This window comes from Marivita sp. (assembly GCF_020055635.1).
Classification (GTDB): Bacteria; Pseudomonadota; Alphaproteobacteria; order Rhodobacterales; family Rhodobacteraceae; genus Marivita.
Genome location: NZ_JAIPUT010000012.1, coordinates 1 through 92,185, shown reverse-complemented (window position 1 = coordinate 92,185; position 92,185 = coordinate 1). Strand labels below are relative to the sequence as shown.

Genomic DNA, 92,185 nt, shown 5'->3' with positions numbered 1-92,185 from the left:
CCCGGCTTCAGCCCGCGCTTCTGGTCATACCGCGCCTCGACCGGGTTCCAGTCCGACAGCGCGCCGTCGCGGGCGGTGACGCCGTGCTTGGAGAACTCGCCATAGCCCGGCGTGATCTGGCATTTCGAACAGATTCCGCGCCCGCCGCAGACGCTGTCGAGATCCACGCCCAGTTGCCGTGCGGCGGTCAGGACGGGGGTCCCCACCGGGAACCGGCCGCGTTTGCCGGAGGGGGTGAAAACGACAAGCGGGTCTTGGTTGGACATGGGATTCTCTCTGATCACGGTTGTCGGGGACCATAGCGTCCCGCGCGTCGGGAAAAAGGTGATTTGCGTCATAATGTTTATGCAGAGCGGCATGGCTGGGCCAAACGCCGGACATGCCTGCGCGCCGGTGCGGATGTCTCCGCCCGGTGTGCAGGTGCTGAGTTGGTCATGGAAGCGGCGCCGCCCCTTGGGCCTGACACTGCTCTTTTGCTGCAAAGCCGATGGCTTTGGACCTGTACCCCCGCTGTAGGGGCCTTGTGAGACCGGTCTCTCATGGTCGGCCCCGGTTGGGGGCGTCAGAGAGCGTTGTCAGTTCACGTGTCGCGGCATGGGAGTGACCCTTCCCGCTCAAAAGCTTTTGTGTGGGGAAGGTGCCGCCGCGGCAGTTAAGGATCGGGAAATCCTGCGTTCGGTGCGGTGGAAGGCCTTTCGAAAGGCCTTGAAAAGCGGTTTCGAAACCGCTTTCCGACGCGATTTGGAAATCGCGTGGTCAAGCCCGTTCGAACGGGCTTAGCCCTTGCCCTCCAGCCAACGCAGGATTTCGCCGCGGTCGCCATCCAGGTCGGGCGCGGGCGGGCGCACGGTGGGATCGCCCAGGCCGCTCATCTTGATCGGGTTGCCCGCGGCCTTGTAGGCGGGCCGTCCGTTGCGGTCGAGCACATCGACCACCATGTTGCGCGCCAGGATCTGCGGATCCCGCATGACCTGTGCGACGTCCTGAATGGGCCCGCTGGGGATGCCTGCCGCGCCCAGCTTGGCGATCCAGTGCGCGCGGGTCTTGTCGAGGGTCACCGCCTCGATCAAGCGCTTGAGCAGGCGGGCGTTCTCGACCCGCGCGGGGTTGGTGGCAAAGCGCGGATCGTCCGACAGCGGCAGGTTCAGCGCCACACACAGCTTTTCGAACAGCACGTCGTTGCCGGCCGCGATCACGAACAGCCCATCGGTGGCGTGGAAGGTCTCGAAGGGGGCGATCGACGGGTGCCGCGCGCCGGTGGGTGCGGGCGGTGTGCCGGTGACGGATGTGATGGCGACGGCGTGTTCGAGGATCGCCAGTTGCGCATCCAGCATCGCCACGTCGATCTTGCGTCCAACGCCGGTTCTTTCGCGGTCCATCAGGGCAGCGAGCACGCCCTGAGACAGGTACATCCCCGCCACGATATCGCCGATGGACGCGCCGACGCGCACCGGGTCGCGGCCCTTTTCGCCGGTGATCGACATCACGCCGCCGCGCGCCTGCACAACCATGTCATAGGCCGGTCGCCTGGCTTCGGGGCCGGTATGGCCAAAGCCGGACACGGCGCCGTAGATCAGGCGCGGGAACTGCGCGTGCAGATCGTCCCAGCCATAGCCCAGCCGCTCCATCACGCCGGGGCGGTGGTTTTCGAGGATCACATCGGCGCGGCCCAGCAGCCGTTCGAAGATGGCGCAATCCGCGTCCTTTTTCAGGTCGAGCGCGATGGATTTCTTGCTATGGTTGATGGCGGCGAAATAGGCCGACTTTCCCTTGGAAAAGGGCGGGAAGGTCCGTGTGTCGTCGCCGGTGCCCGGGCGTTCGACCTTGATCACATGCGCGCCCAGATCTGCCAGCGTCATGGAGCAGAACGGCCCCGCAAGGACATGGGTCAGGTCAAGGATCGTGATGCCGGAAAGTGGCTGTGCCATGCTGTGCTGCCTGTGCCTGTCGGTGTGGTTTTTCCCCAGTCAACGCAGCCGCGCATCCAAGTGCAACAGGGCTGTGACGGGTCTCCGGACAATCGGCGGAAAGCCGATGATGCCGGGGGCAATGTATCGCGCCTATCCATGCTGCGTATGCCGTGCGTGAAAGACAAAGCCAAGCAGGTTCATCAGCACCTGCGCGGCAAGGATCGAGGTCGCGCCGGTCGGGTCGTAATCCGGCGCCACCTCGACAAGGTCGATGCCGACCACCTCGTGGCGCTGCGCCACCTGCTGGAGCAGTTCGAGCACGTCGTAATAGAGGAACCCGCCATGGCTCGGGGTGCCCGTGCCCGGTGCGATGGACGGGCAGAAGGCGTCGATGTCCAGGGTGATGTAGACCGGCGCGCCCTGGGGCAGGCGGTCTGCCACGCCTTGCGGACCAAGTGCGCGGGCTTGCCGGACCGACAGGATGTCCGATCCGCGCGCCCTCGCATCCTCGTAGCCGTCGCGGGCGGTGGAGCTGACATTGCGGATGCCCACTTGGGTCATGCCGCTGACCCAGGATTTTTCGGAGGCGCGGCGCATCGGGTTGCCGTGGCCGTTGCGCACGCCGTGGCGTTCGTCGACGAAATCCAGATGCGCGTCGATCTGCAGGATGTGGAACGGGGCCGCGCCTTCGAAGGCGTCGATACACGGGATGTTGATCGAATGGTCGCCGCCGATCACCACCGGCAGCGCGCCCGCCGCGCGGATCGCGGCGACCCCGCTGCGGATATTGGCGTGGCTTTGCACGGTGTCGGTATGCACGATATCGGCATCGCCCAGATCGACGATCCGAGTGTCGGCGAGGTAAGTCTCGTCATCCTCGTGATCATAGGCCCCGGCATGGCCGAAACTGAACAGGGTGGACGCCTCGCGCACGCCGCGCGGGCCGAAACGGGCGCCTGCCCGCCATTGCGTGCCCGCATCGAAGGGCGCGCCAAGCACCGCCACATCGGCGTCGATGGCGCGCCAGTCGGCCTGGTAGGGGCTGCGGGCGAAGGTGCAGATGCCGGTGAAGGGCAGGTTCAGCCGGCCTGCCTCGTATCCATGTGCCATGTCTCGGGTCCCCGTGTTTTGCGCCCAGACTGCGTCAGCCCCACGCAGGGGTAAAGGGCCGATTGGGGCTTTCCCCCGTGTCGAACCCGTGCAATAGGGACGTGCCTAACGATGCTGTCCGTGGAAAGGGATTCCGATGGAGATTCGCGAGGCTCTCACCTTTGATGATGTTCTGCTGGTGCCGGGGGCGTCCGAGGTGTTGCCGTCCACCGCGGACACCCGGACGCGCGTGACGAAACGCATCGCGCTCAACATCCCGCTGCTCAGTTCGGCCATGGACACGGTCACCGAAGGCCGCATGGCGATCACCATGGCGCAGGCCGGCGGCATGGGCGTGATCCACAAGAACCTCAGCGTCGAGCAGCAGGCCCGCGAGGTGCGCCGGGTCAAGCGGTTCGAGAGCGGCATTGTCTACAGCCCGGTGACGCTGCGGGCCGACCAGACGCTGGCGGATGCCAAGGCCCTGATCGAGCGCTACAATTTCACCGGCTTTCCGGTGGTCGATGACCGCGGCCGGGTGCTTGGCATCGTCACCAACCGCGACATGCGCTTTGCCACCTCGGACGACACGCCGGTCAGCGTGATGATGACCTCCGACAACCTGGCGATCCTGCGCGAACCGGCGGACCGGGAGGAGGCGATCAGCCTGATGCGCGCCCGCCGGATCGAAAAGCTGCTGGTCGTGGATGGCGACAACAAGCTGACCGGGCTGCTGACCCTCAAGGACACGCAACAGGCCGTGCTCAACCCGACCGCCTGCAAGGACGAGCTGGGCCGGTTGCGGGTCGCCGCGGCGAGCTCGGTGGGTGATGCCGGGTTCGAACGGACCCAGGCGCTGGTGGATGCCGGTGTGGACATCGTGGTGATCGACACTGCGCATGGCCATTCGCGGGGCGTTCTGGATGCCGTGACCCGCGCCAAGACGCTGTCGAACGAGGTGCAGGTGATCGCCGGCAACGTCGCCACCGCCGAAGCCACCCGCGCCCTGATCGACGCCGGCGCCGATGCGGTCAAGGTCGGCATCGGGCCGGGGTCGATCTGCACCACGCGCATGGTCGCCGGAGTCGGCGTGCCGCAGCTGACCGCGATCATGGATTGCACCCGGGCGGCGGGCGACATTCCGGTCATCGCAGATGGCGGGATCAAGTTCTCCGGCGATTTCGCCAAGGCGATCGCGGCGGGCGCGTCCTGCGCCATGGTCGGCAGCATGATCGCTGGCACCGACGAAAGCCCCGGCGAGGTGATCCTCTACCAGGGCCGCAGCTTCAAGGCCTATCGCGGCATGGGGTCGATCGGAGCGATGGCGCGCGGCTCGGCGGACCGCTATTTCCAGAAGGACGCGGCCAGCGACAAGCTGGTGCCCGAAGGCATCGAGGGGCAGGTGCCCTACAAGGGCTCGGCGCAGACCGTGATTCACCAGCTTGTCGGCGGCCTGCGCGCGGCCATGGGATATACCGGCTGCGCCACCGTCGAAGAAATGCGCCACGAGTGCAAATTCGTGCGGATCACTGGCGCAGGTCTCAAGGAAAGCCATGTGCACGATGTCCAGATCACCCGCGAGTCGCCGAATTACCGGCTGGCGTGACGGCATGCGGCGCGTGACATGACCCCGGCTGCACGATGGGCCGCCGCGGCCGATATCCTTGACCGGATCGCCGCTGGCGAGCCGTCGGAAAAGGCGTTGACCAACTGGGCGCGCCGGTCCCGCTTTGCCGGGTCGCGGGACCGTGCGGCGATCCGGGATCATGTCTTCGACATCCTGCGCTGCTGGCGCAGCACGGCGGCTCTGGGCGGTGGAGAGACCGGGCGTCAGCGCGTGCTGGGGCGTTTGCGCCAGACCGGCACCGGGCCCGAGACCGTGTTCACCGGCGAAGGCTACGGGCTTGCGCCCTTGGCCGAGGACGAAGAAAGCGGCGGCAGAGTGCCGAAAGGGGCCGAGGCTGCGGATCTTCCGGATTGGCTTTTTGATTTTCTTGCCAATGATTTGGGAGACGATGCTCTGGCGATGGCTGAAGCTCTGAGGCATCGCGCTTCGGTGTTCCTGCGCGTCAACCTGTTGAAAGCCGACCGCAACGCGGCGCAGGTCGCCTTGATGGCGGATTCGATCACGGCCACGCCGCATCCACTCTCCGAAACGGCGCTTGAGGTGCAGGACGGCGCCCGCCGCGTCGCGCAATCCGATGCCTTCGCCACCGGGCTGGTCGAGCTTCAGGACGTGGCCAGCCAGGCCGTTGTCGATGCGCTGCCGCTGGCGCCCGGACTGCGCGTGCTCGATTATTGTGCCGGTGGCGGTGGCAAGACGCTGGCCATGGCGGCGCGTCTCTCCGGGCCGGTCGAGGCGCATGATGCCGACCCGCGCCGCATGTCGCATCTGCCCGAACGCGCCGCGCGGGCCGGGGCGGAGGTGGTGCTGATCGCCCGGCCGGAACCGCCATATGATCTTGTTCTGTGCGACGTGCCCTGTTCCGGCAGCGGATCGTGGCGCCGCGCCCCCGAGGGCAAATGGCGTCTGACGCCCGAGCGTCTGGACGCGCTGGTCCGGACGCAAGCGCAAATTCTCGACCAGACCGCCGAACTGGTGAAAACCGGAGGCGTGCTGGCCTTTGCGACCTGTTCGGTGCTTTCTCGTGAAAATGAAGCACAAATCGACGCATTCCTGGCCAGACATTCCGCCTGGACCTGCACCATGCAGCACAGATTCGGCCTGGATCAGGGCGGGGACGGGTTTTTCGTGTCGATCTTGACGAGAGAGTCCGAATAAATTACAACCCTGAGGCGTTATCGTCTTAAGTGTCGCTTAATTTTCTTGCGGTCAAATGGCGGGAACCTGCTGTCCCCAAGGGCTCATTTGATGACCTATTTCGACCGACCGATCCCGGTTTCCCAGCGCCTGTATTCTGCCAAGGCTGCCCTGCTGGGGTTTGCGGTTCTCAGCGCTGTGCTGGGGTATCTTGCCCCAAGCGCGACAATCCAGACCGGTTTTGTTGCCGCGGCGATGGCCTTTGGCCTTGTGACAGTGGCGACCACGCTTGCGCATGTCTGGCGGTCCTGGCGTCGGCGATCGGCGTTGCGCGACCTAGCCCTGCTTGTCGAACATGATGCCTCGGCCTGCGTTCTGACCGATCACGACGGCACGGTTCTTACCGGGAACCGTGTTGCGCAAACCCTGCTCAAGGCTGCGGAGGGGCAGTCCTTGCGCAGCATGGTGGGACGGCATGTGGCGGATGCGGCCGGGCTGATCCACCGGGTGCAGGCTGCTGCAATGGCAGAAGGTATCGCGTCCGAAAAGGTTGTCCTGCCGGATCGACATCTGCGCCTCTCCGCGCATCAGGTCGGCCCCGATGCATTGATGTGGCGCTTCGAGCTGTTCCAGGATCAGGGCGCCCCGGGCCCGTCCGGCAAGGTGCATTACCCGGCCCTGACCGTCGGGCGCGGGGGGACGGTGCTCTGGATGAACCCGGCCGCCCGCGCCCTTGCCGGGGGACGGGTGCGCCGGCTTGACGAATTGATCACCGACACACCGCTCCGCCCGGGTGAAACCCACCAGGTTCAGACCGACGGGGTGGATCACGAGTTCACCGTCAAGGTTCATCCCGCCGGAATGGGGCGCGAGGAAATCGTTCTCGTGCCGAATTCCGTACCCGAAAACACCACCTCCGATGATGCCGGGTTCGAGGCGCTTCCGGTGCCGCTTCTCAAGGTCACGCCGGAAGGCTGCGTGGCCAAGGCGAACCGCTGTGCGCGGGATCTCTTGCGCGCCAGAAAGGACGATGACCGCAACCTGTCGGACCTGATGGAGGGGCTGGGCCGATCGATCCCGGACTGGCTTTCCGACGCGGCAGCCGGCAAGGGGCTGGGTCGGTCCGAATTTCTCAGGCTCACCCGGTCCGACCAGGAAATGTTCGTCCAGGTCACGCTGACCCGCGTCGTCGAAGCCGGCCAGACCGTTCTGGTGGCGGTGCTCAACGATGCGACCGAACTCAAGAGTCTGGAGGCGCAATTCGTGCAGAGCCAGAAGATGCAGGCGATCGGACAGTTGGCGGGCGGTGTCGCGCATGATTTCAACAACTTGCTGACGGCGATATCAGGGCATTGCGATCTGCTCCTGCTGCGCCACGATCAGGGTGATCCCGAATATGGCGACCTGATCCAGATTCACCAGAACGCCAATCGCGCGGCGGGTCTTGTCGGCCAGTTGCTGGCCTTCTCACGCAAGCAGACGCTCAGCCCCGAACGGCTGGACCTGCGCGATATCCTGTCCGATCTGACCCATCTGCTGAACCGGCTGGTCGGAGAGAAAGTGTCGCTCGAACTGCGCCAGAACCCGGTTCTGCCGGCCATCCGGGCCGACAAGCGTCAGCTGGAACAGGTCATCATGAACCTGGTCGTAAATGCGCGCGATGCGATGTCGGACGGGGGCACGATCCTGATTGAAACAGACGAACGCATCCTCGAAAAACCCTTGCAGCATGGCCGCGCCAAGGTGCCCAGGGGCACCTATGTCGTGGTGCGGGTGCAGGATGACGGGATCGGCATTCCGCATGACAAGCTCGAAAAGGTGTTCGAACCCTTCTACACGACCAAGCGCACGGGCGAAGGGACCGGGCTGGGCCTGTCCACGGTCTATGGCATCGTCAAACAGACCGGCGGTTTCATCTTCGTCGACAGTACGCCGGGCAAGGGCAGCGTGTTCACCCTGATGTTCCCGATCAGCGACGAGCCCGCGATCGAGCCTGTCGTCGAGCTTCCTCCGCCTGCGCCGCAGGCAATCCGGATGAGCGACGGTGTGGTGCTCCTGGTCGAGGACGAGGCGCCGGTGCGCGCCTTTGCGTCCCGAGCGCTGGCGCATCGCGGCTTCAAGGTGATCGAGGCGAGCAGCGCCGAGGATGCGCTCGACCTGCTCAAGGACATCGATCTCAAGGTCGATGTCTTTGTCACGGATGTCGTGATGCCCGGACTTGACGGTCCCAGTTGGGTGCGCAAGGCCCGCGCCACACGCCCGGATGTGCCGGTTGTCTTCATGTCGGGCTATGCTGAAGACGTGTTCAAGTCGCAGGGCGCACGGATCAAGGCGTCGGCCTTTCTGGCCAAGCCGTTCTCTCTGACTGACCTGACCACCATCGTGAACCAGCAACTGGTCACGTCCCAGGTCGCTCCCGGCGCGGGAGCCGCACCCTGATCCCGGTCCTCAACCGGCGCGCACCGGAATCGAGTCCCACAGCGCGAAGTCGGTTGCGCGCTGCGCGCGCAGTCGGGCCTCGGTGCCGGGAGACGCGACCAGATGCGCAAGGGGCGACGCGTTCGCCACGGGGATGTCCGGCAGGGGGCCAAGCCGTTCCGCGAGAAAGGCCTGCAAACCCTGCTGATCCTCGTAACGGAAGAAATGCCTGACGGATGTGCCGTTCGGGCGCGGCTCGACGAACCTGGCCTGCGATCCGACATTGGCAAAGGCCGGCGGATCGGCTTCGCAGGTGGCGTCGAGGAAATCGTCGAAGGACACGCCCCTGGTCGAGGCCGGATGTCCGTCGAGATCGCTGCGCTGCCGGTAGCGGTACCAGCTTCCCAACCAGTCCAGCGGTTCACGGATCACCGCCACAAGTTCAAGATCCGTGGCGCCCATCTTGTCGAACATCGGGCGGAAGAAACGGTTGTAGCGATAAACCGGGGCGTGCTTGAGTTCGGGCGGGTCCGCCACCACGATCGACGCCCGCGACCCGAGCGCCTGTGCATAGGCGTGGGTGCCGGTCTTCGGGACGGACAGAAGAACCAGGCGTTCCTTCCAAAAGACCAGCATGCACAGCGCTCCGCAGAAAAACCATGTGTCATAAACCACTCCTTAACCGGAACGCGCAACAGTGTACGGAAAATTAAACGTTGAAATGTTCACGGTTTGGCCTCATACATCACGAGAACAAGAGGTGAACGAAAGCAGCAATTGCCGCCCGTCATCGGGTGTGGAATAAGGATCAAAAGCAATGGCAACGGCAGACCTTCTCACAATGGACAGCAAGCGCGACGCGAACAAACAAAAAGCTCTCGATTCGGCGCTGGCGCAGATCGAGCGGCAATTCGGCAAGGGCTCGATCATGAAGCTGGGGGGCGAAAACGTCATCCGGGACATCGAGTCGACCTCGACCGGCTCTCTGGGGCTCGATATCGCGCTCGGCATCGGCGGTCTGCCGAAAGGCCGGATCATCGAGATATATGGCCCGGAAAGCTCGGGCAAGACGACGCTGACGCTTCATTGCGTGGCCGAGGAACAGAAGAAAGGCGGTGTCTGCGCCTTTGTCGACGCCGAGCATGCGCTTGACCCGCAATACGCCCGCAAGCTGGGTGTCGATCTGGACGAGCTGCTGATTTCACAGCCCGACACCGGCGAACAGGCGCTCGAGATCGTGGATACGCTGGTGCGCTCCGGCGCGGTCAGCATGGTGGTCGTGGATTCGGTGGCGGCGCTGACACCGAAATCCGAACTGGAAGGCGACATGGGGGACAGCAGCGTGGGTGTGCAGGCCCGCCTGATGAGCCAGGCCATGCGCAAGCTGACCGGATCGATCTCGCGGTCGAACTGCATGGTGGTCTTCATCAACCAGATCCGGATGAAGATCGGTGTGATGTTCGGCAGCCCGGAAACCACCACCGGTGGCAACGCGCTCAAGTTCTACAGCTCGGTCCGCCTGGATATCCGTCGCATCGGCGCGATCAAGGACCGTGACGAGGTCGTCGGCAACGCAACCCGCGTCAAGGTCGTCAAGAACAAGGTGGCGCCGCCCTTCAAGCAGGTGGAATTCGACATCATGTATGGCGAAGGCATTTCGAAAACCGGCGAACTGATCGACCTTGGCGTCAAGGCGGGCGTGGTCGAAAAATCCGGCGCCTGGTACTCCTATGGCGACGAGCGGATCGGCCAGGGGCGTGAAAACGTCAAGACCTTCCTGAAGGAAAACACGGCCATGGCGCTGGAGATCGAAGACAAGATCCGCGCCGCACATGGGCTGGAATTCGACATGTCGTCTTCGGGCGATGACAGTCAGGACGATATCGTCGAATCCTGACGGATCGCCGGACACCGGCGCAGATACCGCGTCGGTTGCGGCAAGAGCCTTGCACAGGGCGGCGGATAGGCTGCCCTGTTTGCGTTTGTGCCCACCTCTGCTGTGGACAGCCCCTTTGGCAGGGGCTATTTCAGGCCGAACCGGAATTGCCCGCCCAACACCACCGCGAAGTCAGGTCCCACATGCCCACGCTGAACGATATCCGCTCCACCTTTCTGAATTACTTCGAAAAACAGGGCCACGAAGTGGTGGCCTCCAGCCCGCTTGTGCCGCGCAACGACCCGACGCTGATGTTCGTCAACTCGGGCATGGTGCAGTTCAAGAACCTGTTCACCGGGGTCGAGCATCGCGATTACCAGCGGGCGACCACGGCGCAGAAATGCGTGCGCGCGGGAGGCAAGCACAACGATCTCGACAATGTCGGTTATACGGCGCGGCACCACACGTTCTTCGAAATGCTGGGGAACTTCAGCTTCGGCGACTATTTCAAGGACGAGGCGATCCCCTTTGCGTGGGAACTGATCACGAAACATTTCGGCATTCCGGCCGAGCGTCTCTATGTCACGATCTACCACACCGATGACGAGGCGTTCGAGATCTGGAAAAAAGTCGGCGTTCCGGAAAGCCGGATCATCCGCATCGCGACCTCGGACAATTTCTGGCAGATGGGCCCGACCGGCCCCTGTGGCCCCTGCACCGAGATTTTCTACGATCACGGCGACCATATCTGGGGGGGGCCTCCGGGCAGCCCCGAGGAGGATGGCGACCGGTTCATCGAGATCTGGAACATCGTCTTCATGCAGAACGAACAGTTCGAAGACGGCTCGATGAAGGCGCTCGACATGCAGTCGATCGACACCGGCATGGGGCTGGAACGGATCGGCGCGCTGTTGCAGGGCAGCCATGACAATTACGACACCGACACGATGCGCGCGCTGATCGAAGCGTCGGCGGATGCAAGCTCGTCCGACCCGGACGGTCCGGGCAAGACGCATCACCGGGTGATCGCCGATCACCTGCGGTCGACCTCGTTCCTGATCGCGGACGGGGTGATGCCCAGCAATGACGGGCGTGGCTACGTGCTGCGCCGGATCATGCGCCGCGCGATGCGCCATGCGCATCTGCTTGGCTCGCAGGATCCGGTGATGCACCGTCTGGTGCCGGCCCTGGTACGCCAGATGGGGGCGGCTTACCCCGAGCTGTCGCGGGCGCAGGCCCTGATCGAAGAGACATTGCGGCTCGAGGAGACGCGGTTCAAGCAGACGCTGGATCGCGGGCTGAAGCTGCTGGACGAGGAACTGGGCGGGTTGGCCAAGGACGCGCCGTTGCCCGGTGCAGCGGCGTTCAAGCTTTACGACACTTACGGGTTCCCGCTGGATCTGACGCAGGACGCGCTGCGCGAACAGGGCCGAACCGTGGATACCGACGGGTTCGATGCCGCGATGGCCGAGCAGAAGGCCAAGGCGCGGGCGGCGTGGTCGGGATCGGGCGAAGCGGCGGACCTGGCGATCTGGTTCGACCTGGCGGAAACGCATGGCGCCACCGATTTCCTGGGCTACGACACCGAGGCCGCGGAAGGGCAGATGCTGGCGCTGGTCAAGGATGGCGCGGCGGTGGACGCGCTGTCGGAAGGCGAAACCGGTTGGGTCGTGCTGAACCAGACGCCGTTTTATGGCGAAGCCGGGGGCCAGGTGGGCGACAGCGGCTGGCTGCGGCGGCTCGAGAACGAAGACGATCAGGCCGAGGTCACGGACACGCAGCGCATGGGCGGCGGCAGGATTTTTGCGCATCAGGTCACGATCAGGCGCGGAAAGTTCAAGACCGGCGAGGCGGTGCAGCTCGAGGTGGATCACCACCGGCGCACGTCGATCCGGGCGAACCATTCGGCCACGCACCTGCTGCACGAAGCGTTGCGCCGGGCGCTTGGCGATCACGTGGCGCAGCGCGGATCGCTGAACGCGCCAGATCGTCTGCGGTTCGATTTCAGCCACGGCAAGGCCCTCACGCTGGACGAGATGAAGCAGGTCGAGGCCGAGGTGAACGAGTACATCCGCCAGAACGCGCAGGTCGAGACGCGGATCATGACCCCGGATGACGCCCGTGCGATGGGCGCGCAGGCGCTTTTCGGCGAGAAATACGGCGACGAGGTGCGGGTCGTGTCGATGGGCGAACATGCCGGATCGGGCAAGGGCAGCACGGGCAACACCTATTCGCTCGAACTGTGCGGCGGCACCCATGTGCGGCGCACGGGCGATATCGGCGTGTTCGTCACGCTGGGCGATTCCGCGTCGAGCGCGGGTGTTCGGCGGATCGAGGCGCTGACCGGGGCCGAGGCATTTCGCTACCTGTCGGAACAGGATCACCGGCTGGCCGAGGTTGCGCTGGAACTGAAGGCGCAGTCCACGGACGTGCCGGCACGGGTGCGGGCGCTGCTGGACGAACGCAAGGCGCTGTCGAACGAGGTCGCACAGCTGCGGCGGGAACTGGCGATGGCCGGCGGATCGGGCCAGGGCGGCGGCGCCGAGGCCCGCGAGATCAACGGTGTGAAATTCCTGGCCCAAGTGCTGTCGGGCGTGTCGGGCAAGGACCTTCCGCCGCTGATTGACGAGCACAAGCAACGGCTTGGGTCGGGGGCGGTTCTGCTGATCGCGGATACCGGCGGCAAGGCGGCTGTGGCAGCCGGAGTGACCTCGGATCTGACAGGCCGCGTTTCGGCAGTTGATCTGGTCAAAGCGGCCGTGCCAGAATTGGGCGGCAAGGGCGGCGGTGGCCGTCCGGACATGGCGCAGGGCGGTGGCGCATCGGCAGGCAATGCCGAGGCCGCGATCAAGGCCGCCGAAGCCGTTTTGAAAGGATAACAAATGCCTGCACTCTGGATCGCCCATGTCACGGTGACCGACCCCGACGCCTATGCGAAATACGCCGAACTGGCGGGCCCGGCGATTGCCAAGCATGGCGGGCAGTTCATTGCCCGCGGCGGCCGCTATGTGCAGCTTGAGGGGCAGGAACGGCCGCGCAACGTTGTGGCGCGGTTTCCGTCGATCGAGGATGCCGAGGCCTGCTACAACAGTCCGGAGTACCAGCGCGCGCTGGACCATGCGCGCGGCGCATCGGAGCGCGAATTGCTGATCGTGGAAACCACCGAATAAAGAAAAACGGCGCAGACCTTTCGGTGTGCGCCGTCTTGTTTTCTGCCAAGCCCGACAGGCGTCAGTTGCCTTTCGACATCCGCTTGCGTTCATGCGGATCGAGATAGCGCTTGCGCAGACGGATCGCGTTCGGCGTCACTTCGACCAGTTCGTCATCGTTGATATAGGCGATGGCCTCTTCCAGCGAGAGCGTGATCGGCGTGGTCAGGCGCACCGCGTCATCGGTGCCCGAGGCGCGCACGTTGGTCAGTTTCTTGCCCTTGAGCGGGTTCACCTCGAGATCGTTCTCGCGGCTGTGTTCGCCGATGATCATGCCGGTATAGATCGCTTCCTGCGCGCCGATGAACATGCGGCCCCGGTCTTCGAGGTTCCACAGCGCGTAGGCCACGGAGGTGCCGTTTTCCATCGAGATCAGAACGCCCGCGCGGCGGCCCGGGATCGGACCCTTGTGCGGGGTCCAGCCGTGGAACACGCGGTTGAGAACCCCGGTGCCGCGCGTGTCGGTGAGAAATTCACCGTGGTAGCCGATCAGGCCGCGCGACGGGACATGCGCGATGATGCGGGTCTTGCCGGCACCGGCGGGGCGCATCTCGACCAGTTCACCCTTGCGCGCGCCGGTCAGCTTTTCGATCACCGCACCGGAATAATCGTCATCCACGTCGATCGTGGCTTCCTCGACCGGCTCCAGCATCTTGCCGTCTTCGCCTTCCTTCATGATCACCTGCGGACGCGAGATCGACAGCTCGAACCCTTCGCGGCGCATGTTCTCGATCAGGACACCCATCTGGAGTTCGCCACGGCCGGACACTTCGAAGGCTTCGCCACCGGGTGTGTCCTTGATCTTGATCGCGACGTTGGATTCCGCTTCCTTCATCAGGCGGTCGCGGATCACCCGCGACTGGACCTTCTTGCCATCGCGGCCAGCCAGCGGGCTGTCGTTGATGCCGAAGGTCACGGTGATGGTGGGAGGATCGATCGGTTGCGCCTCGAGCGGTTCGTCGACGGCCAGCGCGCAGATCGTGTCGGCCACGGTCGCCTTGGACATGCCCGCGATGCTGACGATGTCGCCTGCCAGCGCCTCGTCGATGTCCTGCGGACCAAGCCCGCGGAAGGCCTGGATCTTGGTGACGCGGAACTGTTCGATCTTCTGGCCGACGCGGCTCAGCGCCTGCACGGTGGCGCCGACCTTGAGGCGGCCGGTCTCGACCCGGCCGGTCAGGATGCGACCCACGAACGGGTCCGCGCCCAGCGTCGTCGCCAGCATGCGGAAGTCTTCGTCCTGATGCTTGATCTGCTTGGGGGCCGGGACGTGATCGACGATCAGCTTGAACAGGGCATCAAGGTTCTTGCGCGGCCCGTCCAGCGTGGTGTCGGCCCAGCCCGAGCGGCCCGAGGCATACATATGCGGGAAATCCAGCTGGTCCTCGTTGGCGTCGAGGTTGGCGAAGAGGTCGAAACATTCGTCCAGCGCCCGGTCGGGTTCGGCGTCGGGCTTGTCGACCTTGTTCAGCACCACGATCGGGCGCAGCCCCAGCGCCAGCGCCTTGGAGGTCACGAATTTCGTCTGCGGCATCGGGCCTTCTGCGGCGTCCACCAACAGGACCACGCCATCGACCATCGACAGGATGCGTTCGACCTCGCCGCCGAAATCGGCGTGGCCGGGGGTGTCGACGATGTTGATGCGCGTGCCTTTCCATTCCACCGAGGTGGCCTTGGCCAGAATGGTGATGCCGCGTTCGCGTTCGAGGTCGTTGCTGTCCATGGCGCGCTCGGCGACGGCCTGGTTGGCGCGGAAGGCACCGGATTGCTTGAGCAGTTCGTCGACCAGCGTCGTCTTGCCGTGGTCCACGTGAGCGATGATCGCAATATTGCGAAGGTCCATGTCTTTGTCTCGTGCAGGGATGAGTTGCGCGGGGGTTACTAGGCTGAGTTGCGGAACACCAGCAAAAAAGCCAGATCGGCACGGTGTTGCCGCGGGGCCACATTTCGTGCCTCACGCGACCGTGACAGGGAACCGGCGACAAAGCACTGATCGCCCGCCGATTTCGGCAGGGTTCAGCCGGAAATTCGGGCCGTGGAACCAAGTCCTGACAATCGGCATTGAAACGCGATCAAGACTTCTGACGTTACTGACTGAGCGGGGCAGGTCGGACTGACTCCTGTCGCGACGCAACACGACAAACCATAAGAGGATATCTCATGAAACGCATTCTGCTAAGCACGGTCGCCGCGATCTCCGCCGCGGGCATGGTCCATGCCGGGGGACCGACAGGGGCACAGCCGGAGCCGATGATCGCCGAGCCCGTGACGGTCGCTCCGACCGGTCCGATGGACGGCGACTGGACCGGCGGCTATGCCGGTCTGAGCTTTGGCGAACTGTCCGCCGATATCGACGATTTCGACGACAGCGAGGCTGTCTACGGCGTCTTTGGCGGGTACGACTACGACTTCGGCAGGTTCGTCCTGGGTGGCGAGCTTGACTACCAGGCCGGGGAAGACATCGCCCTGGGCGGTGTCGAGGTCGACGACGTGATCCGTGCCAAGCTGCGCGGCGGCTATGACTTTGGCCGCACGTTGTTCTACGGCACGGTGGGTGCGGCCCATCTTGGTACCGATATCGGTGACGACACCGGGATCGTCGGCGGTGTGGGCATCGAATACAAGGTGACCGATCAATTCTCCGTCGGTGGCGAATACCTCGCGCACCGGTTCGAGGATTTCGACGACACGGATGTCGATGTCGACGCCGACACGGTGTCGATCCGCGGCAGCTTCCGCTTCTGAGGGCGGATCGCCGCTGCAAGAGTGGAAACGCGCATCGGGCAACCGGTGCGCGTTTTCTTGTTCCGGTTCTTCCGGTTCAGTGCATGGCGGTGTTCGAGAAGATGTTGATCACCACGATCCCCGCCAGGATCAGCGCGATGCCGAGGATCGCGGCGAGGTCGAGCCGCTGGCCGAACACCGCGAAGCCGATGATGGCGATGAACACGATCCCCATGCCGGACCACATCGCGTAGGCGATGCCCACCGGAAAGGATTTCAGCGCGATGGCCAAGAGGTAGAAGGCCGCGCCATAGGCCACAACGACGATGGCCGAGGGCAGCGGGCGGCTGAATTGCTGGCTGGCCTGTAGCGCCGTCGTACCGATGGTTTCCGCCAGAACGGCGAGCATGAGGATGAGATAGGGCATGGCGGTCTCCTTCGCGATACGCGCTTCATGGCGCATCGCGGGCGGCGGGGCCAGTCCCTTGTCCTTCGATGCAAGGAGATGGGGCTTTGGACGGTGTGTCGGGGGGCCAGCCCCCCGAACCCCCCGGCATATTTGAAAAGAGAAGAAGGGCGCGTCAGGCGAGGTGGATGTTGAAACGGTTGCGGATTGCCCTGTCCACATCCGGCGCAAGACGGGCGCGCGAGGGGTGCGACAGGATCATCTCTTTGCGGGCGGTGGCGGTGTCGACGAGGATCGGCTGGCCCTGTTCCACCCATTCCTTGGGTGAGGCGCGGTTGCCAAGCGCCGGGTAGACATAATCGCGCTGCATGCGTTTGAGCGTGTCGTCGCTGCCGAGATAATGTCCCGGCCCGCCAAGGCAGGTGGCGCGCATCACGTCGAGGCTCAGGTCGTCTTCGGCGACGTCGATGCCGCGGACACAGCGCAGCGCCTGGCCGATCAGGTCGTCGCCCAGGATCAGGCTTTCGTGGCAGAAGCCCAGGAGGGACGCGTGCATCCCCGCCGCTTCGTAGACCATGTTGAGCCCGGCAAGACCGGCCAGCACGTTCGAGCACATCTGTTCCCACCCGGCCTGCATGTCCGGCAGCTTGGCATCGGCCATGCCGGCCGCCGCGCCGCCGCAGAGCCCGTAATAGCGGTGCATCTGGGCACAGCCCGCCGTCAGCAGCGCCTGTTCGCCCGAACCGCCGGACATCGCACCGGTGCGCAGGTCCGACACGAAGGGCCAGGTGCCGAAGATCGCCGGGTGGCCCGGCGCCAGCGCGTTGACATAGACGACGCCCGCCAGGCATTCGGCCACGGCCTGCACGATGGCCCCGGCGATCGAGGCCGGAGCGGTGGCGCCCGCCTGACCGGCGCTGAGCAGCAGCACGGGCATGCCGCCGCGGATGCAGGCCTCCATGACTTCGCAGGATTCGGTGGCGAATTTCATCGGCGGGACGACGAAACAGTTCGAGTTCGACACGAAGGGCCGCGCCCGCCACGCCGCTTCACCACCCGCGACCAGGTGCAGCAGGTCGAGCGCCTCGGGCACGGTGGCGGCTTCGGAAAAGGAGGTGCCTATATGTTTCAGTGTCCCGGAGCAGCAGGCATAGATGGTGTTCAGCTCCATCTCGCGGGTGTCGGGGATGTCGCGGGCCACCATCGGGCGCTGCAGGAAATGGATGTTGTCCAGCTGGTCGGCAATGCGCGCGGCGTCGTGCAGATCCTGCACCGTACTGTCGCGATAGGCACCGGTCGCGACATCCACCAGGTGCACCGCCGCCCCGGCGGTGCCGTAATGCACGCGGGTGCCCGACAGGTCGAGGTCGTGGCGCGGATCGCGGCCATGCAGGGTCACCGTCCGGTTGGCCAGGGCCAGCATGTCTTCGACCAGCGCCCGGGGAAAGCGGATGCGGCCGTCATCGCCAAGCCGCGCTCCGGCGTCTGTCAGGAGCCGGACACCCGAGGGCGGCGCATCGGCCAGCCCGATCTCTTCCAGCGCGCGCAGGGCGGCGTCGTGGATGCGGTCGAGATCCTGCGTGGCGAGCGGTGCGTAGCGGCCGCCGGACATGCCGGGGCGGATCGGGCGCAGGTCATCGGCAAGCGGATTGGCGCGGGCAAAGCGTCGGGCGGCACGGCCTCCGGCGCGACGTGGGGAAAGATCGGTCATGTTCGGGACTTTCGATGGGGGACGGGACGGCTGGCCTTTGATTTCCCCGTCAGGGCCGGCCCCGGGCCGCGCGCCCGCGTCGCGCGCCGATCGTGCGCAGGATCACTGCAAGTGTGGACCGATCACCGCGCATGCGCGTCTCCGTGCTGTCCCGGAAACGCTGCGCCCGAACACCGGGCAAACTCTGCTCCAATTGCGACAGGATGTCGTTTTCGACGCTCCGGCTGCGGTAAACGACCTAGGAGCGCGCCACGTAGCGGTCGCGGCGGTGGTTGACGGTGATGATGAGGTTGAGGATCACCGCGCCGAAGAGCGACCAGAGGACCACCGGAGCCGGCAGCAGGAAAAACGCGAGGCCGAAGACCAGAAGATCGAAGCCAAGCTGCGTGTTGCCCGCCTGGATGCCGTGCCTGTCCTGAAGCCAGAGCGCCACGATGCCCACGCCACCCAGCGTCGCACCGTGCCGGAAGAGGACGATCAGACCGACACCGATCAGCACCCCCGCCAGTGCGGCGCCGAGGGCCGGGTGGACGGTCTCGACCGTCAGGATCAGCGGGAAGAGTTCCGAGATCGCCGACATCACCGCCACCGCGCCAAAGGTCTTGAAGGTGAAGGTCCAGCCCAGTTGCTGCACGGCGAGCAGGTAGAAGGGCAGGTTGAGCACGAAGAAGATCACGCCGAAGGACCAGCTGGTTGCGTAGCTGCCGAGCAGGGACAACCCGGCGATCTGGCCCGTCATCAGGTTTGCCGAGGCGAGAAACTGGATGCCGAGGGCGACGAGCGTGGCGCCGACGAGGATACCTTGCGCGTCCTCGAAGGGGGAATGGCGGTCGGCGGGGGGTGTGCTGAGCAGGAACATAGGTCAGCAATTATGACATATGTTCCTCTTGTCAAGCCTCCGTCGCCGACCGCCCCGGCATCAGCCGGTGAGCGCGGCGTTGAGCCGCTGATCGAGTTTTTCGAGAAAGCCCATCGTCGTCAGCCAGCTTTGTTCGGGTCCGACAAGCAGGGCAAGGTCCTTGGTCATGAACCCGGCCTCGACGGTTTCGACCACCACCCGCTCCAGCGTTTCGGCAAAGGCGCGCAGGCTGATGTTCTCGTCCAGCTTGGCGCGGTGCTTGAGCGCGCCGGTCCAGGCGTAGATCGAGGCGATGGAGTTGGTCGAGGTCTGTTCTCCCGCCTGGTGCTGGCGGTAATGGCGGGTGACGGTGCCATGGGCGGCTTCGGATTCGACGATCTTGCCATCGGGCGTCATGAGGATCGAGGACATCATGCCCAGCGATCCGAAGCCCTGCGCCACGGTGTCTGACTGCACGTCGCCGTCGTAGTTCTTGCAGGCCCAGACAAACCCCCCAGACCATTTGAGCGCCGAGGCGACCATGTCGTCGATCAGGCGGTGCTGGTATTCGATGCCTTTCGCCTCGAACGCCTCGCGAAACTCGGCGTCGTATATTTCCTGGAAGATCTCGAGGAAGCGGCCGTCATATTGCTTGAGGATCGTGTTCTTTGTCGACAGGTAGACCGGCCAGCCAAGGTTCAGGCCATAGTTCAGCGACGCGCGCGCGAAATCGCGGATCGAGGCGTCGAGGTTGTACATCCCCATGAAGACGCCGGAGGACGGTGCGTCATAGACATCCCGTTCGATGACCTGGCCGTCTTCTCCGACGAATTTCATCGTCAGCTTGCCTGGCCCGGGAAACTTGAAATCCGTGGCCTTGTACTGGTCGCCAAAGGCGTGGCGGCCCACCACGATGGGCTGGGTCCAGCCGGGCACGAGGCGCGGCACGTTGCGGCAGATGATCGGCTGGCGAAAGATCACGCCGCCGAGGATGTTGCGGATCGTGCCGTTCGGGCTGCGCCACATCTGCTTGAGACCGAACTCCTCGACCCGTGCCTCGTCGGGGGTGATCGTCGCGCATTTGACGGCGACGCCGACCTCCCTGGTCTTTTCGGCGGCGTCGATCGTGACCTTGTCCTCGGTGCGGTCACGCTCTTCGATCCCGAGATCGTAATAGAGCAGATCGACGTCCAGATAGGGCAGGATCAGTTTCTTCTTGATGAAATCCCAGATGATCCGGGTCATTTCATCGCCATCCATTTCAACGATGGGGTTTTCGACTTTGATCTTCGACATTGGAGGCTCCCTTTCCTTTGTCGGGTCAGTTCATCGCAGCCGGCGGTGTCAGCTGCATTTCGGCCTGCATCATCAGGCGCATCAGCATCAGGGCCAAGGCCGCTTCGAGGAAAATCGCGCTGGCCAGCGGGACGGGCGTGCCGTCGAACATAAGGCCGACCGGAATGGCGAGTGTCACGCCGACAACCGTGGCCACGGATCCGATCACGCTGGCCGCCATGCCGGCGATATGTCCCATCGGTTCCTGCGCAATCGCCGCCAGATTGCCCAGCGTCATGCCCGCCTGGAAGAAGACCGAGATTTGCCAGATCACGAAGAACGCGAAGAACAGCGTGTCCGAGATATGGCCGGCGCTGGCGGCATAGCCGGCAAGAACCATGAAGGCGGAGAGGCAGACCTGCGCCATCAGCATCGCGCGCACGAGGAACATCATGCCCAGCCGCATCACGAGGCTGGCATTCAGGAACCCCGAACTGCCCGCGACGATGGCGATGAAGCCGAACCACAACGCAAACGTGTCGGCGCGCCCGAAGGTGATGTCGTAGATCTGCTGAACGCTCGACAGCATGGAAAACAGCATGGCGAAACACAGGCCCTGCACCGCGATCGACAGGCGGACGACCGGGTGTGTGAACATCTCGGCCACCGCGCTGCGCAGCGCGGCGGCGCGAAACGGGCGACGGCGGTCACGCGGCAGGGTTTCCGGCAGGCGCAGGCCCACCCACAGCGCCGAGATCACCGAGAAGATCATGAAGCCGTAGAACACCGCGCGCCAGCTATAGGCGTCGATGACGAATGACCCCAGGAGCGGAGCAATGGCGGGGACCAGCGTGAAGATGATCATGATGAAGGACACGATCTGCGCCATGCCGCGTCCCATGTAAAGATCGCGCACCACGGCCATCGCCACGACGCGCGGACCGGCAGCGCCAATGCCCTGGAAGATCCGTGCAATCAGAAGCACTTCGAGGCTTTCCGCCCGCGAGGCTATGAACGCGCTGACGGTGTAAAGCACCGCGCCCCAGAGCATGACCGGCTTGCGCCCGAACGTGTCCGACAGCGGCCCGGTGAAGAACGTGCCGAGCCCCATGCCCAGCACGAAAGTCGTCAGGATCAATTGCGCCTTGTTGATGTTGTCGGGCGTCAGCTCCTGGCCGATCTGCGGCAGGGCGGGCAGCATCGCGTCGATGGACAGGGCCACGGTTGCCGCAAGCATGGCCATCAATGCAATGAATTCGGTGCGCGGCATGGCGTGTGGCATGGGACTGTCCTGAGTTTTGCGGACAGCCCTAGCACCAACTCATAGGGGGGAACAGACCCCCTGCGCGCCGCACGCCCGCGGCGGCGTGTCATCGGTCCGGCTTGGCCGGGTCGTCATCGCTGTTGGCGGTCTCGGTGGGGGTGCCAAGCCGACCGACGAGCCATTCGACATGCTCTTCCCGCTTGCGCATGGCGAACATGCCAAACTGTTGAATGGCAACGACAAACACGCTCAGACCGACAAAAATGAACACGGTGGTTCCGATCTTGCCAAGCGTGGTGGCGGGAACCAGGCTGCCATAGCCGACGGTGGACAATGTCACCACGGTGAAGAAATAGGCGTCGAGCCAGCTCCATCCCTCGGCCCAGCGAAAGAACGCGGTCCCGCCGGCCACGATCACCAACAGGGTCAAGATGAGCGTCGCGACACGAATCCGGTCGGTCATGCGCCCAGCGATGCCCCTTGATCCAGGTCGTCGAGCACCTTCAGCCAGAGGTCTGTCGGTTGCGCACCAGGGACCGCGTGCTGGCTGGCGACGATGAAGGTCGGCACCGAAGTCACACCCATGCCGCGCGCGGCGGCGTCGCGTTCGACGATGTCGCGGCGGTCCTCTTCGGTGGCCAGCAGGCGCAGGACGACGCTGGCATCCATGCCGCAGGCATCTGAGATATCTCCGAGGACATCGTGATCTCCGATATCGCGGCCGTCGACGAAATAGGCCTGGAACAGCGCATCCACCACGGCGTTCTGGTGACCTTCGATGCCAGCCCAGTGGATCAGACGGTGCGCATCCAGGGTATTCGGCGTCTTTTCAATGGCTTCGAAGTTGATCTTCAACCCCGCCTTTTCGGCATTTTCGACCACCGGTGCATAGGCCTTGACCGCCGCGTCCTTGCCGCCGAACTTGGTTTCGAGGTAGGTGCGCCGGTCCATGCCATCGCGGGGCATGTCCGGGTTGAGCTGGAACGGGTGCCAGGTGATCAGGAACGGATGATCGGGACGCTGCTCAAGCGCGCGATCGAGGTTTGTCTTGCCGATATAACACCAGGGGCAGATCGGGTCGGACATGATGTCGAGCTTGACCATGTGTCTTCCTTTCAAGTCGTTTCGAGCGGTTTACCAGATCAACAGGCAAATGATAAGCGATGCAGGTCAACGCGTTGGCTGGTCGGGCAGGGCGCGGCGCAGCAGCTTGTTGTTGGCGTTGCGCGGCAGCGAGCCGATGCGCTGGTAGAGCCGGGGTTGCTTGTAGCGGGCCAGCCGGTCCGCCGCGAATTGCGTCAGGCTGTCCGTGTCGATCCGGGTCTCGGCCACGTAATAGGCCGCGATGATGCGGGTGTCTGGTTTGATCTCGATGTCGGTGACGCCGACCTCGTGGATCTCGGGATGGCGCAAGAGCGCGGCTTCCACTTCGAGCGGACTGACGCGGAAGCCGCCGGCATTCATCATGTCATCGGCGCGGCCATGGTAGAGAATGTCCTTGTTTTCAGTCATTTCGCCCATGTCTCCGGTCAGGAACCAGTCGTCCTGATAGCGGGCCTCGGTCTCTTCGGGTTGATTCAGGTAGCCAAGCATCAGGCCAGGATCGGTGCGATGCACGGCGATGATGCCGGCGGTCCCGATGGGGACGGGTCCGGCATCGCCGACAATCGCGACGCGGCGGCCGGGTTGCGGCCAGCCGAGGCTTTCCGGCGAAAGCAGCTGTGATCCGGGGGCGGAGGAGATGAAAGTCGAACATTCCGACATGCCGAACGCCTCGAAGACCCGGGTGCCGGTGGCGGATTGCCAGGCATCCCGAACCGACGCGGGGAGTTTTTCCCCGGCGGACAGGCCGTGGCGGAGTTTTGGCAGATCCAACGAACCGGACTTCAAGATGTGCCGGTAAACCCCCGGAGCTGCGGCAAAAATTGTCGCCTCATGGCGCCTGAGAAGCAGCGGGATCTGGGCATGCTCGACGCCCTGCGCCGGGATCAGCGCGGTGGCGCCTTTGGTCCACGGATCAAGCAGCCCGGTGCCCAGCGTATAGGTCCAGTTGAAGGCCCCGGCATGCATCAGGCGATCCGACTCGTGCAGCCCGTACCAGCCCTCCATCATCATGCCCCGCGCCCAGATGGCGCGATGGGCGTGGCAGACCGCGCGGGGCGCGCCGGATGTGCCGGAGGTGAAGATGATATAGGCCAGACGGTCCGGGTCGCCGTATTCGACCGTGGCAGGGGGCAAACCGTACCAGTCGGGCATCTGATCCGTACGGATCACCCGTACGCTTGTCGGACAGGCGGTGAGACCGTCATGCAGGATCGCGGCCGGGTGGGTCATGTCGATCAGGACCTGCACCTCGGGATCGGTGAGTTGCGACGAGGTGGGGATCGGCACGATGCCGACCGAGATCGCGGCAAGATATGCGACGGGGAATTCCACGCAATTGCCCACCCGCATCAGGAGGCGGTCTCCGGGGGCCAGGCCGCTGTTCAGCAGGCCGGTCGCGCAGCCGAGAATGGATTGCCTGAGCCGCGCATAGCTCCAGCGTTGGGCGCCGGTGGGGTGAAGCACGGCCAGCGCGATCTTGTCGGGCAGTCGGTGGGCGGCGGACAGAACATGGGCCGCGAGGTTGAACCGCGACGGGCAGGGCGGATAGGGGGCGGGATCGAAAACCGAACTCATGACAGTGCCCTAGGACGCAATCGGGCCTTGCGCAAGCGCCGGTTGCGGGGGGTGCGGGGGCGCTCTATAGACAGTCGCATGTCTGATGATCCGAAGAACCTGATCCGTATCGCACGGGATGCCGGCGGCGACGAACAGCCCGAACCGCTGATCCTGGGCGAGCGCGTCCGCGAATTGCGCAAGGCGCGCAAATGGACGCTGGAACAGGCCGCGCGGCAGGCCGGGCTGGCCCGGTCGACCCTGTCGAAGATCGAGAACGGACAGATGTCGCCGACCTATGACGCGCTGAAAAAGCTGGCGACGGGACTCGAGATCAGCGTGCCGCAGCTTTTCACCCCGCCGCAGCGGGAAAAGGTGAATGGCCGGATGGTGATGACGCCCAATGGGCAGGGTCAACAACACGCCACAACCACCTATGAACACGAGCTTCTGGCCGAAACCCTGACCAAGAAGCAGATGCTGCCCTACCGCGCGCGGGTGCGGGCGCGATCTGTCGAGGAATTCGACGGCTGGGTGCGCCATGACGGCGAGGAATTCCTGTATGTCCTGACCGGAGTGATCCGGCTTTACACCGAGTTCTACGAACCGATCGACATGCGCCGTGGCGATTCAGCCTATTACGACGCCACGATGGGGCATAACGTGATCTCGGTGTCCGACGAGGATGCGACGATCCTTTGGGTCACGTCGCTGAACTGATCGTGGGCTGTCAGTGCAGCCCCATCTCGCTGGCCTGACGGGCCAGGGATTCCACGAACAGCCAATCCGCAAGTTCCTCGGTCGCTTCCAGCGCGGTCAGATCATGCGTGTCCGCCAGATGGTGTGACAGGCCGCTCAGGCTTGCGGGCGGATCCGCGAGGGCATCGCGGTTGAGCAGGGGGAACCGTTCCTCCAGCCGGGCAAGGGCCGTGTGCCAATTCTCGGTGATGTCAGTCCAGGTCATTCAGGCGCTCCTCCAAACGCCCCTCGCTGCGATACGATGGCACAAAGCGGTGAGCCGCAGAAGTGCCTTTTGGTCGCAAGGCCTGAAACGGGGGAACTCCGCCGACAGACGCGGCGTTGCCACTTCGCCAAGACAGCTGTGGGCCGAGCTTGCCCGACAGGCACAAGGGGTCTGTTCGGGCGTTCTCCGCGAACAGCATGCCGAAATTGGGGAACATGCCTGTCGGGGCCGGGGTGTCGCCAAGCCGCGTCTGCGACAGGGATCGAGTAAGCAAAGTGTGTGTTGATGAAGTCAATGAGTATCGCGGTGGTGTCTTGTGCGATGGTTTCGACCATATGCACGGTGCTTTCCACACCGATCCAAGCGAACGAGCCGGGATTCAAGGATGATTTCCAGACCCTGGATCGCAGCAGGTGGTATGTTTCAAGCGGGTGGACCAATGGCGATCATCAGAATTGCTTGTGGCACGAGGATCAGGTCGAGATCTCGAACGAGACCGACCGGCTTCTGCTTTCACTAAGCGATGTTCCGCGCGGGGATCACGAGTATAGTTGTGGTGAAATCCAGTCGGATTCTTCATTCGGCTATGGCATTTATGAAGCCAGGCTGCGCACGTCCTTTGCGTCAGGCGTCAATTCGAACTTTTTCACGCATATTGGCGCACCTCAAGACCTTCCGCACAACGAGATCGATTTCGAATTCATCGTTCAGCCGGGTGAAGGCCCTGTCATACAGTCCAACTATTTCACGAATGATGAGGGCGGGAATGAAGTCCTGCATCCGGTAGACGACGAGGGCCGTGAATTTCACGTCTACGCCTTTGAATGGACCCCGGACCACCTGCGGTGGTATATCAACGGCGCGTTGATCAGGGAAGAAGCGGAGGCCGATATTCCAGAGCCGCCCCAGAAGATCTATTTCAGCATCTGGTCGACGGGCACCCTGATCGACTGGATGGGTCCGTTGGAATACCCGGACACCCCGCTTGTCCTTGAAGTTGACTATGTCGCGTTTCAACCCCTGAACAGCGGTTGTGCATTCATCAATTCGATACCCTGCAGCGAATGAACGCCCAACACGCAAAGCTTTGCGAGGGAGTAGAAAGTTGAAAGTTGTCCGTCCTTCCGGATATCCGGCGCGCTTCAACACGCCCCGCCCGGAGCGTTCGCGTCATTGCATTTCCACCCGCAAATGGCTTCCCTTGCACAAGGTATGGCAGCCGCTTGAAGTGGCGTTGATCATGTCTTCGCGGGGGTCGGACTTGATTGCGAGTTTCAATCGGATCCCGCTGGGCGACACGCCGTTCGTCATTTCATTCGAGAGCCATCTGCCGCGTCTTTTCACCTATGAGCGCAGCGCTGCGTTTCGGTATTTCACGAAGAAACTGGCGTCTGATCGGTGTCGCGCCATCATCCCGATCTCGGACTATGCGCGAAGGACCTTCATGAAACAGCAGGCCGATATCGGTGAATTGCAGACCCTTGAGAAGAAATTGGTTTCCAGCTTCTATCCGGCGGTCGATGTCCCTCGGAAGGTGATGCCCGATGATCCGGTCAGGTTTGACGCGGACAGACCGTTGCGTGTCTTCTTTGTCGGCAACCACTTTTCAAGAAAGGGGGGGCCGGCCCTGTTGCTTGCCGCCAAAGAAGCGGCGAGACGCAATCTTCCTGTCGAGTTCCATATTGTCTCGCAATTGACGGTGGGCGGAGAAAACGGTGTCTGGACCGACCCGACGGATCCGGCGTTTTTCGACCGCTATCTCGGTCTCATGACCCTGCCCAATATCATTCACCACGGATCGTTACCGAATAGCGAGGTGATATCGCTCTTGCAAAGCTGTGACGTGAGCCTCTTGCCGACATTGTCGGATACGTTCGGCTATAGTGTGATTGAATCCCTGGCTTGCGGTGTTCCGGTCATTGCCACGGAGATATGTGCGTTGCCCGAATTGGTCGTCGAGGGAAAAACAGGACATCTGTTGCATCTCGAGACCGATGACCTTGGAGAGTGGACACATCTTTTCAGCATGAAACGGGACCGGAAACAATATGCGCGAATTCTAACGGACACCTTCGCGACCCTGTCCGAGCAGATAATCGAACGTCTGACCGCCTTGATTGACGCGCCATTGGCTCTCGGCGAGATGAAACTGGCCGCCCATGACGACGCTCTTTCACGCTTTGACGCGCGCACCCAATCTTCACGGTTGGATGACCTCTACGACTCGGTGGCAGTCAATCCTCGGTAGCCGGGATAATCGCCACTGATGTCAGAACCAGCCCTGCACGGTGCGGGAGGTGGTCGAGATGTCCTGACCGATGCCGTCAACGGTGGCGCAGGCGCCAAGCGCGCCCGCGACCAGGATCACAAGAGCCCATGCGCGCATGGATCACTCCTCTTCCCACCACCAGACATCTGGTTGCCAGCCGATCCAGTCGCCGTAGATCGGCAATTCCTCGGGGTATTTCAGCTCTTTCGCGTGAGCGATGCGGCTGATGTTCCACTGGTAGATCGGGATCACGTAACGCCCGGTGGTCAGCACCCGGTCAAGCGCGCGGGTGGCGGCGATGAAGTCGTCACGGCTTTGGGAATTGAGGATCGTGTCGATCAGCTCCTCGGCGGCAGGCGAACACATGCCCATCCAGTTGCGCGTGCCCTCGGCCTCGACCCCGTCACAGCCCCAGTAGAGCTTCTGTTCGTTGCCGGGGCTGAGCGACAGGCCACGGCGGTAATAGGTCATGTCGAAATCGTAGGTGTTTGTGCGTTCCTGGTATTGCGCCGAATCGATGGTGGTGACGGTTGGGGTGATGCCCATGCGTTCCAGCGACTGGGTGAACAGATCGATGATCGCCTCGTTCTCCGAACTGCCCTGGCTGAGCACGATCTCGAACGTGTAGGGCCGTCCATCGGGCCGCGTCATCACACCATTCTCGATGGTATATCCGGCCTCTTCCATCAGCGAGATCGCTTTGCGGATGTTGCCGCGATTGCGTTCGGTGCCGTCGCTGACGGGCAGCGTGTAGCCATCCAGCGCGCCGGGCAGGAGCGTGTCGGCGAAGGGGGCCAGCAGATCGCGCACGCGGCCTTCCGCCGGACCGTCCTGCATGCCCAGCACCGAATTCGAGAAATACGAGGTGATGCGCGGCTGCTTGGAGCCGGTCATGGTCTCGTTGATATATTCGAAGTTGAACGCGTGCAGCATCGCGTCGCGCACGCGCCAGTCCGAGAACGCTTCTCGGCGGGTGTTCATGACAAAGCCGGTGATGCCCGAGGGGCGTTCATGCGGCAGCACCGACTTGACGACGTCGCCACTGTCGATGGCGGGGAAATCATACTGGGTTTCCCATTTCTCGGCGTTGAATTCGCGGCTGGAGTTCAGTTCTCCGGCCTTGAACGCCTCGAACATGGCGGTGCCGTCGCCGTAGAATTCAAGGCGGATCTCATCCAGGTTGGCCTGTCCACGCATGAAGTTGACGTCGCGGCCCCAATACTCGGGATCACGCCTGAGGCTGACAAAGCGGCCCGCCTCGTAATCGTCGATGACGTAGGGCGCGGTGGTGATCGGCACCTCGTCGATGCCGGAGGCGGCGAAATCCTTGCCCTCCCACTGGGCCTTTTTCAGGATCGGGCGCATGCCGATGAGCAGCGCCATTTCCGGATCCTGTTCGTTGAAGGTGAACCGGACGCTGCGCGGGCCGGTCTTTTCCATCGACGCGATCTTGTTCCACGCGCCGTGGTAGCGCGGATGGCCGATGGTGCCGAGCGTCTCATAGGACCACATCACGTCCTCGACCGTGAGCGGCGTGCCGTCGGAAAACGCAGCCTCTTCGCGCAGGACGAATTCGACCCATTCGCGGCCCGGTCCGACCTCGATCGATTCGGCCAGAAGCCCGTAGAGCGTGAAGGGTTCGTCCCAGTTGCGGCCCATCAGGCTTTCGTAGGCCAGGAAGCGAAGCTGCCACGGAGTCGAGCCCTTGGGGATGTGCGGGTTGAGGCTGTCGAAGCCGCCGACCTCGCCGGTGACGATGCGGCCGCCGGTGGGCGCGTCGGGGTTGGCATAGGGCAGGGACACAAAATCCGGTGGTAGCTCGGGGTCGCCATACATAGCTATGCCGTGCTGGGGGTCAGCCGCGCCGGACTGCGCGCTGAGCGCGAGGGCCAGGATCGCCGCGCCAAGCCGCCATTGGTGGAAAAAATCCGATCTCATTTTCGCAACATTCCCTGTCTGCTCTTGTTTTATTGACGGCGAAGGTAACGGGGCTTTCTTGGCTTTTCAAACTTTTAGCTTGGACTGTGGAGAAAGATTGCCTATAAAGGGATCACTGCTCGATAGGTTTCTTGCCTGTATGAAACCTGCCTCAATAACTTAACCCCGGCTTCGTGCCGGGGTTTTTTTCTGTCCGAATGTCCTGCGCTCTGCAAGGGTGACGCGACAGAAAGAGAGGCGACATGGACAGTCTGAACCAAGTTCTAAAGGCCTATGGCGACGCGTGGTGCGAGGTGGATGACGGCAGGCGCCGCGATCTGCTGACATCGGCCTGGGCGGATGACGGCCTGTACCAGGATCCCAGCGGCGAGGCCCTGGGACGCGATTCGCTGGTGGGGCATATCGGTCGGGTGCATGACCAGTTTCCGGGGGCGCGAATCGAACTGACCTCGGGTGTCGATGGCCACCATGACCGTATCCGGTTCGCGTGGCGGATGGTGCTGCCCGATGGGTCGGTCCCGGTGCAGGGGATCGACATTGGCCGGATCGGTGCGGATGGCCGGCTGACCGAGATCATCGGCTTTTTCGGAGCGCAGCCACCCGAGGCTTGATCGGACATCCTTCCTTTGCATTATGCAGGCGCAGCATCTAGCGTGCCGCGCAAGCAAACACTTCATGGAAGGGGCGATCATGTCGCTGAAGGGAAAAACCGCCGTCATCACCGGGTCGAATTCGGGCATCGGGCTGGGCGTGGCACAGGAACTGGCGCGGGCGGGCGCGGATGTGGTGATCAATTCGTTCACCGACACGCCCGAGGATCATCGGCTGGCGGAGTCCATCGGCAAGGACCACGGTGTGACCGTGCGCTACATCCAGGCCGACATGTCCAAGCCGGACCAGTGCCGGGCGCTGATCGAACAGGCCGGGGCCTGCGATATCCTGGTGAACAACGCAGGCATTCAGCATGTGGCCCCGATTGACGAGTTCCCGACGGAAAAGTGGGACGCGATCATCGCGATCAATCTGAGTTCCGCCTTTCACACCACGGCCGCGGCGCTTCCGATGATGCGCAAGGCGGGTTGGGGCCGGATCGTCAACATCGCCAGCGCCCACGGGTTGACGGCCTCGCCGTTCAAATCCGCCTATGTGGCCGCCAAGCACGGGATCGTCGGTCTGACCAAGACCACCGGGCTCGAGACCGCACGCGAGGCCATCACCTGCAATGCGATCTGCCCGGGGTATGTCTTGACCCCGCTGGTGGAGGCGCAGATCCCCGACACGGCGAAGAAATACGACATGACAGAGGAAGAGGCCAAGCAGAAGGTCATCCTCGAGCGGCAGCCGTCAAAGGAGTTCGCCACGGTGGAGCAGGTCGGCGGCACGGCGGTGTTCCTGTGCTCTGACGCCGCGGCGCAGATCACCGGGACGACGATCTCGGTGGATGGCGGCTGGACCGCCCTCTGACCGCGCGCATGTGCAGAGGTGCGAGGGGCCAGCCCCTCGCGCTCCCCGGAGTTTATCCGGCAAGATGAAGGAGCAGGCGGCGGCATGGTGAAGATCAATCTTGCGCTTCAGGGCGGCGGCGCGCATGGCGCGTTCACCTGGGGCGTCCTGGACCGGCTTCTGGAGGAGGACGACCTCGAGATCGCGGCGATCACGGGGACGTCGGCGGGCGCGCTGAACGGAGCCGCGCTCAAGGCGGGCTGGCTGCTGGACGGGCGGCAGGGCGCGCGCGACAATCTTGATTGGCTCTGGACGCAGGTGGCGCGGCTGGATGACCTGGCGGTGCCCTTCTGGATGCAGGCGTGGTTGCCGACGCCGGGGGCGATCAGCAGGTCCCTCGAGTTTTCGCCGGCATACCTGGTGGGCGACATGTTTGGCCGGATGGTGTCGCCTTATGCCTGGGGGCCGCTTTATGACAACCCGCTGGAAAAGATCGTCGACCAGTTCGATTTCGGCCGGGTCTGCGCGCGTGACGGACCGGCATTCTTTGTCTGCGCCACCAATGTGCGCGACGGCAAGGTGCGGGTCTTCGAGGGCGACGCAATCACCACGCAGAGCATCCTGGCCTCGGCCTGCCTGCCGACGATGTTCCAGGCGGTCGAGGTGGAGGACCCGCTGACCGGGGCCGTGGAGGCGTTCTGGGATGGCGGCTACACCGGCAATCCGGCGCTGTTTCCGCTGTTCCACGCCGATCTGCCGGATGACGTGGTGATCGTGAACATCAACCCGCTTGAGCGCGACGCCGTGCCGGTGATGCCGAACGAAATCCAGAACCGCATCAACGAGATCAGTTTCAATTCGTCGCTTCTGCGCGAATTGCGCGCCATCGCCTTTGTGCAGCGGCTCCTGTCCGACGGCACGATCCGGGCGGGTGCGATGAAGAACATGCGGGTTCACATGATCGCGGATGACGATCTGATGAACGACCTGTCCGTGGCGACCAAGTTGGTGCCGGTGCCGTCGGTGATTGCCGAGCTGAAAGCGGCGGGCCGCCGGGCCGCGGGCGGGTTCCTTGCGCAGCACAAGCACGATCTGGGCCAGCGTCAGACGGCGGATTTGCGTCAGATGTTCGACTAGCGGCTGGCCGTCAGGCGGCCTTGGCGGGCTGGGTCGGATCCTTGGCATTGGGATAGACCAGGCCGGCGGAGATCACCAGCTTTGCCGCATCCTCGATGCTCATGTCCAGTTCGACCACGTCTTCTTCGGGAAAGAACAGCAGGAATCCCGAGGTCGGGTTGGGCGTTGTGGGCACGAAGACCGAGATCAGCTTGCCCATGGTTTCGGCCCGGTCGGCGACTTCGCCGCGCGCGTCGGTCGAGATGAAGCCGATGGCCCAGATGCCCTTGCGCGGATACTGGATCAGGCAGGCCTTTTCGAAATTGCGTTCGGATTGGGCAAAGATCGTCTCGGCGATCTGCTTGACGCCGCTGTAGATCGACCGGACCACCGGCATCCGTTCCACGAGGCTTTCCGCGAAGCGGATCAGCGACCGGCCGATCAGGCCCTTGGCGACCCAGCCGACAAAGGCCGTGAACACCAGAAAGAAGATCACGCCGATGCCGCGCAGGTTGATGCCGATATATTGCTCGGGGTTGAACCGGCTGGGCACCAGGGGCAGCACGAAGCCGTCGATCCAGCCCATGATCGACCAGATCAGCCAGATCGTCAGGCTCACCGGCGCGATGACGACGATCCCGGTCAGGAAGCTTGCCCGCAGCCGCGAGAAAAGACCGGGTCGGCGTCTTTCGGGTTCGAATGGGGTGGTCATAGGGGATCGGGGGTCCGTCACTGGTTCGGGCAAAACCTAGGCGGTCCCGCTGTCCTCTACAATGGGGCCAAATGGCTCTGGCCCGCTTTTCACCGCAGCGATGTCAATTCCTGTGCAATTTGCGCGCCAAGACGGGCGTTGTTGAGCACAAGCGCGATATTGGCGTCGAGCGAACGCCCTTCGGTCAGTTCGAAGATGCGTTGCAGAAGATAGGGCGTCAGCGCCTTTCCGGTGATGCCGTGGGTTTCGGCATCCTGCGTGGCGCGGGTGATGATCGGGTGGATCTCGGCATGCGGGATCTCGGCCTCGGCGGGGATCGGGTTGGCGATCAACTGACCTCCGGGAAGGCCGAGGGCGCGGCGCATCTGGTGGGCCCTGGCGATCTCGAGGGCGCTGTCGGCGCGCAGCGGAGCCTTGAGCGTGGAGGCGCGCGACCAGAAGGCGGGCAGCGCGTCCTGGCCGTAGGCCATGACCGGCACGCCCAGGGTTTCCAGCACTTCGAGCGTCTTGGGCAGGTCGAGGATGGCCTTGGCCCCGGCGGCAACGACGGTGACCGGGGTCTGCGACAGTTCCTGAAGATCGGCGGAGATGTCGAAGCTCTGATCCGCGCCGCGATGCACGCCGCCGATGCCGCCGGTGGCGAAGACGGCGATCCCGGCAAGGTGCGCGGCGATCATCGTGGCGGCGACGGTGGTCGCCCCGGTGCCGCCATTGGCGAGACAGACCGCCATGTCGGCGCGGCTCAGCTTGGCGACCTGCCTGGCCTGCGCCAGCGCTTCGAGCTGGTCGCTGTCCAGCCCGACGCAGAGGCGGCCGGCCATCACCGCGATCGTCGCGGGTTCGGCGCCGTGCTCGCGGATCGTGGCTTCGATGGCGCGGGCGGTTTCGAGGTTCTGCGGCCAGGGCATGCCATGGGTGATGATGGTGGATTCGAGCGCCACGACGGGGCGGTCGGCATCAAGCGCGGCCTGAACTGCTGGCGAGATATCGAGGGGAAGGGGGGGCATGGATCAGGTTCCTCCGGCAACATAGGCCGCGGCGGTGGCAAGCGCGCGGTGCAGGGCGGTGGGGCGGTTCGCACCACGCATTTCGGACGCGATATGGGCGGCCATGAAGGTGTCGCCCGCGCCGGTGACGCGGGTCACCATGACCTCGGGTGGGCGTTCGGCGAGGATGCCCTCGGAGGTGGCGTCGCAGGTGACGTTGCCGCCATCGGTGACCAGGGCGCGGGCCGCCCCCCGTTCGACCAGCGCGGCCCCGGCCTGTGGCGCGCTTTCGAACGTGGTCTGGCAGAGCAGTCCGGCTTCTTCGAGGTTGACGTAAAGCACGCCGTGGCCGCTGCGCAGGAAGGGCAGAAGACGCTCGGCCTTGCCGGGCGAGGCGGGCGCGATGCGCAGGTCGGCCCTGGAAAACGCCGGGTGCCGCGCGATCTGGTCGAGCAGGGTTTCGGTCAGGTTGCCATCCAGCGCGATCGGGCCGGGAAAGGGCGCCTCGACAAACCCGAGCGGGCCGGTGATCAGCGGTCGCAGGATCTTGTCGCCCGCCTGTTCCAGCGAATGTGCGTCGGCGATGGCGGCGATCAGCCCGTTCTTGCCTTCCACGGCCATGTACTGATCCGTGGGCAGATCGTCCGAACGGTAGATATGGTCGGTGATCAGGCCCAGCCGGTCGCAGGCCAGCACCAGTTCGTTGCCTTCGGGATCGCGGCCGACCACGCTCAGGAGCGCCGGCACAAGGTCGAACCGGGCCAGCGTCATCGCGATGTTCAGCGCCACGCCGCCGGGCAGGCGGGTGATGTGACCCGGCACGTCGGCGCCGTGTTTCATGTGGCGGTCCGAACGGCCGATCACGTCCCAGAGGACGGAGCCGATGCAGAGGATATCCGGGCGGGTGGTCATGGCTGTTTCATCGCCCGAGGACAGGGGCAGCGCAAGTCCCGGATTTCGAAACCGGCGGTTGCGCGGCCCATTGTTGCCGAAGGCGCTTTGTGGCAGGGCTTTGCCGAAGATTGAACGAAGGCAAGCGACAATGATGAAACCGACCCTGATGCGCCCCGGTGGGCTTCCTGAAACCGCGTCGACCCCGGTGGTCACGCCGCTGATGCCCTCGGTGGTCTATGCAAGCGAAACGCCCGATCGGCTGGATGACCAGTACGAGGGCCGCGCGCAGGGCTACACCTATGCACGCGAGGGCCATCCCAACGCGGATGTGCTGGCGCGCCGGGTGGACGCGATGGAAGCCGCGCCGCAGCCGGGACTGGTGGTCGGGTCCGGCATGGCGGCGGTGACGGCGGTTCTGCTGGGGCTGTGCAAGGCCGGCGACCATGTGGTGGGAGGCGATCAGCTTTACGGGCGGTCCTTGCGCATGATGCGGGACGATCTGCCCCGGCTGGGGATCGCGACAAGCCTCGCCGATCCGACGGATGTGGGTGCGGTTGCGGCAGCGCTGCGGCCCGAGACGCGGTTGGTGCTGATCGAGGTCGTGTCGAACCCGACGCTGCGGATCGCCGATGTGCAGGGCATCGCGGATCTGTGCCGCGAGACCGGCGTGCTTCTGGTGGTGGACAACACCTTCACCACGCCGCGCGCGGTCAGGCCGTTCGAACTGGGGGCCGATGTGGTGCTGCATTCGGTGACAAAGCTGCTGGCCGGGCATTCGGATGTGACGCTGGGTTGGGTCGCGGCGCGCGAGGCCGACCATGCCAAGGCGATCTATGATTTTGCCGTCACCACCGGCCTGACGCCAAGCCCGTTCGATTGCTGGCTGGCCGAGCGTGGGCTGATGTCCTTCGATCTGCGCTTTGACCGGGCGGAGGCGACGGCGGCGCGGTTGGCGGACCATTTGGCGGCGCAGCCCGGCGTCAAGCGGGTGCTCTATCCGACGCGGCCCGATCATCCCGACCGCGCCCGCGCGCAGGGCTTGTTGCAGGGGCGCGGCTGCAACATGGTCAGTTTCGAGCTGGAGGGCGGCCGGGCCGAGGCCAATGCCTTTACCAGGGGGGCCGACCAGATCGCCTTTGCGCCGACGCTGGGCGACGTGGGCACCACGCTGTCCCATCCCGCATCGTCCTCGCACCGGGCGCTGACGCCAGAAGCGCGCGAGAAGCTGGGCATGAGCGAGGGATTCTTCCGGGTCTCCGTCGGTCTGGAAGATCCGGACGCGTTGATCGCGGCGTTTGACGCGGGTCTGGCGGCGGTGGCGGCGCGGAAATGACCGCGGCGCCCCGCGACGTCCTGATGATGCTTGGCATCCCGGCGCTTCTGATCGCGCCGGATGAACGGATTTTTGCGGTCAACGACGCCGCGGAGAAGCTTCTGGGCCGGAATATCGAGGGGCGGCATTTCATCACCGCGCTGCGCCAGCCGAACCTGCTGGACACGATCGAGCAGGTGCAGCGCGACGGCACCAGGCGCGAGACCCGCTACCTGGCGAGCGACGGGCAGCACGACACCACCTTTCGCGTCACCTGCGGGCCGGTGCCGATGCAGGGGCGCTCGGGCATCTTGCTGTCCTTCGAGGACATCACGCCGGTCGAACAGGCCGACCAGATGCGGCGGGATTTCGTGGCGAATGTCAGCCATGAACTTCGCACGCCGCTGACGGCGCTTCTGGGATTCATCGAAACGCTGCAAGGACCGGCGCGCAACGATCCCAAGGCGCAGGAGCGGTTCCTGCGCATCATGGGATCCGAAGCGGCGCGGATGAACCGGCTGGTGTCGGACCTGCTGTCGCTGAGCCGGGTCGAGGCCAGCGAGCGGGTGCGCCCGGTCGATCCGGTGGAGCTTGGCGCGGTGATCCGGCAGACACGGAACAGTCTGGCAAAGATGGCCGAGGAGGCCGGGATCGAGGTGTCCCTGCATCTGCCCGACGCGCCGCTGGTCATTCCCGGCGACGCCGACCAGCTGCGGCAGGTGCTCACGAACCTGCTGGAGAACGCGATCAAGTATTCCGAGCGCGGTAGTTTCGTGCGGGTCAGTCTGGGGGCGGCGGATTACGAGAGCCGGTTGCGCGGGCAGGGCGTGCGGGTCGAGGTCTCGGACACCGGGCCGGGGATCGAGGCGGTACATCTGCCCCGCCTGACCCAGCGGTTCTACCGGGTCGACAGTCATCGGTCCCGCGACCTTGGCGGCACCGGGCTGGGGCTGGCGATCGTCAAGCACATCGTCAACCGTCACCGCGGTCGGTTGCAGGTGGACAGCCAGCCCGGCAAGGGCACGACCTTCACGGTGATCCTGCCGCTGGATGGCAAGCAGGACTGATCGACGCGCTGGTGAGCGGCGTTTCCATCGATGGAAACGGAATGATGCGGTGACGCATCATCCGCCGGTGACACGGGCTCAGCCCAGCGAATATCCCGCCCCGCGTACGGTGCGCAGCGGATCGGCACCGCCGGTTGTGGTCAGGGATTTGCGCAAACGCCCGATATGGACGTCCACCGTCCGGGTGTCGACATAGATGTCACGGCCCCAGACCCGGTCGAGCAATTGCTCGCGCGACCAGACACGGCCGGGCTTTTCCATCAGCGTCGACAGCAGGCGGAACTCGGTCGGGCCCAGCTTGATGTCCGCTCCATCACGCGTGACGCGGTGGGTTTCGGCATCCAGCACGATATCGTCGAATTCCAGCCGCAGACCGGCGGCGGCCGGGCGGGTGCGGCGCAGTTGCGCGCGCACGCGCGCCATCAGCTCGACCACGGAATAGGGCTTGATGACATAGTCATCCGCACCTGTCTCCAGCCCCCGCACGCGGTCCACCTCTTCGGAACGCGCCGACAGCATGATGATCGGCACGCTGCGCGTGTCGGGCCGCGTCTTGAGCTGGCGGCACACTTCGATGCCCGACACGTTGGGCAGCATCCAGTCGAGAACGATGATGTCGGGCTGTTCCTCGGCAACGAGCAGCAGCGCCTCCTCGCCATTCTCGGCGGTGGCGACACGGAAGCCCTCGGCTTCGAGATTGTAGCCCAGCACCTCGCGCTGTGCCGGTTCGTCTTCCACGATGAGTACGGTGGGCTGGACGGAATTCATGGTCTGTGTTCCGGTTTAAGACGTCGTCGACAGGCGCGCATCGGACGAGGTGACATCTTCTTTCTGGCGCGCCTCTTCGGGCTTGTCGCCAGTCACGAGGAACACCACCTGTTCGGCGATCGACGTGACGTGATCCCCCATGCGTTCGACGTTCTTGGCGATGAAATGCAGGTGCATGCAGGGTGTGATGTTGCGTGGGTCTTCCAGCATGAAGGTCAGGAACTCGCGGAAGAGGGTGTTGTACATCTGGTCGATGTCGATGTCGCGGTCGATCACGTCGCGGGCCAGCGCTTCGTCGCGCTGGATATACGCGTCGAGCGCATCCTTCAGCATGATCTGCACGTCGCGCGCCATGCGGCGCAGCTGCGACGCGGCGCCGTTGATCGAGGGCATCGACATCAGGATCGCGTTGCGCTTGGCCAGGTTCTTGGCCAGGTCGCCGATGCGTTCGAGGTTGGCACTGATCCGCATGACCGACAGGATCACCCGCAGATCGACCGCGGTGGGCGCGCGCAGTGCGATCACGCGGGCGGCCTCCTCGTTGAGCAGCTCTTCGAGCTGGTCGATCGTCTTGTCGTTGTTCCGGACCTGGTCGGCCAGTTCCTGATCGCGGGTTTCCAGCGCTTGCGCTGCATCGAGGATGGCCTGTTCGACGAGGCCCCCCATCTTCATGATCCGCGCCTGAATCCCTTCGAGATCGCGGTCGAAGGCGCTTGAGATATGCTGTTGCGATGAATTCACGGTTTTATCCAATCCGTCCGGTGATGTAGCTTTCGGTGCGGCTGTCTTCGGGGTTTGTGAAAATCTTGGAGGTATCGTCGTATTCCACGAGGTAACCGAGGTGGAAAAACGCGGTCTTCTGGCTGACCCGCGCGGCCTGCTGCATGGAGTGGGTCACGATCACCACGGCGTAGTTCTGGCGCAGCTCGTCGATCAGTTCCTCGACCTGCGCGGTGGCGATCGGGTCGAGCGCGGAGCACGGCTCGTCCATCAGCAGCACTTCGGGTTCGGTCGCAACGGCGCGCGCGATGCAGAGGCGCTGTTGCTGCCCGCCCGAAAGGCCGGTGCCGGGAGCCTGCAGCCGGTCCTTGACCTCGTCCCAGATGGCGCCGCGGCGCAGGGCGCGTTCGACGATGTCGTCAAGCTCGGCCTTGTTGCGGGCCATGCCGTGGATCTTGGGGCCGTAGGCGACATTGTCGTAGATCGACTTGGGAAACGGGTTCGGCTTCTGGAACACCATGCCGACCTTGGCACGCAGCTGCACCGGGTCGACGCGCTTGTCGTAGATGTCATCGCCGTCGATCAGGATGTCGCCCTCGACGCGACAGATGTCGATGGTGTCGTTCATCCGGTTGATACAGCGCAGAAAGGTCGACTTGCCACAGCCCGAAGGGCCGATGAAGGCCGTGACGGTGTTGTTCTCGATCTCGACCGACACATCCTTGATCGCGTGGTTCTCGCCGTAATAGACCTGCACGTCCTTGGCTTTGATTTTGACGTCAGTCACGGCCGTCTCCTGTGTGGTGTAGTGAGGTGCATCGTACATGAGGCAGGGTCCTTGTTACCAGCGGCGCTCGAAGCGACGGCGCAGAATGATGGCAATGATGTTCATCGTCAGCAGGAAGATGAGCAGGATGATGATCCCGCCCCAGGCTTTTTCGTAGAACCCCGCATCGGCGCGGGCGGCCCATGTGTAGATCTGTGCCGGCATCGCGGAGTTGGGGTCGATGAAGCCGGATACAACCCCTTCGGGATAGGCGCGGGCGATAAAACCGACCATGCCGATCAGCAGCAGCGGCGCGGTTTCGCCAAGCGCCTGGGCCAGACCGATGATGGTGCCGGTCAGGATGCCGGGCGCGGCCAGCGGCAGGACGTGGTGGAACACGGTCTGCATCTTTGAGGCCCCGACCCCCAGTGCGGCTTCGCGGATCGAGGGCGGCACGGATTTGAGCGACGCGCGGGTCGAGATGATGATCGTCGGCAGGGTCATCAGCGTGAGCACCAGGCCACCGACCAGAGGTGCCGATTGCGGCAGGTGCATGAACTGGATGAACACCGCAAGGCCAAGGATGCCGAACACGATGGACGGCACGGCGGCAAGGTTCGAGATGTTCACCTCGATCAGGTCGGTGAACCAGTTCTGCGGTGCAAATTCCTCGAGATAGATCGATGCGGCCACGCCGATGGGCAGCGACAGGGCCAGCACCACCAGCATCATGAAGAACGACCCGATCACCGATACGCCGATGCCCGCGCCGCCGGGGTTGTCGACGCCGGAATCCGATCCGGTGATGAAGTTCCAGTTGAAGCTGGACGTGATGATCCCCGCATCGGCCAGCGCATCCACCAGATCAAGGTCGCTGACCATCAGGAACCGGCTGTCCACCACCGTGTCACGGGTGACGCGGCCCTTGAAATATCCGTCGACACGCGACGATGCGGCCAGATCGAACGTCACCGGCGTGCCGATCCGGTCCGGGTTCTCGAGGAAGAACTCGCGAATGGTGCCGCCGGTCTTGCCGAGCAGACGTTCGATGGCGGCCGGGTCGAAAGCGACCTCCAGCCCGCGCTCTTCAAGCTGGCCTTGCAGGGCTGCGATGAAGAGATCCTCATAGGCGCGGGTCTTGAGCATCTGGCTTTCGGCGGCGTCGAACTCCTCTTGGGTCAGGGTGAATTCGACCTGCACCTCGGCCTGCGTGAAGGCCGGAAGCCCCGAGCGCAGGATCGATACGGCGAGGACAACCAGAAAGAACAGGCCGATCAGGATCGCCACCAGACCGTAGGCCTTGAAGCGCTTTTCGGCGGCGTTGCGTTTCCTGGTGCGGGCGTCGACGGTTGTCAGACGTCCCTTGACGGGGGCGCTGTCCATGCTTGCGTCGGTCATTCGTACTGCTCCCGGTATTTGCGCACGATATAGAGCGCGAAGATATTCAGCCCGAGGGTGATGACGAAGAGCGTCATGCCAAGGGCAAAGGCCACCAGCGCTTCGGGTGAGGCGAAATCCGAGTCGCCCGTCAGCTGCGACACGATCTTGGCGGTCACGGTTGTCATCGCCTCGAACGGGTTGAGGCTCAGGCGGGCGGCGGCACCGGCGCCCAGAACCACGATCATGGTTTCCCCGATGGCGCGGGATGCGGCCAGCAGGATCGCTCCGACAATGCCCGGCAGGGCGGCGGGAAGCACGACCTGGCGGATGGTTTCCGATTGCGTCGCCCCCAGCCCGTATGACCCGTCGCGCATGGATTGCGGCACCGCGTTGATGATGTCGTCCGACAGCGAGGACACGAACGGAATGAGCATGATGCCCATGACAAGACCGGCGGTCATCACGGCGGTGCCGGACTGCATCCAGCCGAGGCCGTCGTCGCCGAAGACTTCGACCAGCAGCGGACCTACCGTCAGCAGCGCAAAGAGGCCGTAGACGATGGTCGGGATGCCGGCGAGGACTTCGAGCATCGGCTTGGCGAAGGCGCGGACCCGGGGGCTGGCGTATTCCGACAGGTAGATCGCCGCGAACAGCCCGATGGGCACCGCCACGATCAGCGCCACGATGGAGATATAGAACGTGCCCCACAAGAGCGGCAGAATGCCCAGATCGGATGCGCCACCGCGTCCCGAAAAGCTGGGCGCCCAGTTGGTGCCGAAAAAGAACTCGGACGCGGGGTAGAGGCGGAAGAATTCGATGGTGTTGAAGACCAGCGACAGGACGATGCCCAGCGTGGTCAGGATGGCAATCGACGCCGCCGCGATGAGCAGCGCACGTATGCCCTGTTCGACAGTGTTGCGCGCGCGGAATACCGGGTCGGTTTCGCGAAACGCCCAAAACGCGCCGGCCAGAGCGATCAGCAGAACCACCACCGCCATGATCTGCGACCCGATGGTGTTCATCACCCGGAACCGCTGCGCGGCGCGCAGGATCGGCTGCGTGATCTGCGACGTGACGATGGCCCCCGCGTTCTCGAGCCGCGTGGTGACATCGGTGAAATCGGTTCTGAGATTGCGCGCTTCGTCTTCGGACATCTCGCCACGCGCGACCGCGAGGTCAAGACCGTCGGCTGCGCGGCGCACTTCGGCCAGAACGAGGCCGCGCGACGAGCTGTCGGCAATGGCCGAGTCCGGGATCATGCCCGAGACCGCGTTGTTGACGTAGAATGGCTGCGCCAGAAGCCAGATCACCAAGACCAACAGGGCCGGGATCGCGGATTTCATTGCGGCATTGCTGCCATAGTAATTCGGAAGGGAATGCAGGGTGCGCCGGTCCTGACCCGACATCGCAAGGACGCGCGACCGGGAAAGGACAAACGCCGTAGCGGCAATCGCGAGGACGATCAGGAAAAGCCAGAGTAGCGGCATGGTGCCCCCAGGGTGTTCAGAGGTTGTTCCGGAAGAAAAAGGAGGCGGCGTGGTGTGCCGCCTCCTGATAGATCAGGTCTTCGGGCGATTACATGTCTGCGCCCATGACCTTTTCGTCAGCGACCATCTGCTGTGTCTTTGCCAACTCGGGGTCGGACACGAGGCCGTAGTTGGAGAGCGGGCCGTTCGGGCCTGCCAGATCATCGGAGATGAAGAACTGGGCGTAGTCCTTGAGGCCCGGGATCACGCCGATATGGGCTTTCTTCACGTAGAAGAACAGCGGGCGGGACACGGGGTATTCACCCGACGCGATGGTCTCGGTTGTCGGCTCGACGCCGGACATGGTCGCGACCTTCAGCTTGTCCTGGTTGTTCTCGTAGAACGCCAGACCAAACACGCCGATGCCGTTGGTGTTGGCGTCGATGCGAGCCAGTGTCTCGGTGTAGTCGCCGTCGATGTCGACCGACTTGCCGTCCTGACGGACGTCGAGGCAGGCGTCTTCCGCGTCGTCTTCGGACATGCCGCCCGAGATCATCGCTTCCATTGCGCCAGTGGCTTCACAGCCGACCAGCAGAACCTGCTCTTCGAACACTTCGCGTGTGCCGTGCTTGGTGCCGGGAATGAACATCGCGATTTCGGCATCCGGCAGATCGGCGTTGAATTCGGCCCAGTTCTGATAGTCGTTGTCGACCAGTTCGCCGTCCTTCATGACCTTCGCGCCGATGGCGTTGTAGATGTCGGACGGGACAAAGGCGTCGAACGCCGGGCCGGACTGCTGCGACGCGAACACGATGCCGTCATAGCCGATGCGGACTTCGATGATGTCGGTCACGCCATTTTCGGCGCATGCAGCAACTTCGGCTTCGCGGATCGGACGCGAGGAGTTCGCGATGTCGATGGTGTTCTCGCCAACGCCTTCGCAGAAGCGCTTGAGACCGGACGACGACCCGCCGGATTCCACGACCGGTGTCGGGAAGTCGGTGTTTTCACCGAACGCTTCGGCGACGATGGAGGCGTAGGGCAGAACCGTGGACGAGCCGGCGATCTGGACGTTGTCGCGGGCTGCAGCAGCCGTTGCGGAAACGGCAGCAATGGCAAGTGCCGATACGGAGAGTTTTACGGACATAATGTCAGCTCCTTGAGGTTGGACATCTCTCGGCCATCCCCCTGATGACCGTTGGCGCCGGATCTAGTCAGCTTTCGCCATGCTTTTGTGACAGTTGCGTAACAGTTTGATGACAGTCGTCGCCGGGGATGCCCTTGTCAGCGAAATACAGATTTATGACATTGTTATTAAAATAAAAATTTCTCTTATTGATCCCAGTGTTCTGATGGTCCCCACCTTTGCCCGATCGGTTTTTCCGGCTGTTTTGCCCCGAGAAACATGACAGTGGGCCTGCTGTCGCTAGAGTGGCCGGGGAATCACCGCCGGTTCGGGCGGTCACAGTCAGGAGCGGGACAGGACAGATGCCGGATCAGACCCAGACCGAAGCCATTCGCCGGGCCGTGCAGGACCGGTTCGCGGAGCAGTTGGACTTCACGCAGGCGCTGATGCGCTTTGCCTCGACGCGGGGCAAGGAACACGAGGTGCAGCAGTTCGTCCACGACGCGCTCGAGCAGCGCGGCTACGAGATGACCCGGTTCGAGATGGACCGGGCACAGATCGAGGCGCATGAAGGCGGCGGCAAGTTCAGTGAAGAGCATTCGGACGCGCCGATCGTCATCGGCACGCATGTTCCGACACGCGTTTCGGGAAACTCGCTGATCTTGCAATCGCATACCGATGTTGTTCCCGCAGGCCCGGCCGACATGTGGACCTCACCGCCCTTCGAGCCACGGATCGACGGTGACTGGCTTGCAGGGCGGGGCGGGGCCGACATGAAGGCGGGTCACGCGGCGATGATCTTTGCGATGGATGCGCTGAAGGCGGCGGGGGTTTCTCCGGCGGCGCGGGTCGAGATCCAGTCGGTCGTGGAGGAGGAATCCACCGGCAACGGCGCCTTGATGACCTTTCTCAAGGGGCACACGGCCGATGCCGTGCTGATCCCCGAGCCGGAAGAGGAAATGCTGGTCCGTGCCAATGTCGGCACGTTGTGGTTCGAGATCGAGGTCCGGGGCAAGCCGGTGCATGTGCGCGAGATGGGGGCGGGGGCCAATGCCATCGACGCGGCGCACCGGGTGGTCGGCGCATTGCGTGGTCTGGAGGAAAGATGGAACGCGCAACGGCACGACCATCGGCATTTCGAGGATCTGGACCATCCGATCAATCTCAATATCGGCAAGATCGAAGGCGGGGACTGGGGGTCTTCGGTTCCGGCGTGGTGCCGGATCCAGTGCCGCATCGCACTTTATCCGGGCATCCGGGCCGCCGACGCGGCGCGGGAGATCGAAGCCTGCATCGCGCAGTTCGCGGAACAGGACGGCTACCTGCGCAGCGCGCCGCCGGTCGTGCGGTTCAACGGGTTCTTTGCCGAAGGCTATGTGCAGGAACCGGGGTCCGAGGCCGAGGCCATTCTGGAGCGCGCCCATCGCGCCGCAACCGGGCAGCCGCTGCAAAGCTTCACCACGCCGGGATACCTAGATTGCCGGGTGTACCGGCTTTACAATGACATTCCGTCGCTGTGTTACGGTCCGATTTCCGAGAATATCCACGGCTTCGACGAACGGGTCAGCATCGCCTCGGTGCAGCGGATCACCGTCGCGATGGCCCTGTTCATCGCCGAGTGGTGCGGGGTGAACAAGATCTAGCTGGGTCGCAGTCGGGCTAGCAGCTGCCTTCGCGGAAGGCGACGACCTTGATCGTCTTCAGGACGATCGCCGCGTCCTTCAGGATCGTCCGCGTGCGCACATATTCCGTGTCCAGCCGGACACGCTGGCCGTAGCCGACGTCGCTGCGTCCGCTGACCTGCCACAAGCCGGTAAGGCCCGGACGTACCGACAGGTAGTCGAAGATCGCGTTGCCGTAATGCGGGATTTCGGCGTCCACAATGGGGCGCGGGCCGACCACGCTCATGTCTCCGACCAGGATGTTCCAGAGTTGCGGCAATTCGTCGATGCTGGAGCGGCGCAGCGCATCGCCGAGGCGAGTGACGCGGGGATCATCCTGAAGCTTTCGCGTGCTGTTCCATTCAGCCGCGGCCTCGGGATTGTTCCGCAGATGCTGGGCCAGGATGGCGTCGCCGTCTTCTGCCATCGTCCGGAACTTCAGGCACTTGAACCGTTGCCCCCGCTTTCCGATGCGTTCATGGGCGAAAAAGATCGGCCCCGGATCGGTGAAGCGGATCAGCAGCACCACCATCAGAAAGAGCGGAGACAGCAGGACAAGGGCCAAGGCGGCGAACACCCGATCGAAAACATGCTTAAGGACCGTGTCATTGTCCGGGATGCGGTGATCGTCGACAGCATGCCGTGGCCAGGTCGCGCCATCACGGGTCGACGCAGGAAAATCGACCCCGGCGGCCCTTCCAGCGATCTCGGCATCAAAGACCCCGCTGCCAAAGGGCAGGCGATCGATGTTGGCGAACTGCGAAGGACCGTTCTCGGTCCGATTCAAGGTCTTCATGCCCATACTCCCGGTCGTGCTGAAAACATTCCGACGGCGTGATGCCTGTCTCCGTTTCGCAGCTAACCGTGCGATGGGGGATCAGTTCCCGGAAAAGCATGAGTTTTCTCGCAAAAGTCCATTTTTCGACGCAATTCCGCCGCTATCCCGTGCGCGCAGCCTGTGGCATGGTCACACAGCGCCAGTGGCCAAGGTCGAAGCCGCTCAGCTTTTCGAAAGCCCGGATGTCCGGTTCGAGCATGTGGTTGATCGCGCCCTGCAGCTCCGGGCTCAGATCGGGCGATGCCGGGGGGGACCGGGTCAACCGACGCGAGATCCGCTCGGCGGTTTTCGGGCTGGCGGCGCTCAGCAGTTTCCAGGCGGGTCGGTCTTCGGAAAACCTGCGATGCCGAACCGCGCCAGATTCATTCGACAGCGCCGGTTCTGATCCGAGGGCGTCCGGGTCGAGACCGACAAACTCTGCAACCTTGCGGTTGGCGCGGCCCGAGATCACGTCCTCGTATTGCAGCAGCAGGACCTGTTCGCGGCCAAAACGTTCGATGAAGGGACGAATCTGCGTGTAGTAGCGCGAAATCGACAGGGCCTGCGGTTTGTTCAGCGCAAATTTCTCGAGCGTGCCCGAGAAATAGCCCCGCCGGACGACATGCTTGTAATGGGACATGATCCGATCGACGGGTTTTCGCACGACGTAGATCAATCGAAGGGCCGGGTTATAGGCATGCAGATCGTGCCAGAGCCCACGCTTGCGATGCGGGAAAAACGTGTAGGTTGTGGACGCTTCGAGCCGCAATGCATTGGCTTGCGCGGCATATATCCGGTGATAGTCGTCCAGACCGTCGCGCCAGTCTTCGCAGGTGCTGAAATAATGCGGCTCCTTCGGCGATGCGCCGACGATGCGGGGCGCACGCGTCATCACGTCGAACAGGGAGGTGGTGGCACATTTCTGGGCACCCAGAATGATGATGTCGGTTTTTGTCATGGCCCCTCGCTTGGATGAACGGCCCCGCGCCTATCGGGAAGGCGGGCCGTCATGGCTTGGTAAACGAGCAAGGAACCATTCGGGTTGCATGACGTTTGTTTGCGTAGCCAGATTTTGAAGGTCATCCAACGTGCCAAGCCAGGATTCGCCGGTTCACCGGATCAAACACAAAGTGGACACGGTGCTGCGGCGCAGGACGGGCGAACACACGGTGCCCGTTTTCGATCACGATGCCTCGCGCCATCATCGACCGAAATCACTGCTTGAACTGAAGGCTCGCGCCAAGTGGTGGCAACGGACCGGCGGGCAATCGACGACCCATACGCACAGCTTTCTTCAATTCGCGGGCTTTCCGCGCTCGGGTCATTCGCTGATCGGGTCGCTGGTGGATGCGCATCCCGATGCGGTGGTGTCACACGAGCTCGATGTTCTGGGTCTGCTCGACGCGGGGTGGTCGCAAGACGAGATCTTCGCGCTGATCGGGTCGCAATCGGCCGCTTTCATGGATCACGGGCGTTACTGGAACGGGTTCGCCTATGTCGTGCCGAACCAGCATAACGGACGCTCCGACGCGCCGCTGGTCATCGGGGACAAGAAGGGCGACTGGGCGGTTCGGCGCATGCAGAGGGATGCCGGGCTGCTCGACAGGCTGCACGAGCGGATTGCGCTGCCGTGCAAGTGGTTGCTGGTGGTGCGCAACCCGTTCGACAACATCGCCACCATGTCGCTGCGGCGGGGCGGGGCCTATGACCGGTTGCGCATCTCAAGTCCGGATTCAAGCGCGTTCAAGGCGGCGTTGAAGGCCGAGGCCGGCAAGTCCATCGCCGACAGCGCCGATGACGCGATGATCGACGATTTCCGGTCGCTTTGTGCCGGTGTCCGGGATCTTCAGGCGCGGGTTCCGGCGGACCACTGGCTTGGGGTCGGCTACGAGGCTTTTGCGCGCGATCCCGCGGCGGGGCTGCGCCGCATCCTTGGCTTTCTCGATCTCGAGGACCGGGGCGGGTTCGTCGAGGATGCCGCGTCGATCGTGCGGCACGGGGAAAACCGCAGCCGGCACAGCGTGGCCTGGTCGCCCGGCCAGATCGCCAGGGTGCGCGACATGATCGAGGAATTCGACTTCCTGTCCCTGGCCGAGGCCGGAGAACCCTAGAAATGCACCAACATGCCCCCTCCGTCGCCGAAGACGCGGCTGCGTCGCTCAACCCCGATGGCGATCCCAAGCCGATGACATGGGTGCAGACGCGCCTGACCAATGGCACCGCAGCGGGCCGGTTTCACAGTCACAGCTATTACGACATTCCCGTCTTCGACGCCGAAAGCCGCCGCGTCGTGCTTTACCGGACCTCGGTTGCGGGGCGTCATCCGTCCGGCGACGACACGATCGAGATCGGCGTGATCGACGTCATGGATCCGGCACGGCGCTGGACCCCCATCGGTGAAAGCCGCGCCTGGAGCGTGCAGCAGGGACCGATGGCGCAATGGGTCGGCGGGGATGAAAGCGGGGGATCGCAGGTTATCTGGAATGACCGCGAGGACGGGCGGATCGTGGCGCGTGTGCATGACCTTGCAACCGGCCGGACCCGCACGCTGCCGCGCGCTGTCTACGCGGTGGACCCCGATGGCAGGCACATGCTGTCGCTCAACCTCTTGCGGCTGAACACGCTGCGTCCGGGCTATGGCTATTCCGGTGACATGGATGACACGGACAGCAGGCTTGACCGCAAGCCGGATGATGACGGGGTGTGGCGCGTGGATCTTGAAACGGGCGATGCGGCGCTGATCCTGTCGCTGAAACGCGCGGTCCGGTTCCTGATGCGCCAGCTTGGTCTGCGGTCGCGTCTGGGGCACCTGCGCCGTCGGTACATCTATTGGTTCAACCATGCGAAACTGTCGCCGGACGGGACCCGCTTTACCGTCAAGCTGCGATTTCGGGTTCCGGGCGGTCCGTGGAACGAGGCGATGGGCTACAGTCTGACCTGCGGCGTCGACGGGCGCGATCTGCGGCTTCTGGCCCCCGCGACATCGCATGTGATCTGGTATGACCGGGATCGGCTGTATTTCTGGCAACAGGGCAAGGTGCGCCTGTTCCGCGATGCCGGTCCCGGCACGCAAGAGGCGGTGTTCGCGCCGTCGGTGCTGGACGCGAATGTGCATATCCGCCAGATCCCCGGCCTGCCTGACAGGTTCGTCTTCGACACGCCCTACCGGGAAGAGATCGACGTCTGCATTCTGGACCTGAAGACCGGGCAGGCCGAGAGGATTGCGCAGTTCGGAAATCACACGCCCGCCAAGGGGCCGTTCCGCTGTGATCTGCATCCGGTGCCCAGCCCGGACGGGCAGCATATTCTTGTCACGACCCTCGAGGATGGCGGACGGCAGGTGCATCTTCTGAGCCGCAGCGACTGAACCCGCCTGCGGCCCGACCTGTGCTTCACGACGCTGTCAGTTCCCGGTTCTCCTCGGTTGCCAGCATGCGTGACAGACGGCTGTTTCCATCGGCCGAAAGTTCGGCATATCCGCCGGTTTCCGCAACTTTGCCATCCGACAGCGCAACAACCCGGTCGGCGAACGAGATCATCGACGGACGGTGCGCAATCGTGAGAATGGTCATGTCGCCCTTGAGCCCGGCAATCGCCTTGGCGATCGACGCCTGCGTTTCCCAGTCCAGCGCGCTGGTCGCCTCGTCGAGGATCAGAAGCCGAGGCTTGCGCAACAGGGCCTGGGCGAGTGCGATGCGCTGCCGTTCGCCCCCCGAAAGCCACAGGCCGCGATCCCCGACATTGGTGTGAATCCCGTGGGGCAGGGCGCTTACAAAGGTCCACGCATGGGCGCTGCGCAGCGCCTCTTCGATATCGCTATCGGTGGCGTCGGGGCGCGCAAGCCTCAGGTTGTTCGCAATCGTGTCGTGCAGCAACAGCACATCCTGCGGCACGAAGGCGACCTGGCGTCGCCACGCGCGCTTGAGGCTGGCGTCGATCTCGGTGCCATCGACGAGGATCTCGCCACGATCCGGCTCGAGCAATCCCATCAGCAGGTCGGCCAGGGTGCTCTTGCCCGACCCCGACGGCCCGATGACCGCGGTGACCTCTCCTTTGCGCAACACCATCGAAACATCGGACAGCACGTTCGGCGTGTCGTCGCCATAGCCGAAAAACAGGTTGCGGAGGACGATCCGGTCGTTCAGCGGCGGTGCCTGCACGTCGGTCGACGGCACCTCCCTGCGGTCCTCGAAATAGCGCGTCATCGACCGGATGGCGTGGAATGCGGGCAGGTTCTGCAGGACCTGTTGCCAGAGCGACTGGGTGGTCAGAAAGCGCGGCGCGATGCGCATGAAGACAAACAGCAGGATCACCAGTTCGGGCAGCGGCATCTGCGTCCGGGTCAGCGCGACCCAGACAAAGATCGCAAGACCCGCCACGCTGAAGATATTGAACCCGGCAGACCCCCAGGAACTGGCGGACACGAAGGTCACCGTGTTGCGCCGCATCTCGCCCAGCGTGTCTTCCAGCCGGTGCAGGCTGCCGGCCTCGGCGTTCAGCCGCTTGGTCATCTTCATGCCCGTGACCATGTCGGACACCATCCGGTACTGGGACCGCCTGTTGGACGTGATCGACCGGCCCAATCGCCGGGCATGCCGGCGCAGCGGCGTCAGCACCACCAGCATGACCGCGCCGATCACCGCCGCGAGCAGGGTCATCTGCACCGAGATGAACAGCGACGCGGCCAGGTAGACCGCGATGCTGAACAGGTTCTGAAAGATCGACAGGGTGGAGGCGGTGGCGCTTTGCACCCGGTCGATATCGCCGGTGAGGATATGTGTCAGATCGGCCTCGCGGGAGCGCACGAAGGCGGTCCAGCGGGCCTGCGTGATGGCGCGCACGAGGTCGAGCCGGAGGTCGTTGAGAAGTTCGTAGACCAGGTCTGCCGTGAAGATCATCCGCAGGCGGTTGAAGAGCGCCATCAGGATGACCACCACCACCAGCGCCGTCAGGGCAAGCGGCAGCCCCACCTCGGCGCCCCGGGTGATCACACCGATTCCGTCGCCGTCGGGCAGAGTGACGGTCGGGTTGCTCTCGGTGCGGTTGACCAGCGTCAGGATCGGCACGAGCAACAGGACCGACACGCCTTCGGTCAGGCTGCCGGCAAGTTGCAGCGCCAGCGCCCAGAGCCCGCGCCGTCCCGACTTGCGGGACAGGTAGCGCAGGAAGGACGACAGCTCGCCCTTGGAGGTTTCCTCGGAATAGGGATCAGCCGGATGCATGGGCCCTCGTCGGTTCCGTCATCTCGGACCGCACAAGACCGACCGCTTCGGACAGCCGGTCCAGCCCCGTTGGCACGGTCAGCCGGTAGACCGGTATCTCGGACAGCACCCGGGCGCAGTGCGTCATGTGCAGGGTCTTTTCCCGGCTGGGCAGGGCGGAGCGGCCGAACCGGTTGACATAGGAATGGCACAGCAGTTCCGGCAGCGCCTCTTCGGGACTCATCAGGTGCATCGCGGCGGTGTCGCCCCGCTCGAGAATGCAGATGCGCGACATGGGCACCTCGGCCGAGGCCAGCGCCCCCGCGATCCGATGCGCCTGTTTCGGCAGTTTCTTGCGGTCTCCGTCGGTCATGATCTGCGCCCCGAGCGCAAGCGCGTCCGACGAATCCGGGGCCAACTTGATCTGGCCGAAGGCCGGGGCCACCGAAGCGCCGCCATTGCCGTCGAGATCGAGGGCCACCACGTCATCGCTGAGCAGCGGGTACCCGGCGCGCACGAACGCGCCCGCGGTGGTCGATTTTCCGGCCATCTTGGCACCCAGAAACGACACGCCCAGACCCGCAACCGCGACACAGCTTGCGTGCAGAACCAGCTTGCCGCGCAGATGCAGGAGCAAGGCGATGACCGGCCCGAGAAAGGGAAACGCCAACATGGTCTCGTCGCATTCCGGGGACGGGTCGATCAGGACGCTGTCGGTGCCGCGGATGCGGAAATTTGCCACGTCCTTCCAGCAGAACAGGTATTCGTCGCGGTCAAAGTCGAACCGGATGGAACGCCCGGGCGCGGCCTCTGACAGGTCGATGGCGCCGCGCCGGACCTCGATGTCCGCAACGCAGGGATCGACCCGCGTCAATTCGTCGAAACGTATGTCAGAGCTGAAAGTCAGGCCGAACGCCGTATAGTGATGGGGTTGGGGCGCGGCTCTGGATGATTTGAAGGGCAGGCCAGTGGTATGGACGTCATTCATGGTCGGTCTCCGGTCTTGGGGGTCTTCATCATGCGCATCCAGAGGTGCAGGCTGGCGACACGCCACAGGAACCCGATGTCCCGGCCTCCAAGCCTGTCGGGGTCGCGGCGCAGCGTGTCTATGGCGTCGCGCAGCGCGGGCATGTCGAGAATGCCGTGCAGCCGCCCTGTCGCGTCATCGGCGACATCCCTGAGAATTTCGTCGTGGTGGCGCACCAGGCGGCGCCCGATTTCTGCGGAAAAGTCGGTCTTGTCCCGTCGTCTTGCGATCTTGGCGGGCAGGATGCCCTTCAAGCCGCGACGCAGGATGCTGCGGGTCTGCCCGTGGGCGAATTTTTCCGATGCCGGAAGGGCGACGCAGAACTCGACCAGGCGCCGGTCGTAGAAGGGAAACCGCAATTCGATGCCCGCCGCCGCCGCCTCGGCGTCGAGGATCTCGAACGCGCGCTGGACAAGGGGCGACGAAAGCGTCTCGACATGATGCGCCCTGTCCAGGTGATGCGCCGCATTCGGATCAGAACGATCGGGTTCCGAGCGTTGCGGCGTCTGGGTTTGCCGGGTCGTGTCGGTGTTCAGGCACCGATCCCGCAGCAGAGCTCCGGTTTCTTGATCGCGGGGGCGCAATCGCTGCGCCAGGGACCTGCAGACCCGTTGCAGGGCGCGGTTTTGAGGGCCGTGGGTGCGCAGGAGCGCCACCATCACCGCAGCCGAAGACCGGCCCGAGGCGCGGGCGTAGACCGGCACCAGCGGCAACGCCCGCAGGAAACGTTTCTGGCGCGCCAGTTCAAGCACGCGGGTCACGCCGGTCCAGACCACTTCGTCGCCCCCATGCCCGCTGAGCAGCACGGTGTATCCGTCCCTGGCCACCTGTCGGAACAGGACCGCGGATTTTGTCAGCCCGGGCGCCTCGAACGGGCCGCCATGGCGCTTGAGAAGGGCATCGAAGGCGTCGAAAGGCGGGTGTTCTGTCATGGGGATCCGGACAGGATCGTACTCTCCGGTCGCCAGAACCGCGTCGATATAGGGTGTTTCATCCGCGTCTGACTGGCCCGGATAGGTGAGCGAATAGGTGCGCAGGGGCGTGTCGGTTTCGCGGTTCGCAACCACGCAGATCGAGGAGGAATCAAGCCCGCCGCTCAGCATCGCGGCCACGGTCCCCGGACCTGACAGGCGATCGGCGACAGCCGTCCGGAACTGGTCGCGAAACGCGGCTTTCGGGTCGGGAGGGGTGCGCTCTTGCAGGCTGAAATCCCAGTAGCGCGATGTTTCGACCGCGCCCGCCTGCCACTCCAGCCAATGCCCCGGCTGGACCCGGCGCACACCTGGGTACTGCGTCGTTTCGGGATTGCGCGGCGCGCCGGAAAGATAGGTGATCAACTCGTCGTCAGACATCGCCGGAGGCGCGTCTCGGCACAGGATCCGCGCGTCGGACGCAAAGGCGATACCCTGATCGACCTGTCGCCAGAACAGGGGCCGCACGCCCAGCGCGTCGCGCGCCAGAAACATGCGGTTCCGGGCCGGCTCGAAGATGGCAATGGCAAAATCACCAACCAGGCGCGCGCACAGGTCAGGCCCCCAGACCTTCCAGGCCGCGGCGATCAACCGGGCGTCGGTCAGCGTCTGCGCGTCGGGGATCTCCAGATCGCGCAAGAGCGTGGCCCTGTTGTCGATGCGGATGTCGCCCAGCACGACGGCATCGCCCGCCGCGTCGAAGCTGTGCCCGACATCCCCTGGCCCCAGGTGCAGGTGATAAAGCGCCGCCCTCGGGTGCGACCATTCGGTCAGGCGTCCGGGTCCACGCGCGCGCAATCCGGTGCAGAGATCGGTCGAGGTCACCGCGTCCAGCAGTTGGCCCCGCGCACAGATATGGCCTGCAATTCCGCTCATGCCGCGGTCGGTCCGTATTCGGCCAGCTGAGAATAGCGGGCCAGAAGATTCTCGCGATGTCCAAGGATGATCCTGCCCCGAAAGGTCAGCCAGGCATGGGCTTCAAACGGTGTCTCGGTGTCTTTTTTGACACCGATATGGAGCGTCGAGGGCAACCCGCGTCGGGCCAGCATGATCTGTGCCGCCAGCCCCTGGGTCAGGCAGGATGCGCGCGGCACAAGGCGGGCGGCGTGGTGCACGGCCCAGACCACGCGACCGACACGCCACGCCGCGATGTCCTGTGCCTCTTTCAGGCTGCGTTCGAAGACCTTTGGCCGCAGGCTGCGATGCGTTCCGAAGGTCAGCCAGAGCCGGGCGACGACCACCCAGAACAGCGCGGAGACCAGGATGGGAAACCACCGGAACAGGGTGATCGCCCGATCAATTATGCGCCGCATGCCGTTCTCCTTCGATCAGTCCCTCGTGATGAAGGGCGGTCAGGATTTCGGCGATGTCGTCGCGGCACTCTTCGGGCGACAGCTGATACTTCTTGCCGATCTCGCTGCACAGATCGGGAAGCGTTCGCGGCGTTTCGAGCAGCTCCCAGACCGTGGCGCCGGTGCCGTTGAGGGAAAAGTACCTGTCAGACTTCGTATCGAGCAGGGCGAGAGACCCGCCGATATTGCTGCTGACGACATGCGAACAGGAGGTGAATGTGGTGTTTGGCTGAGAGATCATGGCTGACCCATCCAATGATGTTGAGAACCCGAACCGTGTGGGCCGACGGGATCGGCCCACACGTGTCGCACCGAGCGCGATCAGCTAAAGGTCAGATCGCCAAAATCCGTTCCAGTTGGGAAATCGTTGTCGAGTTCCGAACCTGCGGACGCGCCATGCGTCATGTCCTCGACCGTCCCGAGTGCGGTCAGCGTCGGCTTCTCATATGCTGTGGTTTCAAACTTCATTGGTTTCACCTTTCTGTTGTCGTTTGCGCCCCGACAGGCAGGGTGCCTGTCGTAAGCGCCGTGAAGGCCCGGACGTTCAAAAAATATCCGGACACGGCTTGAAACGCAGGAATGGGCGAATGGTTGCCAAACCATCGACGTAATGTTTGTAATCGAAGTCTTGCGACCTAAAGTCGCTCGTTTATTGAGGTTTTATGATGCAAGTGGAGCTCAGCAACTCGGAAATTCATGGCTTGGAGCCACGCGAACAGCTTTTCCTGGTCGGCCTTCGATTGGCCGCCGGCGTAAAACCGCCGAGATTTCTTGACGTCCGACGCGAGGATGTGATCGGCGCCGGAGTGCTGGCGCGGAGCAACTGGATGTTGACCCATTTCGCCTCCGGACTGGCACCGGTTCTCGAGGGGCAGGATCGGCTCTGGCTGGAAGGGAAGACCCTGCGCTGGCAGTCCAAGATCATGAAAATCAACGCGGTTCTGGTGGATCAATCGACCCTCGTCGCACGGGCGCTGGAGGACAGCGGGCATCGCTACGTGTTCTTCAAGGGCATCCACCAACAGCATCAGATTTACCGCGATTTCTTCCTGCGCCCGAGCGGCGACATTGACCTTCTGGTTCCCAGGAAAAGCTTTCGGGCGGTGGTCGACCTGCTTGGGTCAATCGGGTTCAACCCCAAGTTCGAGCGGTCGCTCTGGTGGGAGACCTTTCTCGGGGAACGGCACCTGTACCCGGACACCGGCGACTACCGGGCAATCGACCTGCACAACGGGCTTCAGCAGCCGGGCACACCCGGACCGGCGAACCTGGGCGCGTTTTTCGATCCTGACGCGGTAATCAGCCATCGCGGCCAGCACTGGCAGGTCGTTCCGCGACGCTTGTTGCCGCTGGTGCCGGCGATGAACCTGATCAAGGGGCTGGTGTCGAAGTCGAAGATGATCACCCATGCCTGGGACCTGTCGCAGCTTCTCGGGCATGGTCAGACCGCGCGCGTGGCGGCCTTCCTGGAGGTCGCGGCGGAACAGCGCCTGACCGGAACGGCTCTGATCGCGCTGCGCATCCTGCACGCGCTGTTTCCGCATAATTACAGCGACATGGAAGCCCGGCTGGCAAAGGTCATGCCGGGTGTCAGTGACGCCGATCTGCTTCTGACGCTTCTGGAATCTCCAGCGCAGTCGGCTCTGCCACGTCGGCGGGATATCCTGGTTGATGCCTGTGAACGACATGTCGGGCGGATGGTGTCGCAGTCGCTTTGGTACGGGGCCTCGGAACTGACACGGCATTTCGACCAGGAGCACAAGGCGGCCGTCGGAACCTGACAGCCGGTGCAACGTTCCAGTCACGAGAGGGGTAATTTTCTTGCGACCGAGGTCACGTCCACATGCCGAACCGTCCATCCCGCGCTCCGGACAAGCCGGAAATCAGCGTCCTGATGTCTGTCAGGGATGGCGCGCCCTTTCTGCAGGCCACCATCGACAGCCTGCGGGCACAGACCGCTTCGGCGGTCGAATTCGTGGTGGTGGATGATGCCAGCTCGGACAGCACGCCGCAAATCCTGCGCGACTGGGCGAAGCAGGATCCGCGATTGACGGTGTTGCGCCTTGACGATGCCCAGGCGGACGGGCTTGCGCATGCCCTGAACACGGGATTGCAATATTGCCGGGGAAATCTGATTGCCCGCGCGGACGCGGATGACCTTTATCACCCCGACCGCCTGCAGGTGCAGCATGATCGCATGCGGTCGGATGCAAAGCTGGCCGCCCTGTCCTGCGGTTTCCGCAAGATTGACGAGACGGGGAAGGTGATCGGCCAGCGGGTGCCGGTGACGGGGTCCGACAAGATTGCCTTCGTATCGCTGTTTCAAAGCTCGTTGCTGCATCCGGGCGCGATGATCCGCGCCGATGCCCTCACCGGAATAGGCGGATATGACCGGCGATACTGGACCGCGCAGGACAGCGACCTCTGGGCGCGCCTGATCATGGCCGGAGGACGGATCGACAACCTTCCCGATCTGCTCGTCGATTACCGCATCCATGGTGCCTCCATCATGAAGAAACGTGGGCCGGAGGGACGCAGGCTCAGCCTGAGCGTGCCGACCCGGATGCAGCTTGCCTATCTCGAGGACGCCCCCGAGACCCATGATGCCGCCGCCGTGGTCGACCTTTACCAGGGCCAGCACCTGCTGGACCGCGCCACCTTGCGCCGGGCCTTCGACGGAGCCGCGCGCATCATGAAGATCGCGCGACACCGGGAACCCCGCGAGGCCTTCGACCACGTCGCGTCACGGTTCCGGAAAAGCCTGAAGGTGCAGCTTGACTGGTGCCCGAAACGAAATTTCGTCCGAACGCTCGAACTCAAGCGCCTGCTGTCACACTGGACCGATATGGGGGCCTCTGCCTGATGCCGGACTCGCGGCGACACACCGGTGCGGTGCGGGCGCGCTTGCCTGAAAATCGGCGACTGTCATGACCTCGGGGCAGCCCGACCTGTCCGTCATCATTGCGGCCTATTGCGCAGAGTTCACTCTGGGCGCGTCGGTGAACAGCGCCGTGTCGCAAGTGGGCGTCGATGTGGAGGTGCTGGTGGTCGACGACCGGTCGCCCGACGCCACCCACGAGGTTGCCCGGCGACTGGAAAGCCGGGACCCGCGGGTTCGGACCTTTCGAAACGCCACCAATGGCGGGCCCGCGGTGGCGCGCAACGCGGCGCTTGACCATGCGCGCGGCGACTGGGTTGCGGTTCTGGACGCGGATGACGCGTTCGCGCCGGAACGGTCGTCCCGCCTCATCGCACTGGCCGATGCAGAGGGCGCGGACGTGGTTCTGGGAAACCTTCAGGAGGTGGACGAGGGGGGCGTCGCGCTGGGGGATCGGTTCATCCCGACGCCCCGCGCACCAGAGGCGCTGAGCGTCGAGGCGTTTGTCGAGCGTAACCTGTCCTCTGTCGGGTCGCATACCTACGGCTATCTCAAACCGGTGTTTCGCCGGTCCTTTCTCGAAACGCATGGGATCCGCTACGATCCGACGCTGCGCAACGGCGAAGATTTCCACGTCATCATGGCGTGTTTCCTTGCCGGGGCGCGGGTCTGGTTTTCGCCGGAGCCGCTGTATCGCTACACGCGGCGCAGCGGGTCGATCTCGCACCGGGCGGACCTGTCGCACCTGGCGGCACTTGCCGATGCCGATGCCAGGCTTGCCGATCGCGCGGACAGTGCAGGATCCTTGGGCGACCTGTTGCGGCGCAGGCAGGGCGACACACAGGATCTGCTGGCCGCCGAGACCGTCATGCGGGCCTTGAAGGCCGGGAACATGTGCAATGCCGCGCGTGCGGTTCTGCACCGGCCGCAGGCCATGTCACGGGTTGGAAGACAGCTTGTCGAAGCCTTGCGAAAGCGCTTGTGAATCAGTCCTTGCCATAGGCTGCGCGGCGTGTGCGCCCAAGGCTGCCCGCAGAGACCCCGCAGTGAAAGACGGCCCGCAGGAACCAGAAGGCCGCCGCTGTCCGGTCGGCGGGCGACCCCACGGTCCGCACCCCGCAGTAACCGACCTTGGCAAGGCTCGCGCCAAGCCGCATGGCCCGGCTTCCCGGTGCCGACGCGCCGTAATGCGCGCCTTCCGCGAAACGCCGTTCGATCAGCCAGGGCAGGCGCAGGCGTTTGGGTTCGACGACCTCTTCGACGATTGCCTTCTCCGATATTGCCAGCGTCATCCCGGATTCTGACAGGCGAAAGAAGAAATCGGTATCCTCGCCGCCGCTCTGGCCAAGATCGAGATCGAAGCGCTGGTTTCGCGCCAGAGTCCCGTTGAACCGCATCAGCACGTTGCTGGTATGCCCGGTCTCGACCTTGCCGTGGCGCAGCTTTGCGCGATTGCTGTGAAAATCATTGTCGCGGATCCAGCGCGGCGTCTGTTCGGGATAGCGCGCAAGCGCCGGCCCGAAGACGACCTGCGCGTCTTCCATGGCGGCGGTGTGCAGCGCCTGTGCAATCCAGTCGGGGCGGGCCACTTCGTCATCGTCGATAAAGCCAAGCCAATCGGCATCGGCATGGTCGAGACAGGCGTTGCGCGCGATCGAGATGTTGCCGGCGGGCGCGTGGATATATTCGACAGGCCACCGCGCGTGTCCGGCGCAGGCCAGGATCCTGTCCCGTGCCGACGGCGCGTGATCGTTGTCTGCCACCAGAATGCGCAGCGTGACATCGGGTGGCAAGTGCTGGGCATCGACGCTTCTGATGGTGTCGGCCACGCTGTCGCGCCGGAACGTGCAGATGCCGATGTCGATATGAAGCGGGCGGTCCACGGGGTCTGTCCTGAAGGTCACGTCTGACCGGCAACGCGCGAACCCTGCATTTGTTCATGTTTTTCCAACGGCTCGGAACCATCGCCGCCATGTCGGGTTGGGTCGCAGGAACTCACAACAGAAAATCGCGAATGTCCTTGCGCAAGACTTTCAGAAAAATCTTCGAATTGCTTGATCCGCGCGAGCGCAAGCAATTCTACTGGCTGATCGCCCTCACCTTCGTGATGGGGATCGTCGACGTGCTGGGTGTCGCGTCGATCCTTCCGTTCCTCGCGGTCGTGTCGAACCCGGAGGCGGTCGAGACGAACTCGTTTCTCAACTCGCTGTACCAGTTTTCCGGCGCCGAAACCGTTCAGGGGTTCCTGATCCTGCTGGCGGGCGCGATGTTTCTCTTCGTGCTGGGAACGACCCTTTTTCGCGCCGGGACCTTCTATTTGCTGACCTATTTCGTGCGGATGCGGGTGCTCAGCCTCGCGATGCGCCTGATGGAGCATTACCTGAGCCAGCCCTATGTCTGGTTCCTGACGCGGCACACCTCGGACCTTGGCAAATCGATCCTGTCCGAGGTGGCGCAGGTGGTGAACGGACCCATCGCGGCCTCGCTGCGGCTGATCGCCAATGCGATCGTCATCGTCTTCCTGGTGATCTTCCTCTTCGTGATCGAGCCTCGGGCCGCCCTCGCGGCTGCCGTGCTGTTCGGCGGCAGCTACGGGCTGATCTATCTTTTCGTGCGCACGCGCCTGACCCGGATGGGCGAAGAGCGCGTCGCCTCGAACCGGGCCCGTTTCCAGGTCATGCAAGAGGCGATGGGCGGGATCAAGAACGTCAAGCTGCTGAACCTTGAACACAATTACATCGAGCGTTTCAAGGAACCTGCAAGCCGCCTGGCGCGCAACCAGGCCTCGCTGTCGGTGATCAGTGAAATGCCGCGCAACCTGCTGGAGGTCATCGCTTTCGGCGGCATGATCCTGTTCGTGCTCTGGCTGCTGGCGACGCGCGACGGGGACGTGTCCGGCATCATCCCGCTGCTCGGCGTCTATGCCTTTGCCGCGGCGCGGATGTTTCCGACGATCCAGCAATTGTTCGGCGCCCTGTCGACCATTCGCTTCGGCGAAGCCGCTTTGGACCAGATGCATGCCGAACTGATGCAATCGACGGGATTCGACACGACCCGCGGTGGCGATCTCGCGCCGATCCTCCTGAACCGCAAGCTGGAGCTTGAAAATGTCGAATTCGCGTTTCCCAGCGCCGAAAGACCCGCATTGCGCGATCTGTCCTTGACCATCGACGCCAACACGACCGTCGGCATCGTCGGTTCGACCGGGGCCGGCAAGACGACGATGGTCGACATCATCCTTGGCCTGTTGTCGCCGCAGGGCGGCGCGATGAAGGTCGACGGGCAGGTGATCGACGACGACAATGTGCGCGCCTGGCAGAAATCGGTCGGATATGTCCCGCAGGACATCTTTCTGACCGATGACAGCGTCGCGGCCAATATCGCCTTCGGCAAGATCGGAGACGAGATCGACATGGAGGCCGTCAAGACCGCGGCGCGCATCGCCGAGCTGCATGAGTTCGTGACCGAACAGCTGCCGCAGGGCTATGACACGATGGTGGGCGAGAGAGGAACACGCCTGTCGGGCGGCCAGCGCCAACGGATCGGCATTGCGCGTGCGCTTTATTCCAATCCGGACGTACTGATTTTCGACGAGGCGACCAGCGCTCTGGACAATCTGACCGAACGGTCGGTGATGAACGCCATCGCCCGGCTGAGCGGAGAAAAGACGATCATCATGATCGCCCATCGCCTGAGCACGGTGCGCAACTGTGACAAGATCTTTCTGCTGGAACACGGCACACTGGCCGCGGCGGACGGCTATGACGGGCTGGTTGCGAAGAACCGATCCTTCCGCGCGCTGCACGAGGCGACCGGCTAGGCCCGTTGCCCGCAATAGGTGCGGCCAGACCTGCACTGTCAGAGCGAAGACGCAAGACCGGTGTTGCTAATCCATCGAGGTGGGACCAAAACAGGCGATCGGCCGCGTCACGATCTGGTGGCCGGAGAGTGCGGGCCAGAAAACACGCCCGCACGCATGCCAGGATTCAGACGCCTTGCACAGCTTAGTGACACTGTGGTCGACGGCTCCGGGGCAGACCGCGCGGGTCGGTGCCCGGTCCTATCCAGGGCGCCCGCTTATGGGCTTTCATCGAGGCACCGGGCCTTCCTGACCCTGGGCGCGCCGCGTGTCAGGCTGCGCGGAACACAGACTTAATTCTACTGGTTCAAGGTCAGCGGACCAGGCGGTTCAGCTGCGTCATTCGGCGTGTCGAGTGGGAAGACCCGAACACTGTCCACGTCAGGCAGGCTGACCTCGATCACATCGTCGGGTCGCACGGTCGTCGCGCGGGTCGCGGTGAACACCTCGGGACCTTCGGGCCCGCGCCGGGTGATCTGGATGGTGGGTTGGCCCTTGCTGTCGGGCATCACATAGCCATCACCCATCCGCATCGCCTCTGCAAAGAGAGCCGCCTGGGTGTCGAGCTTCAGGCGCGTTTCCTCGATCGTAACGCGGGTGCCCCGGAGTTGTGACACAAGGTTGCGTCGACGGTCATTTGTCAGGTTCAGACGATCGCGCCGCGCTTCGTTCAGCCGCTGTTGCGCCTGAAGCGTCGAGGTTTCCAGTTCCAGCATCCTCACTTCCTGATCGGCCACAAGCCGTTCGAGCGAGCTTGCGCGGCTGGCGGTGGAGAGCCCGCGCTCCACAAGGTCCGAGGCCGTGGACAATTCTTCGCGCACAAGCGTCAACTGACGTTCGCGCAGCTCAAGCTGTTCGTTCTGGCGGGCGATCTGTTCCTGCAAAAGCGTCTCGAGGCCTTCGATCTGATCCAGGCTGGACCGGAAGGCGGTGTCCCGCGCCTCCTTGATTTCGCGTTCCCGCTGCATCAGTTCCTCGCCCAGCGGCGCTTCCTCGAGGCGGGGCGGGGTCTCGATGTCCGCTTCGTTCAGTTCTGCGGTCAACCGTGCCTCGGTCGCGAGATTTGCAAGCAGGTTCATCTGCAACAACCGGTATTGGCCCTGGGTGCTGATCGCGCTGCGTTGCGACTGCAACAACGTGCCGGCCATGCGTTCGGTGCCCCCTGCCAGGCTGAGCGCCTGCAGAACCGACAGCCCCGGCGTATAGGGATAGGCCCCCGGCGCATTGACGGCGCCGATGACGAAGATGTTTCTGAACGATGCCAGGTCGACGATCACATCGACGCTTTCGTCCAGTCCCAGGCGGCGGTTCAGCATGTCCGTCAGATCCTGCGACAGCTCGGCCGGGTTCGTGCCCGCCGCAGTCACCGCACCAATCATCGGAACCGTGACCTGACCCGTGGGCGAGACGCGGTATTCCCCGCTGACGCTGTCCCAGTTGACATAAGCCTGGCTGACCGGGTCGAACTGGCCGACCCGGATCCGAAGCACGTCCTGCGACTGGATGACATGATCGTCCTGCGCAACCGCGGGCGTCGCGGCCTGCGTCAGCGCAACCAGCAGGACGGCCCTGCACAGCATCAGGACGGGTTTGAACATTGCGAGGGCAGGGGCTCGGACACCCTGCACCGGAAAAGCCTCAAGCATGGATGATGCGTTCCTCATAGTCTCCGGAGCGCATGTAGCGCCGTGCCTTGCGCAGGTTTGCGCCCTCCAGAACCGTTGTTGCCAGGCGGCTCGCGAACACCTGGTGATCGCGCAGCGCGCCGCTTATCAATTCGGACGAAACCTTGCCCCACGGGATCGTCATTACCGACACGTCGAACATCCCCGACAAGGGGTCGACGGCGATGGTCCGCGTCAGGGGGGGCAACAGCAGGAGCACGAAATCATATTCGGATGCCACGTCGTCCATCGTCTTGTAACGCGCCGCAGTTGAGCCGTCCGCCGCGTCAGACCCCTGCACGTCGGTCGCCATCATGCGGTCAATCTCCTGGCCGGTCGTGAACTCGGCACCGGAGACCCTTCGCACGTCATTTCGCAGGCGTTTCGATTTGCCAGAGACATCTACGACCAGCACGGTTTCTCCCTGCATGGACAAGACCGTGCACAGGCGGGGCACCATGCTCAGCGCGTCCCTGAATTCCGCCGCCGGGGCAAGACCGACGACGCGGCCGCTGGTCTTGGACGTGTTGTTCAGAACGGCCTGGCGCACCCGGAACAGGGTCCGGTCCAGAACTTCTTTCGACCGCCGCGACGAAGAGCGTGTGTATTTCGGTGCCAGACCGGCGCAGGACAGGCCAAGCGTCTCGCGGACCTCTTCACCGGTGCGCAGCGGTTGCGTGCGCAGTTCCCGCATCGCGCCGATGGCGATGCCAAGCAGCGCGCCAAGCGTCAGGCCGGTTGCCAGCATGAGTTTCTTGCGCGGCGACGAGGCGGATCTCGGGACTTCGGCGCGCGACAGGATACGGACCGAGGCAATCGGGAAGCCCTGTTGCTGCGTCGTCAGTTCGTAGCGTTCGAGGTAGTCGCGATAGACCGCAGCGTAGGTCTGGGAGATCGCCTCGAGCTGCCGCAGGCGTCCCAGGTCGGCTGTCTCGTCATTGGCGGTGCTGCTCAGCGCCTCGATTTGCGAGCGCAGGGTTTCTTCGCGGCTCTGGGCGATGGCGTAATCCGCGCGGATCGCCGCAATGGCGCTGTTGAGTTCCTCGGCGATCGCATCCTCGAGCGCCGCCGCGCGCTCGGCCAGGTCGACGGCTCGGGAATGGTCCGGACCGTAAAGGCTTTCGACGCTTTCCTGACGGCGCGTCAATTCAAGGTATTCCGACCGCAAGGAATTCAGGATCTGGCCGGACGGGGTGCCGGTTTCCAGTGCCGACACGGTGATCACGTCGCCGTCGGTTTCCGACAGAAGGCTTTCGAAATTGTCCAGCCGCGCCTTCGCCTGGGCGGTCTCCGCCGTCGCATCGATCAGCTTGCTGGTCATTTCCGATTGCTGCTGATCGGTCAGAAGATCGCCGCGCACCTCGATCAGGTTGTTGTCGGCGCGAAACTCCTGCACGGTCCGGGCGGCATCGAGGCTTTGCTGCTCCAACACGTCCAGGCGCTGCTGAATCCATCTGCCCGCGTTGCGGGCGTCCTCTGTCGTCGATTCCAGCTGAAACTGGGTGTATTCGTTCCCGAAGGCCCGAACGATGGCGGCGGCGCGTTCGGCGTCATAGCCTTCGTACCCGATCTGGATCACGAGGCTGCGCCCGGCGCGGCCGGCAAAGAGGTTCGATCGCACGATCGCGATGGCACGATCCCGCGCGCGCTCGGCCGCCTCGCGCTCGGCGACATCAGCCTCCGGCTCCGGTTCCGCTGCTTCGGCAGCGTCAGGCGGCGCGGTCTCCTGCGGCACGGGTTCGGCGGGCGCTGTTGGCTGTTGCGGGGAAATCAGGTTGAGAATGGGATCGGCCAGCCCCATGATCCGTCCCGTCACGACCCTTGTCATGTCGGTCGGCGGATTGAGGAAGGCGGTGTTCTCGTCAAGGTTCAGACGGTCGACGACCTTTTCGGCCAGCACGCGGGACTTGATGATTTCGATCTCGCTCTGGATTGCGCTGTCGTTGCGCGCCGAATTGGGCAGGGCCGACACCTGGTCGAGCAGGTTGCTGCGTTCTTCATCCAGCAGGATGGATTCGATGGCGATAAACCGCTGCACCGACCCGATGACCATTGCCGCCGCGAGCGCCGCGCCGATAAAGGCAAAGAAAGCCACCAGTGGAAGCTGCCGACGGACTGCGCGACCCAGCTTGGCGAGTTCGAACTTTTCATCGTCTCCAGGCGTTGGACTGTTCCAAGCCTGCCGTTCGCTGATCATTCCTGTCATCAAGCGTACCGCTGCCCTAGAGTATTGTTTGTCATGTATGGACCCTTGAAAATCCGGTTTTGTCTCGATGCCAGCTGAAGTCGACATCATCCTACCGGCCTACAACGCCGAAGCGACGCTGTTGGTTGCAGTGACGTCTGTTCTTTCTCAGACCAACGGGAATCTGCGGGTGATCGTCATTGACGATGGCAGCACGGATTGCACGGCAGACATCGTGCGGGATGTCGCCCGAACCGATGCCCGCGTACACTTGGAGCAGAAGGAAAACGGCGGGATCGTGTCGGCCCTGAACGCCGGTCTGGCGCTGTGCTCGGCAGAGTATGTCGCGCGCATGGATGCCGACGACATCTGCGAACCGGACCGGTTCGAAAAGCAGATCGCCTGTCTGCGGAAGGCCCCCGACATCGTCGCGCTGTCCGGCGCCCATACCGAGATCGACGGGCAGGGCGTACCGACCGGCCGCGTCCATCGCCCGCCGCAGGAGGCGACGGCCGATTTCTTGTGGGCACCGGCGCAGGAGCCGAAACTGACGCATCCCTTCCTGTTTGTCCGGCGCGCCAGTCTTGAACAGGTGGCGGGCTACCGGGCGTTTCACAATGCCGAGGATGCCGATCTCTACTGGCGCCTCGCCGAACTTGGTCGGCTGGCAAATTTGCCGGACGTGATCGGCAAGTACCGCATGCATGCCGCAAGCATTTCCAGCGCCTCGATCCGGAACGGGCGGACGATGGCGGTCTTTTCGCAACTGGCGGCCCTGTCGGCACAGCGCCGGGCAGGCGGCAAGCCCGACCTGTCCTTCGACCATGCGCAGGCTACGGCCTGGCGCGCGTCGGAGTCGCTGGAGGCGATGACCGGCTCGGCCCTCGCGGATCTGAACCTGACAGACGAGGAGGCCCGTTGGTTGCGGCTGGCCGTGGCGGCCAAGTTGATGGAGCTTGCCGGATACCGCCCCTACGAAGTCACCCACGAGGATTGCTGCTTCATGGCCGAGGCCTTTGCCGCGCCGGTCACTTTGCCCGACGGCAATCTGCGCGAGTTGGCGAAGATGCGCGCGGCCACGGCGGCGCGGCTGCTGCGGCTGGGACGCATGGGCGAGGCCATGCGCCTTGCCGGGCCGGTGCTGTGGCCCGAGGTTGCCGCCCGCGCCGCGATGGGACGGCTTTACTGGAAAAAGCACATGGCGTGACCCGGCGCCTCGGGATCAGACCGCGACGATGCGCGGTTGGTTCGGCTGCGCGGGTTTGCGCTTGAGCGTCTTTTCCAGGCGTCGGCTGTCCGACATCTTCAGCAGCAGGAAGGGCACCAGGAACGAGCCCGCCGTGTAGGGCGTGAAATAGTCGATCTCGACGGTGGAGCGCACCAGAAAGAGCAGCGACAGCCCTGCACACATGATCGCACCACCGGTCGCGTGGCGGTTCATCATCACCCGGATGGGAAACACCAGAAGCGACAGCGTCAACAGGCCCATAATCGCCACCCCGAGCATGCCGAGCCCGACATAGGCCTCGATCAACGTGTTGTGGAAATGAAACCCGGTGCGTCCCGTGATGTAGAATTCGCGCCACAATTCCTCGGCCGGGGGGTGGTCGTGGATCCAGAACGCGTTGTAGCCCAAGCCGAGAAAGGGGTTCTCGCCGCCAATGGTGATGCCCCGGTTCCACAGGTAGGTCCGCCCTGTCAGGGTCGGATCCTTGTTGAACGCGCTCAGGATGGCATCGAAGGCGCCCAGCTGCACGGCCGACAGCGCGATCGCCAGCCCCAGTGCCATCAGGACCAGGATCGTCAGGCGGCGCAATGCCTCGGGCAGGGCGAACAGGCCCCGCGCGATGAAGACGATGCCGATGGCGAAGAGAAGGGTCAACACCGAGGTCGCGGAATCCGACATCAGCAACACCTGCGCTGCAAAAAGCCCGATGAGAGCCGCCAGCAGACGCAGGCCCCAGATCGCGCGAAAAATGATGCCGACACCGATTGCGAACAGGATCGTCAGCGACGCGAAATAGCCCAGCTGGTTCTTCGATCCGAAGGCGCCGACGAAGGTATAGGTCCCGTCGACCACGTCATAGGCGGATGAGCCGTTGAACCACGAGTAGAGCAGGACCAGCAGGCCACCGAGCAATCCGCCGACCATGAGATTGGACACCGAGACCAGCCGTGCCGCGACAAGCCCGCAGAACACGGTGGTTCCGTACTGGATACCGGCCCGCATCGTCGTGGACGGGGCCTGCGACCAGAACATCGACAGCGTCGCCACGAAGGGGATCAGCAGAAGCACGATGACAAGCCCGCTCTGGCGCAGCAGCAATTGCGGCCGCAAGAGGAACGCGGGCAACCAGAAGCCATAGAACATCAGGACCGAGATCGGCCCGAAAATGACGGAATAGGCAAACACCATCATCGACAGGGCTATCGCCGGGATCATCGTGATCGCGTTCCTGTCGGGATCGAGATATCGGCCGGGATCAATTTGCATCGGCGCTCTTGTCCGGTCGTTCAAAGGCCGCCGGGTGGCGCAGGGCGCGTATCCTGTCAACGATGCGGTCCCGAAGCTGCGGCTTCATCAGGATGAGCGGCAACCAGGCATAGAGTTTCGATGCCTGGGGCCGGTACCGGATTGCCTTGAGGACAGACCGCGCGGCACGCCATCTTGCCAACCCGCCTTCCTCTGCGCGACGGCGGGCGGATTCCAGGAGGAATTCATGTTCGACCGACGCGGCCCGCATGTCGCGCGCGTATCGTTGGTGGAACATGTCCCGCGCCGCGTTGTTGGCCACAAGGTTGCGCGACCGGCGCAGACCGGCGGTGTCTGTGTCCTTGCCATCGTAATAGCTTGCCAGGGTTTCGGGCACGAAATCGACCTCCCAGAAGCGCGTGATGCGGAGCCACATCTCGAAATCCTCGATTGCCGGAAAGCTCGTGTCGAACCCGCCGACCATGTCGAAAACCTCGCGGCGAAACAGGCCCGTTGATGGCAGGCCGTGAAGCAGGTTCTTTTCCAGCATCGCTTCGAAAACCGGACCACGCGCCACGGGGGGCCATCGATCCCGCGTGTCGGGGGCGCGGTTCTCGATCCCGCAATAAAGGATGCCGACCCTTGGCGAGGCGGCCTGCATGGCAGCGACCTGGCGTTCAAGCTTGTCGGGCCGCCACAGATCGTCGGAATCGAGAAAGGCGACAAGCGGCGCGCGGGCCTCTGCAAGCCCGCGGTTGCGCGCGGCGGCCACGCCTTGATTGACGCTCTGGCGCACGATCCGCAGGCGGGTGTCGGTCACCGCGCGCAGGCGTTCGACGGTGTCGTCCGTCGAGGCGTCATCGACGACGATCAGTTCGAGATCGCGAAAGCTCTGCTCCAGCACACTGTTGACGGCGCGCAGGGCAATCTCTGCCCGGTTCCATGTCGGGATCACCACCGACACCGCAGGCGATGTGGCAAGGATGGGCCGCGGCAGGGTGTCCGCCGACGGTCGGATCGTCTGATCGCAGATCGGCAGCCCGGCGCTGCGCGCCTTGGCGGCGCGCCGGCGAGGCAGGGCGTAAAGAGCGCCATCGGCCCATGTGCGCAGATCCCCGAATTCCGACGGGCAGCTGTCCTTCACGTCCTTGTAGGCAAGGCGCAGTTCGTTTGCGTAGAACGGCGTGCGATGCTCCTCTTCCAGCATGCCGGTGATGCGGTCCAGCACCCTGAGCCGCGACTGCACACCCTTGCGGGTCGATCTGCCGCCGCTGACCGTTGCGGTTTCCCCCGGCAGCCGTCTGTAGAAGGCCGCGCCGGTCCTCGTCAGCACCAGCCGGTTGCCGCGCACGAGGCCGCGCATCATGATGTCGCCATCCTGGTTGACGGCCAGGTCTTCGTCCCAGCCGCCGGAGCGTTCGTAGGCTGCCCGCGACCACAGCACGGCGCAGGGCGGATGATACCACCCCGAGAGCCAGGCTTGCAGATCGTCATGCTCGGGGCGCCGGGGCGGGCAGGACGCCGGCCGGGGCAACCAGACGGCGCCATTGACCTGTTCATAGCGATACCACGGCGTCAAAGCGATCTGGCCGGGATGGGCCGACAGGCAGCCGGCCAGCGCGGCAAGACTGTCAGGCGCGATCAGGTCATCGGCATCCATGAACATCAGCGCGTCACCCGAAGCCTCGGCGACCCCCGTCTTGCGGGCGCGGGCCGCACCGCCGTTGGGTACGCGCAGCACCCGCACCGGCGCCCCGAACGACTCGGCGATCTCGGCGCTTTCATCGTCGGAGCCGTCATCGACCACGATGATTTCATGCGGCAGGACGGTCTGGTTCAAGAGCGACCGCAGCGCCACGCCGATCCAGTCCGCCGCGTTGTAGCAGGGCATGATGACCGAGACACGCATCACGATACCTGCGCGGCCAGAACGCGGTCGAGCACCCCGATCACGCTGTCGGGATCGACCGTCAGGTCTTTTTCAAGCGCGTGCCCGCGCCCGGTGGCCTGCGCATCGATCAGCCAGTAGCGATGGCCCATCGCGGCGGCCAGAGCATAGAAATTCGGATTCGGATAATCCGGGTCGGCCAGTTCCACGATGTCGGCGCCCTCGGGGCAGAACATCATGTTGGTCAGTCCGGCCCCGTGCGGTGCCACGATGATCGAGGTCTGCTGCATCAGGCGCACCTGTTCCGGAAAATCCAGGTCCTCCATGAAGACCCGTTGGAACCCCAGCGCCTCGAGCCTTGGCCACAGCGCATCCTCGTTCAACAGTTTCCGACCGCGCGCACGGGCGCGGCTGATGAACACACGCGCCGACGGACCGTCCGGGTCATGCCGGGCGCAGGCCTCGCGCACGGGGCGCAGCAGGCGCGGATCGAACCGGTCGGTGACAGGTACCGTCAACCGGTCAACCTCGAGCACCGTACCGGTCTCGTATTGCAGCATCTTCGTGGGGTCGATGCCGATCATCGCCAGAGACGCATCCATCGCGGCGCTGCGCTGTGCCGGCATGATCGTGCGATCCAGCAGCCCCAATTTCTTGAGCAGCAGCAATTTCGGCAGATGCGCCGTCAGCCAGTGCGAATGATTGTCGTACACCCGTTCGAGAAACCAGACCGCGTCCGAGACCTGCATCCTTGGCACGGATCGGCGCATCAGCTCGGCGTGGCCGGGCCGGAACCGCACCTGCGGGAATTCGACAGCCCGGTTGCGCGCGTCGAGGATGGCCGGTGTGAAATTCCGTTTCGGTCCGTCGAGAAACGACAGGACGCGCACATTCGACAGGGTCGCAAGGGCAATCGCGGCGCTTCTGCGGGTCGGCACATCGCGCATCGAATAGCCCCACCAGCCCGCATCCGGGTTCAGCGCGGCGCAATCCTCGATATTGGCCGGCAGGAAGTTGGCTCGGGTTTCCTCGGGCTCCAGGATCTCGAAATCGCCTGCCTGGCCAAACTCGGCGACATGGGTTTGTGGCGAGATGTGCGGGATCGGCCGCCATCCGAACAGCGCCGGGGGCACGCCAAGCGAGATGAGCCGCTGGGGGAACCGTTTGCGCTGCCAGTGCAACCAACCGAGGACGGAGTCCAGACGCCCGCGGAACAGCGGCGCGGGACGGGGGGCGTGAACGGGATCGGTCATTCCGGCCTCCTTGCGGCCTTGCCGCCCAGACGCGCGCGCGCGGATCCCGACGCGAGCGCAGAACGGACCCGGTGCGTCAGGAACCCGGTACTCCACGCGAAATGCATGACCATGGCCGCAGGTCCGGCCAAGGCGACGGCCGGATCGCCGGCCCGCAGCGCCGCGATGGCGCCATAGACCAGGCAGATGGTGGCCCAGAGCAGCGCAGGCAGGCCCAGGAGCAGCCATTCGACCGCGAGCGGCGCGAGGATCAAGCCGATGAGCGCCTGAAACACTGCCGGGGCGACGGCCAGTGGCGCCATCTGGCGCAGGCGCAGCCGCACGCGGTGTTTCTCGACCGTCATCGCCCGACCGCGCCCATATGCGAAATACTGCCGGAACAGCGCCTCCGGCGTGCGCCGGGGCACATATTCGAGATCGGTGCGACCGGTCAGCCAGATCCGGTGCCCGGCCTTGCGGAGCCGGTGGTCGAGTTCGGCGTCCTCGTTGTGGCTTTGCCCGGCATCATAGCCGCCGACGTCACTGAAGGCGTCCACCCGCATGATTGCGTGGTGCCCGTGTTCGACGAACCGGTTGACGCCGGCGCCGGTGCGATGCGCCGATCCGCCCGTGCCAAGAAAACTGTTCTGTGCCGCAGCCACACCGGTCGAGAACCCGCCTTTCGGCACGGTCCGCATCGCCACGGTGACCGAGGCGCTGTCAGTTGCACGGATCTCGTCGAGCAGGACCCGGCAGTAGCCGGGCGGGTAGGCGGCATGGGCATCCGCGCGCAGCAGGAAGTCCGCATCCCGCGCTTCGGTCTGTACGGCCCTGTTGATCCCGGCGCTCTGGATGCGGGCGTCGTTGTGCATCAGGGTCACGGTCTCGTTGCGCGCGGCATAGCGCCGGACAACCTCGCGGGTGCCGTCGGTGCTGCCGCCATCGGCGACCACCAGCCGCGTGTCGCGCGGGGCATCTTCAAGAAGCGTGTCCATCACCGTCTCGATCCAGTCGACTTCGTTCAGTGTGGGGACGACGATCAGGACACGGTCGGTCTGTGCGCTATGTTCCATACCCGGTCTCGCTGATGGATCGGAGGGTCGCCGGGGAAGGTACCGTCAGGGCGCTGACAAGCGTGCGGCATTCCTCGACATCGGTGGCCCATGTCGATCGGGGCACCGCTTCAAGCTGCGCGATCTGCTCGGTGTAATGCTCGGGCTGAAACGTCTTGAAGACTTCGAGAAGAAGGTCGGGACTCGTGTCCTTCAACAGCACACCAGCACCGATCCGGCTCAGGAAGCGTCCGGTCTCGTTGTCTTGCAGGGCAATCGGTACGGTGTTGTGAAAGGCGCTTTCATAAAGCCGGTTCGGCAGCAGCCAGCGCGAATTGCCCTCTTCCTCGTAATAGTCGATGCACCAGGAATAATGCACCTCGCCGTAGATCCTCGGCAAGTCGCGGGTGGCATCGTAAGGCCCCTCGAAGCGGATATGCGACAGTCCCGCCAGTTCCCGATCGAGATCGGGAAAGATCGCCGGGGACGGGCGCCCGCGCAGGATGATCTCGATCTCTCCGCCACCAATACGGGCCAGTTCCTTCAGCACGTCCAGCGAACGGCGGCAGCGCAGGTTTCCGAACCATCCGATCCGCCATGGTGGGCCGGGGAAGGTATGCACCGCATGTACCATGGCGGTGTCTTCGAACGCGGTCACCTTGTTTTCGACCACGAGCGAACGTCCCGCAAAGACGCCCTTGTCGAGATGGTTTTCGACGAAGGCCGGGGAACTGGTGATCACCAGTTCAACGTCCCGGCCGGCAAGCGCCTCGATCCTGCGGATGGCGCGGCCCGCAACGCTTTGCTCGGTCAGCAAGCGGTGAATATCAAGGCATTCATAGACCAGCCGGGGCTTCGGCACCAGGCGTCGCGCCAGCAGCGCCGCGATGGTCAGCATTTCGAGGTTCCGCGCGATCAGCACGTCACAGCCCTGCATGTACCGTTTCAGCGCGCCCATGCGGAAGGACAGCACCTGCAGAACCGACAGGCCGCGCTGCACAAGCCGCCCGTCACGCGTGCGGCCCAGACCAAGCACGCAGCCCAGCGGCAGACGCGCCTTGGACACCGTGCCACGGATGAAGCCCGCGACCCGAACGGTGCCGCCGCCCGCCTTGAGCATCTTCACCCGGCGCGCCACGGCCGGGTCGGAAAGATCATGCGCGAGGATGCCCACGGTGGTCACGACATCGCTCCGCAAAGGGCCGGGCGCGAAATGCGGGATTGCGAGACCGTGTCAGGGCGTGCGGATGCAGCAGGCGCTACTTCAGCCAGAAACTGCTTTCTCGGGAAACCGGTTTCGCCGGTTTCTGCTGTCGTGACGGCGATTGCTTGCTCAGATACGCTGCCTCGATCAGGGAGCCGACGAGATAGCCGATTTGCAGGAACACAAGGGACAGGACAAAATCTACCGTCGAAGGCCCGCGTTCGGGCGCCATGACCCAGAGACCCAACGTCAGCAGCACAAATCCCACAAGCAGCGCCGCAAACCCCGGTAGCCGAAGCACCAGTCCCATCAGGGCGCCAGCGAGAAACGCCAGCACGATAATGGCGGCCAGACCCAAGATCGCGGTTGTCCTTTCTGTGCGCCGAACCATTTTCGGCCCTTCCGCGATACGAAACGTAGGGGCCCTCCGTAAAGGGACAATCTGATTTCGCAGGAATAATTTTAGCCATGGTCACACTCTTGTCGGTCTTTTCACTCCGGATTAACGCAGGGCCGATCCGGGTTTATTACGGTGGAACGTGGCGTCACATGCGCCGCCGCTCCCAATCCAGCGCATGCCCCACGATCGTATCGATGTCCTGATGGCGGGGCGTCCAACCCAGCTGATCCCGCAGCCTGTCGGCGCGCGCGATCAGTTCGCCGACATCGCCGGGGCGCCTGTCGCTTTCGATCACGTCGATCCGCGCATTGCTCTTGCTCTCGACGGCCTGCAGAACTTCGCGCACCGAGAATCCACGCCCGTAGCCGCAGTTCAGCGTCAGGGAATCGCCGCCCCGGCGCAGATGGTCCAGCATCAGCAGATGCGCTTCGATCAGATCGGTGACGTGGATGTAATCGCGCACTCCGGTGCCGTCATGTGTCGGCCAGTCGGTTCCGAACACCTTGACGTTGTCGCGCTGACCTGTGGCCGCTTCGCAGGCGACCTTGATCAGGTGCGATGCATTCGGGGTCGACTGTCCGGTGCGGCCTTCCGGATCGGCGCCCGCGACATTGAAATAGCGCAGCACACCCGCCCGGACCTGTCCGGCAGAGGCGCCGTCCGCGATCATCCGTTCAGTCATCAGCTTGGACGCGCCGTAAGGCGACGCCGGGTCGATCAGATCGCTTTCGCCGACGGCGGACTTGGCGCCGGGCTTGTAGACTGCCGCGGTCGAGGAAAACACGATGCGCTCGGTGCCCGCGCCGGTCATCGCCTCGAGCAGATTGAGCGAATTGGCGGTGTTGTTGCGATAATAGGCGAGGGGGTTGCCCACGGATTCAGGCACCGATGTCGAACCTGCGAAATGCAGCACATCGGTGATGTCATGGGCATCGAAGATTCCGTCGAGCACGCGGCGGTCCTGAAGGCTCGCCTCGAAGAGCGTGACCTTCGGCGGAATGGCATCCCGATTGCCGGTGACCAGGTTGTCGATCACGATGACGTCTTCCTGCTGATCAAGAAGCGCCCAGACCATGTGGCTACCGATGTAGCCGCAGCCGCCGGTGACGAGAACAGACATTCCGACTCTCCTTTGGAACCTTCAACGCCGGATCAACCCGTCAGGCATTGAGCGGTTCCGAGGAAAGTCGTCCGGTTCCGGAAATCAGCGCGACATAGCGCCGTTCCGCCTTTGCGACCGAAAATTCCGAGGCTCTCTCGCGGGCGCTGTGACCGGCTGTTTGCAGGTCGAAATCGCGAAAGACCCGGAGCAGGGCATCGGACAGGGCCGACACGTTTTCGGGCGGAATGCAAACGCCGGTCGCTTCTGTCGCGATCTCAGTGACCCCGCCGACATCCGCGGCGACGAAAGGCAGGCCGGTTGCCATCGCTTCCAGCAAGGCGATGGGAAAGCCTTCGCTGCGCGATGGCATCACGAAAAGGTCGGCCTTGTGATATTCCGCGCGCAGCCCGTCGCGATCCAGAAACCCGGTGAAGGTGATGCGGTCCTGCAGTCCGGCAGCGCTCGCCTGTTGCTCAAGCTCGGCGCGCTGCGACCCGTCTCCGACTATCACCAGGCGCAGATCGGGCAACGCCCGGCTGATCCGCGCAAAGCTCTCGATCAAAAGGTCGAACCCTTTCACCGGCTCCAGCCGACCGGCACACAGCATTGTCTTTCCGGGCTTTTTCGGTTCGGGCGACGGGTGCCAGAAATCCGGGTCGATGCCGTTGAAGACCAGATGCACATTCTTCATGTCGACGCCGGAAACCGCCTCCAGCGCGCCCAGCATATGGCGCGAGACTACGGTGCAGGCGTCGGCCCGGGCCAGGATGGCGGGCAAAAGCTCTGCGGTTTGCGGATCCGGCAACAACAGGTCGCTGCCGTGAAAGGACAGGATCAGCCGATAGCCGAACAGCCGTTTGAACAGCGCGAAATACCAGGTCTCGGCTGTGATGAAATGCACGTTGACGACCGTCGGGCGATGCCGGGCCAGCAGCGCGAACAGCCGCAGCGCCGAGGGCAGGTGCAAGCGGCGGCGCGTACCCGGTCGAAGGTAAAGCGGACAATCATCGGCGCGCAGTTCCGTGACCGGAAGGCCGCTGTCCCGGCACGCGGCCATGACGCCCTGGAACACGGCCTCGACACCACCGGGGCGGGATGGATCCGTGATCGTATAGGCCAGGCAACGCTGGGTCACGTCACCTCCGCAACCGCCGCCAGATGGGGCCCGCGATGCGACTTTTCGGCCCATGGCCCACCGAAATCCAGCGTGTCATTTTCCTCAAGCTGCGCGGGGCGCGCTTGTGCCGTCCGTCGCGTCGCCTGCCAGACAGCCGAGGTGAAGCCGGCTGCGCCCACCGCGTGCCGAAGGCTGTGCCGCTGTAGCCCGTCGCGGATGCGCCAGATCGCACCGCGCGCGATGGCACGACCGATTTCCGATGCCACCGGTGATGTGGAGGCAAAGGACCGCACGTGCCGTTGAAGCGTGACCGGGATCGGCGCCTGGATCGAGAACTTTCCGGACATGAAGCGACGACAGATGTCGCGCTCGACCTCTGTCAGCCTGGTTTTGGGTTTCACCTGCGCGGCCTGGTGCAGATCTGCAAAGGCGGTGTCCCAATCGTCGTGGCGCGCATACACGCAGGCCCGCTGGATATGGGCGGCGCGGAGCACAAGCTTTGCATCGGGGCTTGCGAACATCTGCTGATAGGTCGCGAGCGGGATGGTGTCATAGACCATGTCGAAGATGGCGCGGTCGTTCTGCTGCCAGACCTCGACGGACTTTTCGGCACTGTGCCGCTTGGCGGCCGGACCCCGATCTCCGTCATGCTGGCGTTGCAGGAAGATCGGCTGATCCACGATCGCGATCGGACCCAGCGCGGCCAGCCGCAGCGCCATCTCGTAGTCGACCGAACGGGGCAGATCCTCTCGAAACGGCCCGACACGGTCGAAGGCGGCACGCCGGACAAGGGTTGCGTTCTGGAACACGAACATGTCCTCGAGCAGATGCCGCAAGACCGATCCCGTCGACAGGTCCGGCCAATAGCCGGGCCCGTCTTCGATCCGGGTGCCGGTGTCGGGGTCGTTGGAGAAGCGTCGGTAATGGCCAGCCGCAGCCACCAGTCCGGGATCGGCATCAAGCCGTTCCGCAAGCGTCTGCGCGGCATGGGGCAGGGCAAGGTCATCGTCATCGCACACCCATATATAGGCACCCGAGGCCCGCTGCAGCGCCCGGTTCAGTGACCGCGACTTGCCGCCGTTTTCGGCCCGTACATATCGCACCAAGGGGCGCTTTCCGGCAAGATCGACCACGCGACCAGTCGGTGTGTCGTCGGGCTCGAAAACCGCATTCCACCGCCGGGCGATGTCTGCCGTATGATCCGTGGACCCGTCGTCCCAGATGAGGATCTCCTCCAAGGGCTGCGATTGCGCGGTCAGGGCGGCAAGGCATTCATCCAGAAACGCGGCACGGTTGAAGGTCGGGACAATCGCCGAGACTGTAGACTTCATTCTGAACCCCGCAAGCTGTCGGCCCGATCAATCTTCGACCCGCTCGTTTTGCTGGTCAACGCAGCCGGCGACGGAATTGTTCATGATGCTTCGGAGAAATTTCGCACAAAACCGCGAGACCGTGCCCGCCGTGGAAGGACGCCCATGCAGGCGTTGGTAGCTGCTTTGTCTGCAATGTGAAGTATGCGCCGTAACTATCGGAAATAATGAAAGGTTAGCCATTTTACAGATGGCGATTATCAACTTTTGGCCATCAGCAGGCCTTGGGGTTGTTCTCCAACGGCGGGACAAGCCAACGCTTTCGGCGCCAAGATCAGGAGAAGGGAACGGCGTCCCAGTGTTGAACCTCCTTGCAACGCCACGGTTTTATGAGGAAATTGCACTTCGTTTGTGAATCCACCCGTGAACAAAAAAAACGTATAATCAGTATTATGTAATAAAGTTCGGCAAGTAAAACTGGACATTCCGACCTGCCGCACATTACACACGCCGCAATGAATTTAAACATGCCAAGTTATGACACCTGAACAGAATTCTGATCTTCTTGACCTGACCCACTCCAGCAGCATCGAGGAACTCTGGGACCTGCATTGTCGGCGCATGGCGCGTTTCGGCTTTGATCGGTTGCTGTATGGCTTCACCCGGTTTCGCACCGCGACCTCGCTTGGCGATCCGAACGATTTCATCGTCCTGTCGAATATCGGCAGCGACTACGTCGAGACCTTCGTCCAGAACGGTCTGTATCGGTCGGCGCCCATGGTGCGTTGGGCGCTGAAAAACGACGGCGCGGCAAGCTGGACCGTGCTCGAGCGCATGTTGCAGAGCGGAACGGTCACCACGGCCGAACGACGCATTCTCGAGTTCAACGCACAGCACGGGATCACTGCGGGCTTTTCCATCAGCTTCCGCAGCCTGTCGGACCGCGCCAAGGGCGCCATTGCGCTGATTGCCGGGCCCGGAGTGTCACAGGCCGAGGTCGATGCCACGTGGGCGCAATCGGGTGAGTTGATCCAGTTGATGAACAACATCGTGCATCTCAAGATTCTCACCCTGCCCCATACGCCGCCCAACCAGGCGCTGACAAGACGCCAGCGCGAGGCCCTGGAATGGGTTGGCGGAGGCAAGACGACACAGGATATCGCCACCATCATGGGCCTGACCTCGGCGACGGTGGAAAAGCATTTGCGCCTTGCGCGCGAAGCGCTCAATGTGGACACGACGGCGCAGGCGGTTCTCAAAGCTGCACTGCAGAATCAGATGTTCGTCACTGACGCCTGATATTTGACCACGACACTGTTTTCGATGTGGAAACAGTGCGCTGAAAACTTACGAACTGTCGATAAGCCAGCCAAACTGCGTGAAAAAACTGTGAGGTCAGGAAATCCTGACTTCCTTGACTTCGCGTAAAGTGGCAAGCTGTACATGTTCCGTGAGTGGTGGCAATTACGGCCTAGGAACAAGGGACCCGCATCCCCGATATTACCAGGGCTCTGCGGGTTCCGCTCGAATATGGGACGCGATGGTGGCAGGGCCTTTCCCGGGGCCGCTGCGCCGCGAGACGCCGCCCCCAACACGGTGGTCTTGAGTGTCTCCCAAGGAAACGGCGCCACCCATTAGGCGGCGCCGTTTTTTCGTCGGATACTCAGCCCTGAGCGGCCTTGGCGACTTCGGCGGCGAAGTCTTCCTCGATCTTCTCGATGCCTTCGCCGACTTCAAGCCGCACATAGCTCGTGATCTCGACACCGGCTTCCTTGGCCGCGGCTTCGACGGTCAGGTCCGGATTGATCACGAAGGACTGGCCCAGCAGGGTAACTTCGCTGAGGAACTTCTTCATCCGGCCTTCGATCATCTTTTCGATCACCTGCTCGGGCTTGCCCGACTCGCGTGCGATGTCGATCTGGACCTGACGCTCCTTTTCGATCACCGCCGGGTCGAGGTCGGCCGAAGAAAGCGATGCCGGGTTCACCGCCGCAATATGCATTGCGACCTGTTTGCCGAAGGTTTCGTTTTCGCCGGACAGTGCAACCAGGACACCGATCTTGCCCATGCCGTCGGTCGCGGCATTGTGGACGTAGGATACGACCTGCGTGCCCTCGACGGTCGCCATGCGACGCAGCGACATGTTCTCGCCGATGGTGGCGATCTTGTCGGTGATGGTGGCTTCGACGGTCTTGCCGCCGATGTCCTTGGATTTCAGATCCTCGAGGCTGTCAGCGGTGAGGGCGGCGCCTGCAATGGCATCCACCATGCCCTGGAAGTCCGCGTTCTTGCCGACGAAGTCGGTCTCCGAGTTCACCTCGACGGCAACGCCCTTGCCACCTTCGACCTTGACGGCCACAAGCCCTTCGGCCGCCGTGCGGTCGGATTTCTTGGCGGCCTTGGCCAGACCCTTGGTGCGCAGCCAGTCAACCGCGGCGTCCATGTTGCCATCGGTTTCCACCAGCGCCTTCTTGGCATCCATCATGCCCGCGCCGGTCATTTCGCGCAGTTCTTTCACAAGTGCTGCTGTGATCGCCATCTTGGCTCTCCTCAAATCTGTGTCGGTTTGCGAGGCAGATATGCCCGCCCCGCATCACATTAAAATGAAGGCTCAGCCTTCCTTGTTCTCGAGCTCGTACGGCGCGTCTTTTGCCATGTTGACCTCTTCGACCGCCTTGTCCGACGCTCCGCCGATCGGCATGTCCGAAGACACCGCCTCTTCGACAGGCGCGTCTTCGAGCGCCCCAAGGTCGACACCGGCCGCACCCATCTGGGCGGTCATGCCGTCAAGTGCGGCACGCGAGACCAGGTCGCAATAGAGGCTGATGGCGCGGGCCGCGTCATCGTTGCCGGGGATGATGTAATCGACACCGTCGGGCGAACAGTTGGTGTCGACCACGGCCACGACCGGAATGCCCAGCTTGTTGGCTTCGGCCACGGCCAGCGCTTCTTTCTTGACGTCGATGACGAACAGCAGATCCGGCACGCCGCCCATTTCGCGGATACCGCCCAGCGAAGCCTGCAGTTTGCCCTGCTCGCGCTCCATGCCAAGACGTTCTTTCTTGGTCAGGCCCTCGGCGCCGGATTCCATCTGCTCATCGATGTTCTTGAGGCGCTGGATCGACTTGGACACGGTCTGCCAGTTGGTCAGCGTGCCGCCGAGCCAGCGGTGGTTCATGTAATACTGTGCGCATTTGTCGGCGGCGTCGGCGATCGGCTGCTGGGCCTGGCGCTTGGTGCCGACGAACAGGATGCGGCCGTTCTTGGCGACGGTCTCGCGGATCACGTTCAATGCCGCGTCGAGCATCGGAACGGTCTGCGTGAGGTCCATGATGTGGATGCCGTTGCGCGCGCCATAGATGAACTCGCCCATGCGGGGGTTCCAACGCTGCGTCTGGTGGCCGAAGTGCACGCCGGCTTCAAGCAGCTGGCGCAATGTGAACTCTGGAAGAGCCATTGTCGTTTCCTTTCCGGTTTCAATCCTAGGGCGGGGGTATCAGCCATCTGGCCAACCGGTGGACGTTCAGGGATGTCTCCCCCAAAGGCCCGACCCCACCTGTGGTGTCAGTGGCGCGCGTATAACGGCGCATCGACGCCTGTGCAAGCCCTTGAACGCGAAAGCGCCAAGGTGCTTCGAAGCACCTTGTTCAAATCGCTTTCAAAGCGATTTTGCGCGATTTTCGAAAATCGCGGGACCAAGCCCGTTCGAACGGGCTTGCCGACGCTACAGGAATACCCGTTCCACGAACCAATAGGCACCCACCAGGGCAATCGCCGCCGAAGCCGGAACCGCCACGATCCGGCGGTAGGCGTCCAGGTGATCGACCAGCGTGGCCGATACCGCGCAAAGCACCGACAGCGCGGCCAACGGCCAGAAGAACACCATCGCCGACGCGCCCATGACCTCCTGGAATGTGGCCGTGTTCAGGGCAAAGCCCAAGGCGACGAAGACCACGGCAAGCACGCCGTAGAGGCCTTGGGCCGGGGCGACATTCGCCTCGCCCCGATCGACGCGGATGGCGTACCACACAAGGATGAACGCGATCGCAATGACGGTAAGCTGTCCGAACTCGACGCCGATGTTGAACCCGATCAACGCCGGGATCACCTGCCCCTCCGGCAGGCCGAATTCGCCGAGCACCGAGGCAAAGCCCAGCCCGTGCAACAGGCCGAAGCCGAAGATCACGACGGGCCGCCATCGGTGCAGCTTGTCCGACACGATGTTTTCCACCGCGACATAGACGATGGAGGCGGCAATCAGCGGCTCGACGATGCTTGCCGGCACCGTCACGATGCCGAGAACCGCCATCGCCAGTGTTACGGTATGAGCCAGCGTGAAGGACGTCACCTGCCACAGCAGCGGGGCAAAGCGGGTGGACAGGAAGAACAGCCCGAGCACGAAGAGGATATGGTCCAGCCCTTTGGGCAGAATGTGGTCGAAGCCCACCGGGATATAGGTGGCCAGGGTCGCCCAGCCACCGGCTTCGTCGCCGCCGCCAAGCTGGATGGCGTCGCTGCTCTGGCCGCCTTCGAGATAGCCGGTATACGGGTCGTCTACCCCCTGCTGCCGCAGAACCAGCGCGCCATAGGCCGCGGGCCAGGTCAGGCTGATCGTTTCGGCGCCTGCGGGCAGCGGGCCGTTCAGGGTCAGCACCGTGTCGCGCGGCAGGTCGGTGTTGCCCAGTTCGGCGACGTCGATCCCGGTGACCGTCAGGTCCACACTGTCACCGCCCGCCGTCACATCCAGGCTGTCGACAAAGCCCGACATGCGCGGTTCGAGTTCGGATCGGAGCGCCTCCGGTTCCAGCGCGCGCAGGCGGTCAAGTTCGTCCGAGTCGGCAAGCGCGTTGGTGTCGTCGATGCCATCGAGACTGACCTCGGCGGCAAGAGCCTCGCCGTTCAGCGTGACCGTCAGTTCGACCTGCCCGTCCACCACTTCGAGATCGCCGATGGCCGGGCGCACCTCATGCGCGCTGGCACATGTCGCCGCCACCATCAAACACAGGCCGATCCAGATCGCTTTCATCGCGCTACCTCTTTCAAACTCTGTTCAAGACTGATGTGACCGCGCCCGAAATCAAGCATCGGATCAAATTCAGTTGCGCGGCGCCGTTTGATTACAGCGCCGTCATGCCATCCCGAAATCGGCGCATGTTGGCCTGGTAGCCAAGCGCGCTCTTGCGCAGCCCGTCGATAGCCGCGTCGTCCAAGCTCCGCACCACCTTGCCCGGGACCCCCATGACAAGCGATCCATCCGGGATCTCCTTGCCTTCGGTGATCAATGCCCCTGCCCCGATCAGGCAGTTGCGACCGATCTTCGCGCCGTTCAGCACCGTGGCCCCCATGCCGATCAGGGAATTGTCGCCGATCGTGCAGCCATGCAGCATCACCTTGTGACCGATGGTGCAGCCCTGCCCGATGGTCAGCGGATAGCCCATGTCGGTGTGCAGCACGCAGTTTTCCTGGATATTGCTGCCCGCGCCGACGGTGACCGTCTCGTTGTCTCCGCGCAGGGTCGAACAGAACCAGACGCTGGCGGCGTCTTCGATCACCACCCGGCCGATGAGATTGGCATCCGGGGCGATCCATGTATCCTTGGCCAGTTCGGGGGCCGTGCCGTCCAGAGCGTAGAGCGTCATGTCAGTTCCTCGAATTCCTGTTGCAGCTTGCGCACGTGATCCATGAGGCCCGGTTGCTGCAGGCGGCGCAGCCGCGTCGCGGTCACGATGGTTTTCAGATTGTCGAACGTTGCATCCAGATCGTCATTGACCAGCACGAAATCGTAGCTGCCCCAATGGCTGATCTCGTCCCAGCTTTTCAGCATCCGCTTGCCGATCGTGTCGGCGCTGTCCTGTCCGCGCTCCTCCAGGCGGCGGCGCAGTTCGGCAATCGACGGCGGCAGGATGAAGATCGACAGCGTGTGCGGCCCCAGCGACGAATTGACGATCTGCTGCGCGCCCTGCCAGTCGATGTCGAAGAGCACGTCATGTCCCGTGTCGATGGCGTCCTGCACCGGGGCGCGGGGGCTGCCGTAGAAATTGCCGAAGACATGCGCGTGTTCAAGCATGTCGCCGTTGTTCACGTCCCGCTTGAAGCTGTCTTCGCCAAGGAAATGGTAATGCTCGCCGTCCACCTCTCCGGGGCGCGGAGCGCGGGTGGTGGCCGAGACCGAAAAGCTCAGACTGTCATCCCAGTCCAGCAGGCGCCGCGACAGGGTCGATTTGCCCGCGCCCGAGGGCGATGACAGGATGATCAGCAATCCGCGGCGGTTGATCATGTCTCACTCCACATTCTGAACCTGCTCGCGCATCTGTTCGATCACCGATTTCAACTCGAGTCCCACCGCCGTCAGAGGCGCGGATTGCGCCTTTGAACACAGGGTATTGGCCTCGCGGTTGAATTCCTGCATCAGGAAATCGAGCTTGCGGCCCACCGCGCCCTCGGTCTGCAAGAGCGCGCGCGCGGCTTCGACATGCGCGCGCAGCCGGTCGATCTCCTCGGTCACGTCGGCCTTGACCGCGATCAGCGCCAGTTCCTGCGCAACACGCTGTTCATCGACGCTGTCCTGTGTCTCCATCACCCGCGCCAGTGCGGCGCGCATCCGCTCGGCCTGTTCGTCCTTGCGGGTCTCGGCCACCTTGGCAGACTGTGTCACCAGGTCGGTGATCTGGTCCAGCTGGCTGGTCAGCACATCGACCAGGGCCGCGCCTTCGCTGCGCCGCGAAGCCACGAAGCTCGCCAGAACCGGTTCGAAATCGGTCAGCAGCGTCGCGCGCACCGCAGCCGGGTCGGATTGCTGCTGCGGCACATCCATGACACCGCGCAGGGCGATCAGATCCGCCGCGGAGGACGCGGTCAGGGACAGCCCGCGCATCATCGCCTCGGATTCGATCCTGAGCATCGCGCGCAGCACCCGGTCAAGCTGGGCCTCGTTGAGATCCTGCGCCGCGTCGGCGCCGTTCGACGCGAGGCGCAGCGATACCGTCACGCTGCCCCGCGCCAGGGTTTTGGTGATCCGCGTCCGCAACGCCTGTTCCAGGCCGTCGATCCAGTCCGGCACCCGGACCCGGATATCCAGGCCACGCGCGTTTACGCTGCGCAGGTCCCAGGACCAGCCCAGGCCAAGCGCCTCTCCCTGCCCCGAGGCGAAGCCGGTCATGGATTGCCGCATGTCGTCACCCTCCGTCCCCTGCGTTGTCCGTGGGTTACGCTGTGCGGGGAAACGATGCAAGCCGGGCCGCCCACAGTCTTCGCGCATCATTCGGCAAGCGCCGGGTTAACCATTTGGTAAGATCCGGGGCAGGAATGCGGCGAAAATGTGGTACCAACCGCTTGGGTGGTACGGATGGGAGTGGACGAGATGCAATGCATATCGCTGACACGGGAAACGCTGCGGCTGCACGGGCATCGCGCGCTGCAATTGCTGGACGCCTATTGGCACGGGCTAGCGCTACGGGGCGGTGTTCCGCATTGGTCCGCGGTCGATCCCAAGGCGTTCCAGGATGCGCTGGAATATGCGTTCATGGCGGACTGCGTCGGAAAACCCCACGCCCGGTTGCGCGTCGCGGGCGGCGCGGTGTCCAGCGTTGTCGGAGGCGACCTGCGGGGGCTGCCCCTGTCGGTGTTTTTTGGCCCCCGCGTGCGGCCAAGGTTTCAGGCCGCGCTGGCACAGGTGATCACGGGCGGCTGTCCCGCGGACCTGACGTTGAGCGCACCGCAGGCAGGCGCCACCGGCCGCATGGTGCTTTATCCGCTGGTCGATGACCAGGGACAGGTGACGCAGGTGCTTGGCGGGCTGATCGTTGGGGGTGATGCGGGTCCCGCGCCCCGTCGCTACAACATCGACCACATACGCCATGGCGCGACGCCGCAAAGACCGCGCCCTGCCCCGGCCCTTCGCGGTCCGGCCTTGCGGCTTGTGGTGGACAATGGCTGAGATGTGGTCAGGGCATGGCCCGGATCACACCGTGCCGGCAAAACTGGCGATCACGTAGAAGATCACCGCTGACAAGGCGGCGGCGGCGGGAACCGTGATGATCCACGCCGCGATGATCGTCATGAAATGCGACCGGCGGACCAGCTTCCGGCGCCGCCGTTCCTCGGGGGCGAATGCCGGTCGGTCGGGCATCTTGAGCCGGGCCTTGCGAATGCGCCTCTCCGCGTCCCATTCCCGGAAGAACCCGACGCCGAACACGCCGCCCACCGCGATATGGGTCGAACTGACCGGCAGGCCCAGCCAACTGGCCACGATCACGGTGATCGCCGCCGACAGCGCGACGCAATAGGCCCGCATCGGATTGAGCTTCGTGATCTGGTTGCCCACCATCCGGATCAGCTTGGGGCCGAACAGGAACAGGCCGAAGGAAATCCCGAAGGCCCCGATCACCATGACCCAGAAGGGAATACTGACGGCTTCGGTGAAATTGCCCGATTGCGAGGCTTGCACGATCGCTGCCAGCGGCCCGACCGCGTTGGCGACGTCGTTGGCGCCATGGGCAAAGCTCAGAAGGGCGGCCGAAACGACCAGCGGGACACCGAACAGCACCTTGAGGGACTTGTTGCGGTTCTCCAGCCCTTCGGATTGCTTGCGGATGAGCGGGATCATCACGATCCAGACGACGGCAGCCACCGCAACCCCGAGCAGCAATGCCATGGACAGGTCGATGCTGATCAGCCTTTTGAGGCCCTTCAAGGCCAGGTAGGCAGTAAACGCTCCGGCCATGATGGCGACCAGGATCGGCACCCAGACGCGCGCGGCAGCGATCTTGTCGTCGCGATAGATGATCCGCGACTTGATCAGCCAAAGGAACAGCGCCGCGATGACCCCACCCAGAACCGGGGAGATCACCCAACTGGCGGCGATGGCGCTCATCGTGGGCCAGTTCACGGCGGCGAACCCGGCGGCTGAGATGCCCGCGCCCATGACGCCGCCGACCACCGAATGCGTGGTCGACACGGGCGCGCCGACCCATGTGGCCAGGTTCACCCAAAGCGCCGCAGACAAGAGTGCGGCCATCATCGCCCAGATGAAGGTTGCCGCGTTGCCCATGCTTTCGGGCGCGATGATGCCCTTTGCGATCGTCGAGACCACATCGCCGCCCGCGATCAGCGCGCCGGCGCTTTCGAATACTACGGCAATGGCGATCGCTCCGCCCATCGTCAGGGCGTTCGCTCCGACCGCCGGGCCCATGTTGTTGGCAACGTCATTGGCCCCGATATTGAGCGCCATGTAAGCCCCGAGACAGGCCGCGACGACGACGATCAGCGCATTGTTCGTCTGGCCGAACAGCACCAGCGCCGCAAGGCCCGCAAGCACGACGAAGACAAGCGAAATCCCCGGCCCGACCATGGGCCGTGCGATATAGGCCGTGGCCCCTTCCAGTTTGGAAAACCGCTCAAGATCGCGATCCAGTGTTTCGAGATGGCGTGGATCGCCGTGGTGGTCTGTCATACCGCCCCCTGGTGTGGCGGGGCCCTTAAAGCCCCCTGACAGGCAGATCAATCGCGGATCGGCACGCCCGCGAATTCTTTCTGGCTGGCGAAAATCAACTGCAATTCCTCTTCGTCCACCATGTCCGCCGCAGCCTCGGCGGTAACCCAGGTGCGGGTCCGCTCTGCCTTTTCGGGATATGTTTGGGCCATATCCGTGACGGCCACCGCATAGACCAGTGTTTCGATGGGATAGGCCCAGCCCGTGTCCTGCCGCTTCTGGTAGGTGTAGCTGCCGATCGGTTGGGCACTCACCTTGCCTTCGCGCACGCCGGCCTCTTCCCAGGCTTCCTGCAACGCGGTCTCGTTGGACTTGAGACCCCGGATCGGCCAGCCCTTGGGAATGATCCAGCGTTTCGTTTCCCGGCTGGTGATCAGCAGGTATTCACGCGCATCCCCGTGGCCACGATGGCACAGCGCCGCAAGCTGCAATGCCTTGGGCCTTTGCAGCATCGGGTACAGAAACTCCTGCCATGCTTTCTGAAGCATCATGTTCATGATTTTACCGCTCTTTTTTTTGTATCTTATTATGTGCAGCCGAAAGTTACAAATCAGCCCACAAGCGGCGGTCCATTGACGACCCGTCCCATGGGTCGTTTCGGACGCGTTCGGCGTGGCGATCAGTCCGCAACGCCTCACGTCGGCTCAGTCCGAAAACCGCAGCTTGCCAAGAAGATACGCGTATTCGACCCACAAAGTTCCGAGGAGTTCCGGGGCTGTTCGGACGACCGTACCACAAACGACAAAGGGCGGACCGCTGGCCCGCCCCCTGCACATTGTTCCAGATCGGATCAGCCCGCCTTTGCGGCCAGCTGCGCCTCGCGCCGCGCGGTCAACTCTTCGGCCACGAGGAACGCCAGTTCCAGCGATTGGGAGGCGTTGAGACGCGGGTCGCACGCCGTGTGGTAGCGGTCGCTCAGGTTTTCCTCGCTCACCGCCCGGACACCTCCGGTGCATTCGGTCACATCCTGCCCGGTCATCTCGAAATGCACACCGCCGGGGACCGTGCCTTCGGCATTGTGCACCGCGAAGAATTCCTTGACCTCGCGCAGGACCGCCTCGAACGGGCGAGTCTTGTAGCCGGTGGATGACTTGATCGTGTTGCCATGCATCGGATCGCAGACCCAGGTCACGTTGGCGCCTTCCTCGGCCACGGTCTTGATCAGGCGGGGCAGATGCTCGTTCACCTTGCCCGCGCCGAACCGTGCGATCAGCGTCAGCTTGCCCGCTTCGTTTTCCGGGTTCAGCTTGGCCATCAGCACCTTGAGGTCTTCGGGTGTCGTGGTCGGACCGCACTTGAGCCCCACCGGGTTCAGCACGCCGCGCGCGAATTCCACATGCGCGCCATCGGGCTGCCGCGTGCGGTCGCCGATCCAGATCATGTGACCCGAGCCCGCCAGCCACTTGCCGGATGTCGAATCCTGACGGGTCAGCGCCTCTTCGTATTCCAGCAGCAGCGATTCATGGCTGGTGTAGAAATCCACCGTCTGCAACGTGTGCGCGCGGTCGCTGTCGACACCGGCGGCCTTGATGAAATCCAGCGTGTCGCTGATCCGGTTCGCCATGTCGCGGTACTTTTCGGATTCCTCGCGGTCGGTAAAGCCCAGCGTCCATTGGTGCACCTGGTGCACATCGGCATAGCCGCCGGTCGAGAACGCCCGCAGCAGGTTCAGCGTGGCCGCCGCCTGCGTGTAGGCCTGAAGCATCTTGGCCGGGTCGGGGATGCGCGCTTCGGGTGTGAAGGGCAGATCGTTGATGATGTCGCCGCGGTAGCTGGGCAGCTCCACGCCGTTCACCACTTCGGTCGGTGCGCTGCGCGGCTTGGCGAACTGGCCGGCCATGCGCCCCACCTTGACCACCGGAACCTTGGCGCCGAAGGTCAGCACCATCGCCATCTGCAACATCACCTTGAACGTGTCGCGGATGCCGTTTGCGCTGAACTGGTCGAACGCCTCGGCGCAATCGCCGCCCTGAAGCAGGAACGCCTCGCCACGCGATGCGGCCCCCAGTTCCTTCTTGAGCTTGCGCGCCTCGCCGGCAAAAACCAGCGGCGGATATTTGGAAAGCTGGGCTTCGACGGCCTCCAGCTTTGCGGTATCCGTATAGTCAGGCATCTGCACCCGCGGTTTCGCGCGCCAGCCTGATTTTTGCCACTCGGTCATTGTCTCTACTCCGGTCATCCAGGTAAGTTAGCGTTAGCGGCCCTGCTATAGCGAATTCACTTTACGCTGACCAGTGACGAATTGGCCGCGGAACCTTGACCCGGGCCCCATCTTCTGACCTTTTGGCCGGCAACGTGCCGAAATGCACTTGGAAAGCCCTGACTTTATGTTGCCTACACGCCAGACCGTAGAACTCGACCACGTCCCGAGCCGGCCGCGCCGGTTCGTCTTCGTGTTGATGCCGGAATTTACCATGCTTTGCTTTGCCGCCGCGGTGGAATCGCTGCGCATCGCCAATCGCATGGCCAATCGCAAGCTGTATGACTGGACGATCATCGCCGAGGGTGGCGAGGAAGTGACCTGTTCGGCCGGTGTCGCCTTCCGCGTCGATGGCGATTTGTCCGAACTGAACCGCGATGACATCGTGCTGATGTGCGGCGGCATCGACGTTCAGAAGGCGACGACGAAACGCGTGATCAACTGGCTGCGCCGCGAGGCGCGCCGCGGGCTGGCCATCGGCGGGCTGTGCACCGCGGCCTACACGCTGGCCACGGCGGGCCTTCTGGACGGCAAGCGCGCGACGATCCACTGGGAGAACCAGGACAGCTTTTCCGAGGAATTTCCCGAGGTGCACCTGACCAAGTCGATCTTCGTGGTCGACGGCAGTCGCATCACCACCGCCGGCGGCACCGCATCGGTTGACCTGATGCTCAAGATCATCGCCGACGATCACGGCGAGGAACTGGCCGGCGCGGTGGCCGATCAGCTGATCTACAACTCGATCCGCACCGATCAGGACACCCAGCGCCTGTCGGTGCCGACGCGCATCGGCGTGCGCCATCCCAAGCTGTCCAAGGTGATCCAGATGATGGAGCAGAATATCGAGGAACCGATCAGCCCGTCGATTCTTGCCCAGCAGGTCGGAATGTCGACGCGCCAGCTCGAGCGCCTGTTCCGGCGCTACCTGAGCCGCAGCCCGAAGCGATACTACATGGAACTGCGCCTGCAAAAGGCCCGCAACCTGCTGATGCAGACCGACATGAGCGTGATCAACGTGGCGCTGGCCTGCGGCTTTGCCTCGCCATCGCATTTCTCGAAATGCTACCGCGCGCATTACGAAACCACGCCCTACCGTGAACGCGGCGCTCACGCCTCGCGGCTGTCGGTGTGAAAACGGGTACCCTCGCGTGCGCCATTCGGACCTGACGGCATAGACCGGGCGGTGCCCCGTTTGCGCCTGGTTTCGAGCATGGTTTCCAGGGTCGCCGAGGGGTAGATTCACACCGTTTTCACTACAGCAAGACTTCGCCGTTTTCGGGCGGGCGTGGCATCCATTTCTTCGGCCATTTACGATCTGTGATATCGTCGAGATGCGCCAAACGTTCTTTCAGCGCGGCTTTTTTCAACCCTGCATTTTACGGAGAAATTACCATGGAAGTTTCGTCCTTTGAGTTGATCTACAAACCCCAATCTCCTGTCGGCGCGGCGGATACCGTGCTTCAGGGTTATTTTCTCAACATCACCAACCTCGAAGACGTGCCCCTGCGTTTTTCGCTCAGTTTCGTCACCTCGTCGGTGAGCGATCCCGACCGCAGCCTGTTCAACAACACGACCGCGTTCATCGACACGGCGAATTCGAACAACACGGCGGCCTCGCTGCTGGGCAGCCTGACATCGTCGAGCTTTACCCTCAGCCCTACCGTGGTGATCGCGCCCAACGAGACGGCCAAGATCGCCCTGCTTCCCAGCGATCCCTTCCCCGTCGCCGTCACCCCGGCGAATTTCGAGGCCCGCGGATACGTTCGGTTGCGCCTCCCGCCGAACTTCAGGTTCTCGTTCCCGGGCGGGCTTTCGGTGGAACCGCAGCTTGACCGCCCCGCGCGCGTCCTGCTCACGCCGCAGAACCGGGCGACCTACCTGGACTCGACCGGCGTCATCAACGACCAGACGCAGTCCAGCCTGCCGACCGGATCGGGCGCTGCCCTCGCCGAGATCGAGCCGGAGACCGGCTTCTTCTTCAATCCCGGCCTGATCGCCACGCAGTTGAAGGAGATCGGCGAGATCGACAATTTCGATTTCGACGAGCGCGACCTGGCGATGATGCTGGCGGCGCTGCCCGCATCGGGTGTCGACTTCAAAGATGTGAACGCGGTCCTCAAGGATGCGGGCATCGGCATGGCGCTCGAGTCTCGCAAGACCTGACCTGCGGTCTGATCATCCGGCGCCGGCCTGTTGGCATCATCTGACCAAGGCGTTCCCGAACGCCTTGGTTCTTTTCTGCGACCTCGATGGGGCCGCTTGAGAGCACGGCCGCCTGATGGACCCAATCGGCACCCGCCTGCGTTCGATCCGTGAACGTGGAATGGGAGAGACGCCATGACAGATTTCGTGCGCTGGGGCATCATCGGGGTGGCGCAGATCGCCAAGGACCAGATGGCCTTTGCGATCAACGCAGCGCGGGGCGGCGCGCTGACCGCCGTCGCGACATCCTCCGAACTCGAGAAAGCCGCGCCGCTCCAACAGTTTGCGCCGAACATCCGGGCAATGCAGGGATATGACGCGCTTATTTCGGACCCTGACATCGACGCGGTCTATATCCCCTTGCCGAACCATCTTCACGTCGAATGGGCCATCCGGGCCGCGCGTGCCGGCAAGCACGTGTTGTGCGAAAAACCCATTGCGCTGGAACTTCAGGACATCGACCGGCTCATCGCCGCGCGGCAGGAGACAGGCGTCGAACTGGCCGAAGCCTGGATGATCGCCCACCACCCGCAATGGGCCAAGCTGCGCGAGCTGATCCAGTCCGGGGCCGTTGGCGCGGTGCACCGCGTCGATGCAAGTTTCAGCGCACCGCTGACCGATCCGACCGACTTTCGCAACCAGCGCCCCGGAGGTGGCGCGCTGCGCGACCTGGGGCCCTACGTTCTGGGTGCGGCACGGCTTGCCACCGGGCAGGAACCCGAGACGGTGATAGACGCCACCATAGACTGGGAGAACGGCGTTGACGCGACCGTTCAGGCCACGGTGCGTTTCCCGTCCTTTCTGCTGAGCGCATATATGTCCATGCGCGGCGCGCTCTGGCAGGACATGACGCTGACAGGGGCGGATGCCAGCCTGCGCTTGCCGGTGCCGTTCAACCCGCTTGGCCTTGGCGAAGCCAGGGTCGAGTTGCACGCAGAGCAGTCGATGCAGCAATGGCGATATCCCGAAGAGAACCAGTACGTGATGCAGGTCGAAGCCTTCAACCAGGCCATCCGCAAAGAGCGCGATTTCCCCTGCCCGCTTGAATATGTCCGCGGCACGCAAAAGCTGGTCGACGCCGTCTACGACGCTGCTCTCCCCGACGCGCCATGACTCTGGTACGCAGTCGACAGAGGTGCGGGATTGTGATTTCCGGCGCTCTGGAAGCTTGAACCAGAGCGCCGGACCGAATGTCAGAGGGGGGCGCTATGCGATGAAATCATAGACCCCGGTGCTGGCAGTGAGCACCGCAACCTCTTCTGGAAGATGGAAGATCTCCTGATCGAAGGACCTTTCTTCCTCGACCCAGATCTCCGCGCCGTTCGACGTCAGATTGTCATACCGCATGACCGCGGTATTCGTGCCCAGTTCGGTCTGCATGTCTGCAAGCAGCGCCACGTTCTCGCGATCGGCGAACGTGATGTCGGTGCGTCGTTCCCCCGCGGAGGTCAGAGCAACGTCGATCAAGTCCGTGGTCCCGAACTGCATGGCGATCCAGTCGAAGGATTCCGGAACATGCCCGTCCTGAAGGTTCTCTTCTTCCTGCATGCGGACGTTGAAGCCTGTGCTCGTGACATCGTCGATCCGTTCGGTGACTGCGTGGACGCCGTTATAGGACGACACCTGCCCGAACACGGCTGGCGGCTCCTCAAAGCCTGTCAGCGAAACCGCCGCTTCGTCATAGTTCACCAGGTTGGTCCTGCCGGCGCTCACGATCTGCCCTGAGGCAAGGGTATGGGTGCCCTCGGACATGGCCATCCACGAGATCGTCTCGAGGCCATGTGCGCCATCGAGATATTGCCACTCCTCGATCTGGAACTCGAAGCCTTCGTCG

81 protein-coding genes and 2 pseudogenes are annotated in these 92,185 nt (G+C 63.7%); 28 read left to right on the top strand and 55 right to left on the bottom strand.

The features are described from left to right. The 3 genes and pseudogenes from LCF60_RS08520 to LCF60_RS08510 form a co-directional block, all read right to left on the bottom strand. Positions 1–266: pseudogene (locus tag LCF60_RS08520) on the bottom strand (drug:proton antiporter); the annotation flags it as partial. Between the two features lie 510 nt (positions 267–776). Beyond that, positions 777–1,928 carry a CoA transferase gene (locus LCF60_RS08515; protein WP_292291103.1) on the bottom strand — a complete coding sequence of 384 codons (1,152 nt, stop codon included), beginning with the start codon at positions 1,926–1,928 and terminating at the stop codon, positions 777–779. Between the two features lie 132 nt (positions 1,929–2,060). Continuing rightward, entirely contained in the window at positions 2,061–3,020 is a 960-nt protein-coding gene (locus tag LCF60_RS08510; RefSeq protein WP_292291102.1) for an agmatinase, read from the bottom strand. 136 nt (positions 3,021–3,156) lie between these two features. Here LCF60_RS08510 and guaB point away from each other — a divergent pair, with 136 nt between their 5' ends. From guaB to LCF60_RS08495, 3 genes are all read left to right on the top strand, one after another. After that, positions 3,157–4,605, top strand: a complete 1,449-nt coding sequence (gene guaB / locus LCF60_RS08505) for an IMP dehydrogenase (RefSeq protein WP_292291100.1) — start codon at positions 3,157–3,159, stop codon at positions 4,603–4,605. 18 nt (positions 4,606–4,623) lie between these two features. Beyond that, positions 4,624–5,781 carry an RsmB/NOP family class I SAM-dependent RNA methyltransferase gene (locus LCF60_RS08500; RefSeq protein ID WP_292291099.1) on the top strand — a complete coding sequence of 386 codons (1,158 nt, stop codon included), beginning with the start codon at positions 4,624–4,626 and terminating at the stop codon, positions 5,779–5,781. A gap of 90 nt (positions 5,782–5,871) precedes the next feature. Next, entirely contained in the window at positions 5,872–8,199 is a 2,328-nt protein-coding gene (locus LCF60_RS08495; protein WP_292291097.1) for a PAS domain-containing hybrid sensor histidine kinase/response regulator, read from the top strand. Between the two features lie 9 nt (positions 8,200–8,208). On the opposite strand, the gene LCF60_RS08490 is transcribed toward LCF60_RS08495, so the two are convergent. Beyond that, complete coding sequence (locus LCF60_RS08490; RefSeq protein ID WP_292291096.1) at positions 8,209–8,814, bottom strand: gamma-glutamyl kinase; 606 nt, start codon at positions 8,812–8,814, stop codon at positions 8,209–8,211. A 181-nt stretch (positions 8,815–8,995) separates the two neighbouring features. Between LCF60_RS08490 and recA the strand changes: the two genes are divergently transcribed. The 3 genes from recA to LCF60_RS08475 all read left to right on the top strand — a co-directional run bounded on the left by recA (position 8,996) and on the right by LCF60_RS08475 (position 13,224). Next, positions 8,996–10,075, top strand: coding sequence for a recombinase RecA (recA, locus tag LCF60_RS08485; RefSeq protein ID WP_292291095.1), 1,080 nt, complete (start codon positions 8,996–8,998; stop codon positions 10,073–10,075). Between the two features lie 182 nt (positions 10,076–10,257). Continuing rightward, positions 10,258–12,933 carry an alanine--tRNA ligase gene (alaS, locus tag LCF60_RS08480; RefSeq protein WP_292291094.1) on the top strand — a complete coding sequence of 892 codons (2,676 nt, stop codon included), beginning with the start codon at positions 10,258–10,260 and terminating at the stop codon, positions 12,931–12,933. 3 nt (positions 12,934–12,936) lie between these two features. Then, positions 12,937–13,224, top strand: a complete 288-nt coding sequence (locus LCF60_RS08475; RefSeq protein ID WP_292291092.1) for a DUF1330 domain-containing protein — start codon at positions 12,937–12,939, stop codon at positions 13,222–13,224. A gap of 61 nt (positions 13,225–13,285) precedes the next feature. Here the strand turns inward: LCF60_RS08475 and typA are convergent, their stop codons facing one another. After that, positions 13,286–15,106 carry a translational GTPase TypA gene (typA, locus tag LCF60_RS08470; RefSeq protein ID WP_292291091.1) on the bottom strand — a complete coding sequence of 607 codons (1,821 nt, stop codon included), beginning with the start codon at positions 15,104–15,106 and terminating at the stop codon, positions 13,286–13,288. A gap of 317 nt (positions 15,107–15,423) precedes the next feature. Between typA and LCF60_RS08465 the strand changes: the two genes are divergently transcribed. Further along, entirely contained in the window at positions 15,424–16,008 is a 585-nt protein-coding gene (locus LCF60_RS08465) for an outer membrane beta-barrel protein (protein ID WP_292291090.1), read from the top strand. A 76-nt stretch (positions 16,009–16,084) separates the two neighbouring features. Here LCF60_RS08465 and LCF60_RS08460 read toward each other — a convergent pair whose 3' ends face one another. The 8 genes from LCF60_RS08460 to LCF60_RS08425 all read right to left on the bottom strand — a co-directional run bounded on the left by LCF60_RS08460 (position 16,085) and on the right by LCF60_RS08425 (position 24,160). Then, positions 16,085–16,414 (bottom strand): SMR family transporter, encoded by a 330-nt coding sequence (locus LCF60_RS08460; protein WP_292291088.1) that lies wholly within the window; start codon positions 16,412–16,414, stop codon positions 16,085–16,087. 154 nt (positions 16,415–16,568) lie between these two features. Beyond that, entirely contained in the window at positions 16,569–18,104 is a 1,536-nt protein-coding gene (locus LCF60_RS08455) for a trimethylamine methyltransferase family protein (RefSeq protein WP_292291086.1), read from the bottom strand. A 238-nt stretch (positions 18,105–18,342) separates the two neighbouring features. After that, positions 18,343–18,963 (bottom strand): YitT family protein, encoded by a 621-nt coding sequence (locus LCF60_RS08450; RefSeq protein ID WP_292291085.1) that lies wholly within the window; start codon positions 18,961–18,963, stop codon positions 18,343–18,345. A 60-nt stretch (positions 18,964–19,023) separates the two neighbouring features. Then, positions 19,024–20,238, bottom strand: a complete 1,215-nt coding sequence (locus LCF60_RS08445; RefSeq protein ID WP_292291083.1) for an NADP-dependent isocitrate dehydrogenase — start codon at positions 20,236–20,238, stop codon at positions 19,024–19,026. Between the two features lie 25 nt (positions 20,239–20,263). Continuing rightward, complete coding sequence (locus LCF60_RS08440; RefSeq protein ID WP_292291081.1) at positions 20,264–21,499, bottom strand: multidrug effflux MFS transporter; 1,236 nt, start codon at positions 21,497–21,499, stop codon at positions 20,264–20,266. A gap of 88 nt (positions 21,500–21,587) precedes the next feature. Next, positions 21,588–21,944 carry a potassium channel family protein gene (locus tag LCF60_RS08435; protein WP_292291080.1) on the bottom strand — a complete coding sequence of 119 codons (357 nt, stop codon included), beginning with the start codon at positions 21,942–21,944 and terminating at the stop codon, positions 21,588–21,590. Continuing rightward, positions 21,941–22,585 carry a DsbA family oxidoreductase gene (locus tag LCF60_RS08430; RefSeq protein WP_292291079.1) on the bottom strand — a complete coding sequence of 215 codons (645 nt, stop codon included), beginning with the start codon at positions 22,583–22,585 and terminating at the stop codon, positions 21,941–21,943. The genes LCF60_RS08435 and LCF60_RS08430 overlap by 4 nt, the downstream gene beginning before the upstream one ends. A gap of 66 nt (positions 22,586–22,651) precedes the next feature. Continuing rightward, entirely contained in the window at positions 22,652–24,160 is a 1,509-nt protein-coding gene (locus LCF60_RS08425) for a class I adenylate-forming enzyme family protein (protein ID WP_292291077.1), read from the bottom strand. A 78-nt stretch (positions 24,161–24,238) separates the two neighbouring features. Between LCF60_RS08425 and LCF60_RS08420 the strand changes: the two genes are divergently transcribed. Continuing rightward, positions 24,239–24,859, top strand: coding sequence for an XRE family transcriptional regulator (locus tag LCF60_RS08420; protein ID WP_292291076.1), 621 nt, complete (start codon positions 24,239–24,241; stop codon positions 24,857–24,859). Between the two features lie 10 nt (positions 24,860–24,869). Here the strand turns inward: LCF60_RS08420 and LCF60_RS08415 are convergent, their stop codons facing one another. Further along, complete coding sequence (locus tag LCF60_RS08415) at positions 24,870–25,103, bottom strand: hypothetical protein (RefSeq protein ID WP_292291075.1); 234 nt, start codon at positions 25,101–25,103, stop codon at positions 24,870–24,872. A 294-nt stretch (positions 25,104–25,397) separates the two neighbouring features. Here LCF60_RS08415 and LCF60_RS08410 point away from each other — a divergent pair, with 294 nt between their 5' ends. Both LCF60_RS08410 and LCF60_RS08405 read left to right on the top strand, forming a co-directional pair. Continuing rightward, positions 25,398–26,171: a family 16 glycosylhydrolase gene (locus LCF60_RS08410; RefSeq protein ID WP_292291073.1), complete on the top strand. Its 774-nt coding sequence runs from the start codon at positions 25,398–25,400 to the stop codon at positions 26,169–26,171. 37 nt (positions 26,172–26,208) lie between these two features. Further along, complete coding sequence (locus tag LCF60_RS08405; protein WP_292291071.1) at positions 26,209–27,351, top strand: glycosyltransferase family 4 protein; 1,143 nt, start codon at positions 26,209–26,211, stop codon at positions 27,349–27,351. A 21-nt stretch (positions 27,352–27,372) separates the two neighbouring features. On the opposite strand, the gene LCF60_RS08400 is transcribed toward LCF60_RS08405, so the two are convergent. Further along, a complete protein-coding gene (locus tag LCF60_RS08400) occupies positions 27,373–27,489 on the bottom strand; it encodes an entericidin EcnA/B family protein (protein WP_292291070.1) in 117 nt (38 codons plus the stop codon). A 3-nt stretch (positions 27,490–27,492) separates the two neighbouring features. Then, the gene (locus tag LCF60_RS08395) at positions 27,493–29,310 is read right to left on the bottom strand and encodes an extracellular solute-binding protein (RefSeq protein WP_292291069.1); all 1,818 of its coding nucleotides are present in this window, start codon (positions 29,308–29,310) and stop codon (positions 27,493–27,495) included. Positions 29,311–29,552: 242 nt separating this feature from the next. Between LCF60_RS08395 and LCF60_RS08390 the strand changes: the two genes are divergently transcribed. The 3 genes from LCF60_RS08390 (at position 29,553) to LCF60_RS08380 (ending at position 31,890) form a co-directional block, all read left to right on the top strand. Further along, on the top strand, positions 29,553–29,921 hold the full coding sequence (locus LCF60_RS08390) for a nuclear transport factor 2 family protein (protein ID WP_292291068.1): 369 nt from the start codon (positions 29,553–29,555) through the stop codon (positions 29,919–29,921). A gap of 79 nt (positions 29,922–30,000) precedes the next feature. Next, on the top strand, positions 30,001–30,774 hold the full coding sequence (locus LCF60_RS08385; RefSeq protein WP_292291067.1) for a 3-hydroxybutyrate dehydrogenase: 774 nt from the start codon (positions 30,001–30,003) through the stop codon (positions 30,772–30,774). Between the two features lie 84 nt (positions 30,775–30,858). Beyond that, the gene (locus tag LCF60_RS08380) at positions 30,859–31,890 is read left to right on the top strand and encodes a patatin-like phospholipase family protein (protein WP_292291066.1); all 1,032 of its coding nucleotides are present in this window, start codon (positions 30,859–30,861) and stop codon (positions 31,888–31,890) included. A 10-nt stretch (positions 31,891–31,900) separates the two neighbouring features. On the opposite strand, the gene LCF60_RS08375 is transcribed toward LCF60_RS08380, so the two are convergent. The 3 genes from LCF60_RS08375 to LCF60_RS08365 form a co-directional block, all read right to left on the bottom strand. Further along, positions 31,901–32,581 carry a DUF502 domain-containing protein gene (locus tag LCF60_RS08375; protein WP_292291065.1) on the bottom strand — a complete coding sequence of 227 codons (681 nt, stop codon included), beginning with the start codon at positions 32,579–32,581 and terminating at the stop codon, positions 31,901–31,903. A gap of 89 nt (positions 32,582–32,670) precedes the next feature. Further along, positions 32,671–33,588, bottom strand: coding sequence for a pseudouridine-5'-phosphate glycosidase (locus tag LCF60_RS08370; protein ID WP_292291064.1), 918 nt, complete (start codon positions 33,586–33,588; stop codon positions 32,671–32,673). Positions 33,589–33,591: 3 nt separating this feature from the next. After that, complete coding sequence (locus LCF60_RS08365) at positions 33,592–34,479, bottom strand: PfkB family carbohydrate kinase (protein ID WP_292291063.1); 888 nt, start codon at positions 34,477–34,479, stop codon at positions 33,592–33,594. A gap of 133 nt (positions 34,480–34,612) precedes the next feature. Here LCF60_RS08365 and LCF60_RS08360 point away from each other — a divergent pair, with 133 nt between their 5' ends. Both LCF60_RS08360 and LCF60_RS08355 read left to right on the top strand, forming a co-directional pair. Beyond that, on the top strand, positions 34,613–35,794 hold the full coding sequence (locus LCF60_RS08360; RefSeq protein WP_292291107.1) for an aminotransferase class I/II-fold pyridoxal phosphate-dependent enzyme: 1,182 nt from the start codon (positions 34,613–34,615) through the stop codon (positions 35,792–35,794). Further along, complete coding sequence (locus LCF60_RS08355; protein ID WP_292291062.1) at positions 35,791–36,840, top strand: ATP-binding protein; 1,050 nt, start codon at positions 35,791–35,793, stop codon at positions 36,838–36,840. The genes LCF60_RS08360 and LCF60_RS08355 overlap by 4 nt, the downstream gene beginning before the upstream one ends. A 78-nt stretch (positions 36,841–36,918) precedes the next feature. Here the strand turns inward: LCF60_RS08355 and phoB are convergent, their stop codons facing one another. The 6 genes from phoB to LCF60_RS08325 all read right to left on the bottom strand — a co-directional run bounded on the left by phoB (position 36,919) and on the right by LCF60_RS08325 (position 43,090). Next, positions 36,919–37,608: a phosphate regulon transcriptional regulator PhoB gene (gene phoB, locus LCF60_RS08350; RefSeq protein WP_292291061.1), complete on the bottom strand. Its 690-nt coding sequence runs from the start codon at positions 37,606–37,608 to the stop codon at positions 36,919–36,921. A gap of 15 nt (positions 37,609–37,623) precedes the next feature. Next, positions 37,624–38,349: a phosphate signaling complex protein PhoU gene (phoU, locus tag LCF60_RS08345; protein WP_292291054.1), complete on the bottom strand. Its 726-nt coding sequence runs from the start codon at positions 38,347–38,349 to the stop codon at positions 37,624–37,626. Between the two features lie 4 nt (positions 38,350–38,353). After that, entirely contained in the window at positions 38,354–39,154 is an 801-nt protein-coding gene (gene pstB, locus LCF60_RS08340; RefSeq protein ID WP_292291053.1) for a phosphate ABC transporter ATP-binding protein PstB, read from the bottom strand. 15 nt (positions 39,155–39,169) lie between these two features. Further along, positions 39,170–40,492, bottom strand: a complete 1,323-nt coding sequence (pstA, locus tag LCF60_RS08335; RefSeq protein ID WP_292291052.1) for a phosphate ABC transporter permease PstA — start codon at positions 40,490–40,492, stop codon at positions 39,170–39,172. Continuing rightward, a complete protein-coding gene (gene pstC, locus LCF60_RS08330) occupies positions 40,489–41,961 on the bottom strand; it encodes a phosphate ABC transporter permease subunit PstC (RefSeq protein ID WP_292291051.1) in 1,473 nt (490 codons plus the stop codon). Before pstC ends, pstA begins: the two co-directional genes overlap by 4 nt. Positions 41,962–42,049: 88 nt before the next feature. After that, positions 42,050–43,090 carry a substrate-binding domain-containing protein gene (locus LCF60_RS08325; protein ID WP_292291105.1) on the bottom strand — a complete coding sequence of 347 codons (1,041 nt, stop codon included), beginning with the start codon at positions 43,088–43,090 and terminating at the stop codon, positions 42,050–42,052. A 338-nt stretch (positions 43,091–43,428) separates the two neighbouring features. Between LCF60_RS08325 and LCF60_RS08320 the strand changes: the two genes are divergently transcribed. Then, the gene (locus LCF60_RS08320) at positions 43,429–44,709 is read left to right on the top strand and encodes an ArgE/DapE family deacylase (RefSeq protein WP_292291049.1); all 1,281 of its coding nucleotides are present in this window, start codon (positions 43,429–43,431) and stop codon (positions 44,707–44,709) included. 16 nt (positions 44,710–44,725) lie between these two features. On the opposite strand, the gene LCF60_RS08315 is transcribed toward LCF60_RS08320, so the two are convergent. After that, positions 44,726–45,523: a sugar transferase gene (locus tag LCF60_RS08315; protein WP_292291047.1), complete on the bottom strand. Its 798-nt coding sequence runs from the start codon at positions 45,521–45,523 to the stop codon at positions 44,726–44,728. A gap of 142 nt (positions 45,524–45,665) precedes the next feature. Then, positions 45,666–46,502 (bottom strand): sulfotransferase domain-containing protein, encoded by an 837-nt coding sequence (locus tag LCF60_RS08310; RefSeq protein WP_292291046.1) that lies wholly within the window; start codon positions 46,500–46,502, stop codon positions 45,666–45,668. Between the two features lie 130 nt (positions 46,503–46,632). On the opposite strand from LCF60_RS08310, the gene LCF60_RS08305 reads away from it, so the two are divergent. After that, positions 46,633–47,655: a hypothetical protein gene (locus tag LCF60_RS08305; protein WP_292291045.1), complete on the top strand. Its 1,023-nt coding sequence runs from the start codon at positions 46,633–46,635 to the stop codon at positions 47,653–47,655. Positions 47,656–47,657: 2 nt separating this feature from the next. Beyond that, on the top strand, positions 47,658–48,911 hold the full coding sequence (locus LCF60_RS08300) for a hypothetical protein (protein WP_292291044.1): 1,254 nt from the start codon (positions 47,658–47,660) through the stop codon (positions 48,909–48,911). Between the two features lie 25 nt (positions 48,912–48,936). Here the strand turns inward: LCF60_RS08300 and LCF60_RS08295 are convergent, their stop codons facing one another. The 6 genes from LCF60_RS08295 to LCF60_RS08270 all read right to left on the bottom strand — a co-directional run bounded on the left by LCF60_RS08295 (position 48,937) and on the right by LCF60_RS08270 (position 54,563). Further along, positions 48,937–50,766: an ABC transporter ATP-binding protein gene (locus LCF60_RS08295; RefSeq protein ID WP_292291042.1), complete on the bottom strand. Its 1,830-nt coding sequence runs from the start codon at positions 50,764–50,766 to the stop codon at positions 48,937–48,939. Beyond that, entirely contained in the window at positions 50,753–51,733 is a 981-nt protein-coding gene (locus LCF60_RS08290) for a hypothetical protein (RefSeq protein ID WP_292291040.1), read from the bottom strand. The genes LCF60_RS08295 and LCF60_RS08290 overlap by 14 nt, the downstream gene beginning before the upstream one ends. Beyond that, positions 51,730–53,619 carry an asparagine synthetase B gene (locus LCF60_RS08285; protein ID WP_292291039.1) on the bottom strand — a complete coding sequence of 630 codons (1,890 nt, stop codon included), beginning with the start codon at positions 53,617–53,619 and terminating at the stop codon, positions 51,730–51,732. The genes LCF60_RS08290 and LCF60_RS08285 overlap by 4 nt, the downstream gene beginning before the upstream one ends. Continuing rightward, complete coding sequence (locus LCF60_RS08280; protein ID WP_292291038.1) at positions 53,616–54,056, bottom strand: lasso peptide biosynthesis B2 protein; 441 nt, start codon at positions 54,054–54,056, stop codon at positions 53,616–53,618. The genes LCF60_RS08285 and LCF60_RS08280 overlap by 4 nt, the downstream gene beginning before the upstream one ends. Beyond that, positions 54,040–54,336, bottom strand: a complete 297-nt coding sequence (locus LCF60_RS08275) for a PqqD family protein (protein ID WP_292291036.1) — start codon at positions 54,334–54,336, stop codon at positions 54,040–54,042. Before LCF60_RS08275 ends, LCF60_RS08280 begins: the two co-directional genes overlap by 17 nt. An 80-nt stretch (positions 54,337–54,416) precedes the next feature. Next, positions 54,417–54,563, bottom strand: coding sequence for a lasso RiPP family leader peptide-containing protein (locus tag LCF60_RS08270; RefSeq protein WP_292291034.1), 147 nt, complete (start codon positions 54,561–54,563; stop codon positions 54,417–54,419). Positions 54,564–54,757: 194 nt separating this feature from the next. Between LCF60_RS08270 and LCF60_RS08265 the strand changes: the two genes are divergently transcribed. The 3 genes from LCF60_RS08265 (at position 54,758) to LCF60_RS08255 (ending at position 57,958) form a co-directional block, all read left to right on the top strand. Continuing rightward, positions 54,758–55,876: a nucleotidyltransferase family protein gene (locus LCF60_RS08265; protein WP_292291033.1), complete on the top strand. Its 1,119-nt coding sequence runs from the start codon at positions 54,758–54,760 to the stop codon at positions 55,874–55,876. 62 nt (positions 55,877–55,938) lie between these two features. Beyond that, positions 55,939–56,958, top strand: coding sequence for a glycosyltransferase (locus LCF60_RS08260; protein ID WP_292291032.1), 1,020 nt, complete (start codon positions 55,939–55,941; stop codon positions 56,956–56,958). A gap of 64 nt (positions 56,959–57,022) precedes the next feature. Beyond that, positions 57,023–57,958, top strand: coding sequence for a glycosyltransferase (locus LCF60_RS08255; protein ID WP_292291030.1), 936 nt, complete (start codon positions 57,023–57,025; stop codon positions 57,956–57,958). A 1-nt stretch (position 57,959) separates the two neighbouring features. Here the strand turns inward: LCF60_RS08255 and LCF60_RS08250 are convergent, their stop codons facing one another. After that, entirely contained in the window at positions 57,960–58,856 is an 897-nt protein-coding gene (locus tag LCF60_RS08250) for a glycosyltransferase (RefSeq protein ID WP_292291028.1), read from the bottom strand. Positions 58,857–59,023: 167 nt separating this feature from the next. On the opposite strand from LCF60_RS08250, the gene LCF60_RS08245 reads away from it, so the two are divergent. Beyond that, entirely contained in the window at positions 59,024–60,793 is a 1,770-nt protein-coding gene (locus LCF60_RS08245; RefSeq protein WP_292291025.1) for an ABC transporter ATP-binding protein, read from the top strand. A gap of 338 nt (positions 60,794–61,131) precedes the next feature. Here the strand turns inward: LCF60_RS08245 and LCF60_RS08240 are convergent, their stop codons facing one another. Together LCF60_RS08240 and LCF60_RS08235 are read right to left on the bottom strand one after the other, a co-directional pair. Beyond that, a complete protein-coding gene (locus tag LCF60_RS08240; RefSeq protein ID WP_292291024.1) occupies positions 61,132–62,478 on the bottom strand; it encodes a polysaccharide biosynthesis/export family protein in 1,347 nt (448 codons plus the stop codon). After that, positions 62,471–64,702 carry a GumC family protein gene (locus tag LCF60_RS08235; protein ID WP_292291022.1) on the bottom strand — a complete coding sequence of 744 codons (2,232 nt, stop codon included), beginning with the start codon at positions 64,700–64,702 and terminating at the stop codon, positions 62,471–62,473. Before LCF60_RS08235 ends, LCF60_RS08240 begins: the two co-directional genes overlap by 8 nt. 67 nt (positions 64,703–64,769) lie before the next feature. On the opposite strand from LCF60_RS08235, the gene LCF60_RS08230 reads away from it, so the two are divergent. Further along, positions 64,770–65,888, top strand: coding sequence for a glycosyltransferase (locus tag LCF60_RS08230; protein WP_292291021.1), 1,119 nt, complete (start codon positions 64,770–64,772; stop codon positions 65,886–65,888). Positions 65,889–65,903: 15 nt separating this feature from the next. Here the strand turns inward: LCF60_RS08230 and LCF60_RS08225 are convergent, their stop codons facing one another. The 9 genes from LCF60_RS08225 to LCF60_RS08185 all read right to left on the bottom strand — a co-directional run bounded on the left by LCF60_RS08225 (position 65,904) and on the right by LCF60_RS08185 (position 76,480). Then, positions 65,904–67,175 (bottom strand): O-antigen ligase, encoded by a 1,272-nt coding sequence (locus LCF60_RS08225; protein ID WP_292291019.1) that lies wholly within the window; start codon positions 67,173–67,175, stop codon positions 65,904–65,906. After that, positions 67,165–69,063, bottom strand: coding sequence for a glycosyltransferase family 2 protein (locus tag LCF60_RS08220; RefSeq protein WP_292291018.1), 1,899 nt, complete (start codon positions 69,061–69,063; stop codon positions 67,165–67,167). The genes LCF60_RS08225 and LCF60_RS08220 overlap by 11 nt, the downstream gene beginning before the upstream one ends. After that, a complete protein-coding gene (locus LCF60_RS08215; RefSeq protein WP_292291017.1) occupies positions 69,063–70,295 on the bottom strand; it encodes a glycosyltransferase family 61 protein in 1,233 nt (410 codons plus the stop codon). The genes LCF60_RS08220 and LCF60_RS08215 overlap by 1 nt, the downstream gene beginning before the upstream one ends. After that, positions 70,292–71,347, bottom strand: a complete 1,056-nt coding sequence (locus tag LCF60_RS08210) for a glycosyltransferase family 2 protein (protein ID WP_292291016.1) — start codon at positions 71,345–71,347, stop codon at positions 70,292–70,294. The genes LCF60_RS08215 and LCF60_RS08210 overlap by 4 nt, the downstream gene beginning before the upstream one ends. Continuing rightward, positions 71,337–72,509 (bottom strand): glycosyltransferase, encoded by a 1,173-nt coding sequence (locus LCF60_RS08205; protein ID WP_292291015.1) that lies wholly within the window; start codon positions 72,507–72,509, stop codon positions 71,337–71,339. Before LCF60_RS08205 ends, LCF60_RS08210 begins: the two co-directional genes overlap by 11 nt. 76 nt (positions 72,510–72,585) lie before the next feature. Next, a complete protein-coding gene (locus LCF60_RS08200) occupies positions 72,586–72,921 on the bottom strand; it encodes a hypothetical protein (RefSeq protein WP_292291014.1) in 336 nt (111 codons plus the stop codon). Positions 72,922–73,075: 154 nt separating this feature from the next. Further along, complete coding sequence (gene galE, locus LCF60_RS08195; protein WP_292291013.1) at positions 73,076–74,050, bottom strand: UDP-glucose 4-epimerase GalE; 975 nt, start codon at positions 74,048–74,050, stop codon at positions 73,076–73,078. Between the two features lie 40 nt (positions 74,051–74,090). Continuing rightward, a complete protein-coding gene (locus LCF60_RS08190) occupies positions 74,091–75,167 on the bottom strand; it encodes a glycosyltransferase family 4 protein (RefSeq protein WP_292291012.1) in 1,077 nt (358 codons plus the stop codon). Beyond that, positions 75,164–76,480: a glycosyltransferase gene (locus tag LCF60_RS08185; protein WP_292291011.1), complete on the bottom strand. Its 1,317-nt coding sequence runs from the start codon at positions 76,478–76,480 to the stop codon at positions 75,164–75,166. Before LCF60_RS08185 ends, LCF60_RS08190 begins: the two co-directional genes overlap by 4 nt. A 516-nt stretch (positions 76,481–76,996) precedes the next feature. On the opposite strand from LCF60_RS08185, the gene LCF60_RS08180 reads away from it, so the two are divergent. Further along, complete coding sequence (locus LCF60_RS08180; protein WP_292291010.1) at positions 76,997–77,758, top strand: LuxR family transcriptional regulator; 762 nt, start codon at positions 76,997–76,999, stop codon at positions 77,756–77,758. A 364-nt stretch (positions 77,759–78,122) separates the two neighbouring features. Here the strand turns inward: LCF60_RS08180 and tsf are convergent, their stop codons facing one another. The 6 genes from tsf to LCF60_RS08150 form a co-directional block, all read right to left on the bottom strand. Then, positions 78,123–78,998: a translation elongation factor Ts gene (tsf, locus tag LCF60_RS08175; protein ID WP_292291009.1), complete on the bottom strand. Its 876-nt coding sequence runs from the start codon at positions 78,996–78,998 to the stop codon at positions 78,123–78,125. A 72-nt stretch (positions 78,999–79,070) separates the two neighbouring features. Next, complete coding sequence (gene rpsB / locus LCF60_RS08170) at positions 79,071–79,916, bottom strand: 30S ribosomal protein S2 (RefSeq protein WP_292291008.1); 846 nt, start codon at positions 79,914–79,916, stop codon at positions 79,071–79,073. Between the two features lie 267 nt (positions 79,917–80,183). Beyond that, positions 80,184–81,485 carry a HupE/UreJ family protein gene (locus LCF60_RS08165; protein ID WP_292291007.1) on the bottom strand — a complete coding sequence of 434 codons (1,302 nt, stop codon included), beginning with the start codon at positions 81,483–81,485 and terminating at the stop codon, positions 80,184–80,186. Positions 81,486–81,576: 91 nt separating this feature from the next. Next, a complete protein-coding gene (locus tag LCF60_RS08160; protein WP_292291005.1) occupies positions 81,577–82,098 on the bottom strand; it encodes a gamma carbonic anhydrase family protein in 522 nt (173 codons plus the stop codon). Beyond that, positions 82,095–82,736, bottom strand: coding sequence for a guanylate kinase (gene gmk, locus LCF60_RS08155; protein WP_292291004.1), 642 nt, complete (start codon positions 82,734–82,736; stop codon positions 82,095–82,097). Before gmk ends, LCF60_RS08160 begins: the two co-directional genes overlap by 4 nt. A 3-nt stretch (positions 82,737–82,739) precedes the next feature. Next, positions 82,740–83,630: a YicC/YloC family endoribonuclease gene (locus LCF60_RS08150; RefSeq protein ID WP_292291003.1), complete on the bottom strand. Its 891-nt coding sequence runs from the start codon at positions 83,628–83,630 to the stop codon at positions 82,740–82,742. A 189-nt stretch (positions 83,631–83,819) separates the two neighbouring features. Between LCF60_RS08150 and LCF60_RS08145 the strand changes: the two genes are divergently transcribed. Further along, positions 83,820–84,395 carry a PAS domain-containing protein gene (locus tag LCF60_RS08145; protein ID WP_292291002.1) on the top strand — a complete coding sequence of 192 codons (576 nt, stop codon included), beginning with the start codon at positions 83,820–83,822 and terminating at the stop codon, positions 84,393–84,395. Positions 84,396–84,419: 24 nt separating this feature from the next. On the opposite strand, the gene LCF60_RS08140 is transcribed toward LCF60_RS08145, so the two are convergent. From LCF60_RS08140 to LCF60_RS08130, 3 genes are all read right to left on the bottom strand, one after another. Next, positions 84,420–85,910, bottom strand: coding sequence for an inorganic phosphate transporter (locus tag LCF60_RS08140; protein ID WP_292291000.1), 1,491 nt, complete (start codon positions 85,908–85,910; stop codon positions 84,420–84,422). 47 nt (positions 85,911–85,957) lie between these two features. Then, positions 85,958–86,446: an NUDIX hydrolase gene (locus LCF60_RS08135; protein WP_292290998.1), complete on the bottom strand. Its 489-nt coding sequence runs from the start codon at positions 86,444–86,446 to the stop codon at positions 85,958–85,960. A 293-nt stretch (positions 86,447–86,739) separates the two neighbouring features. Then, positions 86,740–88,110: a class II 3-deoxy-7-phosphoheptulonate synthase gene (locus tag LCF60_RS08130; RefSeq protein ID WP_292290997.1), complete on the bottom strand. Its 1,371-nt coding sequence runs from the start codon at positions 88,108–88,110 to the stop codon at positions 86,740–86,742. A 166-nt stretch (positions 88,111–88,276) separates the two neighbouring features. Here LCF60_RS08130 and LCF60_RS08125 point away from each other — a divergent pair, with 166 nt between their 5' ends. The 3 genes from LCF60_RS08125 (at position 88,277) to LCF60_RS08115 (ending at position 91,464) form a co-directional block, all read left to right on the top strand. Beyond that, positions 88,277–89,281: a GlxA family transcriptional regulator gene (locus LCF60_RS08125; protein ID WP_292290995.1), complete on the top strand. Its 1,005-nt coding sequence runs from the start codon at positions 88,277–88,279 to the stop codon at positions 89,279–89,281. Positions 89,282–89,541: 260 nt separating this feature from the next. Beyond that, complete coding sequence (locus tag LCF60_RS08120; RefSeq protein ID WP_292290993.1) at positions 89,542–90,312, top strand: hypothetical protein; 771 nt, start codon at positions 89,542–89,544, stop codon at positions 90,310–90,312. 174 nt (positions 90,313–90,486) lie between these two features. Continuing rightward, positions 90,487–91,464: a Gfo/Idh/MocA family oxidoreductase gene (locus tag LCF60_RS08115; RefSeq protein WP_292290992.1), complete on the top strand. Its 978-nt coding sequence runs from the start codon at positions 90,487–90,489 to the stop codon at positions 91,462–91,464. 93 nt (positions 91,465–91,557) lie between these two features. Here LCF60_RS08115 and LCF60_RS08110 read toward each other — a convergent pair. Then, a pseudogene (locus LCF60_RS08110) lies at positions 91,558–92,185 on the bottom strand (hypothetical protein); the annotation flags it as partial.

Excerpts from the sequence above, each read along its gene's own strand:
- LCF60_RS08115 (WP_292290992.1), top strand. The coding sequence starts at position 90,487 with ATGACAGATTTCGTGCGCTGGGGCATCATCGGGGTGGCGCAGATCGCC.
- LCF60_RS08365 (WP_292291063.1), bottom strand. The coding sequence starts at position 34,479 with ATGACCACCCGCCCGGATATCCTCTGCATCGGCTCCGTCCTCTGGGAC.
- pstA (WP_292291052.1), bottom strand. The coding sequence starts at position 40,492 with ATGACCGACGCAAGCATGGACAGCGCCCCCGTCAAGGGACGTCTGACA.
- LCF60_RS08225 (WP_292291019.1), bottom strand. The coding sequence starts at position 67,175 with ATGCAAATTGATCCCGGCCGATATCTCGATCCCGACAGGAACGCGATC.
- LCF60_RS08500 (WP_292291099.1), top strand. The coding sequence starts at position 4,624 with ATGACCCCGGCTGCACGATGGGCCGCCGCGGCCGATATCCTTGACCGG.
- LCF60_RS08310 (WP_292291046.1), bottom strand. The coding sequence starts at position 46,502 with ATGACAAAAACCGACATCATCATTCTGGGTGCCCAGAAATGTGCCACC.
- LCF60_RS08385 (WP_292291067.1), top strand. The coding sequence starts at position 30,001 with ATGTCGCTGAAGGGAAAAACCGCCGTCATCACCGGGTCGAATTCGGGC.
- LCF60_RS08140 (WP_292291000.1), bottom strand. The coding sequence starts at position 85,910 with ATGACAGACCACCACGGCGATCCACGCCATCTCGAAACACTGGATCGC.
- LCF60_RS08300 (WP_292291044.1), top strand. The coding sequence starts at position 47,658 with ATGCACCAACATGCCCCCTCCGTCGCCGAAGACGCGGCTGCGTCGCTC.
- LCF60_RS08380 (WP_292291066.1), top strand. The coding sequence starts at position 30,859 with ATGGTGAAGATCAATCTTGCGCTTCAGGGCGGCGGCGCGCATGGCGCG.
- LCF60_RS08495 (WP_292291097.1), top strand. The coding sequence starts at position 5,872 with ATGACCTATTTCGACCGACCGATCCCGGTTTCCCAGCGCCTGTATTCT.
- LCF60_RS08220 (WP_292291018.1), bottom strand. The coding sequence starts at position 69,063 with ATGCGTGTCTCGGTCATCATGCCCTGCTACAACGCGGCGGACTGGATC.
- LCF60_RS08240 (WP_292291024.1), bottom strand. The coding sequence starts at position 62,478 with ATGCTTGAGGCTTTTCCGGTGCAGGGTGTCCGAGCCCCTGCCCTCGCA.
- LCF60_RS08235 (WP_292291022.1), bottom strand. The coding sequence starts at position 64,702 with ATGACAGGAATGATCAGCGAACGGCAGGCTTGGAACAGTCCAACGCCT.
- LCF60_RS08125 (WP_292290995.1), top strand. The coding sequence starts at position 88,277 with ATGTTGCCTACACGCCAGACCGTAGAACTCGACCACGTCCCGAGCCGG.
- LCF60_RS08425 (WP_292291077.1), bottom strand. The coding sequence starts at position 24,160 with ATGAGTTCGGTTTTCGATCCCGCCCCCTATCCGCCCTGCCCGTCGCGG.
- LCF60_RS08450 (WP_292291085.1), bottom strand. The coding sequence starts at position 18,963 with ATGTTCCTGCTCAGCACACCCCCCGCCGACCGCCATTCCCCCTTCGAG.
- LCF60_RS08415 (WP_292291075.1), bottom strand. The coding sequence starts at position 25,103 with ATGACCTGGACTGACATCACCGAGAATTGGCACACGGCCCTTGCCCGG.
- LCF60_RS08410 (WP_292291073.1), top strand. The coding sequence starts at position 25,398 with ATGAGTATCGCGGTGGTGTCTTGTGCGATGGTTTCGACCATATGCACG.
- LCF60_RS08130 (WP_292290997.1), bottom strand. The coding sequence starts at position 88,110 with ATGACCGAGTGGCAAAAATCAGGCTGGCGCGCGAAACCGCGGGTGCAG.
- LCF60_RS08455 (WP_292291086.1), bottom strand. The coding sequence starts at position 18,104 with ATGACCGATCTTTCCCCACGTCGCGCCGGAGGCCGTGCCGCCCGACGC.
- LCF60_RS08375 (WP_292291065.1), bottom strand. The coding sequence starts at position 32,581 with ATGACCACCCCATTCGAACCCGAAAGACGCCGACCCGGTCTTTTCTCG.
- LCF60_RS08435 (WP_292291080.1), bottom strand. The coding sequence starts at position 21,944 with ATGACCGACCGGATTCGTGTCGCGACGCTCATCTTGACCCTGTTGGTG.
- LCF60_RS08265 (WP_292291033.1), top strand. The coding sequence starts at position 54,758 with ATGATGCAAGTGGAGCTCAGCAACTCGGAAATTCATGGCTTGGAGCCA.
- alaS (WP_292291094.1), top strand. The coding sequence starts at position 10,258 with ATGCCCACGCTGAACGATATCCGCTCCACCTTTCTGAATTACTTCGAA.
- LCF60_RS08120 (WP_292290993.1), top strand. The coding sequence starts at position 89,542 with ATGGAAGTTTCGTCCTTTGAGTTGATCTACAAACCCCAATCTCCTGTC.
- LCF60_RS08445 (WP_292291083.1), bottom strand. The coding sequence starts at position 20,238 with ATGTCGAAGATCAAAGTCGAAAACCCCATCGTTGAAATGGATGGCGAT.
- LCF60_RS08420 (WP_292291076.1), top strand. The coding sequence starts at position 24,239 with ATGTCTGATGATCCGAAGAACCTGATCCGTATCGCACGGGATGCCGGC.
- gmk (WP_292291004.1), bottom strand. The coding sequence starts at position 82,736 with ATGATCAACCGCCGCGGATTGCTGATCATCCTGTCATCGCCCTCGGGC.
- LCF60_RS08320 (WP_292291049.1), top strand. The coding sequence starts at position 43,429 with ATGCCGGATCAGACCCAGACCGAAGCCATTCGCCGGGCCGTGCAGGAC.
- LCF60_RS08145 (WP_292291002.1), top strand. The coding sequence starts at position 83,820 with ATGCAATGCATATCGCTGACACGGGAAACGCTGCGGCTGCACGGGCAT.
- LCF60_RS08430 (WP_292291079.1), bottom strand. The coding sequence starts at position 22,585 with ATGGTCAAGCTCGACATCATGTCCGACCCGATCTGCCCCTGGTGTTAT.
- galE (WP_292291013.1), bottom strand. The coding sequence starts at position 74,050 with ATGTCTGTTCTCGTCACCGGCGGCTGCGGCTACATCGGTAGCCACATG.
- LCF60_RS08185 (WP_292291011.1), bottom strand. The coding sequence starts at position 76,480 with ATGAAGTCTACAGTCTCGGCGATTGTCCCGACCTTCAACCGTGCCGCG.
- LCF60_RS08475 (WP_292291092.1), top strand. The coding sequence starts at position 12,937 with ATGCCTGCACTCTGGATCGCCCATGTCACGGTGACCGACCCCGACGCC.
- LCF60_RS08275 (WP_292291036.1), bottom strand. The coding sequence starts at position 54,336 with ATGATCTCTCAGCCAAACACCACATTCACCTCCTGTTCGCATGTCGTC.
- LCF60_RS08260 (WP_292291032.1), top strand. The coding sequence starts at position 55,939 with ATGCCGAACCGTCCATCCCGCGCTCCGGACAAGCCGGAAATCAGCGTC.
- LCF60_RS08295 (WP_292291042.1), bottom strand. The coding sequence starts at position 50,766 with ATGCATCCGGCTGATCCCTATTCCGAGGAAACCTCCAAGGGCGAGCTG.
- typA (WP_292291091.1), bottom strand. The coding sequence starts at position 15,106 with ATGGACCTTCGCAATATTGCGATCATCGCTCACGTGGACCACGGCAAG.
- LCF60_RS08370 (WP_292291064.1), bottom strand. The coding sequence starts at position 33,588 with ATGCCCCCCCTTCCCCTCGATATCTCGCCAGCAGTTCAGGCCGCGCTT.
- LCF60_RS08315 (WP_292291047.1), bottom strand. The coding sequence starts at position 45,523 with ATGAAGACCTTGAATCGGACCGAGAACGGTCCTTCGCAGTTCGCCAAC.
- LCF60_RS08210 (WP_292291016.1), bottom strand. The coding sequence starts at position 71,347 with ATGGAACATAGCGCACAGACCGACCGTGTCCTGATCGTCGTCCCCACA.
- LCF60_RS08280 (WP_292291038.1), bottom strand. The coding sequence starts at position 54,056 with ATGCGGCGCATAATTGATCGGGCGATCACCCTGTTCCGGTGGTTTCCC.
- LCF60_RS08390 (WP_292291068.1), top strand. The coding sequence starts at position 29,553 with ATGGACAGTCTGAACCAAGTTCTAAAGGCCTATGGCGACGCGTGGTGC.
- LCF60_RS08400 (WP_292291070.1), bottom strand. The coding sequence starts at position 27,489 with ATGCGCGCATGGGCTCTTGTGATCCTGGTCGCGGGCGCGCTTGGCGCC.
- rpsB (WP_292291008.1), bottom strand. The coding sequence starts at position 79,916 with ATGGCTCTTCCAGAGTTCACATTGCGCCAGCTGCTTGAAGCCGGCGTG.
- LCF60_RS08165 (WP_292291007.1), bottom strand. The coding sequence starts at position 81,485 with ATGAAAGCGATCTGGATCGGCCTGTGTTTGATGGTGGCGGCGACATGT.
- LCF60_RS08285 (WP_292291039.1), bottom strand. The coding sequence starts at position 53,619 with ATGAGCGGAATTGCAGGCCATATCTGTGCGCGGGGCCAACTGCTGGAC.
- LCF60_RS08355 (WP_292291062.1), top strand. The coding sequence starts at position 35,791 with ATGACCGCGGCGCCCCGCGACGTCCTGATGATGCTTGGCATCCCGGCG.
- phoB (WP_292291061.1), bottom strand. The coding sequence starts at position 37,608 with ATGAATTCCGTCCAGCCCACCGTACTCATCGTGGAAGACGAACCGGCA.
- LCF60_RS08510 (WP_292291102.1), bottom strand. The coding sequence starts at position 3,020 with ATGGCACATGGATACGAGGCAGGCCGGCTGAACCTGCCCTTCACCGGC.
- LCF60_RS08150 (WP_292291003.1), bottom strand. The coding sequence starts at position 83,630 with ATGCGGCAATCCATGACCGGCTTCGCCTCGGGGCAGGGAGAGGCGCTT.
- LCF60_RS08180 (WP_292291010.1), top strand. The coding sequence starts at position 76,997 with ATGACACCTGAACAGAATTCTGATCTTCTTGACCTGACCCACTCCAGC.
- LCF60_RS08490 (WP_292291096.1), bottom strand. The coding sequence starts at position 8,814 with ATGCTGGTCTTTTGGAAGGAACGCCTGGTTCTTCTGTCCGTCCCGAAG.
- recA (WP_292291095.1), top strand. The coding sequence starts at position 8,996 with ATGGCAACGGCAGACCTTCTCACAATGGACAGCAAGCGCGACGCGAAC.
- guaB (WP_292291100.1), top strand. The coding sequence starts at position 3,157 with ATGGAGATTCGCGAGGCTCTCACCTTTGATGATGTTCTGCTGGTGCCG.
- tsf (WP_292291009.1), bottom strand. The coding sequence starts at position 78,998 with ATGGCGATCACAGCAGCACTTGTGAAAGAACTGCGCGAAATGACCGGC.
- LCF60_RS08515 (WP_292291103.1), bottom strand. The coding sequence starts at position 1,928 with ATGGCACAGCCACTTTCCGGCATCACGATCCTTGACCTGACCCATGTC.
- LCF60_RS08160 (WP_292291005.1), bottom strand. The coding sequence starts at position 82,098 with ATGACGCTCTACGCTCTGGACGGCACGGCCCCCGAACTGGCCAAGGAT.
- LCF60_RS08395 (WP_292291069.1), bottom strand. The coding sequence starts at position 29,310 with ATGAGATCGGATTTTTTCCACCAATGGCGGCTTGGCGCGGCGATCCTG.
- LCF60_RS08460 (WP_292291088.1), bottom strand. The coding sequence starts at position 16,414 with ATGCCCTATCTCATCCTCATGCTCGCCGTTCTGGCGGAAACCATCGGT.
- pstC (WP_292291051.1), bottom strand. The coding sequence starts at position 41,961 with ATGCCGCTACTCTGGCTTTTCCTGATCGTCCTCGCGATTGCCGCTACG.
- LCF60_RS08255 (WP_292291030.1), top strand. The coding sequence starts at position 57,023 with ATGACCTCGGGGCAGCCCGACCTGTCCGTCATCATTGCGGCCTATTGC.
- LCF60_RS08440 (WP_292291081.1), bottom strand. The coding sequence starts at position 21,499 with ATGCCACACGCCATGCCGCGCACCGAATTCATTGCATTGATGGCCATG.
- LCF60_RS08270 (WP_292291034.1), bottom strand. The coding sequence starts at position 54,563 with ATGAAGTTTGAAACCACAGCATATGAGAAGCCGACGCTGACCGCACTC.
- pstB (WP_292291053.1), bottom strand. The coding sequence starts at position 39,154 with ATGTACGATGCACCTCACTACACCACACAGGAGACGGCCGTGACTGAC.
- LCF60_RS08200 (WP_292291014.1), bottom strand. The coding sequence starts at position 72,921 with ATGGTTCGGCGCACAGAAAGGACAACCGCGATCTTGGGTCTGGCCGCC.
- LCF60_RS08290 (WP_292291040.1), bottom strand. The coding sequence starts at position 51,733 with ATGAATGACGTCCATACCACTGGCCTGCCCTTCAAATCATCCAGAGCC.
- LCF60_RS08360 (WP_292291107.1), top strand. The coding sequence starts at position 34,613 with ATGAAACCGACCCTGATGCGCCCCGGTGGGCTTCCTGAAACCGCGTCG.
- LCF60_RS08215 (WP_292291017.1), bottom strand. The coding sequence starts at position 70,295 with ATGACCGATCCCGTTCACGCCCCCCGTCCCGCGCCGCTGTTCCGCGGG.
- LCF60_RS08230 (WP_292291021.1), top strand. The coding sequence starts at position 64,770 with ATGCCAGCTGAAGTCGACATCATCCTACCGGCCTACAACGCCGAAGCG.
- LCF60_RS08135 (WP_292290998.1), bottom strand. The coding sequence starts at position 86,446 with ATGAACATGATGCTTCAGAAAGCATGGCAGGAGTTTCTGTACCCGATG.
- LCF60_RS08465 (WP_292291090.1), top strand. The coding sequence starts at position 15,424 with ATGAAACGCATTCTGCTAAGCACGGTCGCCGCGATCTCCGCCGCGGGC.